Below are 95141 nucleotides of genomic sequence, written 5' to 3' on the forward strand. Positions count from 1 at the left end.
TGAGGTGTCGCTGCCAAAGGCTGCCACTACCGTGACCTCATGACCTCCCTGAGCAGCGACCCTTACGTTGTCCGAGCGATACGCCCCGACGAGTGGCCGGCCGTGAAGCGGCTGCGTCTCGACGCGCTGCGGGATCCGGCCGCGCCCATCGCCTTCCTGGAGACCTACGAGGACGCCCTCGACCGGCCGGACTCCTTCTACCAGGAACGTGCCGCGCGGTCGGCCGAAGAAGGCAGTACGGCCCGGCAGTTCATCGCCGAGGCACCCGACGGGACCTGGGCCGGCACCGTCACCGTGCTCCTGGAGGAGGCTGGCACCACGGACTGGGCCGGATATCCGGTCGAGCGGCGGCAGGGTCATGTCGTAGGGGTCTTCGTACGGCCCGAGCACCGCGGGAACGGGCTGATCAAGGCGCTGTTCGACGCCGGTGTGGCGTGGGCGTGGGAGCGCGGTGCCGAGCGGGCCCGACTGATCGTCCACGAGGACAACGCGCGGGCGCAGGGGGCGTACCGCAAGGCGGGGTTCGCGCCCAGCGGCTTCGTCGTGGCCTTCTCGAAGGACGAGGGGGAGAAGGAGCTGGAGTTCGTGCTGGAGCGGCCGTCCTAGACCGGGAGTTCCCGGTGCGGCCAGCGGGAGCGTGCCTGCTCGCGGGAGCGGAGCAGGGCCAGGGTCGGCATGCCCTGGCCGGCCCCGGTGGCGAGCAGGTCGGGGAGCTGGGGGATGGGGGCGACGGCGGCCACGTCGTCCAGGATCAGGGTCATTGGTGGGTCGAGCCGACCGGAGGATGACCGTTCGGCCATGCGCCGGCCGCGCTCGACCACGCTGGAGACGAGGGCCGTCAGGAGCGGCATCGCGCCGGGCCTGCTCCTGGGATCCTCGATGGATTCCCCTACCACATAAAGCGTGCCCGCTTCGTTGACGAAGGAATCCAAGGCGAGGGCATCAGTTCGGTTGGGAGTGCAGGCTTCACGGATGTTGACCGTGGAGAGAGCGGAAAGCGCCCGGCTCGTCAGTTCCTGGGCCATGTCCCGGCGTTCGGGATGGGCGGTGAGGGCGGCCTCGAGTTCCCCGGCGGCACCGGGGGCGGCCTTGGGGTGCGTGCGGAGCGTCCGTACGGCGTCCTGGACCTGGATGCCCTGCGACCAGCGGTGGACGTGGCGGACGGTGCGGTTGTCCAGGGCGGCTGCGTGGAGGTAGCTCCTCAGCAGCGTGACCGCGGTGTCCGCCACCGCCTGGTCCAGCTTGGCCGTGGGCTGCACGGGGCTCAGGAGCGCGGTGGCTCGCTGCAAGGCCGTCTGTTTGTCCTCGCAGCCCGCCGTGGGGGACCAGTGCAGGCGCGCGGGAGTGTCGCAGCGGTGTCCGGGGTCGTAGAGCAGGACGGGTCCGAGTTTCGCCCTGGCGTCCTTCGTCCCCGCCCACAGGGCGGGGTTCGAGGTCACCACCAGGGTCGGGCCCGGTGCGTCCTGGACGGCTTGGACCGCGGTGGCGTGGCGGCTCGCCGGCGGCGCGTAGTGCACCGAGCCCGAGCCGAGGGACGCGTCCCACCCGCCCGCCGGTCCGCCGCCGGACGACGGGACGCCGACGCCCGCAGGGGCCGCTTCGGCCGCCTGCTCGATCGGTTCCCCCGGCTGCTGCGGCTGCGGCTCGGGAGCCGGTGCCGGTTCCGTACGCGGTACGGGGACCTCGTGGCGCGGCTCCGGTGCAGGAGCGGCCGGAGCCGCTGCCGGGGCGGCTGCCGGTCCATGGGCCCGGCCTTTCGACGCACCCCTGTCGAACGCCCTGCGCACCTTCCCCGCCCGCCAGCGCGCCACCGCCCCCAGCAGGAACAGGATGAACACCAGGAGGGCCATCATCTGGCCGATGAACAGGCCCCAGAACAGGCCCCAGCCGGAGAGCCGGCCCGCGGGGGTGCCGGGCCAGGCGCCGGGGAGGTCGTGGGGTTCGCCGATGAGGTGCCGCATGGCCGGGGGAGTGCGGGTGAACGTGACGCCGGACGGCCAGGAGCCGTGGGCGAGCAGGCCCGCCAGGCCTGTGGCCGACCACACCAGCACGGTCATGCCGAGGAGGAAGGCGAGTACGCCGATCAGCAGGCCGTCGGGGATGCCGCCCTGGCTCTCCCCGCGGCCGTCACGGCGGTCGGCACGGCCGTCGTCGGGTCTCACTCCTGCTTCCCCTTCCCCGCTACGCCACCGTCGATTCGGAGTCGCCCAGGTGCTGCTCCACGAAGGCGGCGGCCCGCTCTTCGGCCTCCAGCTCGGCGGCGCGCAGGGCGTCGTCGTGCCGCAGGTCGCTGGACGACTCGGTCATGGCGCGGTCGGTGAAGACCAGCGGGCGTTCCGTCTCGGTGACCAGGTGTTTGACCACCTGGACGTTGCCGTTGACGTCCCAGACCGCGATGCCGGGGGTGAGCGTGGGGATGATCTCCACGGCCCATCGGGGCAGGCCCAGGACCCGTCCGGTCGCTCGTGCCTCGTCGGCCTTCTGGGCGTAGATCGTGCGCGTCGACGCCATCTTCAGGATCGCCGCCGCCTCCTTCGCCGCCGCGCCGTCCACCACGTCGGACAGGTGGTGGACCACGGCCACGAAGGACAGGCCGAGCCGGCGGCCGAACTTCAGCAGCCGCTGGAACAGCTGGGCCACGAACGGGCTGTTGATGATGTGCCACGCCTCCTCGACCAGGAAGATGCGCTTCCTGCGGTCGGGGCGGATCCAGGTGTGCTCCAGCCACACGCCGACGATCGCCATGAGGATCGGCATGGCGATGGAGTTGCGGTCGATGTGGGACAGGTCGAACACGATCAGCGGCGCGTCCAGGTCGATGCCGACCGTGGTCGGGCCGTCGAACATGCCGCGCAGGTCACCGTCGACCAGGCGGTCCAGGACCAGGGCGACGTCCAGGCCCCAGGCCCGTACGTCGTCTATGGCGACGTTCATCGCCTCCGCCGACTCGGGCTCCGGGTGGCGGAGCTGCTCGACGATGTCGGTGAGGACCGGCTGGCGGTCGAGGATCGACTCGTTGACGTAGGAGTGGGCGACCTTGAGGGCGAAGCCGGCGCGCTCGTCCAGGCCGTGGCCCATCGCGACCTCGATGATGGTGCGCAGCAGGGCGAGCTGGCCCGTCGTCGTGATCGCGGGGTCCAGGGGGTTGAGGCGGATGCCGTGGTTCAGGGCCGCCGTCGGGTCGAGCCGGATGGGGGTTATCCCCAGCTCCTCCGCGATCAGGTTCCACTCGCCGACCCCGTCCTCGCCCTGCGCGTCCAGGACGACGACCTGGCGGTCCTTGAAGCGCAGCTGGCGCAGGACGTACGTCTTCTCCAGCGCCGACTTGCCGTTGCCGGACTCGCCGAGGACCAGCCAGTGCGGGGCGGGCAGCTGCTGGCCGTAGAGCTGGAAGGGGTCGTAGATGTAGCCCTTCCCGGAGTAGACCTCGCGGCCGATGATGACGCCGGAGTCGCCGAGGCCGGGTGCGGCGGTCGGGAGGTAGACGGCCTGGGCCTGGCCCGTGGAGGTGCGCACGGGCAGCCGGGTCGTCTCGACCTTCCCGAACAGGAAGGACGTGAAGGCGTCCGTGAGGACGGACAGCGGGTCCCGCATCAGCGCATCAGCCCCTACCTTCGGATTCCGGTGGCGAACGGGAGGGTGTTCACAAAGGCGCGGTGGTGCTCGCGGTCGCACCACTCCAGCTTCAGGTACGACTTTCCGGCGGAGGCCCGGATGGTCCGCTTGTCGCGGTTGAGGGCCTCGGGGGAGCGGGAGGACACGGTGATGTAGCCGACCAGGTTCACCCCGGCGGCGCCGCTGGCGAGGTCCTCGCCGCGCTGGTCGAGGCGGTTGTGGGCGGCGATGTCCCGCGGGTCCACCGTCCGGTTCATCTTGGCGGCGCGGGAGGCCTCGGCCACGTCGTTGGTCTTCTCGGTCAGCATGCGTTCGATGGCCACCTCGGTGGGCTCCAGGTCCATGGTCACGGCGACCGTCCGGATGACGTCCGGGGTGTGGACGAGGAGCGGGGCGAGGAAGTTGACGCCGACCGGGGTCATCGGCCACTCCTTCACCCAGGCCGTGGCGTGGCACCACGGGGCGCGGGTGCTGGACTCGCGGGTCTTGGCCTGGAGGTAGGTGGGCTCGGTGGCGTCGAGCTCGGCCGGCCAGGCGTTGCGCCGGCTCATCGCCTGGATGTGGTCGATGGGGTGGTCCGGGTCGTACATGGAGTGGATCAGCGACGACAGCCGGCTCTGGCCGAGGGGCTGGCGTACCCGGATGTCGGCCTCCTGCAGGCGTGAGCAGATGTCGGTCAGCTCGCGGGCCATGACGACGGCGAGCCCGGCGTCGCGGTCCAGTCTGCGGCCGGCCTGCGGGCGGGCGGCGCGGGCCATGGCCTGGGCCTCGGCGGCCAGTTCGCGGCTGTAGTGCATGCAGGCGACGAGGTAGGCGCGGTGCTGCTCGCTGCTGGTGGACACCATGGACTGCAGCTGGTCGTAGGAGCGGGTCAGCCAGTCGGGCGCCCTGTCGTCGCCGCGCTGGCTGACGTCCTTGGCGTGGGCGTCGGGGTCGGCGGGGAGGGTGCGGGCGAGCATCTGCAGGCGGGTGACGAAGCCGTCGCCGTTGGCCACGTGCTTGAGCAGGGTGCCGAAGCGGTCGACGAGGGCCTCCTGGTCCTCGGAGTCGCGCAGGCCGACACCGGGGCCCTCGATCTCGATGCAGGCGGTGACCGTCTTGCGGTCGGCGTGCAGCAGTACGGCGATCTCGTCGGGGCCGAACGGCGCGGCGAGCCAGGTGATGCGGCCGATGCCGGGCGGCGGGCCGATCTCGACCTCGCGGCCGTCGAGCCCGATGCCGGCCTCGATGACGCCGGAGCGGTAGGCGGCGCCGCGTTTGACGGTGCGCTTGTAACTGCGGTTGATCTCGAACCACTTGTAGAACGTGCGGCGCCGGTACGGCACGTAGACGGCGGCGAGCGCCAGCAGTGGGAAGCCCGTCAGCAGCACGATCCGCAGGGACAGGACGGGGACGAGGAGGCCGCACATCATGCCGAGGAACGCGCCGGCGACGATCAGCGCGATCTCGCCGGACTCGCGGTTCCGGCCGATGATCGCGTTCGGCCGGGCGCGGCCGATCAGATACGTACGGCGGGGCGTGACCGTGTGGGACAGGTGGGACTCGGTCGTCAACGCCCTTCACCTCCCGAGCGGTTGCTGCTGCTGTTGCGGTTGTTGCCGGCGTGCGGGGTGTTGGCCGGGCTGGGTGCGCGCGGCGCGGGCGCGGCGGAGGGGACGGCTCCGCCGGAGCCGCGGCTGCTGTGGGCGGCGACGCCGCCGGAGGCGGGGTTGGCGGGGCGGGGGCCGCTGCTCTGGACGCCGCCGCCTCCGCCGTTGTTGTCGGCGCGGGTGCTGTGGGTCTTGATGCCCTGCGCGACGAGGGTGGCGGGGGAGCTGATGACGGCGGCCGCCTTGCCCTCGGCGCCCTGCATGATGCGGTTGTTGCGGGAGCCGGCGATCTCGTCGCCGAAGCCGGGGACGAAGCGGTAGATCATCGCGCTGGCGAAGATGGCGAGCAGGATGATGGCGAGGCCGGAGACGACGGCGGAGAAGGAGTCCGGGCCGTTGTCGCCGGACAGGGCGCCGGCGAGGCCCAGCACGATGACGATCACCGGCTTGACGAGGATGACCGCGATCATGATGCCGGCCCAGCGCCGGACGTGGCTCCACAGGTTCTTGTCGACGAGGCCGGCGTAGACGACGGTGCCGAGGAGGGCGCCGACGTAGAGCAGGGCGGCGCGGATGACCAGCTCCAGCCAGAGGACGCCGGCGGCGAGGATGCTGACCAGGGAGACGACGATCAGCATGATCGGTCCGCCGCCGATGTCGTTGCCCTTCTTCAGGGCGCCGGAGAAGGTGCCGAAGAACGTGTCCGTCTGGTCGCCGGTCGCCTTCGCGAGGACGTCGGTGACGCCGTCCGTGGCCGACACGACGGTGTAGAGGATCAGCGGGGTGAAGGCGGAGGCGAGCACCGTGAGCCACAGGAAGCCGACGGCTTCCGAGATGGCGGTGGTCAGGGGCACGCCGCGGACGGCCCGCTTGGCCACGGCCAGCAGCCACAGGAGCAGCGTGAGGATGGTGCTGGCGGCGAAGACGACGGCGTACTGCTGCAGGAACTTGGTGTTCGTGAAGTCGACGTTCGCGGTCGCCTTCACGGCGTCGCTGAGCTTGGTGATGGTCCAGGAGGCGGCGTCGGCACAGCCCTTGGCGAGGGAGGAGAGGGGGTCGAGGGTGGAGAGGGGGCTGTCGGGGGTACTGCCGCCAAGTCCCTTGTTCGACCCGCTGTCCTTCTCGCAGTACTGCTTGGCGGGGCCCACGATGAGGTCGCACTTGTTGGACGACGGCGAGGGCTTGGGCGCCGCGACGGCCCGGGTCGCCAACAGGAGGACGGTCCCCTGCACGGCGGTGAGGGCGGCGGTGGCCTTGAGTACGCGGTGCGGGCTACCGGGCATAAGTGAAGCCTCCGTACTCCTCGACGGCCTTGGCCATCTGGTCGGCGCTGGATGCCTTGTCGTCGCCGGGAACGGGCGCGGGGCCGTCCTTCTGGGAGAAGCTGTCGACCTTCCAGTCACCGCCCTCCCAGCGCAGCTGGAGGGTCATGGTGAACCAGTCACTGGTGACCGGGTTGGTCGAGTCGGCACCGGCGGTCCCGAACACGCCGGTGCACCAGACCTCCACCGTGGCGGCGGAGTTGCTGTACGCCGTGAGCTTGGTCCCGAGAGGCGCGGTGCGCGAGACGTAGGTGTGGCCGGCAGGCGCGTCGCCGTTCGCATCGAGGCCGATGCCGCTCAGGAACTGCTTGTCGTAGGCCTTGTTGAACCTGTCGGTCAGTGCGGCCTGCTGACCGGCGACGAACACCTGCTTGACGATCTCGCTGCGCGACACCGGTTTGAGGATGTCGGCCGAGACCAGCACCACGGCGTAGTTCGCCGCCGCGCTCTGCACGCCCTGTCCGTTGTGGGCGAAGCCCGACGGGATGCCGTCGCCCTGCGTCTCCACCGGCCTGGTCCCGCTCGCCGCCGTAGGTGCCGGCCTGGGTGCGGTGTTCTTCTGGGTCGGGTCGTCCGTGGAGGAGTCGCCGCGGTTCGCGAAGGCGATCGCGGCGATGAGGAGGACGACGACGCCGACGACCGTGACCAGGCTCCGGGAGGAGGTGCGGCCGGTTCTGCGGGGTGCGCCGCCGTAGGGGTCGCCGCCGGGCAGGCGGGTGCGGGTCTGGCCCGCCTCGGGGTAGCCCTGCTCGTCTTCGGGACTCATGTCGCGTACGCCCCCTCCGCCTCGTGGACATACGACGGTAGCCGTGCTGGTTCCCGCGTGGGCGCGGTGTGGTGACTCGACATCAGGGAGACGCAACCTCAGCCGGTGGGCACGACGGGTGGGTGGTGGGTGGAGGGGGACGGCCGGGCGTGCCCGGGGAGGCGGACGGTGTGTCAGACCGCCATGCCGTAGACGATGGTGAACAGTGTGCCGAGTGAGCCGATGATGAAGACGCCGGTGAGGCCGGCGATGATCAGGCCCTTGCCCTGCTCCGCGCTGAAGGTGTCGCGCAGGGCCGTCGCGCCGATCCGCTGCTTGGCCGCACCCCAGACCGCGATGCCGAGGCAGAGCAGGATGGCGACGGCCATCACCACCTCGATCATCACCTTGGCCTCGTTGCCCAGGCTGCCGAAGGGGCCCCAGTCCGGAGCGATCCCGCCGATGATGGTGTTGATGTCTCCCTTGTCGGCCGCAAAGAGCATGTAAGTCACCGCCCCTGGTGGGTAGTTCCGCAAGGCCCCTGCCGGTGTGCAGAGGTCAGGTCTCATTGTCGCCGACAACCTGGCCGGCGTATGTCGACTTGACGTCAATCACTGCCGGGTTTCGCACAATCGACTGTTACCGTCACTCTGTGTATCACGGCAGGTCACGGCGGGCAACGAGGTCGGTGCGGAACCTGTCGTGTGGTTCCGTCGTTGAGCTCCCTTACGACCGTGCGCGGTTTCTGACGGCCGGTCGGGTGAGGTGTCGGGACGATGTTCTCACGGACGGGCGGGCGGCCTCCGCGTGCCGCCGCGGGGGCGCCGGGCGCTCCGGGGGCGCACAGGTGCGCGATTCAGCGGGGCGTGAGGCCGTGCAGCAGCAGGTGGACGTGCGCGTCCAGGCCGGCCAGGGCCTCGTCCGCGTCCAGGGCGCAACTCGCGATGAGGGCGGCGAGGCCGTGCAGGCTCGCGGCGGCGACCATCGTGATCCGCTCGGGGTCGCCCTGGACGATCTCGCCCCGGTCCTGGGCGTCGGCGATCGTGCGGGTGAGGGAGCCGAAGGACTGGTCGACGGCCTCGGCGAACGGGGCGGAGGTGTCGGGGTCGTGCTTGCGCGCGAACATCAGCTCCAGCAGTTCGGGGTTCTCGACGGCGAAGCCGAGGTAGGCCCGCGCGAGGGCGGTCATCCGCTGCTCGAAGGTGTGGCCCGGGTGGTCGGCGGCGGCGGCGAGGGCGCGGTTCAGGCGGTCGTAGCCGTCCAGGGCGAGTGCGTCGAGCAGGGCCTGCTTGTCCTTGAAGTGCCGGCCGGGGGCGGCGTGGCTGACGCCGGTGTCCCGGGCCAGTTCGCGCAGCGACAGCGCGCCGGCGCCCTTCTCGCGCAGGGTGCGGTCGGCGCTCTGGAGCAGGGCCGTGCGCAGGTCTCCGTGGTGGTAGGGGCGGCTCGGGGTCGACCGGGACATGCGCGACATGCGGTTCATCGTATCCCGATGTTGACGGTGCCAAGATAGTTGGCGCCGCCATCATTGTTGTCATTGACAGCATTGTTGGCGCTGTCTACATTGGCGGCATGGCTGAGACGACCGGCGCGCCCGGCGCGCGCAAGTGGAACGCGACCCACCTCCCCGACCTGACCGGCCGTACGGCCGTGGTCACCGGCGCCAACAGCGGCCTCGGCCGCGTGACCGCCGAGGCGCTGGCCCGGGCCGGGGCGCACGTGGTGTTCGCCGTACGGGACCCCGGACGCGGCGAGGCCGCCGCGGCGCGGGCGGGCGGGAGCACGGAGGTGCGCCGGCTGGACCTGGCGGACCTGGACTCCGTACGGGAGTTCGCCGACGCATGGGACCGCCCGCTGGACCTGCTGATCAACAACGCGGGCGTGATGATGCTGCCCGAGCAGCGCACCCGGCAGGGCTTCGAGATGCAGTTCGGCACGAACCACCTCGGGCACTTCGCGCTGACGAACCTGCTGCTGCCGCACGTCACGGACCGCGTGGTGACGGTGTCCTCCGGCCTGCACCGCGGGGGTGACGGAGTGATCCACTTCGAGGACGTGAACCTCCGCGGGCGCTACTCGCCGAGCCGCGCCTACGCCCAGTCGAAGCTGGCCAACCTGCTGTTCACGCTGGAACTCCAGCGCCGCCTGGCCGAGGCCGGCTCCCCCGTCCGGGCCCTGGCGGCCCACCCCGGCTACGCCGCGACCAACCTGCAGAGCCACGCCGCGAACCCGCTCGTCCGGGCGGTCATGGCCGTCGGCAACCGGCTCTTCGCCCAGGACGACCGGGCAGGCGCCCTGCCGACGCTGTACGCGGCCAGCCAGGACCTGCCGGGTGCGGCGTACGTCGGCCCCGACGGGCTGGGGGAGATGCGCGGCGCGCCGGCCCTGGTCGGCCGCAGCAGGGCGGCGAGCGACCCGGAGGCGGCGCGCAGGCTGTGGACGCTGTCCGAGGAGCTGACGGGGGTGAGCTGGGGACTCGCCCGGGTCAGCCGACCTTGACGTGCTGGTCCATCCCGAGTTGTTCGTGGCCGTCGACGGGGCAGTACACGTCGTAGGTGCCCTTCTCGAGGGTCACCGTCAGCGTGTCCTGGCCGCCGCTCGCGATGTTCTTCGTCCCGGCGTCCGCCACGCCGGGACCGTCGATGGACAGGGCGTGCGTGATCTTGCCGTGGTCGGCGGAGACGAAGGTGCAGGTGCCCGGAGGGAGAGACGTCCGGGACAGTTTCAGTGCGTAATCGGTCTCGGTGACCGTCACCCGGGTCCCCGACCCGGCCGCAGGCACGCCGGCGCTCGTCGAGCCGTTCCCCTGACCGCCTCCGCCGCCTCCGCCGCCTCCGCCGCCTCCGCCGCCTCCGCCGCCGCAGGCGGCGAGGACGAGAGCGGCGGTGAGGGCCCCTGCCGTCACGCCGAGTGCCGGACGAGTCGTATGTGCCGGGAGTTTCATGCGGATCACCCCCTTCCGGGTGAGGGGCCGTCTGTGGGTTGATACGGCAGAACCACCGAAAAGTTCACCTGCCGGGGCGGCTGCGGAGCGTTCAGCCGGACAGCCCACCACGACCGTACGAGCACGGAAAGTGCTGGTGGAGGGCGGGGCTCGGGCCGGAGCAGCGCTGCGGGAGCGGCGGGCGGGTCTGCGCGGCGCCCCGGAGCGGAGGCGGAGGGGCGTGCGGCCCCGTACGGTGGACGCGATACCGAGCGGGCCGCTCGGGCCTTTGGTAAATCACAAAGAAATCTCAGCCAAGTCGGGAGCCGTTTCTCACCTTCGTGCGGGAAAGTGAGGCCTGATGCGGAACTCACGCCTCTGGATGACCTCGCGTCCCGCCCTGCTCAGTGCCGTGGTCACGCTCGCGCTGACCTCGGCCTCGGTCGCCGCGGCCGACGACGCGCCGGGGCCCTTCGCGGTCACGGCCGTGGCCGGTGCGACGGCGCAGTCCCTGCGGGTGGGGGCCCTGTTCAGTGCCGACCGGGCCGACGGGCTGGCCGGCGGGCACTTCTGCACCGCCTCGGTCGTCCACAGTCCGCGGCGCGACCTCATCGTCACCGCCGCGCACTGCGTGGACGGCGACGGCGACCTCGTCTTCGCCCCGGGGTACCGGGACGGACGGGCCCCGTACGGGGTGTGGAAGGTGGACAGGCGGTACCTGCCGGACGGGTGGGCCAAGGGGCAGGACGAGGACAGCGACATCGCCTTCGCGTCCGTCGGCGAGCTGGACGGCAAGCGGATCGAGGACGTGGTCGGCGGCAACCGGTTCGTGGCCGGGGTGGCCACCGGCGCCACCGCCGTGACCGTCGTCGGCTACCCGGCCTCCCGCGAGGTGCCCATCAGCTGCACCAACAGGCCGAGGCCGCACAGCCGCACGCAACAGCGCATCCACTGCCCCGAGTTCACCGGCGGCACCAGCGGCAGCCCCTGGATCAACGGCGACCGGCAGGTCGTCGGCGTCCTCGGCGGCCACGAGAGGGGCGGCTCCACGCCCGACGTCTCCTACAGCGTGGTGCTGGGGGCCGAGGCGGCCGAGCTGTACCGTGACGCGGCCGGCGGTCCCTGAGACGGGCCCGCTCCCCGCGTCCCCCCGCGGGTCACCGCCCTCCGCTCCCCGGCCATCCGTGTCATCTGCGACGGCTTGCCTGTGAAATGACGCCACTTCAGCCCGATGGGGACTAGAACCCGGCTCTCATGGGGGAGAGTTGGAGCGTGCGGAAGGTATGGGTGATCGGTGGGGCGGCCGTCGGGCTCGGTATGGGCTTCGTCATGCTGCTCGTCGTCGGGGTGTACATCGTCGCCGGGAACCTGGTCAACGGCGTGACCTCGGGCGGCCGGGGACTGGCGAAGGGCGCCGTGCCCGCCGCCTACAAGCAGCTCGTGCAGCAGTGGGGGAACCTGTGCCCCGCGCTCAGCCCGGCTCTGCTCGCCGCCCAGCTGTACCAGGAGAGCGGCTGGAACCCGACGGTCGTCAGCCCCGCGGACGCCCGCGGCATCGCGCAGTTCATCCCGAGCACCTGGGCGACCCACGGGATCGACGGCAACGGCGACGGCAAGCGCGACATCTGGGACCCGAACGACGCGATCCCGTCGGCCGCGTCGTACGACTGCGAGCTCGCCAAGTACGTCAAGGACGTCCCCGGCAACGTCTCCGACAACATGCTCGCCGCCTACAACGCCGGGGCCTACCGGGTCATCAGGTCCCGTGGCGTGCCCGCCATCAGCGAGACGCGGAACTACGTCAAGCGGATCCGCAGCCTGGAGCAGAGCTTCGCCGCCCCGGTCACCCGGATCGACCCCAGCCGGCAGGCCGCCGGCGCCATCGCGTTCGCCCAGAGCAAGCTCGGCACGCCCTATCTGTGGGGCGGCGACGGCACCCCCGACCAGGGCGGTCGCTTCGACTGCTCGGGTCTGACCAAGGCCGCATTCGAAACCGTCGGGATCTCCCTGCCTCGGGTGGCCAACGACCAGTACAACGCCGGCCCGCACCCCTCCCGGGACCAGTTGCTCCCGGGTGACCTGGTGTTCTTCTCCGACGACCTGACCGACTCCCGGGCCATCCGGCACGTGGGCATCTACGTGGGCGGCGGCTACATGATCGACGCGCCGCGCACGGGGGCCGTCATCCGGTTCGACCCCGTCGACACCCCCGACTACTTCGGTGCCACCCGGGTGACCGAGGATGGCGCAAAAGCGCTCCCCACGAACGTGTGAGCGGAGCGTGAACCCACCCCCTGAGCTGCGGAGACGAGTCTCTCTTCGATAACGTCTGCGTGATCATTCGGTGGAGAGTGGAACGTATCAATGGGGGCTGTGCGTTCCTGTTGACGTAGCCGAGCGGACGTCAGTGCGGCAGTACGTCAGTGCAGCGGAAGCGGATCTACGCACCACGGGGGGCAGGAGCGGCGCACACGAGTGCGTCCGGGAAGACGACGAAGGGGCCGCAGCACCATGGCTGTACTCGCCGAATCCGGTTCGAACCCCGACGTCGAACTGCTCTACGACATCAACGGCCTGGCCAAGGACGCACCGCACTGGTTCGACCGGGGCATGGAGTTCGTGGGCGAGTACGGGCTGCTGCTGGCCATGGTCCTGCTGGTGCTGGGGTGTTGGTGGTCCGTGCGGCGCCGGGGCGGTGAGGGGGCGGCGTCCTCCGTGGCCGCGCTGGTGTGGGCGCCGCTCGCGGCCGGGCTCGCGGTCCTGGTGAACGTGCCGATCCGGGGCTTCGTGGAACGGCCCCGGCCCTTCGTCGACCACCAGGGACTGGACGTACTCGTCTCCGGCAAGACCGACTTCTCCTTCGTCAGCGACCACGCGACCCTCACGATGGCCCTGGGCGTCGGGCTGTTCGTCGCCCACCGCCGCTTCGGCCTGGCCGGCATCGCCCTGGCGCTGCTGGAGGGCTTCTGCCGGGTCTACATGGGCGTGCACTACCCGACCGACGTGGTGGGCGGGTTCGCGCTCGGCACGGCGGTGGTGCTGCTCCTGTCGCCGCCCGCCACGGCTCTGCTCACGCCGCTGATGAAGGCCGTGGAGCGCTCGCCGAGGGCCGGTTGGATCGTGCGCCGCCGCACGGAGTCCGACGGGCGGAAGGACGCGTTGCTGCGCAGCGCCCGCAAGCCCGTGGAGTCCGAGGAGCGGGACCTGGCCGCGTAGTCCGCGGCCCGGCCCGGCGCCCGCGGGCCCTACAGCCCCTGCTGGTAGGAGAAGAACCGCTGCGGGTCGTACTGCTTCTTCACCTTGCCCAGGCGCGTCGCCGCGTCCCCGTAGTAGGCCCGGCGCCAGTCGGTGAGGGTCGGGTCGGTGTAGTTCTGGTACGCCGCGCCGGAGGCGTACGGCCTGAGGGCGTCGTGGGCCGAGGTCAGCCAGGACTGGGCCGTGGTGCCGGAGCCGCCCGTGCCCCAGGAGGCGATGTACTGCGCCAGCATGCGGGAGCGGCGGTGGACGAAGGCCGTCGCCGTGGGGGAGACGCGGTTGACCGCGCCGCCGAGCGCCGTGAACGCGATGCTGCCCGCGCCGCCCCGGACGGAGCCGATCTGCCGCAGCAGCGTCCGGACGCCCGCCGGGGACAGGGAGCGGTCGAAGAAGTCGGAGCGGGCCGCGTACGTCTCGCGGCGCAGCGCGCCGTGCGGGTCGCGGCCCGGGGTGGAGCCCGGCAGGTGGCACTCGGCGTCGTCGGCGAAGGAGGAGCAGCCGGCGTAGATCTCCATGGCCTCCTCGTAGCCCCGGCGGCGCAGGGAGACGTACCGGGCGTCGGCGCCCGCGCGGTGGGCCAGGCGGTCCACAGCGTTCTGCAGTTCGCCGTAGGTGCCCAGGGAGAAGCAGGAGACGGAGACCGACGGGGTGCCGCCCGGGGTGCCCGACAGGTGCAGGGACGACCAGATCTCGTCGGGCTGGGTGGGGCCCCACTCCTGCCAGGCCTGGAACACCGCGGCCGCCTTGGCCCACGGCCAGGACAGGTACGCGGTCACCGCCTGCGGGGCCGGGTGCGTGGTGAAGTGCAGCTCGGTGACGACGCCGAAGTTGCCGTTGCCGGCGCCGCGCAGCGCCCAGAAGAGGTCGGCGTGGTCGCGGGCGTCGGCGGTGACCTGGGTGCCGTCGGCGGTGACGATCGTCGCCCGGGTGAGGCTGTCGCAGGTCAGGCCGTAGGCGCGGGAGGCGACGCCGTGGCCGCCGCCGAGGACCAGGCCGGAGACGCCGACGGTGGGGCAGGAGCCGGCGGGTATGGTCACGCCCTTGGCGGCCAGCCCCCGGTAGACGTCGATCAGCTTGGAGCCGGCGCCGACCACCGCCTGCCCGCCGCTCACCCGGATGCGGTTCAGCCGGGAGACGTCCAGGATCAGCCGGCCGTTGCCGGAGGAGTAACCGGCGTAGGAGTGGCCGCCGTTGCGTATCGCCACGCGCAGGCCGTGGGCGTGGGCGTACGCCAGGGTCGTGCGGATGTCGCCGACGTGGGCGACGTAGGCGACGGCGGCCGGTTTCAGCCCGTCGAAGCGGGTGTTGTAGAGCTGGTGGGCCGTCTTCCAGGTGGCGTCGCCGGGGCGCACCAGGGGGCCGTCCAGGTCCCGGGCGAGGGCCGCCCAGTTCGCGGCGGCGACCTGACCGGTGGTCTTCAGCGGAGTACCGGAAAGTCCCGTACCGTGGGCCGAGAGGGAGTGTGAGGAGCCGGCGGACGCGCCGGAGCCGGAGTCGCACCCGGCCAGCGCAGTGGTCGCCAGTGCGGCCGCGCCGCCCGAGATGAACGCACGCCGTTGCATGTGTCCGCCGCCTTTCCCGCAGTCTCCTGGAACGAGACGACGGCATGCACGCGAGGGTTCCACGGACGGGCGCGCGAATATCGAAGCCGTGTTCGCGCAACCCGGCCGTCGGTACCTTCACGTGCCCTCCCCGTGAGCATTCCGTGACCTCACCGAGACGACGGCAGGGGTTCACCCCTCGTTCACTTCCGGCCATCGGCGGCTTCACCTGTTCTGCCTAATTTCGGCCGTGCACGGTGCGAAGTGCGGCCTTACGACGCGCTCCCGCACTCACTTACCTCGCACGCCGCCGACAGCGGCGGCTCCTGGAAGGAACTTCCGAAAGTGATGCTTCAGCGCAAGAACCGGCTGCGGGCCCTTTCCCTCGGTGCTGTCGCCGTGACCGGCGCCCTGGCCCTGACGGCGTGCGGCTCCGACGACAACGGCGGCTCTTCCAAGGCGTCGGGCAACCCGTCCTCGGCGACCAACGCCTCCTCGATCAAGTGCGACGGCGCCAAGGGGCAGCTGCTGTCGGACGGCTCCTCTGCGCAGAAGAACGCGATCGACGCGTGGGTCAAGAGCTTCTCGCAGGCCTGCGGCGTGCAGATCAACTACAAGGCCGGCGGCTCCGGCGCCGGTGTGACCGCGTTCACGCAGGGCCAGATCCCCTGGGCCGGCTCCGACTCCGCGCTGAAGCCCGAGGAAGTCGCCGCCTCCAAGAAGGTCTGCTCCGGCGGCCAGGGCATCGACCTGCCGATGGTCGGCGGCCCGATCGCCATCGGTTACAACGTGAACGGCGTGGACAACCTGGTCCTCGACGCCCCGACCCTCGCCAAGATCTTCGACGGCAAGATCACCAACTGGAACGACGCGGCGATCAAGAAGCTGAACCCGAAGGCGAAGCTCCCCGACCTGAAGATCCAGGCCTTCCACCGCTCGGACGACTCCGGCACCACGGACAACTTCACCAAGTACCTGATCGCCAGCACCCCGGACAACTGGAAGTACTCCGGCGGCAAGACCTGGCAGGCCAAGGGCGGCCAGTCCGCCGCGCAGTCCTCCGGTGTGGCCCAGCAGGTCAAGCAGACCAACGGCGCCATCGGCTACTTCGAGCTCTCCTACGTCGGCGACGGCGTCAAGGCCGTCAGCATCGACACCGGTGCCTCCCAGCCGGTCGCGCCCACCACCGACAGCGCCACCAAGGCCATCGCGGACGCCAAGGTCGTCGGCACCGGCAAGGACCTGTCGCTCCAGCTGAACTACAAGACCAAGGCCGACGGCGCGTACCCGATCACCCTGGTCACCTACGAGATCGTCTGTGACAAGGGCAACAAGGCCGACACCCTGCCCACCGTCAAGTCCTTCCTCAACTACATCGCGTCCGAGGACGGCCAGAAGACCCTCAGCGGCATCGACTACGCGCCGATGCCCGACGAGATCATCGGCAAGGTCCGCAGCACCATCGCCGGCCTGAGCTGACCTGATCCGAGAGTGCGGCCCGGTTCCCACGGCCTCCCCGCGGGCCGGGCCGCACCGTCCGGTGCACCGCCGCCACGAGCCGCGCACCCCAGCGGGTGAGCGGCTCCGCAGACCGGAGAACCCGATGGACATATCGACGCAGACAACCGACGCACCTCCCCCCACGCCCCAGCCGACGGTGACCGAACAGAAGCGCAACGCCCGCGGCGCGACCCGCCCCGGCGACCGCGTCTTCCTCGGCCTGTCCCGCGGCTCCGGCATCCTGCTGCTGGTGATCATGGCCGCGATCGCGGTCTTCCTCACCTACCGCGCCTCCCTCGCGATCAGCAAGGACCACGGCAACTTCCTGACCACCTTCGAGTGGAACACCAACCTCAACCCGCCTGTCTTCGGCATCGCCGTGCTGGCCTTCGGCACGGTGGTCTCCTCGATCATCGCCATGGCCCTGGCCGTGCCGGTCGCCGTGGCCATCGCGCTGTTCCTCACGCACTACGCCCCGCGCCGGCTGAGCGGACCCGTCGCGTACGTGGTCGACCTGCTCGCCGCCGTGCCGTCCATCGTGTACGGCCTGTGGGGCGCGCTGGTCCTCGTACCGCACATGAACGGCCTCTTCGGCTGGCTCGACCACTACTTCGGCTGGACCGGCATCTTCGACTGGCAGGGCGGCGCACCGCGCTCGATGCTCACCGTCGGCATCCTGCTCGCGATCATGATCCTGCCGATCATCACCAACGTGACCCGCGAGGTCTTCCGCCAGGTCCCGCGCATGCACGAGGAAGCGGCTCTGGCCCTCGGCGCCACGCGCTGGGAGGTCGTCCGCATGTCCGTGCTGCCCTTCGGACGCTCCGGCGTGATCTCCGCGTCCATGCTCGGCCTCGGCCGCGCGCTCGGCGAGACGATGGCCGTCGCCACGGTCCTCTCGCCGACCTTCGACATCCAGGCCAGCCTGCTCGACCCGGGCGGCGGCACCTTCGCCCAGAACATCGCCAGCAAGTTCGGTGAGGCCACCGAGCAGGGCCGGGACGCGCTCATCGCCTCCGGCCTCGTCCTGTTCGTCATCACCCTGCTGGTCAACGGCGCGGCCCGCGCGATCATCGCCCGCCGCAAGGAGTACTCGGGGGCCAACGCATGAGCAGCGCAGTCGTCACCGGAAAGCGTGGCAGCACGCTGCGCAGCGCGAGCCTGCCGAAGTGGTCGCCGTGGGCGATCGCCGCCGGCTCCGTCGCGGCCGCGGTGGCCATCGGCCTGGGCGCCGGCCTCGGCAGCAAGATCCAGTGGGGTCTGATCGCCGCGGTCCTCTTCATCCTCGGCACCTACGTCATCGCCTCGTGGGTCGAGGGCCGCCGGCAGGCCAAGGACCGCATCGCCACGTCGCTGGTCTGGGTCGCGTTCCTGCTCGCCGTCGTGCCGCTGGTCTCCCTGATCTGGACCACCGTCCAGCGCGGCGTGAAGGTCCTGGACGTCTACTTCCTCACGCACTCGATGGGCGTCGTCGCCGACTCCGAGCCGGGCGGCGGCATCTACCACGCGATCATCGGCAGCCTGGAGCAGGTCGGCCTCGCCACCCTGATCGGCGCCCCGATCGGCGTGCTCACCGCGATCTACCTGGTGGAGTACGGGCGCGGCGCCCTCGCCCGCGCGGTCACCTTCTTCGTCGACGTGATGACCGGCATCCCGTCCATCGTCGCGGGTCTGTTCATCCTCAGCCTGATGCTGATGTTCGAGATGCAGCCCTTCGGCTTCGCCGGATCGCTCGCCCTGGCCATCCTGATGATGCCGGTCGTGGTCCGCTCCACGGAGGAGATGCTCAAGCTCGTCCCGAACGAGCTGCGCGAGGCCTCCCTGGCGCTCGGCGTGCCGAAGTGGCGCACCATCCTGAAGGTGGTCCTGCCGACCTCCCTCGGCGGCATCACCACCGGCATCATGCTGGCGATCGCCCGTATCGCGGGCGAGACCGCGCCGATCCTGCTGCTGGTGTGGGGCAACAGCTTCATCAACAACAACCCCTTCAGCGGCGCGCAGCAGGCGCTCCCGCTGTACATCTACCAGCAGTACGCGAACAGCTCGGGTTCGACCGCGGCCTACGACCGCGCCTGGGCGGCCTCGCTCACGCTGATCGCCTTCGTGATGATCCTGAACCTGGTGGCTCGCGGCATCGCCCGCTGGAAGGCCCCCAAGACCGGTCGCTGACGCGGCCATACAGCGACCGAGCTTGAACCTCTGGAAGTGAAGTAGACATGGCCAAGCGAATCGACGTAAGCGGACTGACCGCCTACTACGGCTCCCACAAGGCGATCGAGGACATCTCGATGACCGTCGAGCCGCGTTCGGTGACGGCGTTCATCGGCCCCTCCGGCTGCGGCAAGTCGACGTTCCTGCGCACCCTCAACCGCATGCACGAGGTCACCCCCGGTGGCCGCGTCGAGGGCAAGGTGCTGCTGGACGACGAGGACCTGTACGGCAGCGGCGTCGACCCGGTGTCCGTGCGCCGCGAGGTCGGCATGGTGTTCCAGCGGCCGAACCCGTTCCCCACCATGTCGATCTACGACAACGTGGCGGCGGGCCTGCGGCTGAACGGCAACTACAAGAAGAGCGAGCTGAGCGACATCGTCGAGAAGTCGCTCAAGGGCGCGAACCTCTGGAACGAGGTCAAGGACCGCCTGAACAAGCCCGGCTCGGGTCTGTCCGGCGGTCAGCAGCAGCGGCTGTGCATCGCGCGGGCGATCGCCGTGGAGCCGAAGGTGCTGCTCATGGACGAGCCGTGCTCCGCCCTGGACCCGATCTCCACCCTCGCCATCGAGGACCTGATCGGTGAGCTCAAGGAGCGCTTCACGATCGTCATCGTGACGCACAACATGCAGCAGGCGGCGCGCGTCTCGGACCGTACGGCGTTCTTCAACCTGGCGGCGGTCGGCCAGCCCGGCCGGCTGATCGAGATCGACGACACCGAGCGGATCTTCTCCAACCCGTCGGTCCAGGCGACGGAGGACTACATCTCCGGCCGCTTCGGCTGATCCCCCAAGACCCCTCGCGGTGCTGCATGGCGGTGCCACCGCGAGGACGCAGGAGGGCCCGCCCCCGGCTCCCGGGGGCGGGCCCACCTGCGTTGCGCCTCCGGTCGGTTACAGCACCACGACGTTGATGACGGCGAAGGCCGTCGCCGCGACCAGGGCGGCCGCCGGCATGGTGATGAACCAGCCCAGGACGATGTTCTTGGCAACACCCCAGCGGACCGCGTTGACCCGCTTGGTCGCGCCCACGCCCATGATCGCCGAGGTGATGACGTGGGTGGTGGAGATGGGCGCCTTGAACAGGTACGCCGTACCGAACATGATCGACGCGCCCGTGGCCTCGGCGGCGAAGCCCTGCGGCGGGTCCAGTTCGATGATCTTGCGGCCCAGGGTGCGCATGATGCGCCAGCCGCCCGCGTAGGTGCCGAGCGAGAGCATCAGCGCCGAGACGATCTTCACCCAGACCGGGATCGGGTCGCCGAAGGTGCCGTGACCGGAGATCACCAGGGCCATCACGACGACACCCATGGTCTTCTGGGCGTCCTGCAGACCGTGGCCGAGGGCCATGCCCGCCGCCGAGACGGTCTGGGCTATGCGGAAGCCGCGCTTGGCCTTGTGCGGGTTCGACCGGCGGAAGAGCCACATGATCGCCGTCATCACCAGGTAGCCGACGATCAGGCCGACGACCGGGGACAGGAACATCGGAATGATGATCTTGTCGACCACGCCGTTCCAGTGGACCGCCGTGCCGCCCGCCAGGGCCGCGCCCACGAGGCCGCCGAACAGTGCGTGCGAGGAGGACGACGGCAGGCCGAAGTACCAGGTGATCAGGTTCCAGGTGATCGCGCCGACGAGCGCCGCGAAGAGGATCGCCAGCCCCGTGGAGCCGGACGGTGTCTCGATCAGCCCCTCGCTGACGGTCTTGGCGACCCCCGAGCCGAGGAAGGCACCGGCGAGGTTCATCACCGCGGCCATCGCCAGCGCCGCCCGCGGGGTCAGCGCCCGCGTCGACACCGAGGTGGCGATCGCGTTCGCCGAGTCGTGAAAGCCGTTCGTATACGTGAAGAGGAGCGCGACCGCGATGGTCACGACCAGGGCGAAGGTGTCCATCGACGCCTCAGGACTCCTTGACGGCGATGGTCTCCACCGTGTTCGCCACGTGCTCGAACGCGTCCGCCGCCTCTTCCAGGACGTCGACGATCTGCTTGAGCTTCAGCACCTCGATCGCGTCGTACTTGCCGTTGAAGAGGTGCGCCAGCAGCTTGCGGTGGATCTGGTCCGCCTGGTTCTCCAGCCGGTTGACCTCGATCCAGTACTCGGTGAGGTTGTCCATGGTGCGCAGGTTCGGCATCGCCTCCGCCGTCAGTTCGGCGGCCCGCGCCAGCACCTCGATCTGCTGCTCGACGCCCTTGGGCAGTTCCTCGACGTTGTAGAGGACGACCAGGTCGACGGCCTCCTCCATGAAGTCCATGATGTCGTCCAGGGAACCGGCGAGGGCGTAGATGTCCTCGCGGTCGAACGGCGTGATGAACGAGGAGTTCAGCTGGTGGAAGATCGCGTGCGTGGCGTCGTCACCTGCGTGTTCCGCTGCCCGCATACGCTCTGCGATCTCGGCCCGGGCGGAGGAGTCCGCCCCGAGCAGTTCCATCAGGAGCTTGGAGCCGGTGACGATGTTGTCCGCGGAAGCGGCGAACATGTCGTAGAAGCTCGTCTCCCTGGGGGTCAGACGAAAGCGCACGTGGGGTCCTCGGGGTGCTTCGGTTTCGGTCAGGCTGATGGTAGGCACATCATCCGGCCACGGCTATCGGGCCGTCCCCCAGTGTCGCCCATCGGACAGACTGCTCGGCACGGGGGCACAGCAAAGCCCTGCTACCCCGGAAAATTCGTTACGATATACCCGCCAGGGGTATGTATCGACCGCTCGTCCCGAGATGGAGGCCCGCGATGACGACGACCGAGGCCGGCGCCACGCACGGTTACCACAAGCAGAAGGACGAGCACCTCAAGCGGCTGCGCCGCATCGAGGGCCAGATCCGCGGCCTGCAGCGCATGGTCGACGAGGACACGTACTGCATCGACATACTCACGCAGGTCTCCGCGTCGACCAAGGCCCTCCAGGCGTTCGCCCTCCAGCTGCTGGAGGAGCACCTGCGGCACTGCGTGGCGGACGCGGCCGTCAGGGGCGGGGACGAGATCGACGCGAAGGTGGACGAGGCGACCAAGGCGATCGGCCGCCTGCTGCGCACCTGAGCGGTGCCCGCCGCCGGGCTCGGCTCAGGCCGGATTGCGTTCCTCGGCGACCCGCAGGACCTGGTCGATGCTCTCCAGGCTCAGCCGGTCCTCGGCGGCCGAGGCGGCGATCATCAGCTCCCCGCACAGCTCGATCTCGGCGAGGGCCACGTGGTCCTGTACTGCCGTACCGCCGACCGGAGCCACGCGCATCACCTCGTCTCTGCCGTCACCGACTTCCTAGAGTAGGCAGGGCCCCACACCCCGCGCATGGCACGGACGGGCTAGTTCAAGGGTGGCGTCCCGGACTAGTGCGCCGGCTGGTTCTCGGCGATGCGGCCCGCGTAGATGTCCCGCGGGCTCGGCAGGCGTACGTCGACGGGCGTGCCGAACTCGTACAGCAGGGTCGTCGAGGCGACCGCCACGGCGGTCTTCTCGCGGCCGTTGACGAAGCTGAAGTGCTGGCGCAGCTTGCGGATGCGGCCCTCGTCGTCGAGGTAGGCGTCGAACGGGACCTCCGCCGCGGCGAACCCCCTCGCCGCCGCCCGCAGGGGCGCCCGGTTCTCCGCCGACGCCGCGTCCGCGGCCCGGTTCAGGTCGGCCGTCCCCCGGTAGTGCCGCACCTGGGTCCCGCCGACCTCGGTGCGCCCCACGAGCCGCGCGCTGCGCGTCCCGCGCAGCACCTCGGCGGCGGCGTACGGGTCGGTCGCGCCGCCGGTGACGAGGTTGCCGTCGGAGAGCGTCGAGGTGTCCACCCGCACCCACTTGTCGGCGGGCACCCCGGCGCCCCGGTTCTTCATGAACAGGGCTCCGGGCGCGAGGAGTTCGGTGATGGGCCGGTGCTCGGACGCGCCCGCGGGGTCCTCCGGGAGCACGACGGTCAGCTGTCCGAGACGCCTGGTGTAGTCGTAGACGCCCTTGCCGCGGATGGTGACCCGGGTGCCGCCGGTCGCCATCTCCATCGACGTGCCGGCCTTGGAGCTGCCCGCGCCGCGCAGGGTGTCGGCCGCGTGCCGCAGGACGATGACCGCGTCACCGCCCGCCCCCGCGACGCCCTCGGCGGCGGCCCGGCGAGTGCACCCGCCGGCGGCCGTCCCCAGCCCGAGCACGAGCCCCAGCGCGACGACCGTCCTGCCCGCGCGCCTGCAATGCCGCCGATCCATCGCCTGCCAACCCCCAGCCGGTACGTCCGTCACGGGCCCCCTGTCGTTCCGGTTAACGACCGGTAGGGAGTGCCGTCACGCGTCGGCCCACGGCCGGGCCAACCCTTGACCCCGTGTTGCCGGTACCGTGGTTTCCGTGGCGCAGGCGGACGGGCCGGAACGGGCCCGGCAGATGCAGGGGCAGGAACACCTCACGACGACGAGCGAACAGGGCCGCTTCTGCGTGGCCCGCTGCACCTGCGGCTGGCGCGGGCCGGCCCGCAGGGCCCGCAGCCAGGCCAGGACGGACGCGGAGGGCCACGCGGTGGGCGCCTAGCGCCTGTCCGGCGGCACTTGGGGCGGCGTCACGGCGTCGAACAGCGGCCAGCCGTCCACCTCCGCCGTCCCCGCCGCGGGAAACACCCCACGGGCCAGGGCCTCGTCCAGCAACGCCCGTACGCTGCCGGGTTCGTGCAGGTTCAGGTACTGCCGGTCGGTGAGGCGCACCGCCGCGCCCTCGTCGAAGTAGCCGTCGGCGACGGCCCGGCCGGGTCCGGGCCGGAAGACCAGACGCAGACGGGCCGGGCTTCCCGCCCGCCACAGTGTCACCGTGCTGCCGCACCCCGGGTAGCCCCGCACCCGGTCGTGCCGGTGCCCGAAGCACCAGCCGTACACCGTGCCGCCCACCACCAGACGGCGGACCCTGCGCCTGCTCCCCACGGCGGCACCCTAGACGCCGCGGTGCCCGAGGTGCTCGACGAGGGCGTCCACCAGGTCGCGGTCGCGGGGCTGGGTCAGCCGGCCGCGGGCGGCCGAGGGGGACAGCCACAGGATCCGGTCGACCTCGTCGGTCGGGGTGAAGCGGCCCGCGATGGCCTCGGCCGCCCAGTAACGCACCTGTTTGGGGCGGTCGTTGGCCCGGTAGCGCAGGGTCGGCAGCTCGGCGCCCGGCTCGGCCCTGTGCCCCGTCTCCTCCTCGACCTCGCGCAGGGCGCCCGCGAGCGCGTCCTCACCCTGCTTCAGCTTGCCCTTGGGGTGCGACCAGTCGTCGTACCTGGGCCGGTGGACGAGACACAGCTCCAGCCGGCCGTCCACCGGCGAACGGCGCCACAGGACGCACCCGGCTGCCTGGACCGTCGTGTCGTTCACGCCGCCTCCTCAGGGTGCGCCGACCGTCGCCTTCTGCCACGCCTGCTGGAAGGCGAACCTGGCCGCCTCCACCTCGTGCCGCTGGTCGGCGTGGAGCACGCCGAGGGCGTACGCCGTCGCCGGGGCGATGCGCGGCGTGCGGGCCGCCTGGGCCGCCGCCGCGGCCGCCTCCGAGGCGTCCCGGTGCCGGTTGAGGGCCTGGCCCGCCGTCAGCAGGCGTACGTCGGCGGGGCGGTCGGCGCCGTGCAGCACCTCGCGGGCGTACCGGTGCAGGCGCAGCAGCAGGCGGACCTGGTGCCAGGGGCCGTCCTGGGGGTGCGGGGACGGGTCCGGGGACAGGCCGTGCACCAGGGCCTCCGCGTTGTAGGGGTGGCCCGCGGTGACCAGGGGCAGGGCGGTGACCGCGTTCGCGAGGCGCTCCTCGGCGGCGGCCGCGAGGGGGTGCAGGTCGGTGCCGGCGGCGGGGGTGAGCGGGACCTCGCTCGCGAGGACGGCCACCTTGTCGGCGACCGCGTGGAAGCGGGAGGAGCCGAGCGCCTGCAGCGCCGTGGAGTGGGCGCGGGTCCGGGCGAGCGTGAGCTGGCGCTCCAGCAGCGCGCCCGCCTTCGCCGCGCCCACGGTGAGGGTGCCGCGCTCGGGGGTGGGGGGCGGCTGGGCGGGGCCGCCGGCGGGCACGAGCGCCGCCTGCAGGGGGACGGGTGCCCCCGCCGCGGCGGGGGTGCGGCTGCCCGCGGCCACGGGGGCCGGCCGGCCGCCCGCGCCGCCCGGCGCGGTCGCCGCGCCGCGCCGGCCCGTCCCCTGCCCCGGGAACACCGTCACGCCCGACAGCCGGTGCAGGGCCAGCAGCAGCCGTTGCAGGCGGGCCTCGTAGGCGTGCTCGAGGCCCAGTGTGCCCGACACCCAGGCCAGTTCCGGCCGCATGTCCTCCGACCAGTCCGCCTCCAGCAGGGGGCGGAAGGTGTGCAGGCTGGCGCTGATGCGGCGGGCCGAGCGGCGCAGGGCCCGGGCCGCGTCGACGGACTCCTCCGCGCCGCTCCCCGCGGCGGCGCCGGTCTCCCGGTGCAGCCGCAGGGCGCGGAGGAACTCGGTGGCCTGGGCACGCAGGTAACCCGCGAGGGCGTCCGCCGTCACCGCCGGGGCCGTGGGGTCCGTCGGGTCAAGGTGTTGCTGTGCCACGCCGGCGCCTCCGGGCGTCTATGAGCATCTCCTGGATGTTGCGCAGGGGCTGTCCGTCCGCGTCGGTCGCGTGCCGGGTCCACTCGCCGTCGGGGCCGAGGTGCCAGGAGGCGGTGGTGTCGGACATGCCGGTGTCGAGCAGCCGGTTCAGGGCCGCCCTGTGGGCCGGGTCGGTGACCCGGACCAGGGCCTCTATCCGGCGGTCGAGATTGCGGTGCATCATGTCGGCGCTTCCGATCCAGACCTCCGGTTCGCCGCCGTTGCCGAAGGCGAACACCCGGGAGTGCTCCAGGAAGCGGCCGAGGATCGAGCGGACCCTGATGTTCTCCGACAGGCCCGCGACGCCCGGGCGCACCGCGCAGATGCCGCGCACCCACACGTCCACCGGCACGCCCGCCTGGGAGGCCCGGTACAGGGCGTCGATGATCGCCTCGTCCACCATCGAGTTGACCTTGATGCGGATGAACGCGGGGCGTCCGGCGCGGTGGTGCTGGGCCTCCTTGTCGATGCGGGCGATCAGGCCGTCGCGCAGGGACTTGGGGGCGACCAGCAGCCGGCGGTAGGTCTCGCGGCGGGAGTAGCCGGAGAGCCGGTTGAACAGGTCGGAGAGGTCGGCGCCGACCTGCGGGTCGGCGGTGAGCAGGCCGAGGTCCTCGTACAGCCGGGCGGTCTTCGGGTGGTAGTTGCCGGTGCCGACGTGGCTGTAGCGGCGCAGGGTGTCGTCGCCCTCCTGGCGGACCACCAGGGACAGCTTGCAGTGGGTCTTCAGACCGACCAGGCCGTAGACGACGTGGCAGCCGGCCTCCTCCAGCTTGCGCGCCCACTTGATGTTGGCGTGCTCGTCGAAGCGGGCCTTGATCTCGACGAGGACCAGCACCTGCTTGCCGGACTCGGCGGCGTCGATGAGCGCGTCGACTATGGGGGAGTCGCCGGAGGTGCGGTACAGCGTCTGCTTGATGGCCAGGACGTCCGGGTCGGCCGCCGCCTGCTCCAGGAAGGCCTGGACGGAGGTGGAGAACGAGTCGTAGGGGTGGTGCAGGAGCACGTCCCGGGTACGCAGGGCGGCGAAGATGTCGGGCGCGGACGCCGACTCCACCTCGGCCAGGTCGCGGTGGGTGCCCGCCACGAACTTGCGGTACTTCAGCTCCGGCCGGTCGAGGCTGTGGATGCGGAAGAGGCCGGTGAGGTCCAGGGGACCGGGCAGCGGGTAGACCTCGGCCTCGGAGATCTTCAGCTCGCGCACCAGCAGGTCGAGCACCTCGCGGTCGATGGACTCCTCGACCTCCAGGCGCACCGGCGGGCCGAAGCGGCGCCGCATGAGCTCCTTCTCCAGGGCCTGCAGGAGGTTCTCGGTGTCGTCCTCCTCGACCTCGAGGTCCTCGTTGCGGGTGAGCCGGAAGGCGTGGTGCTCGAGCACCTCCATGCCCGGGAAGAGCTCCTCGAGGTGGGCGGCGATGACGTCCTCGATGGGGACGTACCGGCCGGGGGAGCTCTCCAGGAAGCGGTTCAGCAGCGGCGGCACCTTCACCCGCGCGAAGTGGGTGTGGCCGCTGACCGGGTTGCGCACGACGACGGCCAGGTTCAGGGAGAGGCCGGAGATGTACGGGAACGGGTGCGCGGGGTCCACGGCCAGCGGGGTCAGGACGGGGAAGATCCGGTGCCGGAACAGGGTGAACAGCCGGGCCTGCTCCTTCTCGGTCAGCTCGTTCCAGCGGACCAGGTGGATGCCCTCCTCCGCGAGTGCGGGGGCGACGTCCTCGTGGTAGCAGGCGGCGTGCCGGGCCATGAGCTCGCGGGAGCGGGCCCAGATCATCTCCAGCACCTCGCGGGGCTGCAGGCCGGAGGCGGAGCGGGTGGCGACGCCGGTGGCGATGCGCCGCTTCAGGCCGGCGACCCGGACCATGAAGAACTCGTCCAGGTTGCTGGCGAAGATCGCCAGGAAGTTGGCCCGCTCCAGCAGGGGGGTGTCGGGGTCCTCGGCCAGCTCCAGGACCCGCTCGTTGAAGGCGAGCCAGCTGCGCTCCCGGTCGAGGAAACGACCCTGCGGCAGCGGAGCCCCCTCGCCCGCCGAGTCCTCGTAGGCGTCGAGGTCGGCGTCGATGTCGGGTTCGAGGTCGGAGACGGCGGCGGCCACGGTGTGCGGGCGGTGCGCGGCGATGGAGCCCACGGAGGGCTGCGTGTGCTGAACCTCGGCGTCTGGCTGACTCATGAACCCATTCTTCCGCGTCGCGCGCGATACGGGCGCGTCGGAAAGCGCGGGCGGGAGCACGGCTGCGGGCCTCGCGGGAGGCGGCGGAGGCTCTGGCACGGCGGGCTTCATTGGCCGAGCGTCGCAAGCCCGTCTGAATCGATGGTTACGGAGACATGACGTCCGGGATATCGCGGGGAGAGCGCGAGGCGGCTCCCGCGATCCCGGGGCGCCGGAAATCCGGCCCCGACGCCCCGTGGTCCGGGCCGGAACGCCCCTCCCCGCGCGGTCGTGACGCTCCGTGTCCGTCAGGTCTCGGTGCGGTACATCAGGTCGGTCTCGTAGGTGGTGAACCCCATCCGCTCGTACACCGAGACCGCCGCCTTGTTGTCGGCGTCGACGTAGAGCATCGCCGCCGGCAGCTGCTGCCCGGCCAGGTGGCGCAGGCCGATCACGGTGAGGGCCTTGCCGAGGCCGCCGCCCTGTTCGCCGGGGCGGACGCCGAGTACGTAGATCTCGCCGAGGCCCTCCTCGGCGTGCACCTTGGTCCAGTGGAAGCCGACCAGCTCGCCGCGGCGCTCGGCGAGGAAGAACCCGGCCGGGTCGAACCACGGCTCGGCCTTGCGGTCGTCCAGGTCGCGCTGGGTCAGCGCGCCCTGCTCGGGGTGGTGGGCGAAGGCGGCCGCGTTGACCGCGAGCCAGGCCGCGTCGTCCTTGCCGGGCACGAAGGTGCGCACGCCGACGCCCTCGGGCAGCACCGGGTCGGGCAGCTGCAGGTCCGTCAGCGAGCGCCGCATCTGGCGCAGTTCGCGGAACAGGGTCAGTCCCAGCACCTGGGCGAGGTGGCGGGCGGCGGAGTGCCCGCCGTGCGCCCAGACCCGCAGCCGCTTGCCCGAGGCGGCGAGCAGCGCCGAGCCCAGCGCCCGGCCGTGCCCGTGCCCGCGGTGGGCCGGGTGGACGACGAGTTCGGCGGCCGGCGGCTCCACCGGGTCGGTGTCCTCCAGCTGGGCGTAGCCGACGAGTTCGCCGTCGATGCTCAGCAGCAGGTGGGAGACGCCCTCGCGGGCGCCTCCGCGCAGTTGCAGGCGTCCCTGCTCGGAGACCGGCTGCTGACCGTCGGCCCGGGCGGCGTCGGCGAGCAGTGCGAGCACGGCCTCGGCCTGGTCCGGGTCGAGCGTGGAGCGGGTCTCGATGGAGCGGGAGGGTACGGGCCGTACGGAGTCGTCGCTGCTCATGCGTACGAGGGTACGGCCCGCCCCCGGCCGGCGCCCGCCTCCTCGCGGGAACGGGCCGGGGCGCCGCGGGGCGGGCCGTACGGCGTCGTCAGGACGCCGAGGGCGTCCAGTCGCCCAGCCAGTCGGCGACTTCCTGGTTCGCGGCCTGGGCGTCGGTCAGTTGGGGGCGGTCGGTGCTCGCCGTCCCGGCGCCGGCGCCGGTGTTCCTGTACTCGGCGAAGCGGTCGTCCTTCCAGGAGAAGCCGCTCATGTCGGTCCAGGGTGTGGTCTTGATCGCGTCGCTGAGGCCGGTGTTGCGGACGGTGGTCTGCGGGTCGAGGGTGGCGTCGCCGCCGGCGTGCCAGGGGCGGCCGAGGTAGAAGCTGCGGGAGGAGACGTCACCGTTCACCGTGGAGTTGGCGATGAGGATGCCCTTGCGGTTCGCGGCCGTCGACGGGGCGGTGACGTAGCCGGCCGAGGTGCCGTTCCAGCGCTTCTTGAGGGTGATGACCGAGTGGTCGATCACGGCGGTGGCGCGGCCGAAGATGAAGTCGACGTTGCCGACGACGTAGGAGTTCGTCAGGTAGACCCGGCCCAGCCTGTCCTTGGAGGCGGTGTCCAGCAGCAGGGTGTCCTGGTCGCCGGTGACGATGACGCCGTCGAGGAGGACCTTGTCGGAGGCGGTGCGCAGGGCGACCGCCTGCTGGGCGATGTCCTGGTGGGCGGCCTCGTCGAAGTCGTTGGCGACGGTGAGGTCGCGGGCCTGGAAGTCGTCGGCCTCGACGGCGACGGTCGCGCTGCCGCCGGTGCCGTAGGTGCCGGAGCCGTCGGGCTTCCTGGTGCCGGACGCGTTGCCGTACACGATCACCGTGTCCTTGCGGCTCGCGCCGGTGCCCTGGAGGGTGACGTGCGGCTTGTTCGCGGGCACCTTGACGGTCTCCCGGTACGTGCCGGGCTTGACGGAGATGACGACCCGGGAGGGGTTGTCCGCGGGTACGGCGTTCACGGCGGCCTGGACGGTCCGGTACTGCCCGGAACCGTCCTGGGCGACGGTGAGGGTGGTGGCCGCGGCGGCGGAGGCCTCGGGCTGGGCGCCGGGGCCGAGGAAGCCGTAGGCGAGCGTGCCGGTCGTGGCGAGTGCGAGGGGCAGGCCGAGGGCCAGTGCCCCGCGGGGCCGGCGGTGGGGGGTGCGGGGGCTCATGGGCGACTCCAGTCGGTGGTCCGGGTCGGGTCGACCCGGAGTCGCCGTGGGCGCGGGGAAGGTTGCCGCCCCGGTGCGCCTGCCGCCGCCGATCCGCTACGGCATCTCCGGCGGAGCCGTGGGTGCCCCCGGCAGGCGTACCGTCACCACCGTGCCGCCGCCCTCGGCGCGGTCCAGGGCGACCTCGCCGCCCGCCTGCCGGACCGTGCGGGCCACGATGGACAGGCCGAGGCCCGAGCCGGGCAGGGCGCGGGCCGACGGCGAGCGCCAGAAGCGGTCGAAGACGTAGGGGAGTTCGTCGGCGGGGATGCCGGGGCCGTGGTCGCGGACGGTCAGCACGCCGTCCGTCAGGCGGACCTCGACGGTGCCGCCCTCCGGGCTGAACTTCACCGCGTTGTCCAGGATGTTGACGACCGCCCGCTCCAGCGCGGAGGGCTCCGCCCGGACGTACCAGGGGTCCAGGTCCGCCGTGATCGTCAGCTCGGGGCCGCGCAGGCGGGCCCGGCGCAGGGCCGCCTCCACGGTGTCCTGGAGGGACACCACCTGGACGCGCTCGCCGCGCTCGCCCTCCGAACGGGACAGCTCCTGCAGGTCGCCGATCAGGGACGCCAGCTCCGTCATCTGCGCCTTCACCGAGGCGAGCAGCGCCTTGCGGTCCGCCGGGGGCAGCGGGCGGCCCGTCTCCTCGCTCCGGGTGAGCAGTTCGATGTTCGTCCGCAGCGAGGTGAGGGGGGTGCGCAGCTCGTGGCCGGCGTCCGCGATCAGCTGCCGCTGCAGGTCGCGGGAGCTGGCGAGGGAGGCGGTCATGGAGTTGAAGGAGCGGGAGAGGCGGGCGACCTCGTCCTCGCTGTCGTCCTCGACGGGGATGCGGATGGTCAGGTCCTCGGTGCGGGCCACGTGCTCCACGGCCTCGGTGAGCTTGTCGACCGGGCGCAGGCCCGCGCGGGCCACCGTGAGGCCCGCCGCGCCGGCGCCCAGCACGCCGATGCCGGAGACGAGGAGCAGGATGAGGGCCAGTTCGTTGAGCGTCTCCTCGGTGCTCTTCAGGGGCGTGGCCACCAGCAGGGCCGTGTTCGGGTAGACCTGCAGGGGCGTGCCCGGGCCCTGGTTGACGATGAGCGGCATGATGAGCACGCGGACGGCGTTGCCGTTGCTGTCCGTGCCGTTGCGGAACCGGCCCTCGCGGACGTTCGCCTGCGCGATGTAGCGCCGGTCCACGGCGGTGGTCTTCACGGTGCCCGCGGAGTTGCCGAAGACGCAGGCGGTGCCGTTCTGCTTCACCGCCTCGAAGTAGTAGGTGCCGCTGCCCCGGAACCCGTAGGTGGAGTCCGTCGGGGCCTGCGGGCAGGTGGAGAGCAGGGTGTCCACGGCGTCGGCCGACTGGGGCCGCTGGACCGCCTGCTGGAGGTCCTTGCCGACCTGGTCGTACACCTTCCCCTGGACGATGAACCAGCACGTCACCGACACCGCCGCCACCGCGAACGCCACCGCCGCCGCCACCAGGACGGCGAGGCGGGCCCGCAGGGGCAGCGCCCGGTAGCGGCGCACCAGACCGGTCACTCCGCGCCGCCCTGCCGGAGCACGTAGCCGACGCCCCGCACGGTGTGCACCAGGCGGGGCTCACCGCCCGCCTCGGTCTTGCGGCGCAGGTACATCACGTAGACGTCCAGGGAGTTGGACGAGGGTTCGAAGTCGAAGCCCCAGACGGCCTTGAGGATCTGCTCCCGGGTGAGGACCTGGCGCGGGTGGGCCAGGAACATCTCCAGCAGCGTGAACTCCGTCCGGGTCAGCTCGACCCGCCGGCCGCCGCGGGTGACCTCGCGGGTCGCGAGGTCCATGCGCAGGTCGCCGAAGGTGAGCGCCTCGTCCCGCTGGGCCTCGGCGGAGCCCACGGCGGCCGCGTAGGAGCTGCGGCGCAGCAGCGCGCGGATCCGGGCGAACAGCTCGTCCAGTTCGAACGGCTTGACCAGGTAGTCGTCCGCGCCCGCGTCGAGCCCGGTGACCCGGTCGCCCACGGTGTCGCGGGCGGTCAGCATGAGGATCGGGAGGGTGTCCCCGGCGCCCCGGATGCGGCGGGCCGCCGTCAGGCCGTCCATCCTGGGCATCTGGATGTCCAGGACGATCAGGTCCGGCTGGTAGGCGCCGGCCTTGACCAGCGCGTCCGCGCCGTCGACGGCGACCTCGGTGTCGTACCCCTCGAAGGCGAGGCTGCGCTGGAGCGCCTCGCGTACGGCGGGCTCGTCGTCGACGATCAGGATGCGCTGGGGGTCACGGTCGCCTTCGGCGGGGCTCATCGCTCGCGGTTCCTCGGGGTGCGGTGGGTCGGGTGGCCGGGGTGTCTCTCAGCGTCGCACGTTTCCGGGCCGGGAGGCGGGCGGCCGGGCTCAGACGCCCAGTGCGCTCAGGCTCTTCATCGCGCCCAGCCGGTGGACGGTGCTGAGGCGGTGCAGCGGCACCTTGCGGCGGTGCGGGCGGTCGGCGGAGGTGCGCAGGCCCATCAGCTCGGGGACCTGGGCGACCTCGGGGGCGCGCGGGGCGGGCGCCGGGGCCGGGGCGGTGGCCGGGGCGTGCAGCTCGTGCGCCACCGCCAGGGCCAGGGTGAGGGCGGCCGGACCGCCTGCGGGAACCGTGTGCGAGACCTTCTTGATCATGGCGTACTCCCTGCTGGTGGAACGGCCGGCCGGCGGCCGGGCTAGCTGGACGAACCCGAACGCAGCTTGGCCAGGTCGGACTTGACGGTGTTGACGGGGATCGCGAAGCCGAGTCCGACGCTGCCCGCGTCGGAGGACGAGGAGGACTGCTGACTCGACGAGTACATCGCGGAGTTGATGCCGATGACGTTGCCGTTGGCGTCGATCAGCGCGCCCCCGGAGTTGCCGGGGTTGAGCGAGGCGTCCGTCTGGATCGCCTTGTACGTCGTCGTGGAGGATCCGGTGTCGCCGTTGAACTGGCGGCCGCCGAACTGGAACGGCCACTGGCCGTCGCCGCCCTGGCCCTGCCCCTGGTTCTCGTCCGTGGAGACGGTGACGTCCCGGTCGAGCGCGGAGACGATGCCGCTGGTGACGGTGCCGGTCAGGCCCTCGGGGGAGCCGATCGCCACGACGCTGTCGCCGACCTGGACGTTCCCGGAGTCGCCGAGCGACGCCGGTGTGAGCCCGGAGACGCCCTTGACCTTGAGCAGGGCGAGGTCCTTGGAGCTGTCGGTGCCGACGACCTCGGCGGCGCGGCTCCTGCCGTCGCTGGTGCGCACCTTGATCGAGGTGGCGCCGGCGACGACGTGGTTGTTGGTGACGATCTCGCCGCCGGAGGTGATGATCACGCCGGAGCCGGTGGACGAGCCGGTGCCGAGGGTGGCGTTGACCTCCACCACGCTGGGGCTGACCGCGGCGGCGATCGCGGCGACGTCGCCCCGCTTGCTCGACGGCACCACCGGGGTGGCCGCGCCGGTGGAGGCGACCGTGTCCTGGCCGGCCAGCTCCTGGAAGGCGTACGCCGTGCCGCCGCCGACCGCCGCCGCGACGATCGCCACCGCCGCGAGCAGCGCCACCGGTCCCCGGGGACGCTTCCGGGCGGGCCGCGGGGCCGGCTCGGGTGCCGCGACCGCCGTCGCAGGACCGTACGGCGGCGGGGGCGGCCACTCCGGATTCACGGGAGCGGAGTGGCCGGGCTGAGCGTAGGTACCCTCATGGTTCTCGTACTCGAACTCGCCGCTGCGGCGGATGCTCTCGGTCATGACAAACAGAGTCCCCCGCGACCATGAGAGCTTCCTGAGTGCTCCCTGAGAAGCCCGGCAGAACCTTGTTTGCCCGATATGAAGACGCGTGCCGAAGCCGGCCGGGCGCCCCCGGGATCAGGCGCAGCCGCAGGACGTGCGGACCACCAGGCGGGACGGGAACGTCTTCAGGCGCTCGCGGCGGGAGCCCGCCACGCGCAGGCCGTCGTCCAGGACCAGGTCGACCGCCGCGCGGGCCATCGCCGAGCGGTCCGAGGCGACGGTGGTCAGGGGCGGGTCGGCGAGCGCCGCCTCCTTGATGTCGTCGAACCCGGCCACCGCCAGCTCGCCGGGCACGTCGATGCGCAGCTCGCGGGCGGCCCGGAGCACGCCGATGGCCTGGTCGTCGGTGGAGCAGAAGACCGCCCGCGGGCGGTCGGGGCGGGAGAGGAACTCCAGGGCGACGCGGTAGGCGTCGTAGCGGTTGTAGGGCGCCTCGAACAGCCGGCCCTCGGTGGTCAGGCCCGCCTCCGCCATGGCCCGCTTCCAGCCCTCGACGTGGTCGGAGACCGGGTCGCCGACGGCCGGCGTCTGCGCCGTACCGCCCATGCAGGCGACGTACTCGTACCCGTGCTCCAGCAGGTGGCGGACGGCGAGCTGGGCGCCGCCCAGGTCGTCGGTGACGACGGCGACGTCGTCGATGGCCTCCGGGCGCTCGTGCAGCAGCACCACCCGGGCGTCCCAGGCCTCGATCTCGGCGGCCGCGAGGTCGTTCAGGGCGTGCGAGACGAGGATGAGCCCGGAGACCCGCATGCCGAGGAAGGCGCGCAGGTAGTGCACCTCGCGCTCGCCGATGTAGTCGGTGTTGCCGACCAGGACCATCTTCCCGCGCTCGGAGGCGGCCTGCTCGACCGCGTGCGCCATCTCGCCGAAGAACGGCTGGCGGGCGTCGGGGATGATGAGGCCTATGAGGTCGGTGCGGCGCGAGGCCATGGCCTGGGCGACCCGGTCGGGCCGGTACCCCAGCTCCTTGATCGCCGCGAGGACACGCTCGCGCGTGGCCGGGGCGACCGGCCGGGGTCCGTTGTTGATGACGTAACTGACGACGGCTGTGGAGGTTCCGGCCAGCCGTGCCACGTCATCGCGAGTCACCTTCGCCACGCGCGGAGTCTACGCGGATGGACCCGCGCTGGGCAGGGCGTATCGCATGCCGGGCGGTGCCGGGCGGAAGGGGGCCGCGCGCCGCCCGGCGGCCGGTCAGGCGTCCGCGTGGAGCTCGGAGCCGTCCCGCAGCGCAGACGTGTCCGCATCTTCCGGCTTTGTCCGGTCCTTCTTGGCCTTCGCCTCGTCCACGGACCTCTCGGACCGGTCGCCCTTCTCGGGCGTAACGAATCGATAACCGACGTTCCGGACGGTTCCGATCAGCGACTCGTGCTCCGGGCCGAGCTTGGCGCGCAGCCGCCGTACGTGCACGTCCACCGTCCGCGTGCCGCCGAAGTAGTCGTAGCCCCAGACCTCCTGCAGCAGCTGGGCGCGGGTGAAGACCCGGCCGGGGTGCTGCGCGAGGTACTTGAGCAGCTCGAACTCCTTGAACGTGAGGTCCAGGACCCGGCCCTTGAGCTTGGCCGAGTAGGTCGCCTCGTCCACCGACAGGTCGCCGTTGCGGATCTCCATGGGGGAGTCGTCGGCCGTGATCTGCTGCCGGCCCATGGCCAGCCGCAGCCGGGCCTCCACCTCGGCGGGGCCGGCGGTGTCCAGCAGGACGTCGTCGATGCCCCAGTCGGCGGTGACGGCGGCGAGGCCGCCCTCGGTGACGACGAGCAGGAGCGGGCAGCCGGGGCCGGTGGAGCGCAGCAGCTGGCACAGGCTGCGCACCTGCGGCAGGTCGCGGCGGCCGTCGACGAGGATCACGTCGGCGCCCGGCGTGTCGACGAGCGCGGGCCCCTCGGCGGGGGCGACCCGCACGTTGTGCAGCAGCAGTCCGAGTGCGGGGAGCACCTCCGTCGACGGCTGGAGGGCGTTGGTCAGGAGCAGCAGAGAACTCATACGTCTGGTTCCTCCTCGGTCCCTGCGAGGACGTGTGCGATACGGCACTGCCTGCGATCCCGAGAGCCCCGTACACCCGCGGTCACCTGAGGTTTCCCGCTTCGTATACAACGCTTCCGAAAGCACAAAAGGACCCGGGGGCTTCACTGCCCGAGTCCTCTGCCCAGCAGAATAGCCCACATGAGCAACGGTCCGGCAGGTCATGTGGCACGTTCCACCGTTCGTCCGCATCCCGAGACGTGCGGACGGGCCCGTATCCGGACGTTTCTGCGCACGGCCGACGGTGTGGCCATCGATTCCGTATACGATCCCGGCGCCGCCGTATACGACCGGTCCGCGAGCGCGCCCGCGACCCCGCCGGACATCTCCCAGACGGCCTGCCGCGGCCCGGTGTTCGTGGTCGCCCACGGCTTCACCGGCGACGTGGACCGGCCGCACGTGCGCCGGGTGGCCGCGCGGCTGGCTCGGTACGGCGCCGTCGTCACCTTCTCCTTCCGGGGCCACGGCCGCTCCGGCGGCCGGTCCACGGTCGGCGACAAGGAGGTGCTGGACCTGGCCGCCGCCGTGGAGTGGGCGCGCGGCCTCGGGCACGCGCGCGTGGTGACCGTCGGCTTCTCCATGGGCGGCTCGGTGGTGCTGCGGCACGCGGCGCTCCACCCCGGCACGGCCGACGCGGTGGTCTCGGTCAGCGCCCCCGCCCGCTGGTACTACCGCGGCACGGCCCCCATGCGCCGGCTGCACTGGCTGGTCACCCGGCCGGCGGGCCGCCTGGTCGGCCGCTACGGCTTCCGCACCCGCATCCACCACCGCGACTGGGACCCCGTGCCGCTCTCCCCGGTGCAGGCGGCCGCGCGGATCGCCCCGGCCCCGCTGCTCGTCGTGCACGGCGACCGGGACGGCTACTTCCCCCTGGACCACCCCCGGATGCTGGCCGAGGCCGCCGGTGAGCACGGCGAGCTCTGGGTGGAGCAGGGCATGGGCCACGCCGAGAACGCGGCCGCGGACGCCCTGCTGGACCGGATCGGCGCCTGGGCGCTCGGCCGCCCCGGTTCCGGCGCCGCTTCGTGAACGGCCCGCCGGGTGCCTTAGCCTGATCGCGTCCGTCCTTCTCTCCTGCCGTCGAGCGAGGAACCAGATGCCCAAGGTCACGGTCCGCTACTGGGCCGCTGCCAAGGCCGCGGCCGGGATCGCCGAGGAGCCCTGCGACGCGGTGACGCTCGCCGAGGCGCTCGCCGCGGTGCGCGAGCGGCACCCCGGGGAACTCCCGCGCGTCCTGCGGCGATGCTCCTTCCTCGTCGACGGCGACCCCGTGGGCACGCGCCCGCATGAGACGGTACGGCTGGCCGAGGGCGGCACGGTCGAGGTGCTCCCGCCGTTCGCAGGAGGATGAGGCGATGAGCGAGCCGTACCAGAGCGGCCCGTACGACCCCTACGACCCCCACCGGCAGGCCGGTGCCGCCGGTCCGTGGCAGGGGTACGACCAGCAGGCCCCGCCCGGCCACGACCCCCAGCTCACCCAGCAGTGGCAGGGACAGACCTGGGAGACCCAGAGCCACCCGCAGACACCGGCCGCCCCCGAGACGGCGTACCTGCCGCCGCGCGACAACCCGTACCAGGCGCAGCAGCAGCACTTCGCGGATCCGTACGCGCAGCCGCAGGCCCAGCCGTACGCGCAGCCGCACGCCCCGCAGCCCCGGACCGCGCAGCCGTACGCGCAGCCGCAGCCGCAGCCCGAGCCCGCCACCGCGCCGGGACACGGGCCCGGTGCCGGTCCCGGCCCCGAGGCCGCCCCGGACTACGGTCCCGCGACGCTCGTCGGGAACGCCCGCATCACCGACGCCCAGCGGGCCCGCCTCGAGGGCCGCTCCCCGGTCATCGAGCCCGGGATGCAGCCGGCGCTGCTCACCGCCGTGCTCGGCCTGCTGCTGGCCGTGACGGCCCCCGCCGCCCCGTACGCCCTCGTCGTCCCGCTGGTGCTGCTCCAGGCCGTGACGGCGGCGGGCTGGTTCCGTCTGAACGGCATGTGGCCCGCCCGGCAGGGCATCGCGCTGGCCTTCGCGGGCGCGCTGACCGCGGACGTGGCGGTGCTGGCCGCGGGCCGCGACCACGCCCCCGCCGCGATCCTCGGCCCCCTCGGCGCCTGGGTCCTGCTGTCGCTGGTGCTGCAGCTGCGCTCGCACGCCTCACCGGACGAGCGGATGTACGGCCTGATGGCGACGGTCGCGTCCACGGCGCTGTCCGTCCTGGCCACCGGCTACCTGGGCGCCGGCCCGCACGCGGTCTCCGTCGGCGCGGCCGCGGTCGCGGTCGCCGTCCTGGCGCGGGCGCTGCCGCTGCCGACCCCGGTCTCGGTGGTGGTCTCGCTGCTGGCCGCCGCCGGCGCGGGGATCGCCGTGGGCGGCATGACGGGCCTGGGCGCCAAGGGCGCGCTGCTGGGCGGTGCGGCCGCCGCCTGCGCCCTGATCGGCCACCGCGTCGCGAGCTACGACTACCCGTCCCGCTTCGTCCACTTCACCGCGGGCGTCGCCCTGCCCCTGTCGGCGGCGGCACCGGTGGTGTGGGTGCTGGGGAGGGCGCTGGGCTGAGTGCCCGCTGCCCCAGGCGGCTGATCTTCGGGGTTCTCGGGTAAGGGCCCGGTCCGTGGTGGCACACCTTCACCACCGATGGCCGCATCCGCGGTTTTCGGCAGCAGAAGGGAGCTCCATGTTCGTCCACGCAGGCCGCCTGGTCCGCGCCGCACTGCTTGCCCTGCTTCTCACCGCTGCCGCAGCGACGCCCGCTCTGTCAGTGAGCCCTGCGACGACCCGTCCCGCCGAGGTCGCGAACGCGGCGACCGCGGCCCCGAAGGCTCCCTCGGCGGGCGTGGCGGTCATCTACCGGGTTTCGGGGGCACCGTACTACCGGGTCCACAATGCCCTCCTGCTGGAGGAGAGAGCCGGTGTGGGCATCAAGGTCGCTCACGTGGGAGTCTGGCCTGCCAACACGAAGAAGCCCCCTGTCCAGGAGTTCTGGGTCTGCAAGAACCCCCAGAGCGCAACCTGCCCGACCCCGAAGAGATCGAACTGGCGACTCGATTCGTACCGCAACTACTCGGCGCAGCCATGCCCCTCCAGTGGCGGCGTGACCTACTGCCCCGGCCCCTTCATCGCCTACAGGTCGTCAGCCGGCACCCACAACGGCGCGTTCGCGTGCTGGCGGCCCGCGAACAGCACGACATGCAGCAAGACATGGCCGGGGGACAACAGGATCTACCAGAGCTCTGGCACGCTCCGGGTCCTGCACTACGCGAATCCGAACCCCCCGGCACATGCTCCCCACAACAACAGGGGCTCGTACGCGAACCATCCGGGAGACTTCAAGTTCCTGGTGCACACCGTCCCCGGCCCGGTGTCCGCGCAGCGGATCTGCTACCTGCGCGGTACGTGCTGACCTCGCTGCTGCTCCGCGCTACTCCGCGCCCGCGCGCCTGAGGCCGTCCACGAAGGCGGCCCAGGCGCCGGCCCGGAACACGAGGGCTCCGCGGGCGGGGGCCTTGCTGTCCCGGACGGGGACGACGGAGGGGATGTCGTCGGCGACTTCGAGGCAGTTGCCGCCGTCGGAGTTGCTGTAGCTGCTCTTGCGCCAGTCCGCGTCGCTCAGGTCGATGGCTCGCACGGCACTTCCTCCAACATCCCCAGGATCAGCTTCTGTGACTCGGCCGAGGGCAGGGCCAGGTCGCGCACGGCATCATATGTGCGGTGGAAACGCTCGACCTTGCTTGGTTCGTCGATCAGTTCACCGCGTACGTCGTTCTCCGCATAGGCCACGGTACGGCCGTCCGGCAGCCTCAGGAACATGACGTCGGTACTGTCCAGGCCATGCAACCCGGAGCCGAACGGCAGGACGTGAAGGGAGATGTTCGGCTGCGCCGCAGCCTCCGCCAGGCGCTCCAGTTGCCTCCTCCACGCCCGTTGATCGCGCAACGAGTGGCGTAGGACCGCCTCGGAGAGGACGATGCGGAACGGCGGTGGGTCATCACCGTCCAGCACCTTCCGCCGTCCGGTGCGCGCCTCGACCTGCTGGTCCAGCTCGTCACCCTTGAGACCGCCCGCAGCGAGGGCTTCGCGCGCGTACTCGGCGGTCTGCAGAAGCCCGGGTGGCCTGCTCACGGAGTACTGCCACAGGCTGACCGCCTCGGCCTCGAGTTCCATGTAGCCCCGGTACTGCTCCTTGAACTGCGCCGGATCCGCCACCGCCAGCTCCCACAGCGTCACCAGCAACCCCGGTGTCCCGTAGAACTGGTCCAGCGCCTGGACGACCTCGGGGCCGCCCAGCGTCCGCCCGCTCTCCATCTTGCTGAACTGGGACGAGTCCCAACCGACCTCCTTCGCCAACTCCCGCAGGGACAGGCCGCGTTCGGTCCTCAGGCTTCGCAGCTCCTCGGTGAACCGCTCCCGCGGTTCCTGGCTCCGCCCCGTGATCACCAACCGCTGTGGCATCGCGCTCCTGTTGAATTTGTTGAATGTGGCAGGCCCAGCGTTGAATTTGGGCCGCTCAGCAGCCCGAACGCCCTCTGCATGCGCCATGCTCTTGAGCACGCCGAACACAAAGCGTAGCTACACCGTAGCGCTGCGCACATGCGTTCAAGTGAAGGAGCTGGCCGCAGTGACGACGAAGTCGGAGCCCCTCGAACCCGGAGCCCTCCTCTACGACCCGGCGACCGGCAGGGTCGGCGAGTACCGCGACCGGGCCGGTCCCTACGTGCTGCTCCGCCCGGTCGGCGGCGGAGTGGAGTGGGAGGCCGATCCGGAGAGGCTGCGCCCGGCCACGGACCGGGAGCGGCTCGGCGCGAATGTCCGGGCCGTCAACCACCGCACCAGGTCGCTGCCGTCGCTGCCCCCGCCGCTGGACGACGACAGCCGGCCGCCGCGCCCCGTCCCCGGCTGTGCCGCCTGCGCGGAGCTGGCGGAGCGGCGGGAGGCCGCCCGCGCGGCCTACGACCGCAGCGCCGAGACCGACGCGAACGTCCTGCTGCGCCAGCACCAGCGGCGGGAGCACCGCGCATGACGGCCGCCGGCGGCCTGCCGTACGAGGAGTGCAGGCGGTGGCAGCGGGAGAACCGGACGTTGGTGGACCGGACGGCCACCCCGTGGCCGGCCTACGCGCTACCGCCGTTCAGGCCCGATGCCCACGGCACGCGGGACGACGCCGCCCCTCGCCCCGGGCCCCCCGTCTCAGGGACGCTCCGCCGGTGCTGGGCGCGGATGCGCAGGGGTTTGTCGCACATGTACCCGCGCCCCTTCGGATACCTGCGCCGGACCGACCTCGAAGGGGCGCGGGGAACTGCGCGACCAGCCACAGCAGACCTGCACACGGCACCCCACGGCCACCCCCGCGGCGAGACACCGGAGGGCCGCACCCCCACCCGGCGTCCAACCCGGGGGATACGGCCCTCCAGCGCGAGCGCTACCGCTCAGACGGCGATGGCGACCTCCGCCAGCCCGCCCTGCTGCGCGACCACGGTGCGGTCGGCGGAGCCGCCCGGCACCAGCGCGCGCACGGTCCACGTGCCCTCGGCCGCGTAGAACCGGAACTGTCCGGTGGCGGAGGTCGGCACCTCCGCGGTGAACTCGCCGGTCGAGTCGAGGAGACGGACGTAGCCCGTCACCGGCTCGCCGTCGCGGGTCACCTGACCCTGGATCGTGGTCTCACCGGGCTTGATCGTCGAGGCGTCCGGGCCGCCGGCCTTCGCTCCGCACATGCTGATTCTCCGTAAGGGGTCTGACCAGGAGGTCGGTCGGGGTGGGTTACTTGCCGGCGCCGAGCTCGATCGGCACGCCGACGAGGGAGCCGTACTCGGTCCAGGAGCCGTCGTAGTTCCTGACGTTCTCGACGCCGAGCAGCTCGTGCAGCACGAACCAGGTCAGGGCCGAGCGCTCACCGATGCGGCAGTAGGCGATCGTGTCCTTGGCGAGGTCCACGTCCTCCTTGGCGTAGAGCTCCTTGAGCTCCTCGTCCGACTTGAACGTGCCGTCGTCGTTGGCGTTCTTCGACCACGGGATGTTCTTCGCGGAGGGGACGTGACCCGGGCGCTGCGACTGCTCCTGCGGCAGGTGGGCCGGGGCGAGCAGCTTGCCGGAGAACTCGTCGGGCGAGCGCACGTCGACCAGGTTCTGCGCGCCGATCGCGGCGACGACGTCGTCGCGGAAGGCGCGGATCGCCGTGTTCTGCGGCTTGGCCTTGTAGTCCGTCTTCGGGCGCTCGGGCACCTCGTCGCCGGCGACCAGCTCGCGCGCGTCCAGCTCCCACTTCTTGCGGCCGCCGTCGAGGAGCTTGACGTTCTCGTGGCCGTACAGCTTGAAGTACCAGTAGGCGTACGACGCGAACCAGTTGTTGTTGCCGCCGTAGAGGATCACCGTGTGGTCGTTGGCGATGCCCTTCTCCGACAGCAGCTTCTCGAAGCCGGCCTGGTCGACGAAGTCGCGGCGGACCGGGTCCTGGAGGTCCGTGGTCCAGTCGATGCGGATCGCGTTCTTGATGTGGTTCTTCTCGTAGGCGGACGTGTCCTCGTCCACCTCCACGATCGCGATGTTCGGGTCGTCCAGGTGCTCCTGGACCCAGTCGGCGTCTACCAGGACGTCGCTGCGGCTCATGCTCTTTCTCCTCCGGGGCAGTTACGGCGGGGCGTGCGAGTGGAGAGGGCGCGGCTCTACGGAGTCGTCCGGGGCCGGCGCAGGGGTGCCCTTCCAGCAGGGCGGGGGGTGAGACGCGGAAGTCGGGGACTTTCGCTCAGAAGGGGCGACAGAGCATGGCGGCAACGCGGCACAGGTCCACTGCCCGCCGCTTCGTGAGATCCGCCTGTCGCTTCATGCCCTCGATCGTAGGGATGTCCGGGTGGTCATGTCACCGGCGTGTCGCATTCTGAGACTCGATCGTCCGAATAGCGGGACGATAAGGCGTCCCGGCCCGTCGTGGAGCGGTCTGCGGGTGCTACGTCCGCCCACCGGAACTGCCGTACGGACGGCGTGTCTCGCCTGGCGGACACGCGTTGTCCGCCGCCGGGTGACGCCTACCCCGCCAGCTTGACGTGCGAACCCCGCACGGTGATCTCCACGCCGTCCTGGGCCGCCTGCACCTTGTCCAGCTTCACACCGCCGGGCAGCCGGTCGATGACCTGCTGGAAGTCGGTGATCCGGCGGACGCGGTTCTCGGCGGCGACGACGGCCCCCAGCACGGGCAGGGAGTCGGCGCGGACCTCGACCCTGTTGTTCGCGACGGAGACGGTGCTGAGCACGGACACCGTCCGGTCGATCGGAACGGTCAGCAGCTTGCCCGTCACGTGCACCGCGACCTTGATCTTGCCGTGGCCGCCGTCGGACAGGCCCACGACCTGCGCCTCGATCCCCGGGGCGATCTCCGACGGCTCGGACCTGACGGCCTTCAGCAGCTCCGAGTAGGCGATGGTCGCCGTGCCGGTGGCGCTGGAGGCGGTGGCCGAGCTGTAGTCCCCGGAGAAGGAGACGCCCTTCATGTCGGCCTTCAGGTCGTCGATCCGGATCGTCTTGCCGGCGATGCCGGTGGCCGCCTCGTAGTCCTTGATCCCCACCTCGACGTCGTCCAGCGATCCGCCCGCGACCTGGGTGAGGAACGGGAAGCCCTTGATGTTCACGTCCGGGGTCGAGGCCAGGTTCTGCGTCGTCCTCAGCTTGTCCGCGGCCTCGCCCTCGGCGAAGTGCACCGCCACCCGGTCCACGATCACGAAGAGGACGCCCAGGATCACGACGAGGATCAGGAATATTCGCAGGGCGCGCATGTGGTCTTCCCCCGGATCGGTTGGGTGTGCCGTGGCGGTCCTACGCCACGGTAGCCCCGGGGCCCGGCCGGACGGCGCATTGTCGATCAGTTGTGACAGGGGGACCGGGCCTACTCTGGAGGTATGTACGCGCGGCGGCGGCACCAGTACTTCGCCATGATGGGGGTCTGTATCGGCCTCTTCGTCCTGGCCTGGGGGGTCGTGCGCATCTGGTCGGTGCCCGCGGCCGTCGGCATGTGCCTGTTCGCCATGGTCATCCCGCCGGTGGCCGCGATGGTCGCCAACCGGCGGGGGCCCGAGGACCGCTGGTGGGACGACCCCTCCGGCGACCCGAAGTCCGACGAGTGGTGGGACGAGCTGGACGGCAAGAAGCGCCCGCGTTCCTAGACCGGGCCCGGACCGGAGATCAGTAGACGAGCGCCTGGGTGCCGTCCGCCAGCGCCTCCTGCACGAAGACCTGCGCGCCCGCGATCCGCACGCCCTCGAGGACGTCCTTCTCGGTGATCCCGCGGCGCGCGGCGCACTGCGTGCACAGCGTGATCCGGCCGGCCGCCAGGATCGAGTCGATGAGGTCCGGCAGCGGCGCGGCGTGCGGCAGTTCGAACTCGGCGGCCCGCCCCGGCAGTGCGAACCAGGACGACTCCCCGGTCAGCCACAGCGACACCTCGACCCCGCTGGCCACGGCCACCGCCGCCACCGTGAAGGCCTGCGAGCAGCGCTCGGGCGCGTCGGCCCCGGCGGTCACCTTGATCACGAGCTTCTTCGCCATGCCCGAATCGTAATCTCCCCCCTACAACCCCGGGTCACGGCCAATCTGGGGGGACGTATTGGAAGAACCCGAAGAGAGACCTGGCGTGCCGGATGCGCCGGTTGCGCCGGTTGCGCCCGTGCCGTCCCGGCCCCGCCGGCGCGGCCGTACGGCCCGGCTGGTCGGCGCCGCCGCGCTGCTGGGCCTGGTCGCCGGCACCTGCGCCGGGTACCTGGTCCAGGCCGGGCGCGAGCCCACGAAGCTGCCGTCGCTCTCCCAGCCGGTGCTCCGGCAGGCCAGGGGCGAGGTCGAACCGCTCACGGCCGCGCGGGACCCGAGGCTGAGCACCGACGGCGACCTGCGCAAGCTGCTGCTGAAGCGGCCGAGCGGCGCCCGGGAGGCGGGCTGGGTGCCCCGCGACGGCTGGATGGGCCTGGCCGCGTACGCCGGCGAGTACACGCAGCCGGCCGACAAGTTCGGCGATCTGGTGACGGACCGGTTCCGCCGGGCGGCCGTCACCGGCTGGAAGGACGGCAGCGCGTACGGCGTGGACATCCGGCTGGTCCAGTACCGGCAGGAGGACTCCATGGCCGCCGCCGACGCCTACAGCACCCCGTCGTACGGGATCCGCGGCTCCGGCGACGCCGTCCACGGCAAGCACGTCCCGGGCGCGGCGACGGTCTCGCAGACCAGCCGCACCACGTACGTCGAGCCGAAACCGTACGGCGCCGAGCAGGTCCGCCAGGCCTTCGTCGCCGCCGGGGACGTCTACGCGGTGATCCTCCAGTCCCGCGAGGGCGGCGCCCTCACCGTGCCGTTCCAGCAGACGGTCACCCTGCAGACGCAGCTGCTCGCCTGACCCCCTGCCGCCATGCCCCCCGTAAGGCACACCTCGAAAGGAGGGCCGCGCCCCGGCCGCGTAAGCTGGGGCGCGGCCCTGTCGTATGCCCACCCTCGCTCAAGGAGCACCCGTGGAGACCTTCTACGAAATCCTGCTGGTCCTGGTCTGCGTCGGCGTCCTCGCCTTCGCCTACCTGACCGTGAAGAAGCTGTACCAGGGCCAGCGCTGACCCCCGACGAGGAACACTGCCGCTCATGATCGAGATCCCGTCCGACCTGCACAAGGACCTCGTCCCGCTCGCCTTCCTGCTCGGTGACTGGGCCGGTGCGGGCGTGCACGACTTCCCCGGCTCGCAGAAGTGCAACTTCGGGCAGGAGGTCAGCTTCACCCACGACGGCCGGGACTTCCTGGAGTACCACTCCCACACCTGGGTGCTGGACCAGGACGGCAACAAGGTCCGCCCGCTGGAGTCGGAGTCGGGCTTCTGGCGGATCGACGCCGACCGCAAGGTCGAGGTGACCATGGTCCGCGACGACGGCGTCGTCGAGGTCTGGTACGGCGAGATGGCCGACAAGAAGCCGCAGATCGACCTGGCCACGGACGCCGTGGCCCGCACCGCCGCCTCGGGCCCCTACACCGGCGGCAAGCGGCTGTACGGCTACGTCAAGAGCGACCTGATGTGGGTCGGCGAGAAGCAGACCCCCGAGGTCGAGCTGCGCCCCTACATGTCGGCCCACCTGAAGAAGGTCGTCACCCCCGAGCAGGTCGAGCGCTGGGCCAAGGCCCTCCCGGACGACCTGCCGGACGACGGCATCGCCTTCTTCAAGTAGGCCGTTAGGACCTCGTCAGGTCCCCTGACTTCTTCACGCCCTCCGTGCCCCAACGGCCCGGGGGGCGTTGTACGTGTTGGCCGCCTTCTGGCAGCGAGTGTTAACCACTGGGAGGGTTAACAAAATGAGCTGCATGGCAATGCGCTTGCGGTAGCTGGTCGTGACTGGCTACAGTGACGACGTCTTCAAAGGGTGAGCGCCGGGCCTCACACATGCGCGAAGCCCCGGCCGCACTTTGCGTGCGGCCGGGGCTTCGGAGGCTGTGCCCTGGGTGGCTTGCGATGCAGAGGCGAGCCCAGAACATTCATGAATCACGGTAGCACGGCGCATCCATGAATGTGCGGGGGGAATCATGGCCAACCGAATGCCCGAATGGATGCTGCGTGACCTGTCCCTGCCGCGGCTTCGACGGTACATCCGCGCCGCGCACGGCGACGCACGGGCGGCTGAACGCCTGTACTGGTGGAACATCGAGGTGGCGGCCGCCCTGCTTGGTTCCCTCCACTGCCTGGAACTGGCTTTGCGCAACGCCTTGCACAACGCGCTCGTCCGACATCACGGCAGACCGGACTGGTGGACGGTAGCGCCCTTGAACGAGCGCGGGCTCAAGCTCGTGGAGGATGCTCGTCGTTCCTGCGGGCGCCGCCTGCGGAGCACGACGCCGGACGACATCGTGGCCGAGCTGTCCTTCGGGTTCTGGGTCTCCCTGCTCAGCCACGGCTCGGGCTACGACCGGCACTTCTGGGTGCCCGTCCTGCACTCGGCGTTTCCGCACTACCGTGGCCGTCGAGACCGCATCTATCGCGATCTGACCTCGCTGGTCCTGCTGCGCAACCGTGTCATGCACCACGAGCCGGTCCACCACCGGCACCTCGCAGCCGACCATGACACCATCTACCGCGTGCTCGGCTACCTCAGCCCGGAGCTGGCCAAGGAGGCACAGACCATGGACCGGTTCCGGGCCGTGCTCGCCGGCCGCGCGGATGTCCTGGGCGGAGCCAGACCGCCGCGATTCTGATGGAAGGAGGCGTTGTGACTGACCCGAGTTCCACGGGTGCGCTCGTCTCCCGGCCCGACATCGCGCGCCTCGCAGGCGTGAAGCGCCCCGCCGTCACCAATTGGGAGCGTCGGCACGCGGACTTCCCCTCGGTGGTGAACCCGGGCGCCGACATCGAGCGGTTCCGCGCCGACGACGTGCTGGCCTGGCTCTCCGAGCGAGCCATCCCCGCGAACGCCCGGCGTCCGGGCGAGACCGTGGGCACGACCTACGGTGATCGGTTCCGCGCGGGGCTGTCCGGAGGCACCGCCGACGGGCTGCTCCGGACAGTCGAGCAGCTCGCGGGACCGGAGGCGGACCGGCTACGGGGGCCCATGCCGTTGGAGCGCTACCTCCGGTGGCTGCTGTACCTCGTCGTGAACCAGATTGCGGAACCCGACGACGGTCTGGCGAAGGCCGTGAACACCATCGGCGAGACGGTGCGAGAGAACGACCCGCCGGAGGATGTGGCCCCACGCCGCCTCTTGACCGTCCTCGCCGACGCGCTCGGCAGTACCCCCGTAGTCTCCGCGCAGGAGAGCCGAGCGGCCTTCGACCACGTCCTGGTTCTCTGGCGGGCCGCTTACGCGCGCGAGGGTGGCGCCTTCTTCACCCCGCCCTCCGTGAGCCGCGTCATGGCCGGGGCGCTGGCCGCCGTACGGCCTGGTGCGGTGCGCGTGCACGATCCGTACGGCCGTACCGGAGAAATGCTTGTCGCCTACCTGGACGCGGTCGCGGCGCAGGGCGACAGCGCGCTGCCCCAAGTCTGGGGCCGGGTACCCGGGCACCTGGAACGGCAGGTGGCGCAATGGAATCTGCGGGTGCACCACGGTGGTTCCGTGCGGCTGGGGGAAGGGCAGTTGACCCCGGCGCTCGACCCCTTCGCCGACCCCCCGGGCGCCTTCGATGTCTTGCTGACCAACCCGCCCTTCGGCCGACGCCTGGAGGCCATGGCTCCGCCCCCTTACTGGACCTACGGTCCTGCCCACCGGACCGAGTTCGACTGGCTGCAGTACGCCGTTTCGCTGCTCGCTCCGGAGGGGCGGGCCGCCGTACTGCTGCCGGCTGGAGCCTCCTTCAACGCCGGTGCCGCTGAGACCGTGCGTGCCGCGCTGGTGGATGCCGGTGCCGTGGAGTGCGTGATCGCGCTGCCTGCCGGGTTGTTCACGCTCTCCGCCGTCAAGACGCAGATCTGGTTCCTGCGCCCGCCCGGGTTCAAAGCGGCGGCCGACCCCGAGGTGTTGTTCGTGACGGGTGAGCACTTGGGGCGCCGGCTCACCCGGACCCAGTGGACCCTGACCGACGACGACATCGCCCGGCTGGTGGGGGAATATGTGTCGTGGCACACGGCCCGGTCGGCCGGTCGCCCCTTCGCGGGCACTCCCGGCCTCAGCCGGGCCGTGCCGGTGCCGGACATCGCGGACCACGGCCACGGTCTGGACCCCGGTCTGTACCTAAGACCGCCAGGTTACGGATCGGCCGCCGGTGCACCCGGCCGGGACGAGACCCGGGGCGCCCTGGCGAGGCTGTCCGAGGAGATCGCGAGCCTGCACGCGCGGGCGGAGGCGGCCGACGCCGAAGCGGCCAGGTGGCTCGGGAGGTACGGACTGTGACGATGGCCGACGAACCCGCGACGCCACCCGGCTGGTCGCGCCGTCCCTTGGGTGAGCTGTGTGTGTCCATCAAAACCGGCCCGGCTCAGCGCACGGAGGACAAGGGACGAACCCGGGCGGACGGCGGAACCCCGCTCGTACTGCCCCGCGACCTGCGCGGCCGGCGGATTGTCACCGAGGATGCCGCGGCCGTACCGGCGATCCCCTGGGACCGGGCGCGTACGTTGGCGAAGTACGAGTTGGCCGAAGGAGACGTCCTGCTCACCCGGACCGGCACCGTGGGTCGTTGTGCCCTGGTCACCGGGGAGCACGCCGGCTGGCTGTTCCACCCCAACCTGGTCCGGCTCAGGCTGCCGGAGGCGGGACCGGTCGGAGCCGCGTATCTCGTCGCCTGTCTGAGCGCGACGACCGCACAGGAGTGGATCAGGACTCGAACGGCGGGCTCGGTCATCCCCTCGCTGAGCATCCGCACCTTGGGCGAGCTGCCCGTACTCCTGCCACCGGCCGCAGAGCAGGCGGCCATCGGTGCCACCCTCGCCGCCCTCGACGACAAGATCCAGGCACACACCGAGATCGCTCGCGCGACCCGCGTTTACCGCGGCGCGCTCGCCGACGCCTTGATGAGCGGTGTCCTGTCGGCCGAGTCGTGACACGGCCCAACCGCCCTAGACTTGGGGGTGTGGTGAGCACCGACTGGAAGAGCGACCTCAGGCAGCGCGGCTACCGGCTGACGCCGCAGCGGCAACTCGTGCTCGAAGCCGTGGACACCCTGGAGCACGCGACCCCCGACGCCATCCTGGGCGAGGTGCGCAAGACCGCCTCGGGGGTCAACATCTCCACCGTCTACCGCACCCTGGAGCTGCTGGAGGAGCTGGGCCTCGTCAGCCACGCCCACCTCGGGCACGGCGCGCCCACCTACCACCTCGCCGACCGTCACCACCATCTGCACCTGGTGTGCCGCGACTGCGAGAACGTGATCGAGGCGGACGTCGACGTGGCGGCCGAGTTCACCGAGAAGCTGCGCCGGCAGTTCGGTTTCGACACCGACATGAAGCACTTCGCGATCTTCGGCCGCTGCAGGGACTGCTCGCTGAAGAGTTCAACCACCCCGTCGTAGGCTGGCCGTATGAAGAGCCCCCTGCTGTCCCTGCCCGGCGCCGTTCCCGCCGAGGGCGTGGACGAAGGCGTCGCCGCGCACTACGGCGACCTGTTCCGCGAGCAGCGCGCCCTCGCCGACGGCACCGGATTCGTCGACCTCTCCCACCGCGGGGTCGTCACCGTCACCGGCGCGGACCGCCTCGGCTGGCTGCACCTGCTGCTCACCCAGCACGTCAGCGAACTGCCCCCCGGCCAGGCCACCGAGGCGCTGATCCTCTCCGCGCACGGCCACATCGAGCACGCGCTGTACCTGGTCGACGACGGCGAGACGGTCTGGGCCCACGTGGAGCCGGGCACCCAGGAGGCGCTGATCGCGTACCTGGAGTCGATGAAGTTCTTCTACCGGGTCGAGGTCGCCGACCGCACCGGCGACACCGCCGTCGTCCACCTGCCGGCCGGCTCGATCGCCGAGGTCCCCGAGGGCGCCGTCGTCCGCGAGACGGCGTACGGCCGCGACCTCTTCCTGCCGCGCGCCGACCTGGAATCCTTCGCGGCCACGGCCGGCCCCGCGGCCGGCCTGCTCGCCCACGAGGCGCTGCGCGTCGAGCACCACCGCCCCCGCCTCGGCTTCGAGACCGACCACCGCACGATCCCGCACGAGCTGGGGTGGATCGGCCCGGCGGTGCACCTGCAGAAGGGCTGCTACCGCGGCCAGGAGACCGTGGCCCGCGTGCAGAACCTGGGCAAGCCGCCGCGCCGCCTGGTCTTCCTGCACCTCGACGGCAGCGACGTCCACCTCCCGGCCCACGGCACCGAGCTCCGCCTCGCCGACGACGGCCCCGACGGCCGCAAGGTCGGTTTCGTGACGACCTCCGTCCGCCACCACGAACTGGGGCCCATCGCCCTGGCCCTGGTCAAGCGCAACGTCCCGGTGGACGCCCGGCTGCTGGCCGGGGAGACGGCCGCGGCGCAGGAGGTCGTCGTCGAGCCGTAGCCGGGGCGGTCAGATCTCCAGCAGCACGGTGAAGGGCCCGTCGTTCGTCAGGGACACCCGCATCGCCGCCCCGAACCGGCCCGTCGCCACCGTCGCCCCCAGCGCGCGCAGCCGAGCCACCACCTCGTCCACCAGCGGCTCGGCGACGTCGCCGGGGGCGGCCGCGTTCCAGGTGGGGCGGCGGCCCTTGCGGGCGTCACCGTAGAGGGTGAACTGGCTGATCACGAGCAGCGGGGCGCCGACGTCGCTGCACGACTTCTCGTCCCGCAGCATCCGGATCGACCACAGCTTGCGGGCGAGCCGGTCCGCCTTCTCCTCGGTGTCCTCGTGGGTCACGCCGACCAGGACGCACAGGCCCTCGCCCTCGATCGCGCCCACCGTCTCGCCGTCCACGACGACGCTCGCACCGTCCACCCGCTGCACCACCGCACGCATGCGGACCATCATGCCGGGTGCCCCGGAGACGGACAGAGGGACCCCATTATTGATCCTTAAGCCCCCATCTGGGGCTGTTCGGGGGCACTGAGTCACTTAGGGACCGGTTGGGGTGGCACGATGCTGGCACACGCCGGTCGAGGGGACGGTCACAAGCACATGAGCACACCCAGTGTCAGCGGGTGGTTGGACATCCACCGCCCGCCCGCACAGCGCGCCGACGGCCCCGCGGGCCCGGTCCTGCCCGTGGAGCAGCCGGAGCACGACCTGGCCCGGCTGAGCCTGCCCGAACTGCGCGCCCTGCGCCGCGACGCCCAGCGCGACGAGGCGGACCTCAGCTACGTGCGGCGGCTGCTGCAGGGCCGGATCGACATCCTGCGCGCGGAACTGGCCCGGCGCGGCCGGGCGTCCGTGCCGGCGCCGGTGGACGCCTCCCTGGTGGAGCGGCTCCCGGAGATCCTCACCGACGCCCCGGCCCGCCAGCGCTCCTCGGCCCGCCACGTCACGCTCGGGCCGCCCCACAACGAGGAGTACGGGCAGCTGGCCGCCGAGATGCTCGCCGAGGTGGAGCTGTCCGACCTCGAGGCCCGGACCGACCTGGAACTGAGCACCGCGATGGGCCGCCTGGTCCGCTACGAGCAGGACATCTCCCTGCGCCGCCACCGTCTGCAGCGCACGACCGACGACTGCAGCGGGGAGATCGCGCGCCGGTACCGGGAGGGTGAGGCGCAGGTGGACGACCTGCTGACCTGAGCCCTCCTGACCCGAGGCGTGCCGGCCCGAGACGGCGGGGCCGCGGGGGATATTCGGGCGACACCGTCCGGGCGGCGCGCCTACGGTGACCCCCATGACGAACGACGTCCGCACCGTCACCGAGGCCGGCTTCGAGGACTGGCAGCGCGCCCTGTCCACCGGGTTCCTGCGGGAGCCGGTGCTGACCGCGGAGCAACTGGACGCGCGGCGCCGGCAGTTCGTGCCGGGCCGGCTGCTCGGGGGCTACGAGGACGGCCGCTGTGTGGCGACCTTCCGCTCGTTCGCGCAGGAGATCACCGCGGTCGGCGGCACGCCGGTGCCCGCGGACGCCATCTCCAACGTCACCGTCAGCCCCACCCACCGCCGCCGCGGCCTGCTGACCCGCATGATGCACCGCGACCTGGCGGCCGCCAGGGAGCGCGGCGACGTCGTGGCCACCCTGATCGCCGCCGAGTACCCGATCTACGGCCGCTTCGGCTTCGGCCCGGCCACCTGGACCACCGAGTGGACCGTGGAGGTGCCGCGGGCCGGCCTCGACCCGCGCTGGTCCGGCCCCGGGGACGGCGGCCGGATCGACCTGGTGGACGGCGAGGACGTCCGCAAGCTGGGCCCCGAACTGTACGAGCGGTTCCGCCGTGCCCAGCCGGGCGCGGTCAGCCGTGACGAACTGTGGTGGCAGCTCCACACCGGTGCCGTCCGCACGCACGGGAACTGGACCGAGCCCTTCCATGCCGTCCACCGCTCGGCCTCCGGCGAGGTCCAGGGCCTGGTGACCTACACGTCCGACGACACCTGGAACGGCAAGCAGCCGGACCAGACCGCCTCGGTGCGAAAGCTCATAGCCACCACCCCGGCGGCCGAGCGTGCCCTGTGGCACTTCCTGTGCTCGATCGACTGGATCACCAAGGTCAGGAGCGGCTTCCGCGGCCCGGACGACCTGCTGCCCCACTACCTCCCCGACCCGCGCGCGGCCCGGGTCACCGGACAGGCCGACTGGCTCTGGGTGCGGATCCTGGACGTCGTACGGGCCCTGGAGGCGCGCACGTACGAGGGGACGGGCACGCTGGTGCTGGACGTGGTGGACGCGGACGGCCCGGCCGGCGGGCGGTTCCGGCTGGACGCCTCGCCGGACGGGGCGTCCTGCACGCCCGCCGCCGGTGCCACCGCCGATCTGACGCTGCCGGTGGCGGAGCTGGGCACCCTCTGGCTCGGCGACGAGTCGCCGGTGCGGCTCGCGGCGCTCGGCCGGGTCCGGGAAGAACGAGAGGGCGCCGCCCGGAAGGCCGACGCCCTGCTGCGTACGTCCGGGCGCCCGTGGTGCCCGGACCTGTTCTGACCGCTTCCCTTCCTCCGCCGGCCCTGCCGCCGGCTCCGACTGGTCATCCGTAGCGAGCTGTTCAGTTGTGGCTGTGCGGTGTTCGGTTGTGGCTGTGCGCTGCGATGTTCGGTTGTGGCTGTGCGGGTGGTGCCGTGGTGGCTGTGCGCTCCGGTGACCGCCGCTGCTCCGGGCTCCCGGCTCCCCTCCGGAAGGGAGCCCGATCGGCCAACCACCGGGGAAGCTCGACCATGTTGTTCAAGTTGGCCACCAACTCAACTGTACTTGTCCCCACTTGGGTGCGTCTCATAACCACCTTTCCGTGAACTGCCGCAAGATGGCGCGAAGTTGTAGTGTTGGGTTGTGGACCCGGAACTCGCCACCGCCAGTGGGCGGAAGAGGCCACAGCGGTCACGCACGTCACACCGCGAGGTGGCCGACGAACTGCGCGCCCGGATCAGGTCCGGGGTGCTGCGCCCGGGGCAGCGCATGCCCACCCAGGCCAAGCTGGCCGACGAGTTCGGGGTCGAGCGCGGTGCCGTCCGCCAGGCCCTGCGCATCCTGCAGTCCGAGCACCTGCTCACCAACGTCTCCAAGGGCAGCCCCGCCACCGTGGCCGCGGTACCGGGCCGGCGGCCCCTGCCGGCGGCCGGCCCCGCGGCGCCGCCGCAGCCCACCATGGTGGGCCTCGCCCCGCGGATCGCGGCCGCTTTCGCCGCCCCGCACGTCGAGATCGACGCCCTGTGCCTGACCGCCGTCTCGCTCACCCTGGCGATCGGCGAGCCGCTGCGGCAGATCCACGCCGGGCAGCTGAAACCGGCCAAGATCGACGTCCGCGTGCTGCTGCCCAGCCGGAACATCGACCTCGCCTTCCCGGCCGCGGTGGATGCCGCGGACGGCGACCTGCTGCACCGGCGCTGGCTCGCCCAGCGCAACGCCCAGGGCCAGGTGCTGCGCAACAACCTGCTCGCGCTGCGCACCACGCACGGCATCGACGTGCACGTCTCGTTCCGCGCGCTGCCCCTCACCCCGCCGGTCAAGCTGTACCTGCTCAACGGCGCGGAGGCACTGTTCGCGTACTACACGCTCACCCGCCGCGAGCGCGAGATCGACCACGCGCACCTCCAGATGTACGACGCGGAGGGCACGCGGTCGATGCTGTTCGACTTCGGGCAGGGCGCGGACCTGCGCGACACGACGTTCGTGGAGCAGTCCCACCTGTGGTTCGACGCGCTGTGGGAGACGATCAGTTCGGACCTGGCGCTCACGCCGTAGCGCGCCGTCCGGCCGGCCTCACAGGACCGGGCCGGCGAGGAGCACCGCGAGCAGCACGGCGCCGGCGGAGCTGACCGCCGGGCTCTCGGCCTTGACGCCCACCGAGAGCAGCAGCAGGCCGAGGAGTCCGGCCGCGCCGTACCTCCACTGGACGAGCTGCTCGAAACCGACGACGAAGAGCGCGGAGAGAAGCGCGAGGGCGGGCATGGTGGTTCCCCCTTTCGGTCTGCCAACTTCGACCAAGTTGGCAACCAACTATGCTTAAGTTGTCCCCACTTGGCGTATGCTTGCAAACAACTTTGCGACAACTCCCCATAGATGGATCAGGGTTGTAGCGTTTGGTCGTGACCCAGGAGAACGTGGCAGTGAACGGCAGCGGGCGGCTCACCCCCCAGGAGATCGCCGCCGCCCTGCGGGACCGCATCCGCAGCGGCGACCTCAAGCCGGGCGACCGCCTGCCCACCCAGGCCGAGCTGGCCGGGGAGTTCGGCGTGGAGCGCGGTGCCGTACGCCAGGCCCTGCGGGAACTCGCGGACAGCGGCCTGCTCAGCAACGTCAGCAAGGGCAGCCCGCCCAGGGTCGCCGGCCCGGCCCCCACCCACGACGGGCCCCAGCCGACGATGGTGGGCCTCGCCCCCCGGCTGACCGAGGCGTTCTCCGCCCCGCACGTCCGCATCGACGCCGTCTGCCTGACCGCGCAGAGCCTCATCCCCGCCCTCGGCGAGCCGCTGCGCCTGATCCACGAGGGGCGGCTGCGCCCCGACCGGGTCGACGTGCGCATCCTGCTGCCGTCCCGGGACATCAACCTCGCCTTCCCGGTCTCCGTCGGCACCTCCCGCGCCGACGGCGACCCGGTGCACCAGCGCTGGCTGGCCATGCGCAACGCCCAGGGGCAGGTCCTCCAGTACAACCTGCAGGCGCTGCGCTCCACCCACGACATCGACGTGCACGTCACCTTCCGCGCGCTGCCCTTCACCCCGCCGACCAAGCTGTACCTGCTCAACGGCGCGGAGGCGCTCTTCGCGTACTACATGGTCACGCGGCGCGAGGAGCCCACCGACGAGGGCACGCTGGAGATGTACGACACCGTCGGCTCGGAGTCCCTGCTGTTCTCCTTCCAGAAGCGGGCCGGGCAGCGGGACGCGGCGTTCGTGGAGCAGTCGCAGAAGTGGTTCGACGCCCTCTGGGAAACGATCACCACGGACCTGACACTCTTCTAGTGACTTCTGAGACGACGACTGACACGACGACCGGTACCGCGGCCGGCACGGCCGCGCAGCTCGGGGAACCGCTCCTGCGGGCCCGCGTCGTCCTGTGGGACTTCGACGGGCCGATCTGCCGCCTCTTCGCCCGGCACAAGGCGGAACGGGTCGCGGCCGAACTCGTGGACTGGCTGGCCGGGCGCGGGCTGCACGGCCTGCTGGACGACACCGCGCGCGACTCCCTGGACCCGCACGTGGTGCTGCGCGCCGTGGACCGCAGGCGCCCCGGCAGCGACCTGGTCGCGGAGCTGGAGGAACGTCTCACCAAGGAGGAGCTGCGCGCCGCCGGCTCCGCGCTGCCCACCGCCTGGGCCGACCCGCTGATCCGTACCTGGACCGCCGTCGGCTCGCGCCTGGCCATCACCACCAACAACTCCCCGCGGGTGGTCCGCGCCTACCTCGACAGCCGGGGCCTGACCGCCTGCTTCGCGCCCCACATCTACGGCCGCACCGCCGACCTGCACCTGCTCAAGCCCGACCCGCACTGCCTCAACCAGGCCCTGAACGCGATGGGCTCCGCGCCCTCGGCCGCCCTGATGATCGGCGACTCCCCCTCCGACCTCGCCGCCGCCCGCGCCGCCGGCGTGCCGTTCCTCGGCTACGCGCGCAACGAACGCAAGGCGAAGCTCCTGCGGGAGGCCGGGGCCGAGCACGTCGTGGGCTCCCTGGAGCCCCTCCTGCTGGCCCTGCGCGCGCCCGGCCGGACCCGGGAGTGAGACCGGCGGCGTTCTCGGCGCGGAGGGGGACGGGCGGACTCGCCGGTGGCACACCTGTGCGTCGGCCGCCGCCGAGTGACGTCCGGTCGGATGAGTCGGGCCGACAGGGCGGGGGCGTCCGGTGCCGTTCACGCCTGAAACAGGCGTGAACTGGAGTAACGTTCTGCCACTTCTGAGGCCTTCGGAAGGGTCCAACGCGAGAGAAACGGGCCATGTCCCCCGAACCAGCTTCGATTGCCCGGCTGCACGCGGTCGAGATCAGCCGTGACGCGCGCGTGGTCGAGGGCCCGCTCCAGGGGTACCACCACGAGACCTATGTGTTCCCGCTGCACGGCGAGGCGGGCCGGCTTCGGCCGGGGCGGTGGAAGTGCCGGGAGCCGCGCGCCGACCTGCTCTGGTTCGACCGGCGCTGCTTCGTCTCGGAGGAGCAGTTGCTGAAGGCCCTGCGGGGCCGGGTCCGGGGCATCCCGGAGATCGTCGACATCGGCGGCACGGGCCTGCAGCGCTTCATCGAGGGGCGGACGCTCGGTTCCCTCCACAGGTCCCGTACACCCGTTCCGGAGGTGTTCCGGCACCAGATCCTGGACCTGTTCCGGCAACTGGCCGCGATCGCGCCCGCGACGATCGAGGTCGGCCGGCGCTGCGAGGCGGAGGACCGTCCGGACGACGGCGACACGGAGGCGTTCCTGGAGCGGCTCGTCCACTTCACCGAGCACCAGGTGTACCAGCCCAACGTGGACCGCTTCGGACGGCTCTTCCTGGACCTCGGGCTGGACGGCGACGCGTTCAAGCACCTGCGCAAGCACGTCGCGGGGCTGCGGGAGCGCCCGTTCTGCCTGCTGCACGCGGACCTGCATCGCGAGAACTTCATCGTGGACGCCGAACAGCGCCTGTGGACCATCGACTGGGAACTGGCGATGGTCGGCGACCCGCTCTACGACCTGGCCACCCACCTGCACCTGATGCGCTACCCGGCCCGGCAGGCGCAGACCATGGCCGAGCGGTGGTGTGCGGCGGTCGAGGAGATCCGCCCCGGCAGCGGCAACGGCTGGCGGCAGGACCTGGGCCGGCTGCTCGCCTACAAGAAGGCCCAGTCGGTGTTCACCGACGTCATCCGGACCGCCCTGACGCTGGGCGCCGTGCAGGGCACCGGGCGGCGCGGGCTCGCCTCGGCGGTGACGAAGCTGGGCAGGATCCTGGCCGATGCCGCCGTACCGCTGGGGCTCGACGCGGTACCCGAACCGCGCCGGATCGTCACGGCACTCGTGCGCTGGCACGAGAGGCACGGGACCCCTCGGCCACCCGCCGACCGGTGACCCACGCGGCGCGTCCACCGGCGGTGCCGGACACCGCCGTGATCCGGATGCCCGATCCTGGACGGTGATGCTGCTCTTCCTCGACGTCGACGGCCCGCTCATCCCCTTCGGGGCGACGGACCGCGCCTACCCGGTGTACGACCACGGCGCCGCCCCTCCCGCGGACGGCGCCGGGGCGGCGCATCCGCTGCTGCACCGCGTCGACCCGGCGCTCGGCCCCCGCCTGGCTGGGGTGCGAACTGGTGTGGGCCACGACTTGGGGGGACGACGCGAACGCCTGCCTGTCCCCCTGGCTCGGCCTGCCCCGGCTGCCGGTCGTGCGGTGGCCGGACGAGGACGAGCCGCCCGGCAGGGTGCACTGGAAGACCCGGCCACTGGTCGCCCGGGCGGCGGGCCGCCCCTTCGTCTGGCTCGACGACGAACTCACCGGGGCCGACCGTGACCGGGTCGCCCTCCACCACCCCGCGGCGGCCCTGCCGCACCGGGTCGACCACCGCCGCGGCCTGACGGAGGACGACTTCGCCGTCGTACGGGAGTGGCTGCGGGCCCGGCGCCGCTGAGCGGGGAAAAGGCGGTGCGGCCGGGGAGGGGCCGTTGTTAGCGTGAGCGGGTGCCCGTCTCGGACAAGGTGCGCCGTCGCTGAGAGCGGCGGCGGCGCGAGAACCCCGTTGATGCCGTCGCTCCTGCCCCTCCAGGCCAGGAGCGCCTTCGTGGTGCTCGGACTCCTCCCGTTCCGGAGCGCACCCTTGTTCCCCCTGTCCCGTCCCCGGCGTCGGCGTGTCCTCGTCGCCGACCTCGTCTCCACCGCCGTCTTCCCCCTGGCCATCACCGGCGCGACGGCCGCCGTCCCCGACGCGGGCGCCCGTCTGCCGGGCGCGGCCGCGCTGGGACCGTGGATCGTCCTCGCCTACAACGGGCTCTTCGCCGCGGCCCTGCTGCTCGCGGGGGCCACGGCCGACCGGGTCTCCCGGACCCGCTTCTTCGCCGCCGGCAACGTCCTGGTCGCCGTCACCGGGCTGCTGTCCGCCCTCGCCCCGGACCTGCCGTCCCTGGTGGCCCTGCGCGCGGCCGCCGGCGTCGGTGCGGCCATGTGCGCCGCCGGGGGATCGTCCATGGTCCTGGCCGTGTACCCGCCCGAGGAGCGGCGCCGGGTGTACGGCTGGACGGGCGCCGTACTGGGCGGCAGCCTGGCGCTGGGACCGCTCGTCGCCCAGGGCCTTCTGGCCGTCGGCGGCTGGCCGCTCGTGTTCCTCGCGCCGGGGGCCGTCGCCGCCCTCGCGGCCCTGGCGACACTCGGCCTGCCGGCCCTGCGCGACCCCGAGCCGCCGGGGCGCTTCGACCTGGCCGGCGCCCTCCTCTTCGGCGGGACCGTCGCCGCCGCGGTCACCGCGCTGGGGCTGGGCGTCGGGGACGGGGTCCCCTGGTGGGGACCGGCCCTGCTCCTGGCCGCGGCGGCGGCCGGCGCCGTCCGGCTCGTCCGGGTGGAACGGCGCGCGGCGCAGCCCGCGATCCCCCTCGACCTCCTGCGGATCCCCGCCTACCGCGCGTACGCCGTCGCGACGGGCGCCTTCATGGGGATGCTCGTGGTGGCGCTGGCCGCGCTCCCGCAGCTCGGCTCCGCCCGGCGCATGGGGGCGGGCGAGGCGGCGGTCGTGCTCAGCCTGCTGACCGTGCCCTCCACGGTCCTGCCGCTCGCGGCCGCCCGGCTCGCGCGCCGGCGGGCACGGCGGCTGGTGACGACCGCCCTGTTCGGCTGCGCCGCCGCGGCGGCCGTCCTCCAGCTGACCAGCGGACCCGCCGCCATGCTCGCCGCGTCCGGGGCCATCGGCCTGTGCCTCGGCCTGACCGAGGGCGTCCCGGACGGGCAGGCGCTCACCCACGTCCCCGCGCGGCGCGGCGGCGCGGGCGCCGCGCTGTTCGGCACGGCGCGGATGAGCCTGGAGACCCTCACCCTGGCGGCGGCGACCGGCGTGTCGGCGGCGCTCGGCCCGGCGTCCGCGCTGGCGGTCGCCGGAGCGGTCTGCCTCACCGCCGCCCTCGCCGTCCGCCGGGGCGTCCCGGCGTCCTGAGGAGCCGTCACGAGAAGTCGTAGGAGGACCAGTCGTTGAGCGGGCGATAGCCGAGGCGCCGGTAGAGGGCGTTGCTGGCCGGATTGGACAGGTCCGCGAACAGCACGACGTCCTCGGCGCCCGCGGCCAGCGCGGCCCGGCTCACCTCCGCCGTCACGGCGGCCGCGTAGCCGCGTCCGCGCAGGTGGGCCGGTGTGTAGACGACGTCCACCTGGATCTGGCCGCCGATCAGCGGGTTCATGCCCGCGACGGAGACGGGGGTGCCGTCCGGGGTCTCCCAGAGCGTGTAGCGCTTGTCGGCGAACCGGGTGCCGGCCCACGAGCCGGCGTCGACGGCGACATCCTCCCCGACGGCCTTGGCGAACTCGCCGCACCAGTACATGACTTGGTCGAGGTCCTCCTCGCCCAGGACGCGGCCCCGGCCCGCCGGCGGCTCCGGCGTGGTGAGCGTGCCGAGGCGGTACAGCCGGAGCCGTGGGTCGCGGAGCCTCGGCGTCGCGCCGGTGCGCCGCTGCCAGGCCTCGGCGAAAGCGGTGGCGGTGCCGTGGTCCGCGCCGGCGGAGGGCAGGGAGTGCCCGAGGGCGGCCAGGTGGGCGGCGAGGGAGTCGGCCTGCTCCGGCGTGAGCGGGGAGAGGCCGACACCGCGGGGCGCGAGGCGGTAGAAGGTGCCGTGGACCCGGCCCGCCCGCTCCAGCACCCCGAAGACGGCGGTTTCGGCGCCGAACGCCGCCGCACCGCGCTTGCGCACCCTCTCCGCCCACGTCAGCTGCAGGACGTGCAGGCCGGGCCGCGCACGCAGGAAGTCCCCTGCGCGGGCGAGGAATTCGTCGACGTCTTCGGTGAGGTGCCAGCCGTCCGGTCGCATGCCTCCACCGTTCCACAGGACCGAGTGGGAGTGAGTCCTGTTGCCAGGACTCGTGCTCAGCCGTGTGCTCCGAACGGTGTTGGGCACACTGGTCGCCCGCTTTCGCGCCGCGTCCCGGTGACGCGGTGTCGATACGGTGTATCGCCATGAGACGACGCATCGCAGTGGTCGGAGGCGGTCCCGGCGGCCTTTCCTTCGCCCGCGTCCTGCACCGCCACGGCCACCCCGTCGCCGTCCTCGAACGCGATCCCGCCCCCGACGCACGACCCCCGGGCGGCACGCTGGATCTGCACGAGGGGCTGGGCCAGCTCGCGATGGACAAGGCGGGGCTGCTGGCGGAGTTCGAGGCGCTGTCCCGTCCCGAGGGGCAGGCCATGCGCATCCTGGACACGGCCGGGACCGTCCTGCGCGACTGGCGGCCCCGTCCCGGTGACCGGGCCAATCCCGAGATCGACCGCGGGCAGCTCCGTGACCTGCTGCTCGGTCCTCTCGACGTCCAGTGGGGCCGGGGCGTGACGCGGGTGGTGCCGGGGACCCGGGACGGCGTACGGGTCCATTTCGCGGATGGGCGGCAGGAGGCGTTCGACCTCGTGGTCGGCGCGGACGGCGCCCGGTCCCGGGTCCGCCCGGCCGTCTCGCCGGTGACGCCGCACTACACCGGCGTCACCACGGTCGAGACCTCCCTCGACGACGTCGACACCCGCCACCCCGACCTCGCCCGGTTGATCGGCGACGGTTCCGTGGCCGTGTACGGCGTGAACCGAAGCCTCGTCGCGCAGCGCAGCAGCGGCGGCCACGTGAAGGTGTACGCCAGATTCCGCACGCCGCTGGACTGGCACACGAACACGGACCCGACCGACGTCGAGGCCGCGCGGTCGACCCTGCTGGCCCTGTTCGACGGCTGGGCCGCTCCCGTCCTCGACCTCCTGCGCCACGGCACCGCCTTCGTCTCCCGCCCCCTCCACGTCCTGCCCGTGTCCCACACCTGGACCCACGTCCCCGGGGTGACGCTCCTGGGCGACGCCGCCCATCTGATGCCTCCCCTGGGGGTGGGCGCGAACCTCGCGATGCTGGACGGCGCCGAGCTCGCCGAGTCCGTCGCCGCCTGCCCCGAAGACCTGGATGAGGCCGTCCGCGCCTTCGAGGAGCGGATGTGGACGCGGGCCGGCAGGTGGGCGGAGATCACGACGGCCGGCCTGGAACGCCTGGTGAGCCCGGACCCCACCGAAGCCCTCGCGCACTTCGACCAGGTCCAGCCATCCTGACCGCCGGGTGCACCGGGAACCGGCGGCGCCGGACGGCGAACGGATGAACCCCCGGCGTGGTGTGGCGCACTCTTGCAAGCGGATGCTTGCAATTGTTAGCGGAGGTGCGGCAAGGTGGAGGCATGGCATCGCTCAACGTCGGCAATCTCGGTGAGTACCTGCGCGAGCAGCGGCGAAACGCTCAGCTGTCGCTGCGGCAGCTCGCCGACGCCGCCGGGGTGTCCAATCCGTACCTGAGCCAGATCGAGCGCGGGCTGCGCAAGCCCAGCGCGGAGGTGCTCCAGCAGGTCGCCAAGGCGCTGCGCATCTCCGCCGAGACGCTGTACGTCCGTGCCGGCATCCTCGACGCCGAACGGGACCGGGACGAGGTGGAGACGCGCGCCGTCATCCTCGCCGATCCCTCGCTGAACGAGCGGCAGAAGCAGGTGCTGCTCCAGATCTACGAGTCCTTCCGCAAGGAGAACGGATTCGGGACCGGCGAAGCGGCCGCCGAGGACGCCGGGGATACCGTGAGCGACACCGCCGTACGCGGCGCCCGCACGGCCGGCGGCAGTGATGCCGGTCCGCGGCGGACGGCCGGATAGGGCGGGCCCTCGACAAGTCAGCCCCTACCGCCACACCGCGGACCACACAAACCCTCAGCCGAAAGCGAATCCGGGAGGACCATCACCATGGCCATTACCGACGACCTGCGCAAGACCCTCAGCGACCCGACCCCGCTCTACTTCGCCGCCGGCACCGCCGACCTCGCCCTCCAGCAGGCCAAGAAGGTGCCCGCCCTGGTCGAGCAGCTGCGCGCCGAGGCCCCGGCCCGCATCGAGAAGGTGCGCGGCACCGACCCGAAGGCCGTGCAGGAGAGGGCCACCGCCCGGGCCAAGGAGGCGCAGGAGACCCTCCAGTCCAAGGTGGGCGAGTTCATCGGCACCCTGGACGTGGACCTGAAGAAGCTCGGCGAGACCGCCCAGGACCTCGCCCTGCGCGGTGTCGGCGTCGCCGCCGAGTACGCCGTCAAGGCCCGTGAGACCTACGAGCGGGTCGCCGAGCACGGCGAGCAGGCCGTGAAGACCTGGCGCGGCGAGGCCGCCGAGGAGATCGAGGACCTGGCGATCGCGGTCGAGGGCAAGGCCGAGCCGGTCACCGTCACCGAGGAGCCGAAGCCGGCCGAGGTCCGGACCGAGCCCGCCGCCGTGAAGAAGCCCGTGGCGAAGAAGACCCCGACCCCGGCCCCGGCCCCGGTCCAGCCCCCGGCCTCCGCCCCGGCGCCGCGCAAGGCCACCCCGGCCGCCAAGAAGACGACCCCGCCCGCGAAGTGACCGCCGGGCTGTGAACGGGCCGGGCACCTTTGCGGTGTCCGGCCCGTTCTCTGGGTACGGTGACGGCGTAATCGGGATCGGGATCGGGAGACAGCGGGCGGTGGGCGGCATGCTGATGTTGGGCTTCGCGGGGTTCATGGGGATCTTGAAGATCGTCCTCATGGCACTGGCCGCGTTCGGGCTGGTCGACGCCGCGTTCCGGCGCGAGGACGCCTTCCGCGCGGCCGACAAGCAGAACAAGGTGTTCTGGCTGATCATCCTGGGCATCGCCCTCGTCGTCAGCTACCTGTTCTCCCTGCTGTCGATCCTGCCGATCGCCGGCGCGGTCGCGAGCATCGTGTACCTCGTGGACGTACGCCCCGCCGTCAGGCAGGTCTCCGGTGGCGGCGGCTGGAACCGCCGCCGCGGCGGCAGCAGCAGCGACGGTCCCTACGGGCCGTACAACGGCGGCCGCTGACCGGTCGCCGGCGGGAGTCGTCAGCCAGGGTCGGGGTTCCCGGGCGGTCTACGGGGTGCGGTCCAGCAGGACCACCGCGACGTCGTCCGTCAGTTCACCGCCGTTGAGGTCGCGGACCTCGCTCACCGCGGCCCGCAGCAGGTCCTCGCCGCGCAGGCCCCCGGCCAGCTGGCGGCTGATCATCTCCACCATGCCGTCCTGCCCGAGCCGCTCCCCGCCCGTGCCGATCCGGCCCTCGATCAGGCCGTCGGTGTAAAGCATCAGGCTCCACTCGGCCCCCAGCTCCACCTGCATCCGCGGCCAGCGGGCGCCGGGCAGCAGGCCGAGGGCGGGGCCGTTGTTGTCGTACGGCAGCAGCTTCGGCGCGCGGCCGGGGCGGGCTATCAGCGGGGACGGGTGGCCGGCCAGGCACAGGCCCGCGCGGCGCCCGTCGGGGGCGATGTCCACCGTGCACAGCGTCGCGAAGATCTCCTCGTCCGACCGCTCGTGCTCCAGCACCTCCTGCAGCGTCCCCAGCAGCTCGTCCCCGCACAGGCCCGCCAGTGTCAGCGCCCGCCAGGCGATGCGCAGCTCCACGCCGAGCGCGGCCTCGTCCGGGCCGTGGCCGCAGACGTCGCCGATCATGGCGTGCACGGTGCCGTCGGGGGTGCGGACGGCGTCGTAGAAGTCGCCGCCGAGCAGCGCGCGCGAGCGGCCCGGGCGGTAGCGGGCGGCGAAGCGCAGCGAGGAGCCCTCCAGCAGCGGGGTCGGCAGCAGGCCGCGCTCCAGCCGGCGGTTCTCCTGCGCGCGCAGCTTGCCCTCGGCCAGGCGCCGCTCGGCGGTGTCGGACCGCTTCCGCTCCACCGCGTAGCGGATCGCGCGGCTGAGCAGGCGGCCGTCCAGCTCGTCCCGGAACAGGTAGTCCTGGGCGCCCACGCGCACGGCCTCGGCGCCGCGCTCGGCGTCGCCGGAGGCGGTCAGCGCGAGCACGGCGTGCCGGGGCGCGAGCTCGAGCACGTGCCGGAGCACGGCCAGCTCGTCGTCCCCGCCGGTGCGGCCGGGCGCCGGGAGCGCCAGGTCCAGCAGGATGCAGTGGACGTCGTCGGTGAGCAGCCGCTCGGCCTCGGTGAGGTTGCGGGCGGTGCGCACGCGCACGGGCTTGCCGGCGGAGTCCAGCAGCTCGGGGACGATCGGCGAGCCGGCCGGATCGTCCTCGATCAGCAGCAGGGTGAGCGCGGCGCCGGCCGGGGTGCTCGGCTGAGCCTCTTCCCTGAGGTGGCCGCCGCCTGGGGCGGCGGTCTGCGCCTGACCACTCTCCACGGCCGGGATCGCTCTCTGCCGCGGTACGGGTACGGGCATCGTCCTGGTTCCTTCCCTCCCCCCGAGGGCATGGCGGGACGAGGGACCTCGACCCACCGTCGGGTGACCATAGCGGTAGTGCCCACCCCGATGGAATGGTGTGAGCCCCGTCGCCGGGGCGCAGGACCCTGTCATATGCCCTGTTCCGTGCCGCAGTTGGACAGGTCGCCCGGGGCGCGGGAATGACGAAGCTCACGTACGGCCCGGGTTTGGGCGGGGGTTGGGCGTGCGGTGGGTCACATGAGCTGCGTCACGAGGGCGCGCGGCCGCGCCGTGCGGCTCACGCGTCCGGCCGCACGACCCCCAGGATCGGCATCGAGCCCGCGCCCGCGATCGTCACCGTCCGCCCGGGGCGCGGGGCGTGGATGATCGTGCCGTCGCCGACGTACATCGCGACGTGGCTGGCGTCGTCGAAGTAGATGATCAGGTCGCCGGGGCGCATGTCCTTGACGTCGACGTGCCGGAGCTGCTTCCACTGCTCCTGGGAGGTGCGCGGAACGGGGTGCCCCGCGTGCGTCCAGGCCTGGGAGGTCAGACCCGAGCAGTCGAAGGAGTCGGGGCCCTCGGCGCCCCACACGTACGGCTTGCCCAGCTGCTCCGTGGCGAACCGCACCGCCTTCCTGCCCTGCGCGGAGGCCTTGCCGCCGATCTCCTTGAGGATGCCCGTGTCCAGCCAGGCGGTCTGCGCCTTGTGGGCGGCGTCCTGCTCCAGCTCGGCGAGCCGCTCCTTCTCCTTCTCCTCCAGCTGGGACTCGAGCTGCTCGGCGGCGGCGATCTGCTGCTTGATCCTCTTCTTCGCGGCGGCCTTGGCCTTGCGGTTGGTCTCCAGCTTCTTCCACCGCGCGGAGGCGTCGTCGGCGTAGGCCTTCAAGTCCTTCTGGGCGCGGGTCATTTCGGCGATCAGCTTCTTCGTCGCCCGCTGGCCGTTGAGCACCGTGCCGGTGCCGTCGAGGAACGCCTGCGGGTCGTCGCTGAGCAGGAACCGGGCCGTGGGCGGCAGTCCGCCGGTGCGGTACTGGGCCCGGGCGGCCGCGCCGGCCTGGTCCCTGAGCCGCTCCAGCCGCTGCCGGCCCTCGACGATCTTCTTCGCCAGCTCCGCGATCCGGGCGGACTGCTGCTTCGTCGCCTCCTCGGCCGCGTTGTAGGCGTCGGTGGCGACGGCCGCGTCGTGGTAGAGCCTGTCGAGTCTCTCCCGGACCTTCTCGAGGTCCTTGCCGGGCGGGGGGGCGGGGGATGCGGTCGGCGTGGGGGTGGGGCCGGGGGCCGCGAACGCCGTGCCGGGCGCCGCCAGGACGGTCACGGCGCAGACCACGGTGAGGGCGGCCGTGAGCAGGCCGCGCTTGCCCGTACCCATACTTCTCCCCCAACTGATTAATCATCAGTAACATACGGTCGCCCGAGGATCGTGCCACGGCGACACGCAAAACGACAGAGGCGCCGATCCCCCTCGCCGGTGTGACGAACGCCGCACGGAGATCGTTCCCGGCCGGGCCCGGTTCAGGCGTTCAGCCGAGGCGCGGCGCCAACGCGTCCCAGGCCACGGTGACTTCGCCCTGCCGCCAGCGCGCCGGGGAGTCGGTCAGCGGCCAGTCGGACGCCAGGTCCCGCACCGCGCGGATCCAGCGCTGCCGGGCGCCGTAGGAGGCGAAGGGCGCGGCGGCGGCCCAGGCGCGGTCGAAGTCGCGCAGGAACGCGTGCACCGGTTCACCGGGCACGTTGCGGTGGATCAGTGCCTTCGGCAGCCGCTCGGCCAGGTCCGAGGGCCGCTCCAGGGAGCCCAGGCGGGTGGCGAAGGTGACGGTCCGCGGCCCCTCCGGGCCGAGCGCCACCCACACGTGCCGCCGCCCGATCTCGTCGCAGGTGCCCTCGACCAGCAGCCCGCCGCGGGAGCCGCCGCCCGCCGGGGCGAGCCGCGCGCACAGCCGCTGCCACACGCCGGCGACCTCGTCCTCGGCGTACTGCCGCAGCACGTTTGCGGCCCGGACCAGCACCGGCCGCCCGGGCACCGGGACCTCGAAGCCGCCGTGCCGGAAGACCAGGCCGTCCCGCTCGTACGGCTTCGCCGCCGCGACCCGCTCCGGTTCGATCTCGACACCGACCACGCGCGCGCGGGGCGCGGCCGTGCGCAGCCGGCCGAGCAGCTCGACGGCGGTCCAGGGCGCGGCGCCGTACCCGAGGTCCACGGCCACCGGGTCGGCCGCGCGCCGCAGCTCGGCCCCGTGCACGGCCGCGATCCACCGGTCCATGCGGCGCAGCCGGTTCGGGTTGGTGGTCCCCCGCGTCACGTTCCCCACGACGGGGGTCCCCGCGCCCGAGCGAAGCCGGGGGTGGGGGAGGGTCGCGACGCGGGCAGCCATGCCTACGAGGGTAAGGGCGCCCGCCCCACGCACTGCCGGGCCGGGGCCCGCGAGCCTGCCCTCGGCTGGCGGGGGGCTTGGGGCAGTGGGAGTTTGGGACTGCCTTGCGCCGCAGGCCGAGTGGGCGCCCGCCCTTGCGTGCTGTCGGGACGGAGCCCGTGCGTCTGTCCTCGGGGGGCTGGGTCTTGGGGTCGGTGGGAGCTCCGGCTGCCTTGCGCGGCAGGCCCAGTGGGCTCCGGCCCCTGCGCGCTGCCGGGCCGTGCCCGTGAGCCTGCCCTCGGCGGGCGGGAGGCGCCGGGTCAGTGGGAGCGTTGGGCTGCCTTGCGCCGCAGGCCGAGTGGGCGCCCGCCCCTGCGTGCTGTCTGGACGGGGCCCGCGAGTCGGGCACTCGGTGGGCGGGAGGCGCCGGGTCAGTGGGAGTTTGGGGCTGCCTTGCGCCGCAGGCCGAGTGGGCGCCCGCCCCTGCGTGTTGCCGGGACGGGGCCCGGGAGCCCGCCCGCGCCGGACGGGAGGCGCCGGGGTCAGCGGGAGCTTCGGGCCGCCTTCCGTCGCAGGCCGAGGGCGATGCCGCCGCCGGCCAGGACCAGGGCGGCCGCCGCGCCGGCAACCAGCGGGGTGCTGTTGCCCGCGCCGGTCTCGGCGAGGTGGGTGCCGCCGCCCGCGGGGGACGGGGCGCCGCTCGCGGCCGGGGTGGGGGCGCTGCTGCTGCTGTGGGCCGGGCTCGGCTGCGTGCTGGGAGTCGCGGAGGGGTGCGCCGACGGCGCCGAGGGCGACGGGGACGCCGAGGGGCCGCCGCCCGCGGGCTTGCACGTGAAGTCGTCCGGGACGACCACCGGCGGCTCGATGTCCTCGTCGACCTGGTCACCGGCCTTGACGTGGACCACGAAGGTCTCCCCGGCGTACCAGTCCAGCGGGTGCAGGTCGACGCCGACGCCCTGCGCGGTCGAGTGGTCGATCGTCGCCTTGTCCACCTCCCGCTGGCCGCCGGGCATGCTCAGCTGCACGTACAGGGTGACGGTGGCCGGGGTGCCGGAGGGGTCCTTGTCGGTGACCCGGATGACGCCCTTGCCCCGGGCGTCGCAGGCGGGGGACGCGGAGAAGTCGCCGATGCTGCATGCGAGCGCGGTCTGCGCGGCGGTGACGCAGAGCGCGGCGGCGACGGCCGAGGTGCCGACGACACGGGCCGCCCTGGCGGCGTGACGGGAGAGGGGCACGCTGGTCCTTAGGGGTCGAGGGGGAGCCGCGGAGCACCGGCACTGCGCGCGCGGGAGAGGGCGGCCCGACACGTCTACCTGCCCTGTGCATGTACTGTCAAAGGTTGTATCGGTGCAGGTGAACATCCCTTGAAAGCCTGGTCACCGGCTCCTCCGGGCCTGGTCAAACGCCGGTCATGGACACGGTGTCCCGCGTCGGCACGGTCGACGCGGCACCGCCCCGAACAGTTGATCGATCAATGGTCATGATTCGGTAAAGCCGCTTCGCCGGGAAATGGCAGGGCACCCGTCCGCTGTTGCACTCCCTTGGAGGGCGGACCGGTCCTCCGGCAGGCATGCCCGCAGCGAGGAGGAACGCCACGTGAGCCAGTACGTCAACAGGCTCGGGCGTCGCTCTCCGGCGGCACCCCCACGGCTCCGGCTGCACCGCAGGCCCCGGCGCGTCGCCATGCTCTCCGTGCACACCTCCCCGCTCCACCAGCCCGGCACCGGCGACGCCGGCGGCATGAACGTGTACATCGTGGAGCTGGCCCAGCGCCTGGCCGCGATCAACATCGAGGTCGAGATCTTCACCCGCGCCACGGAGGGCGGCCTCCCCCCGCGCGTCGACCTCGCCCCCGGCGTCGTCGTCCGGCACGTCGACGCCGGCCCCTACGAGGGCCTCGCCAAGGAGGACCTCCCGGCGCAGCTGTGCGCCTTCACCCACGGCGTGATGCAGGCCTGGGCCGGCCACCGCCCCGGGTACTACGACCTCGTCCACTCCCACTACTGGCTCTCCGGCCACGTCGGCTGGCTCGCCGCCCAGCGCTGGGGCGTCCCCCTGGTGCACGCCATGCACACCATGGCCAAGGTAAAGAACGCCAACCTGGCCGCCGGCGACACCCCCGAGCCCGCCGCCCGCGTCATCGGCGAGACCCAGATCGTCGCCGCCGCCGACCGGCTCATCGCCAACACCGCCGAGGAGGCCGGCGAACTCGTCCGGCACTACGCGGCCGACCCCGCCAAGGTCGCCGTCGTCCACCCCGGGGTGAACCTCGACCGCTTCCGCCCCGCCGACGGCCGCGCCGCCGCCCGCGCCCGCCTCGGTCTCCCGCAGGACGCCCTGATCCCCCTCTTCGCGGGCCGCATACAGCCGCTGAAGGCGCCGGACATCCTGCTGCGCGCGGTAGCCGTCCTGCTGGACGAGCGCCCCGAGCTGCGTTCGCGCATCCTCGTCCCGGTCGTCGGCGGCCCCAGCGGCAGCGGCCTCGCCAAGCCCGAGGGCCTGCAGAAGCTCGCCGCCCGGCTCGGCATAGCCGACGTCGTACGCTTCCGTCCGCCGGTCGGCCAGGAGCAGCTCGCGGACTGGTTCCGGGCCGCCTCCGTCCTCGTGATGCCGTCCTACAGCGAGTCCTTCGGCCTGGTCGCCGTGGAGGCGCAGGCCGCCGGCACCCCGGTGCTCGCGGCCTCCGTCGGCGGGCTCCCGGTGGCCGTGCGCGACGGCACCACCGGCTTCCTCGTCCAGGGCCACGACCCCGCCGGCTACGCGCGCGTGCTGGGCCGTTTCGCCGACGAGCCCGCCCTGCCGGCGCGCATGGGGGAGGCCGCCGCCCGGCACGCGCAGTCCTTCGGCTGGGACACCGCGGCGGCCGCCACCGCCGACGTCTACACGGCCGCGACCCAGTCCCACCGCCGTCGCGTACGCTCCCAGCATGGGTGATGTCGAGAAGGCCGCACAGGTCGTCGAGGACGTGCTGAAGGACGCCGAGCTGGAGTGGGAGAGCCCCGAGCCCGGTAACTACGTCGTGAAGCTCCCCGGCACCGCCAAGCTCTCCACGACCCTCTCGCTCCTCGTGGGCCGCCACACCCTGTCCCTGAACGCCTTCGTCATCCGCCACCCCGACGAGAACGCGGCGGGCGTCCACCGCTGGCTGCTGGAGCGCAACCTCAAGCTGTACGGGATGAGTTACGCCGTCGACCGCCTCGGCGACGTCTACGTCACCGCCCGCCTCCCGCTCGCGGCCGTCACCGCCGACGAGATCGACCGCCTCCTCGGCCAGGTCCTGGAGGCCGCCGACGGCGCCTTCAACACCCTGCTGGAGCTGGGCTTCGCCTCCGCGATCCGCAAGGAGTACGCGTGGCGGGTGTCCCGGGGCGAGTCGACGCGGAACCTGGAGGCGTTCGCCCGCCTGACGGAGCGCCCGGCCGACTGACCGCACGGCGGCCGTACGGGGAGTTCACGGCCGTACGGGAGTTCACGGCCGGACGGGAGTCCTTGGCCCTACGGGAGTCCACGGCCGTACGGGGCCTCACGCCGCGCCGAGCCGGTAGCGTCCGGGGGTCACTCCCACCAGCCTCTTGAAGTGCCGGGTCAGATGCGCCTGGTCGTAGAACCCGGCCGCCGGCGCCGCCTCGCCCGGCGCCAGCCCGTCCAGCAGCAGCCGGCGGGCCCGGCCGACCCGGCGGGACATCAGGTACTGGTGCGGGGCGATGCCGTACGCGCCGCTGAACGCCCGCACCAGATGGGCGGGATGGGCGCGCAGCAGCCGCGCGGCCTCCTCCAGCGAGACCCCGTCCACGACCCGCGCGTCCAGCAACTCCCGCAGCGCACGGGCGAGTGACGGGTCCCGGCGCGCCCGGTCCCCGTCCCCCCGGCCGCGCAGATGGTCCCGCAGCCGCTCCCCGACGAGGGTCAGCCGGCTCTCCGCCTCCAGCTCGTCGCCGCGGCGGGCGAGCGCGGCGTGCAACTGGCCGACGCGCCGTCGCAGCACCGGGTCCCGCAGGTCCGGCCGGTCCACGGCGGGCCCGATCAGCTCCTCCCCGAGCCGGCTGCTGTCGAGGTACACCACCCGCTTGCGGAAGCCGCCCGGCGTGGCGGGGGAGCCGTTGTGCGGCACGTGCGGCGGCAGCAGCGAGACGGTGTCGTGCGGGGTGCCGTGCTCGTGCCGGTCGAGGTCGTACCGCACGGCCCCGTCGTCCACGATGAGCAGCGTCCAGGCGTCGTGGACGTGCATCGGGTAGGCGTACTCGGTGAAGTGCGCGTGGAACACCTCGGTGACGCCCGGCACGCGGGGACGCCACGCCGTGACTTCCGTGACGTCCTGCCGGGTGGCCATGCAAAGAACGTACAAGACGGGGGCGCGCACCGGTCGGCAGTCTCCTCCCATGAGCACTGAACCCCTCCGTTTCGACACGAAGATCGCCGTGCTGCTGCGCGCGGACCTGGAGCCCTGGCAGCGGCTGAACGTCACCGCGTTCCTGGTCAGCGGCCTGGGCGTGACGGTCCCCGAGGTCGTCGGGGAGCCGTACGAGGACGCCGACGGCGTGGCGTACCTGCCGATGTTCCGCCAGCCGGTGCTGGTCTTCGAGGGCACGAAGGAGACCCTGCGGGCGGCGCATGCACGGGCACTGGGCCGGGCGCTGCCCCGGGCGGTGTTCACGGCCGACCTGTTCACCACGGGCAACGACCGCGACAACCGCGCGGCGGTGCGCGCCGTACCGACGGCCGACCTCGACCTGGTGGGACTGGCGGTGTACGGCCCGCGCGGCGGGGTGGACAAGGTGCTGAAGGGGGCGCGGATGCATCCGTGAGCGCGATGCGTCCTTCGAGCGCCCCCTCGGGGTGCGCCGCCGGTCAGCCGAACATGCCCGGCCGGTAGTCGCCGGCGGCCTGCTGGACGATGACGTTCACGCGGTTGTAGGCGTTGATCAGGGCGATGAGCGACACCAGGGCGGCGAGCTGGTCCTCGTCGTAGTGCTGGGCGGCGTTCCCCCAGACCTCGTCCGGCACACCGCCGGCCGCGTCGGCGATGCGGGTGCCCTGCTCCACCAGCTCCAGCGCGGCGCGCTCGGCGTCGGTGAAGACCGTGGCCTCCCTCCAGGCGGCCACGAGGTGCAGGCGCTGGGCGGTCTCGCCGGCGTGGGCGGCGTCCTTGGTGTGCATGTCGGTGCAGAAGCCGCAGCCGTTGATCTGGCTGGCGCGGATCTTCACCAGTTCCTGCGTCGCGGCGGGCAGCGTCGAGTCCGAGAGCACCTTGCCGGCCGAGTTGATGTACCGCATGAACTTGCCCGCGACCGCGTTCTCTAAGACGTTCAGTCGAGCTTCCATGGTGAACCGATCTCCCTGAGTGCGTTTTCCGTGTGGCTGCACATCCATGACCCGGCAGCCCACCGCGATGTGACAGCCGCCCAGGTGACCCGCGTCACACCTGACCGGAGGCCTCGGCGGCGGCCCGCACCGGCCCCTCCCGGGTCGGGACGATCGACTCCTCCCGGGGCAGCCGCCGCATGAGCACCCCGTACCCGAGCCCCGCCACCGTGCCGACGGCCGCGCACATCGCCCACAGCCACCGCGCCCCGAACCGGTCGATGACCGCGCCGGAGATCAGCGGCGCGACCAGGGCGGCGAGGGACCAGGACAGCGAGTACACGCCCTGGTAGCGCCCGCGCCCGTGCACCGGTGACAGCCGTACGACGAGCCCGGTCTGCGTCGGCGCGTTGACGATCTCGGCGAGCGTCCACACGCACACGGTGAGCGCGAAGACGCCGACCGACCCGGCGAAGGCGGTGAGCCCGAAGCCGTAGCCCGCGAGGACCGAGGAGACGACGAGCAGCGTGCGCGGGTCGCGGTGCTCGATGAAGCGGGTGACCGGGATCTGCAGGACGACGATGAGCAGGCCGTTCACGGCGACGGCGAGGCCGTAGTCGGCGGGCGAGAACCCGGCCCGGCCCATGGCGACCGGCAGGCCGACCGACCCCTGCTGGAAGACGAGGGCGACGAGGAAGGACAGCCCCACCACGGCCATGTACCGCCCGTCCCGCAGCACGGTCCCCAGCCCGACCCCGTCCCCCTGGTCCCGCTCGCCGCGGACCGGCCGCGACTCGGGGACCTTCAGGAAGACGACGAGCGCGCACACGGCCGTCATCCCGGCCTCGATCAGGAACCCGGCGAGGTAGCTGAACTCCGCGATGAACCCGGCGGCCATGGAGGAGACGGCGAACCCGAGGTTGATGGCCCAGTAGTTGAGCGAGAAGGCCCGCACCCGGTCCTCTGGCCGCACGATGTCCGCCATCATCGCCTGCACGGCCGGCCGCGAGGCGTTCGCGGACAGGCCGACCAGGAAGGCGACGCCTGCGATGGCGACCGGATCGTGCACGAAGCCGAGCAGGGCGACGGAGGCGGCGGTCGCCGACTGGGCGACGAGCATCGTCGGCCGCCTGCCGAGCCGGTCGGCCATCACGCCGCCGCCCAGCGAGGAGACGACGCCGCCGAGGCCGTGCAGCGAGGCGACGAGACCGGCGTACGAGGCCGAGTAGCCCCGGTCGAGCGTCAGGTACAGCGCCATGAAGGTGGCGACGAAGGCGCCCAGCCGGTTGACGAGGGTGCTGGTCCACAGCCACCAGAACTCCCGGGGGAGCCCGGAGACGCTCTCCCGGGCGGCGCGTCTGAGACGGGCGACGGGCATGGAAGGGGACCCCCCGATGTAAGCGGTACAGGCGACGAGCACACCTTACGAGATGATGCTTGGCATGAACCACCCAATTAACAGGTGCGGCCGGCCGCGCTCAGAAGATGGGCGCCCCGTCCGCCCACCGGTCAGCCGGGGCAGGGGCCCGAAGTCGTGGATTACGCTCTGACCCATGGCCGACGCACCGTACAAGCTGATCCTCCTCCGCCACGGCGAGAGCGAGTGGAACGCGAAGAACCTGTTCACCGGCTGGGTGGACGTCAACCTGAACGAGAAGGGCGAGAAGGAGGCAGTCCGCGGCGGCGAGCTCCTCAAGGACGCCGGTCTCCTCCCCGACGTGGTCCACACGTCCCTCCAGAAGCGCGCGATCCGCACCGCCCAGCTGGCCCTCGAGGCCGCCGACCGCCACTGGATCCCGGTCCACCGCAGCTGGCGCCTGAACGAGCGCCACTACGGCGCCCTCCAGGGCAAGGACAAGGCGGCGACGCTGGCCGAGTTCGGCGAGGAGCAGTTCATGCTCTGGCGCCGCTCCTACGACACCCCGCCCCCGCCGCTCGCCGACGCCTCCGAGTTCTCCCAGGCGAACGACGCGCGCTACGCGACGATCCCGCCGGAGCTGCGCCCCCGCACGGAGTGCCTCAAGGACGTCGTCTCCCGCATGCTCCCGTACTGGTACGACGGCATCGTCCCCGATCTCCTGGCCGGCCGCACGGTCCTCGTCGCCGCCCACGGCAACAGCCTGCGCGCCCTGGTCAAGCACCTGGACGGCATCTCGGACGCGGACATCGCGGGCCTGAACATCCCGACCGGCATCCCCCTCGCCTACGAACTCGACGCCGACTTCAAGCCGGTCACCCCCGGCGGCACGTACCTCGACCCGGAGGCCGCGGCGGCGGCCATCGAGGCGGTCAAGAACCAGGGCAAGAAGAAGTAAGGTTTGTGATCATGCCTCCCACCTGCGCGAATGGCGCGGATGGGAGGTATTTTCATGCGCTGGAACCTCTCTGGAACCTCAACCCGTCGGGCCCTGTGGCCTGAGCGCTCGCCCGAGAGCCTTCCGCGCGCGGTCTCGGCTACTTGGCATGAGGTGCGCGTACACCTTCAGCGTCAGCCCCGGATCGGAGTGCCCGAGGTACTCCGCGAGCGCTTTGATGCTCTCCCCGGCATCCAGGAGCACGGACGCGTAGAAGTGCCGGAGGGCGTGCATGCCGTGCTCGCGTGCGGCGGCGTGCTCGCGGCTCTTGGCCTTGGGGATGACACCGGCCTTGGCGAGCGCGGGCATCCAGTGGTCTTCGTTCAGCGACGTACGCCAGACGTGCCCACCGTTGGGGCCCGTGAAGATGAGCCGTCGCGTCACCGGCTGGCCGTTCGCTCGCATCCAAGGGAGCTTGATCTCCACAGGCGGGAACCGCTTGATGTGCTCCTGTAGAGCCTCTGCCACGGGATCGGGCAGAGGTACGTCGCGGAGCTTTCCGCCCTTCGGCGGCGCGAACACGGCCTTGCTCAGGCTCAGCTTGAGCTGCTGCACCACGTGCACGGTGCCGTTGTCGAAGTCGATGTCATCGACGGACAGCCCGAGGATCTCGCCTTGCCGCAGGCCGCACCCTGTACCGACGTCGACCATGGGCCGGAAGCGTTCGACCATGGCGGCGCGCATGGCGAAGACACGCTCAGGTTCCCAGGGGACGACACGGCGCGCGCCGATGGCCGGCGGGGTCACCGTGCGCGAGTTGCAGGGGTTCCGGCGTAGGCATCCGTCCTCTACGGCGGCTGAGAGCACGGCGCGGACGTTGGAGAAGATGACGCGCGCGTAGGCGCCGGACATGCCGGACGCTTCGAGCTGCGTTACGAACTCGCGGATGTGGCTCGGCTGGAACGATCCGAGTTGGCGGGACCCGATGCGGGGGAAGGCGTGCAGCTTGAGCTGAGACTCCATCGATGCGCGAGTGTTGGGGTCGCCGCTCAGGTTGGTGAGCCACTCCTCCGCGAACGACTGGAACGTCTGGCGGGACGCGTTCGGATCGATGAAGTCGCCGCGGGCGACGTCGGCCATGATCCCGTTCAGCCACCGCTCGGCGAGCCGCTTCTGTCCGTCGGGAAAGGGCGGTATCCGGCACCGCCTTGCCCGCAAGGGCATCGAGTCGTCCCGGCGGCTGGGCCGGCACCGATGGGTGGTGGAGCGGACCGTGTCCTGGCTGTCCGGCTGCCGCCGTCTGCACCGCCGCTACGAGCGCAAGCCGGAACACTTCCTTGCCTTCGCAGCCATCGCCGCGACCCTCATATGCCACCGCCGACTGGCCAAATGAAATGACGTCTTAGGAGGACGGAGTGTGACCGGACGCTGCGGACACTAGTGGACGCTACACATTTTGTTTGGCGTCCGCTGGAATGGTGCAGGTCAGAGGGGGTGAGCGATGCCCGGCGGACGCTGCGGACGCTATCTCCCCTCACCTCTCTAGTAAGAGAGGAAGACGGCTCTTCAGTTATATGGCCTCGCGGGAACAGTGGAGCGTCCTCGGCACCGCTCGGGTCCCGCCGGACGGAAACCGGCTGTAGGCCATCCAGCCACCAGGACAAGATCACCTCAGGTCGGGCAATTGTCCGTCGTCTACGTGATCAACCGACTCACCTCGCACCTGCCCGTCCTGGACGTCATCTGGATCAGGTAGCCACCCCGTGAAACGGCCTGACCCCGGCATTGCAGCTGCCGGGGTCAGGCCGTTTCGCATCCTGCCGAATGCTGTACTACAGCCCTTACTCGGACAGTCCTTTTTCGGACAGTCCCTGCCGACGCTATTGACTGCGACCATCCCCTCGTTCAAGATCACTACGCACACTCTCACCGGGGGAGTTGAGGAAGGAGCACCGTGAGTGTATCCGGTAGATCGATAGTTCTCGGCTTTGTGAGCGTGATTTTCGCAGTATTTAGCTTCGCTACGCCGGCCGCCGCAGGCACCTCTCAAGCTGCCACCGTTACGGCGAACGGCACTATCGTCGCCGCGGATGGTTCCGAGGTCGGTCACGTCACCCTCCACAAGCGTGGTGACGGTACGAAGCCGCCCACAAAGCTGGGTAACCCCTCTGAATGGGGTGCGGCGGTGATCAAGATGGGAGATTCGTCCGCTACGCCGAAGGCCTGCGTGGGTGCCAGTGGCGGAACTTGGTGCTACGGCTACGACCTGAACACGGATGGTAAGTACTGCTACTCGAACTACTACCACCCCACTAAGATCCACAGGTCCACGGTGAAGATTGCCGGAGGCTCCCTTACCGCTGGGGCATATGCCGGTGAGACCTCCTATGCCCACCTGACGGCGGGCGCCGGCTACACCTGCTACACGTACTACAGTCTTGCCTAGGTTCTGGCCCCCGCATCACGCGGTGACCCTTCGGTAGGCGGGTAGGTTGGTGCGTCACTCGGGTCTGTTCGGTCGCCCGCGCAGTCCCTGAGTGGCGCCACCTCCTGCTTTGAGTTAATCACGGAACAGGGAAGAGAAATCGCACACTTTCCGCGCCCTCGCATTGCGTCGCTAGCAGTGTCCCTCGGGGTAGGTTTGCTACTTGGACTAGCGGGTCCCCTTACCGAAAAATGGGACAATCCCGTTTGCGACACTCTGAATCTTGTTTTTTCCGATGGATGGTCGTGGGTCTGTTATGCATTCTTGGTGGGCTATTTCGGCCGAACCAAAATTGAGTCAGCGTTGCTGTCGTCTTTGGGGTTGGCTGTCGGCGTGGTCACGTACTATCTATTCAAGTTTCTGAGCCCCACCATCCCGGCCGGACTGGAATCTGGCGCCACCTCCGAGGGGATTTTCTCTGGGATGCTTGCGTGGGGAATAGCAGCTTTCGTTCTTGGGGCGCCCGTCGGGCTCTCGGGTAACCTGGCGAGGATTCCAAGTGCTGGCGGTCTCCCATTCCGACTGATTGTTCCGCTCGTAGCAATTTTCGAGACCTCCATGCGGCTGACTGCAGAGGCGGATGGCCAACGCGCGGTCGTTGTAATTACTTGGAATGTTATTCGGTTCATCGCGGGCGCTGTTGCTTTGGCTCTAGTAAGTCACGCCATCCGGAGTTGGTGGCACTCTCGGCGTACTCGTTCCTCGAAGTCGGAGGGGCCCCGTGCCAGAGGAGACATTTCGTCCGTGTGACCTTCTGAAGTTCACGAACATCGGACGGTGGAGTTCTTCGCAGGCTACAAGCGAGCCCAGGCGGCCGGGTGCGCATTTCCACGGGTGACAACGAGCATCGTGACCCACTCGACCAGGGTGTGAGGCAAGTCGAGTGCGGCAGGAGAGGAAACCAACGAGGCTCCTGCGCCTTCCTCAACGGCACGGGAGCCTCGTGCGTTGCGGTCCCTCGCCTCCAGCAACCCCGTCACCCGTTCAGTGGCCAAGCTGAAAAGGCTCAGTGGGCGCGCTACGAACGGCGCCCTGCCCCCTCCCGAAGAGCCATGGTGAGCCACGTAGACGAAGGGAGCCCGGCGGCCGCGCACCCATGCCTGCCGCCGCCCCTTGGAAGGCCCTCAGGATGCTTTCCAAGGGGGAGCGGCACCAACCCCCGACTGTGGTCCCCGCGCGAGCGCAGCGAGCCGCCAAAAGACGCGCGGCTGTAGGCCGCTCCTTCTTGCTCTTCCCCGCCACGGCCGGCGGCCGGCCACGGCCCGGTGACGCCCCTCTCAGAGCCGTCTAGCGGGCTGATTCCGGGGTCTGCCCAGGATGCTCGCTAACCGCTGACGGACTGGTCACCAGCGGTTTTGGTCGCTAGCGGGGCCGTTAACGTTAGCGGCCCCTGCCGCTAGCGCTAGAGGCTCTTCGGGGCCCGGGCCGGACCGAACCTGGAACCTCTGTGGAACCTCCGAGGTCCACCACCAACGACCGACAGCGACTACCAACGACCGCCTGTCCGCATGTCAGGTGGGGTGAGCACCTCGCTGACGAGCCTCAAAAACCGGGCGGTCGAAACCCAGGGCAAGAAGAAGTAGGTTCTGCGATCATGCCCCTGAGCTGCGCAGACGGCGCGACTCAGGGGCATTTTCACGGCCCGGGCCCTCAGGCCCCCGGGCTCTACGGTCGTTCTCGGTGCGCGTGTCCTTGGAGACCGTTCAGTAGCTGGTCAGGTTTACGACCACATCGCACAGGGGATCGTCGGTCGGCTTCTGGTCATGCTCGTTGTCGAGGTAGCCGGACGTGATTCCGGCGAGCAGGCCGGGGCCGGTGTGGCTGATGATCACGTCGGCGCCGTAGGTGAGGCTTCCGGCCTGGAGCTCTCACAGCTTCGCGGGCCGGGCGCTTGGGATCCTGGGTGTAAGCGCGCACGAACAAGCCCCCTGCCCGCGGAGTCTCCACGGGCGGGGGCTTTTCGCGCCTCTGGGGCATCTCGAGAGAGGCTTTCAGGCGGCGACCAGGGAACGCGCCACGATCAGCCGCATGATCTCGTTGGTGCCCTCGAGTATCTGATGCACCCTCAGGTCGCGGACGATCTTCTCGATTCCGTACTCGGTCAGGTAGCCGTAGCCGCCGTGCAGTTGGAGCGCGCCGTCGGCGGCCGCGAAGCCCGCGTCGGTGGCCACCCGCTTGGCCATCGCGCACAGCGTGGCCGCGTTCGGGTCGTCGGCGTCCAGTGCGGCCGCGGCACGCCACAGCAGGGAACGGGCGGCCTCGAGCTCGGTGGCCAGATCGGCCAGCCGGAACTGCAGGGCCTGCGACTCGATCAGGGGCTTGCCGAAGGCCTCCCGTTCGCGCAGGTAGGCGACGGTGCGCTCCAGCGCGGCCGTACCGCCGCCGAGCGAGCAGGCCCCCATGTTCAGCCGGCCGCTGTTCAGGCCCGCCATCGCGATACGGAAGCCGCGGCCCTCGCCGCCGAGCAGGTGGGCGGCCGGCACCCGCACGTCGCGCAGCACGACCTGGCGGGTGGGCTGCGCGTGCCAGCCCATCTTGCGTTCCTCGGGACCGAAGGACAGACCCGGTGTGCCGGCCTCGACCAGCAGTGCGGAGATGCCGTCCGGGCCGGGGCCGCCGGTGCGTGCCATGACGAGGTAGACGTCCGAGGCACCGGCACCGGAGATGAACTGCTTGACGCCGTTCAGCACGTACGCGTCACCGTCGCGCACCGCGATGGTGCGCAGTGCGGCGGCGTCCGAGCCGCAGCCCGGCTCGGTCAGGCAGTAACTGGCCAGGAACTGCATCGAACACAGGTGGGGCAGGAAGCGGTCGCGCTGCCGGGCGTCGCCGAAGGTGTCGATCATCGTGGCGACCATGTTGTGGATGGACAGGTACGCCGCCACGGTCGGGCAGCCCGTGGACAGCGCCTCGAAGACGAGGGTTCCGGCCAGCCGGGACAGGCCGGAACCGCCCGCCTCCTCCCGTACGGTGATGCCGCCCATGCCGAGCTGGGCGGCCTTGCGCAGGGTGTCGACGGGAAAGTGGTGGGTCTCGTCCCACTCCACCGCGCTCGGGGCCAGGTGCTCCTCGGCGAAGTCCCGCGCGGTACGGGCGATGTCCTGGAGCTCGTCGGTCAGGGTGAACATCTTCTCCTCGATTTCCGTGGTGACGGATCGAACGCGGCGGCGCGCTCCGGCTCAGCCGCCCTGCGGCACCGCGTCGACGAGCGACTGGTCGATGCCGAGGTCGTCGAGCAGCAGCTGCAGCGGGCCGGTGTCGCGCCGCGGGGCCGGGCGGCCGGAGGCCCACTCGGCCAGTTGCCCGGGCTCGATCCGCAGATCGCCGGCCGCGGCGACCTCGACCCAGGGATCGACGTCCGCGGCCCGGAACGCGGCCAGTCCGCTGATCAGCGCGTCGCGGAACAGCGCGCGCCCGGGACCGTCCAGCGAGCGGTACAGCGATCCGGCGAGCTCGCGGAACACGACGGCGTGTCCGCTCTCGTCGCGCCGGTGCATGTCCACCGTGATCCGGTTCATCGGCTGGATGTCCTGCGCGGTGGCGAGGCTCGACAGAAAGCCGCTGATGGTCGTCTCGGCGGCCAGCGAGAACGCGATCTCGACCAGGTCGCGCTCGAAGCCCGCCAAGCCCTCGCGGGCCCGGTCGAGGCCCCGCACCACCGCCCAGCCCCGCGGGTCGAAGGCCAGGCCGCCGAGATCGCGCCGGCGCTTGGTGACACCGACCGCGTTGTGGCACATCAGGATGTGGAAGTGCTCGTCGACGATGGTCTGGTGCAGGGCGGTGTACGACACGTCGTCGCGCCGTACCGGTATGCGGTCCTCCAGCATCAGCCGGCAGGCCGGCAGGATGATCTCGTTCTCGATCGCCGCGGTCTTGGCGTTGTACGCGATCCAGGCGGCGGCGAGCACGCGCCGGTGAGCCGGCCGGTCGAGCGGTTCGACGCCGGGCAGCTCGAGCACCGGCACGAGGTGCTCGGGGAAATCCGGCAGGTCCGGGTCGAAGTGCCCGTCGAGGTCGAGCTCGTCCTTCTTCACCGCGACGCGTCGGCCCCAGCGCAGGGTGAGCTGGGCCAGCAGGTCGCGCTCATGACTCGGTCGTTGCGTGAGGGTCTCGGTGGACATGCGATGTCAGCCTCGATGCTGCGGTTCGGCGGAAGGAAGGGCCCCGGCGGTGCCCGGCGCCGGATCGTCGGCGTCGGGCACCAGGCCGGGGTGGGCGGGCAGGGCGAGCCGATCGAGGCGCGCCTGCCAGCGCTCTGCTTGGGCCGACGAGTCCGGGGGTGCCGGGAGTTCGTCGGCCGCGTTCAGCCAGCCGGCGACCGGCCGGATGCCATGCAGGGCGTTGACCGCCCACACGGGCACGCCGGCGAGGTCGGCCGCGGTGGCCGTCTCGAAGACCACCCGGTGGCCGGCTTCGGCCACTTCGGCGGTCAGGAGCGCCCGGGTCACTCCGCGCAGCAGGCCCGGCCCGGGCGGCGGGGCGCACAGGGTCGTACCGCGCCACCAGACGAGGCTGGTGGTGCCGCCCTCGCGGACGTGCCCGGACGCGGACAGCAGGAGCGGCTCGTCGGCGCCGGCCGCGCGGGCCGCCTCGCGCAGCCGCCCCAGCAGGACGAGATCCGGCCCCTTGGCCCACGGCAGCTCCCGGGGGTCCGCCATGCCGGGGCTCCAGAGCACCACGGGCCCGCCGCGCGGCGGGGCCGGGCGCAGCCACAGGACCAGGCGCGTACCGTGCGCACCCGGGCGGGCCTCGACCCGGGGGAACCAGCGGCCCCGGGGCGGCAGCAGGCCCACGGCTGCCCGAAGGAAATCGGTGACCTGGGCGGACGGCACACCGAGCAGACGGCCCGCGGTGTCCCGGAACCTGCGCGCGTGGGCCGGCAGCGCCCGTACCCTGCCGTCCTCGACCAGCCATGAGTCGGCGACGAGCGAGGTGGCCGCGGCCGGCTCCGGGTCCGCGGTCCGCTCGGGCAGCAGGCCGCCGTGCGGGCCGGCGGACGGATCCCAGACGTAGCGGCCTGCCCGGGCCGGCGGGGAGGTGTTCATCGGGCCGGGGTGCCCGTCCGAGCCGGGAGCGGAGCACGGTAGGCGCGCAACGGGGCGTCGGCCTTGAGGATCATCTCCTGGTACTCGTCGTGCGGATCGGAGTCGAGCACGATGGCACCCCCGGCCCCGATGCTCAGATCGTCGCCCTTGCGGACGGCGGTGCGGATCACGATGTTGAGATCGGTCCCGCCGGACAGGCCGAAGTAGCCGAGGGTGCCGGAGTAGACGCCGCGGGCCTCGGTCTCGAGGCGGTCGATGATCTCCATGGTGCGCAGCTTGGGCGCGCCGGTCATGGAGCCCCCGGGGAAGCAGCGCCGCACGCACTCGACGGCGCCGACGGAGGGCCGGAGCCGCCCTTTGACCGTGGAGACCAGCTGGTGCACCGTCTGGTAGCTCTCGACGGCCATGTAGGGATCGACGTGCACACTGCCGACCTCGCACACCTGGCCGAGGTCGTTGCGCAGCAGGTCGACGATCATCAGGTTCTCCGCCTGCGTCTTCGGGTCCGCCCTGAGCCCGGCGGCCAGCCGGGCGTCCCGCTCCGGGTCGGCGTCGCGCGGGGCGGTGCCCTTGATCGGCTTGCTCTCCACCCGCCCGTCCCGCTCGATCCGCAGGAAGCGCTCCGGTGAGGAGCAGAACACCGTCACTCCGTCGATGCGCAGGATCGCGGAGTACGGCGCCGGGTTCAGCCGCCGCAGCCGGCGGTAGAACGCCGTGTCGTCGTCCTCGAAGGGCAGGTGCAGCTTGTTGGTCAGGCAGATCTCGTAGCTCTCGCCGCGGATCAGCTGGCGCTGCGCCGCGCGGACGTCGTCCTCGTAACCGGCCTGCCCGCGCACCAGGTACGCGGCGGGGTCGGCCGCCGGGCCCGCGTCGGCGTGTTCCACCGCCGGTGCCGGGTGCAGCTGCACCAGGCGGGCCGCGGTGCGTTCGACCCAGGCGCGGGCCTCGTCCTCGGTCCGCTCGTCGTGGACGGACAGCACGTAGGTGCGGTTCTCCAGGTGGTCGACGGCGATCAGCCGGTCGGCGAGCATCCAGGCCGCGTCCGGGGTGTCGGCGGTGTGCCGGGCGCTCGCGCCGCACTCGGCCTTGAGCTCGTAGCCGAAGTAGCCGACGTAGCCGCCGGTCAGGTCGAACGGCAGCGAGCCGGGATCGACCGCGCGCTCGCGCAGCCGCGCCTCCAGCACGTCGAACACGCTGCCGCTGAGCACGCGGACGCCGGAGGCGTCGCGCGCCTTGACCGCCTTGGCGTCGACCCGGTACGTGAGCACCTCGCTCAGCGGCCCGGTGGCGTCGCCCAGGAACGAGAAGCGCGACAGTCCCGCCTCCACCCGGCTGCTGTCGAGCCAGAAGCTGTTCGGGCTGTCGGCGAACAGCTCCAGGAACACCGCCTCGGTGTCGACCGCTTCGGGCAGATCGGTGCTCAGCACCCGCAGCCGGCCGACCGGGCCGGACCCGGCGGCCCCCGGCTGCTCACCGGCCCGGACCTGCGTGGCCGGTGGTTGTGCGTCGGCCCGGACCTGCGCGGCCGGCGGTTGCGCGGCGGCCCGGGCCCGCGTGGCCGCGGCCCGGTGGCTCAGCTCGGTGAAGTTGGCGACGATCTCCCGCCCGAACTCCGAGGCGATCGACTCCGGATGGAACTGCACGCCCCAGCGCGGCAGGTCGCGGTGGCGCAGTGCCATGATCACGCCGTCCTCGGCGCGGGCGGTGGCGATCAAGGTGTCGGGCAGCGGCTCCTGGACGCACAGCGAGTGGTAGCGCACCGCGGTGAACTCGGTGGGAATCCCCGCGAACAGCTCGTCGTCCGCGTGCTTGACCGTGGTCAGATGGCCGTGCCGCGGTTGCGGAGCGGGAATGACGGAACCGCCGGCCAGGTGGGCGATGGCCTGGTGGCCCAGGCACACACCGAGTACCGGCAGGCCGGTGCGCAGCAGGAGGTCGCCGGCGTACCCGAGATCGCGGCCGTTCTGCGGCCGGCCGGGTCCCGGCGAGATGACGATGTTGCCGAACCCGTCCAGCGGCATCCGGGCCAGGGCGGGGTCGTCGTTGACGACCACCAGCGGGTCGACGCCGGTGACCTGGGCGATCAGCTGGAAGAGATTGAAGCTGTACGAGTCGTGGTTGTCGACAAGCAGGGTGCGCACTCGAATACTCCTGGTTCAAGGGCGTTGGGCAGCCGGTCGGGGCGCGCCTCGGGAAGTCGGGTGGGGGAGCCGCCGCCACTCGACGCGGACCGCGTGCGAGCACGCCGCGGGCCGGCGCGCGCGAGGCTGTGCAGAGGGACCGCACCCGTCCGGCGGGGGACGGTGGTCACGTCGATGGGACGGACGGCACTTCCGTCGCCCGACCCGGCCGGCACCAGAACCCGGCCGGTGCGGTGTCACAGGTCGTCCGGGCGCCACGCGCACACGGCGGTGTGCGCGCAGGGGGGGGCGCAGCGGCGCGCGCCCGGCCGACGGGCTCGAGGGCCGGTGCCCGGCCGACGGCCCGGCACCCGCCCGGGTTCTCAGGCGAGCCGGACGGTGGCCTGCAGGGTGGCGAGCACCTGGCCCTCGGGTGAGGCGGCGGTCACCCCGATCCGCACCCGGTGGTCGGAGAGCTTCTCCTCGACGGTCCCGGAGAGCCGGAAGACCGCTCCGGTCCCGTCGTCCGGGACCGGCACCGGCCGGGCCAGGCGGATGCGGTGCTCCACCAGGGCGCCCGGGTCGCCGGTCCATCCGTTGACGATCTCCAGCACCTTGCCGAGCGTGAAGGGTCCGTGCATGATCACGTCGGGCAGTCCCACGGACCGCGAGATGCGTTCGCTCCAGTGGGTCGCGGCGAAGTCCAGCCGCATGGTCTGGCCGCCGAAGAGCAGCAGGGCGAGGCGGTCGACCGCGACCTCCTTGTCCGGCAGTGCCTGTCCGACACGGATGTCCTCGTAGCGCACCTTGGCGGTCATGCCACACCCTCCGTCTCGGTCCCGGCGGCCGGATCGAAGGTGTCCGCGTGGGAGATGACGAACTTGTAGCCCGTGCCGCACACCGGTTCGCCGTCCTCGGTGGCGATCTCGTTCTGGATGTGGATGATGTCGCGCTGCCGGCTGATCTCGGTGATGTCCGCGACGGTCGAGGTCAGTGTGAGCCGGTCGCCGAGGCGGATCGGGCGGAACGAGACCGTGTGCAGGTCGGCCAGCAGCAGGTTGGCGCCGGGCTTGCGCCCGAGGTCGGGTTCGTACATCGGCCAGGCCCACACCATGCGGAACCACAGGCGCGAGGCGAACGCGGGCGGTGCGATCGGCGCGGGGTGCCCGAGCGAACGGGCCGCCTCCGGATCCCGATAGGCCGCGAGCGGTTCCTCGAACTGAGCCGCCGCATCGCGCAACGTGTCCTCGGTGACCACCAGGACGGCTTCCGATTTGGTACTGCGGCCGATTACCGCGCGATTCAGCGGCATGACTGAGCCACCATTTCTCCCCGAGTGGTTCGGGGTTCCCCCGTGATTGAAGACATCTCAAAGAAATAATTGACGACTTTTTGCTTCCGGCGTGTCCCGCGTCGCTTCGCCTGCGGTCAGAACTGGGCGGGCGCCCGATCGGTTCTGGACACAATGGTTCAGGGGTGGCCAGTGGATGGCAACGGCAGGCTTGTGAGCGCACATATAGTGCGTGCCATCGGGGTGCGTCTCGTGCCGGCACCGCCCAGAGCGCACCGCACTACGGAGCTGAAATGGAGTCACTTATTCCGCTACGTGGGGTTGAATGAGCAACAATCCCAGGCGGGATCCATCGATGGCCCGAGATGATCGGGCTATCCGGAACGGGGGAAATGATGAATCGGAAGCGGCCGACAGACCGCGATTACCAGGAGCTTCTCCGGAGGTATCGCGCAAAGGGCACCCGGGAGTTAATCGGGTTGCCGCCACGTATCTCCACACGGCGTTCACGCACTGGACACCTCCGCCAATCCGACATGGACGAGGCGCTGCGCGGCGGTACGGGCACGTACCAGAAACTGGAGAACGGCGTCCTGGTTCCGTCGCCCGAACTCTTCCTGCGGGTCGCCGCGACCCTGCGCTTCAGCGACCACCATCTGCGCATCGCCCACCTGGACCTGTTCAGGACCGATCCGGTGCTGTCGGCGGGACCCGCCTCACCGCACTGGCACCGCTGGGTCCGCTGCCACACGGAGACGGCCTACGTCTGCTCTCCGGCCGGCGAACTCATCGCGGGCAACGACGCCTTCACGCAGATGTTCCCGTCCGGCAGGCCACCGGCCAACATGACGGAGTGGGCGCTCCTGTCCGCCGAGGCCCGCGAGGACGTCCTGCTGAACTGGGAACGGGACTGGGCGCCCTACCTCCTCGCGGACCTGCGTCTCGCGCTCGCCCGGCACCCGGACGACCCGACCCTGCGGGAACTGCGTGACGCCGTGCGGAACGACCCGCGTACGCGGCACATCGAGGACGCGCCCACCGGCATCGGCGACGAGGCACGCCGACTGCGCCACGCGGGACGCGGGACGATCACGGTCCGCGCGCTGACGTCGCGCACGAGCGATGTCACGGTCGTGACGCTGCTCTCGGAGGGACAGGGCTGAGCATCCGGCGACGGACGGTGATCAGCGGGCGGCCCTGACCCGCTGATCGCCCCGCGGGGCTCCCCGGAACCCTCCCGCCACGGCCTCGGCGCCGACCGGCCCGAACGCGTGGTGCGGGTCGGCCAGGGCGGGCAGCTTCGCCTCCGTCTCCGGGTCGGCCGGAAGGCAGGTGAACAGCTTCACCCCCGGGGACTGCAGCGCGGCGAGCCGTACGTAGTCCACGGCCAGCCGGCCGAGCCGGGGGTGGTCGAACTCCCAGCGGGCCGAGCCGAAGTCGGCCACGCGGTGCTCGTCCCACAACTCCCGGAACTCGTCGCTGACGGCGTACAGCTCGTTGCTCAGCTGCTCGAACCGCGGGTCGCCCAGGTTGCGGGCGGCGTCCGCGCGGAACTGGGCGAGCAGCCCGGAGGCCTGGGCGCGCCAGTCCACCAGCAGTCGGCGGGTCTCCGGGTCGGTGAACACCATCCGGATGATGTTGCGTTCGTGGCCGGCCAGCCGGCCGGGATCGCCGATGAGCCCGGCCTCGGCCGCGTTCCAGGCCAGCAGGTCCCAGCTCGGCCCGATGAGGTACGTCGGGTACGGGTTCAGCGCGTCCACCAGGCGCTGCAGCTCGGCGCTCGGCGCGTCGGCGGCCTCCTGGCGCACGACACCCTGCGTGTCGGCCAGCCGGTACATGTACAGCTTCTCGGCCGTCGTCAGGTGCAGCGCCCGCGCCAGGCTGTCGAGCACCTGCCGGCTGACCGTGATGTCACGTGCCTGTTCGAGCCAGGTGTACCAGGTCACGCTCACCCCGGACAGGTGCGCGACCTCCTCGCGCCGCAGCCCCGGAGTCCGTCTCCTCGGCCCCGGCTCGATCCCGACGTCACGTGGTGAGAGCTGCCCTCGCCGGGCGCGGAGGAAATCCGCGAGCTCCTGGCGCTGCGCCGTGCTGTCCATCCCATCCCCCGGTACGGACCGTAGTCCTCGATGGTGGTGCCGCCACCACTAGCATATCCGCGCCCATGTGCAGCGGCCGAAGGCGATGGAACGCTGGCGAACATGACGCACCGAAAGGCCGACACGGCCGCCGCCCAGGAACCGACGAGCGCGCCGCAGCCGACCGGCGGGCGGGCCGCTCGGGCGCAGTCGGCCGCATCGCCCTGGCGGGCGCTGCCGGTCATCCTCGTCGGCAGCTTCATGGCCATCCTCGACACCTTCATCGTGCTGGTCGCCGCCCCGGCCGTCCAGGCCGACCTGCACGCCTCCGACGGTCAGATCCAGCTGATCGTCGCCGGATACCAGATCACCTACGCCGTGGCTCTGATCACCGGGGCCCGGCTCGGTGACACGTACGGCCGCAAGCGGCTCTTCATGCTCGGCATGGCCCTGTTCACCCTCACCTCGGTCGCCTGTGCGCTGGCGCCGACCGCGGGGGTGCTCATCGGGGCACGCCTCGCCCAGGGGCTGAGCGCGGCGCTGATGTTCCCCCAGGTCTTCTCGATGATCCAGGTCCTGATCCCGGCGCAGCAGCGGCACCGCGCGTTCGGCGCGCTCGGTTCGGTGATCGGCGTGTCGACGATCCTGGGCCAGCTGGTCGGCGGCCTGCTCATCGCGGCGAACCTGTTCGGAACCACGTGGCGCCCGGTGTTCTGGGTGAACGTCCCGATCGGCCTGATCACCCTGGCGCTGGCGGCGCGGATGGTGCCCGAGACCCGCGCGCCGCAGGCCCGTTCGCTGGACCTGCCCGGTCTGGCGGTGCTCACGGTGGCGCTGTTCCTCCTGGTGATCCCGCTGGTGGAGGGGCGCGACGCGGGCTGGCCGGCCTGGACCTGGGCCAGCCTCGCCGGCAGCGCCGTCGCGTTCGCGCTGTTCGTCGTCGTCGAGCGCCGGGCGGAACGGGCCGGGCGCGCCCCGCTGGTCTCCCTGCGGCTGTTCGCGGAGCGCTCGTTCGCCGTCGGCATCACGCTCGTGGTCGTCGCCTACGCCGGTGTGAACTCCTTCTTCCTGATCCTCTCGCTGATGCTGCAGGACGGTCTGGGGATGTCCGCCCTGGGCGCGGGGCTCGAGTACACACCGCTGGCCGTCGCCTTCTTCGCCACCAGCCTGCTGGCGGCGCGCTGGACGCCGCGCCACGGCCGGCGCGTGCTGGAAATCGGCAGCGTGCTGGCCGCGACGGGGTTCCTCGCCACGCTGCTGATGGCCTTCGCCGAGGGCGCCCGGCTCTCGGCCGGTCCGCTGATCGCGCCGCTGACCCTGGTCGGTCTCGGCAATGGCCTGCTGCTCCCCCAGCTGCTGAACACGGTGCTCGGCCGGATCCGTCCGAGCGAGGTCGGCATGGCCTCCGGCGTCCTGTCCACCGGCCAGCAGGTCGGCGGCGCGGTCGGGGTCGCGGTCATCGGCGTGTTCTTCTTCGACGCCCTGACGCCGCACGGCAGCCGAGTGGCGCAGTACGCGCACGCGTTCGGCACGGCGGCGATCCTCAACCTGGTCATCGCGGCCGTCGCGACCGCGCTGCTCCTCGCCCTGCCCCGCCAGAAGCCGGCCGAGACCGCCTGACGGCCCGTCGCCGGGCCGCCCGGTGGCCCGGCCTGATCAACGCCCCTGCCCGCGGGTCGGCCCGCCGGCAGGGGCCTTGGCCCGGTCCACCGCTACGAGCGGGCGGAGTGCACCGCCGTCCCCAGGGACTTGAACAGGTGCACGTCCGCGTGTCCTCCGGAGATGCCGAGGGTCCGGCCGGTCTCGGCGTAGCCGTGGCGTTCGTAGAAGCCGGGGGCCTGGAACGTGAAGGACGACACGGCGACGCGATCGCGGCCCCGGCGGCGCGCCTCGGCCTCGGCCGCCTGCAGGAGGCTGCTGCCCCCACCCGTCCCTGCGGCTGTCGTCGCGCACCCACAGGAGCTCGACGCCGCACAGGCCGCCCCAGGTCCAGGCGGTGGGTCCGCCGACCAGCTCACCCGCCCTATCGGTGACCTTGACCGAGAAGGTGCCGCGGTCGGCCGCACCGGTGGCGTCCGTGTCGAAGGCGATCAGTTCCTCGGTCAGCCGGTCGCTGAGTTCACTGTCGCGTTCGCCGATGGTCAGGGTCGGGCCGGAGCTGTCAGTCGTCACGGCGCGGAGTGTGACAGTCGGGCCGGTCACCTGACACGGGATCAATTCCGCGCCCCCGTCAGGACACGGAGACCGGGGGCTGGTCCGGCCAGGCGCAGGCGTACCGGGGGGCACCGCCGCGGCTCAGCCCTACGAAGCGCAGGAGTTCGCGGACGATGCCCGCGTTGCCCATCGCCCAGCCGACACAGGGTTCGAGGTCGCTCGGGGTCTCCCGGTGCTCGACGTTGGACCAGCGCGCGCCGTCGCGGTCCCGGATCGCGCGGGCGGCGAGGTCCGCGACGAGGACGTGGGCGAAGTCGTACGGGTCCCCTTGTTCGGCGATCCGGTCGCAGGCCAGGGCGAGGACGCCCGCGGTGCCGCAGCAGCGGCCGTTGTTGTCCCAGAAGCCGGGGCGCAGCCGCCTGGGCAGGCCCGAGCGGGTGACCGTGTGCCAGCAGCGGTCGGCGAGGGCCGACCAGACGGGATCGGCCGTGACGTCACGCAGCAGCCGGAAGGCCTGGGCGTCGCCGGCCGGGCCGTGGCACCAGCCGTAGCTGACGGGCTCGATCACGTCGGGCCGGTACTGCGGGGTGGAGTGCGGCACCAGGAAGCCCTCCGGCCCCCCTTCGTCACGGGCCACCACGTCCACGGCACCGGCCAGCGCCAGTTCCAGCAGGTCGGCACGGCCGGTGCGCTCGCCGGCCCGGGCCAGCGCCAGGACGATGCCGAGCGTGCCGTGCGAGACGTGGTGCAGACGGGCGTCGACACCCGCGCGCCAGGGCCAGTGGACGCCCGCCGCGGTCCGCTCCGCCGTCCGCAGGTACGGCTCCAGGGCGAGGACGGCCAGGTCGGCGTCGCCGGCCAGGAGGGACCCGAGGCCGATGCCCGCGTTGCCGCCCATCAGCTCGAACAGGTCGCCCCAGCGGGTGCCGTCGAACCGCGACCGCACGATTCCCAGCGCGCGGTCCGCGGCGGCGCCGGCGGCCGGGTCGCCGAACTCCTCGTGCAGGGTCCGCAGCATGAGGGCCATTCCGGTGCGGCCGAAGTAGAGCGAGTCGTCGTCGATGCCGTCGACGGCGTCCGCGAGGCTGCGGGCCGCGCGCAGTGCGGCGTCGGCGTAGGAGTCGTCGCCGAAGTGCCGCCACGCCTCCAGGAGCACCGGGACGTTACCGGCCGTACCGCTGTAGAGCGTGGGGTTCAGCTCGCCGTCCGAGGGCCTGGTCGTCCAGGCGAGGCCTCCACCGGGGGTTTCACGCGCCGCTCCGGTCAGCCACCGCAGCCCGTCCACCGCGAGTTCCTCGACCTCGTCCACCGCCACGACCGTGGCTTCCGGTGCCGTCATGGGCTCACTCTCGCACGAGGTGACCGTCTCGCAGGAGAAGGTGCTGCTCGCCCTCCCCGGCCGGTCGGCCGGCGAGCCGGCGTGGCGGGACGGTTTCACGTGGAACGACGTCGGCGCGCTGTTCGAGGAGCCCGGGCCCGGTACCGGCGCCGCGTGACGCCCTACGGTTCAGGCGCGGTGACCGGGGGACCCGGACGCCATGTTCCGAAGCATCGTGCGCGGCTGCGCCGCCGGGGCAGCCGGTACCACCGCACTGAACGCCGTGTCGTACGCGGACATGGCACTGCGCGGCAGATCGCCCAGCAGTGCCCCGGAAGACGTGGTGGACAAGGTCACCACGGCCGTGGGGCACCGCGTTCCGGACTCGGAGGAACGCGGGAACCGGCTGTCCGGGCTGGGCGCCCTGTCGGGGATCACGGTCGGGGTCGCGACCGGGGCGGCCGTGGCCCTGCTGCACCGGGCCGGCCTGCGCCCACCCGTGTGGCTGGGCGGCCTGCTCACCGGGGCCATGGCCATGGCCGCCAGCGACGCGCCGATGGCCGGCCTGGGAGTCAGCGATCCCCGGACGTGGTCGGCCGCGGACTGGACCGCGGACGTCATCCCGCACGTGGCCTACGGCCTGGTCACCTACGGCGCGGTCGCGGCCGCGGACGGGGACCACTGAATCCGCGTCACGTCTCACTTCACGACGAGGGGCCCCGGCAGCGCCGGGACCCCTCGCAGGGCGTACGCCGTCAGCCGCACTGGCAGGGTGCGCCCGACTGGCAGCCGCAACCGCAGCCCGAACCGCAACCGCACGCGCCTACGAGCGGCAGGCTGCGGATCTCGGCGGGGGCGTCGGTCTCGCGTTCCTGGGTGGGGTCGGGCGTGGTGCTCGGGGATTCGGCCATGGGTCCCTCACTCAACTCCTCGACAGGGGGCTGGGTGCCCCTCACCCATTGCATGCCCGCTCTCCTGGGCGCATCAACGGCGCACAGAGGCGCCCGCGCGGCCCCGCGCACCGCCCGGCGGACGTCGAGCCCCCACCCGCTGTCCGCCGCGCTCCCGTCCGGAGCCCTCCGGAACCCGAGGGCGCCGTTCGCCCCGGTCGGCTACTCCACCCCGGTCACCGGCTGGATGTCCTGCTGCAGCTCGTCCGCGTGCTCGCCCGTGACCAGGTAGACGACCCGCTTGGCGACGGCCACCGCGTGGTCGGCGTAGCGCTCGTAGTAGCGGCCCAGCAGGGTCACGTCGACGGCCGTCTCGATGCCGTGCTTCCAGCGCTCGTCGATCAGGTGCTGGAAGAGGGTGCGGTGCAGCAGGTCCATCTCGTCGTCGTCCTGCTCCAGCTGCAGGGCCAGGTCGACGTCCTTCGTCACGATGACCTCGGCCGCCTTGGCCATCAGCCGCTGGGCGAGCTGGCCCATCTCCAGGATGGTGGCGTGCAGGTCCTGCGGGACCGCGCGCTCCGGGAAGCGCAGCCGGGCCAGCTTGGCGACGTGCTGGGCCAGGTCGCCGGAGCGCTCCAGGTCGGCCGACATGCGCAGCGACGTCACGACGATGCGCAGGTCCGTCGCCACCGGCTGCTGCCGGGCCAGCAGGGCTATGGCCCGGGCCTCCAGGTCGTGCTGGAGTTCGTCGACCTTCTGGTCCGCCTCGATCACGCTCTCGGCGAGCTTGAGGTCGGCGTCGAGGATGGCGGTCGTGGCGCGCCCGATCGCCGACCCGGCCAGCCGGGCCATCTCCACCAGACCGTCGCCGATCGAGTCCAGTTCCTCGTGGTACGCGTCCCGCATCAGGGTTCCCTCTCGTACGTCTGCTTCGGCGGTTCCGGGGGCCGTCACGCAGCGCGTGCGCCCCGTGGCGAAACCAGCGGTGCGAACCCCACGCTCCCACGTTCTGCCCTCTACGCGACCGTTTCCGCCACCCCAAATGAACCAATACTGGCTCCAAGGTGAACTCTGGGCGACGAGTGTTCGAGGTCGCACGTCCACGGCTGTGGCCATGTCGTACGCCGTGCCTAACCTTGAGGCATGGACGTGAACGCGGCGGTCGCCGCAGCGGCAGCGATCGCCGGGGTGCTCACCGGTGTCATCGCCATGCTGGCGTTCCGCTGGAGCGAGCGCGACCAGAAGCGACCCACCAGGACTTCCTTGCACACCGACCCCGTACTCCCGCCGGGAGTGGACACCGTGCTGTCGGTGCTCCGCTCCTCGGCCGTCGTGCTGGACGAGGCCGACGCCGTCGTCAAGGCCAGCTCCGCCGCCTACGCCCTCGGGCTGGTCCGCGGCGGCAAGCTCGCCGTGGAGCCGATGCTCCAGATGACCCGGGACACCCGGCGCGACGGCGAGATACGGCAGGTCGAGCTGGACCTGCCCCGGCGCGGCACCGGACGCGGCGACGCCCTCGCGGTCTCCGCGCGGGTCGCGCCGCTGGGTTCGCGGCTGGTCCTGCTCCTCGTGGAGGACCTGACCGAGGCCCGCAGGATCGAGGCCGTACGACGCGACTTCGTCGCCAACGTCAGCCACGAGCTCAAGACACCCGTCGGCGCGCTCTCGCTGCTCTCGGAGGCCGTCATGGACGCCTCCGACGACCCGGAGGCCGTACAGCGGTTCGCCGGGCGCATGCAGATCGAGGCGACCCGGCTGACCAACCTGGTCCAGGAGCTCATCGACCTCTCCCGGGTGCAGAACGACGACCCGCTGGAGGACGCCGAGCCCGTCCGGGTGGACGAACTGGTCGCCGAGGCCATCGACCGCTGCCGCCACCAGGCGGGCCAGAAGCAGATCACCATGGCCGCGGGAGGCACCGCCGACCTGCACGTGTGGGGCAACCGCGGCCAGCTCGCCGCCGCCCTCGGCAACCTGGTCGAGAACGCCGTGAACTACTCACCGGCCCGCACCCGCGTCGGCATCGCCGCCCGCCATGTCGCCGGCCCCGGCGGCGACGTGATCGAGCTCGCCGTCACGGACCAGGGCATCGGCATCTCCGACAAGGACAAGGAGCGCATCTTCGAGCGCTTCTACCGTGTCGACCCGGCCCGCTCCCGGGCCACGGGCGGCACCGGCCTGGGCCTGGCGATCGTCAAGCACGTGGCCGCCTCGCACGGCGGGGAGGTCACGGTCTGGAGCGCCGAGGGCCAAGGCTCCACGTTCACCCTCAGGCTGCCGGAGGCGGGCGCGGCCCGCGACCGCGCACAGCAGCACCCGGACCTCGACGAAGAGGCCGGCACCACCGAGTCGTCACCGTACGAACCGCTTCCCGCCCCGGAGGTCCTTCCGTGACCCGTGTGCTCGTCGTCGAGGACGAGGAGTCCTTCTCCGATGCCCTGTCGTACATGCTCCGCAAGGAGGGCTTCGAGGTGGCCGTGGCGGCCACCGGCCCCGACGGACTCGACGAGTTCGAGCGCAACGGCGCCGACCTCGTCCTCCTCGACCTGATGCTGCCGGGTCTGCCCGGCACGGAGGTGTGCCGTCAGCTGCGCGGCCGCTCCAACGTCCCCGTGATCATGGTGACCGCGAAGGACAGCGAGATCGACAAGGTCGTCGGCCTGGAGATAGGGGCCGACGACTACGTCACCAAGCCGTTCTCCTCGCGGGAGCTGGTCGCGCGGATCCGCGCGGTGCTGCGCCGGCGGGGGGAGCCTGAGGAGGTCACCCCGGCCGCGCTGGAGGCCGGGCCGGTCCGCATGGACGTCGACCGGCACGTCGTCACCGTCTCCGGGTCCAAGGTCGACCTGCCGCTGAAGGAGTTCGACCTGCTGGAGATGCTGCTGCGCAACGCGGGCCGCGTCCTGACCCGCATGCAGCTCATCGACCGCGTCTGGGGCGCCGACTACGTGGGCGACACCAAGA

99 protein-coding genes and 5 pseudogenes are annotated in these 95141 nt (G+C 71.9%); 48 read left to right on the forward strand and 56 right to left on the reverse strand.

Annotated elements, in window-relative coordinates; all coding sequences use genetic code 11:
• The first annotated feature begins 39 nt into the window (after window positions 1-39).
• Window positions 40-606 carry a GNAT family N-acetyltransferase gene (locus AQJ66_RS07465; protein WP_208611306.1) on the forward strand — a complete coding sequence of 189 codons (567 nt, stop codon included), beginning with the start codon at window positions 40-42 and terminating at the stop codon, window positions 604-606.
• Here the strand turns inward: AQJ66_RS07465 and AQJ66_RS07470 are convergent.
• From AQJ66_RS07470 to AQJ66_RS07500, 7 genes are all read right to left on the reverse strand, one after another.
• Complete coding sequence (locus AQJ66_RS07470) at window positions 603-2162, reverse strand: type IV secretory system conjugative DNA transfer family protein (RefSeq protein ID WP_061918385.1); 1560 nt, start codon at window positions 2160-2162, stop codon at window positions 603-605. The two genes, AQJ66_RS07465 and AQJ66_RS07470, sit on opposite strands and share 4 nt — an antisense overlap.
• A gap of 19 nt (window positions 2163-2181) precedes the next feature.
• The gene (locus AQJ66_RS07475; RefSeq protein ID WP_061918387.1) at window positions 2182-3594 is read right to left on the reverse strand and encodes an ATP-binding protein; all 1413 of its coding nucleotides are present in this window, start codon (window positions 3592-3594) and stop codon (window positions 2182-2184) included.
• 14 nt (window positions 3595-3608) lie between these two features.
• Complete coding sequence (locus AQJ66_RS07480; protein WP_061918389.1) at window positions 3609-5168, reverse strand: SCO6880 family protein; 1560 nt, start codon at window positions 5166-5168, stop codon at window positions 3609-3611.
• The gene (locus AQJ66_RS07485) at window positions 5165-6487 is read right to left on the reverse strand and encodes a hypothetical protein (RefSeq protein WP_061918391.1); all 1323 of its coding nucleotides are present in this window, start codon (window positions 6485-6487) and stop codon (window positions 5165-5167) included. Before AQJ66_RS07485 ends, AQJ66_RS07480 begins: the two co-directional genes overlap by 4 nt.
• Window positions 6477-7292, reverse strand: a complete 816-nt coding sequence (locus AQJ66_RS07490) for a DUF8175 domain-containg protein (RefSeq protein ID WP_061918393.1) — start codon at window positions 7290-7292, stop codon at window positions 6477-6479. Before AQJ66_RS07490 ends, AQJ66_RS07485 begins: the two co-directional genes overlap by 11 nt.
• A 173-nt stretch (window positions 7293-7465) precedes the next feature.
• The gene (locus tag AQJ66_RS07495; protein ID WP_014673544.1) at window positions 7466-7774 is read right to left on the reverse strand and encodes a hypothetical protein; all 309 of its coding nucleotides are present in this window, start codon (window positions 7772-7774) and stop codon (window positions 7466-7468) included.
• A 353-nt stretch (window positions 7775-8127) separates the two neighbouring features.
• Window positions 8128-8742 (reverse strand): TetR/AcrR family transcriptional regulator, encoded by a 615-nt coding sequence (locus tag AQJ66_RS07500; RefSeq protein ID WP_208611307.1) that lies wholly within the window; start codon window positions 8740-8742, stop codon window positions 8128-8130.
• Between the two features lie 98 nt (window positions 8743-8840).
• On the opposite strand from AQJ66_RS07500, the gene AQJ66_RS07505 reads away from it, so the two are divergent.
• Complete coding sequence (locus AQJ66_RS07505) at window positions 8841-9767, forward strand: oxidoreductase (RefSeq protein ID WP_061918395.1); 927 nt, start codon at window positions 8841-8843, stop codon at window positions 9765-9767.
• Here AQJ66_RS07505 and AQJ66_RS38220 read toward each other — a convergent pair.
• Window positions 9754-10212, reverse strand: coding sequence for a hypothetical protein (locus tag AQJ66_RS38220; protein WP_063804031.1), 459 nt, complete (start codon window positions 10210-10212; stop codon window positions 9754-9756). The two genes, AQJ66_RS07505 and AQJ66_RS38220, sit on opposite strands and share 14 nt — an antisense overlap.
• Before the next feature lie 340 nt (window positions 10213-10552).
• Between AQJ66_RS38220 and AQJ66_RS07515 the strand changes: the two genes are divergently transcribed.
• The 3 genes from AQJ66_RS07515 to AQJ66_RS07525 all read left to right on the forward strand — a co-directional run bounded on the left by AQJ66_RS07515 (window position 10553) and on the right by AQJ66_RS07525 (window position 13407).
• Window positions 10553-11317, forward strand: coding sequence for a trypsin-like serine peptidase (locus AQJ66_RS07515; protein WP_208611308.1), 765 nt, complete (start codon window positions 10553-10555; stop codon window positions 11315-11317).
• A 128-nt stretch (window positions 11318-11445) separates the two neighbouring features.
• Complete coding sequence (locus AQJ66_RS07520; protein WP_107118887.1) at window positions 11446-12465, forward strand: C40 family peptidase; 1020 nt, start codon at window positions 11446-11448, stop codon at window positions 12463-12465.
• A 237-nt stretch (window positions 12466-12702) separates the two neighbouring features.
• Window positions 12703-13407, forward strand: a complete 705-nt coding sequence (locus AQJ66_RS07525) for a phosphatase PAP2 family protein (protein WP_061918403.1) — start codon at window positions 12703-12705, stop codon at window positions 13405-13407.
• Between the two features lie 29 nt (window positions 13408-13436).
• On the opposite strand, the gene AQJ66_RS07530 is transcribed toward AQJ66_RS07525, so the two are convergent.
• Entirely contained in the window at window positions 13437-15008 is a 1572-nt protein-coding gene (locus AQJ66_RS07530; protein ID WP_061918405.1) for an FAD-binding oxidoreductase, read from the reverse strand.
• A 324-nt stretch (window positions 15009-15332) separates the two neighbouring features.
• Here AQJ66_RS07530 and pstS point away from each other — a divergent pair, with 324 nt between their 5' ends.
• The 4 genes from pstS (at window position 15333) to pstB (ending at window position 19480) form a co-directional block, all read left to right on the forward strand.
• On the forward strand, window positions 15333-16466 hold the full coding sequence (gene pstS, locus AQJ66_RS07535; RefSeq protein WP_061918407.1) for a phosphate ABC transporter substrate-binding protein PstS: 1134 nt from the start codon (window positions 15333-15335) through the stop codon (window positions 16464-16466).
• 124 nt (window positions 16467-16590) lie between these two features.
• A complete protein-coding gene (pstC, locus tag AQJ66_RS07540) occupies window positions 16591-17598 on the forward strand; it encodes a phosphate ABC transporter permease subunit PstC (protein ID WP_061918409.1) in 1008 nt (335 codons plus the stop codon).
• The gene (gene pstA / locus AQJ66_RS07545; RefSeq protein WP_061918411.1) at window positions 17595-18656 is read left to right on the forward strand and encodes a phosphate ABC transporter permease PstA; all 1062 of its coding nucleotides are present in this window, start codon (window positions 17595-17597) and stop codon (window positions 18654-18656) included. The genes pstC and pstA overlap by 4 nt, the downstream gene beginning before the upstream one ends.
• A gap of 47 nt (window positions 18657-18703) precedes the next feature.
• Window positions 18704-19480 carry a phosphate ABC transporter ATP-binding protein PstB gene (gene pstB, locus AQJ66_RS07550; protein WP_061918413.1) on the forward strand — a complete coding sequence of 259 codons (777 nt, stop codon included), beginning with the start codon at window positions 18704-18706 and terminating at the stop codon, window positions 19478-19480.
• A gap of 108 nt (window positions 19481-19588) precedes the next feature.
• Here pstB and AQJ66_RS07555 read toward each other — a convergent pair whose 3' ends face one another.
• Window positions 19589-20587 (reverse strand): inorganic phosphate transporter, encoded by a 999-nt coding sequence (locus AQJ66_RS07555; protein ID WP_061918414.1) that lies wholly within the window; start codon window positions 20585-20587, stop codon window positions 19589-19591.
• Between the two features lie 7 nt (window positions 20588-20594).
• Window positions 20595-21215: a DUF47 domain-containing protein gene (locus AQJ66_RS07560; protein ID WP_015493282.1), complete on the reverse strand. Its 621-nt coding sequence runs from the start codon at window positions 21213-21215 to the stop codon at window positions 20595-20597.
• Window positions 21216-21421: 206 nt separating this feature from the next.
• Between AQJ66_RS07560 and AQJ66_RS07565 the strand changes: the two genes are divergently transcribed.
• Entirely contained in the window at window positions 21422-21727 is a 306-nt protein-coding gene (locus AQJ66_RS07565) for a metal-sensitive transcriptional regulator (RefSeq protein ID WP_061918416.1), read from the forward strand.
• Between the two features lie 24 nt (window positions 21728-21751).
• Here the strand turns inward: AQJ66_RS07565 and AQJ66_RS39315 are convergent, their stop codons facing one another.
• The gene (locus AQJ66_RS39315) at window positions 21752-21913 is read right to left on the reverse strand and encodes a hypothetical protein (protein WP_167359150.1); all 162 of its coding nucleotides are present in this window, start codon (window positions 21911-21913) and stop codon (window positions 21752-21754) included.
• Between the two features lie 101 nt (window positions 21914-22014).
• Window positions 22015-22869 (reverse strand): SCO4651 family lipoprotein, encoded by an 855-nt coding sequence (locus AQJ66_RS07570; protein ID WP_061918418.1) that lies wholly within the window; start codon window positions 22867-22869, stop codon window positions 22015-22017.
• 136 nt (window positions 22870-23005) lie between these two features.
• Here AQJ66_RS07570 and AQJ66_RS07575 point away from each other — a divergent pair, with 136 nt between their 5' ends.
• Window positions 23006-23185 carry a hypothetical protein gene (locus AQJ66_RS07575; RefSeq protein ID WP_061918420.1) on the forward strand — a complete coding sequence of 60 codons (180 nt, stop codon included), beginning with the start codon at window positions 23006-23008 and terminating at the stop codon, window positions 23183-23185.
• On the opposite strand, the gene AQJ66_RS07580 is transcribed toward AQJ66_RS07575, so the two are convergent.
• The 12 genes and pseudogenes from AQJ66_RS07580 to AQJ66_RS07635 form a co-directional block, all read right to left on the reverse strand.
• Window positions 23182-23568, reverse strand: a complete 387-nt coding sequence (locus tag AQJ66_RS07580) for a hypothetical protein (protein WP_061918423.1) — start codon at window positions 23566-23568, stop codon at window positions 23182-23184. The two genes, AQJ66_RS07575 and AQJ66_RS07580, sit on opposite strands and share 4 nt — an antisense overlap.
• Before the next feature lie 9 nt (window positions 23569-23577).
• Window positions 23578-23997, reverse strand: a complete 420-nt coding sequence (locus AQJ66_RS07585) for an NUDIX hydrolase (protein WP_061918425.1) — start codon at window positions 23995-23997, stop codon at window positions 23578-23580.
• A 9-nt stretch (window positions 23998-24006) separates the two neighbouring features.
• The gene (locus tag AQJ66_RS07590) at window positions 24007-25173 is read right to left on the reverse strand and encodes a CHAD domain-containing protein (protein ID WP_061918427.1); all 1167 of its coding nucleotides are present in this window, start codon (window positions 25171-25173) and stop codon (window positions 24007-24009) included.
• The gene (locus AQJ66_RS07595; RefSeq protein ID WP_061918429.1) at window positions 25154-27382 is read right to left on the reverse strand and encodes an RNA degradosome polyphosphate kinase; all 2229 of its coding nucleotides are present in this window, start codon (window positions 27380-27382) and stop codon (window positions 25154-25156) included. The genes AQJ66_RS07590 and AQJ66_RS07595 overlap by 20 nt, the downstream gene beginning before the upstream one ends.
• Window positions 27383-27669: 287 nt before the next feature.
• Window positions 27670-28596, reverse strand: a complete 927-nt coding sequence (gene mshD, locus AQJ66_RS07600; RefSeq protein ID WP_061918431.1) for a mycothiol synthase — start codon at window positions 28594-28596, stop codon at window positions 27670-27672.
• Between the two features lie 88 nt (window positions 28597-28684).
• Window positions 28685-29653, reverse strand: a pseudogene (locus tag AQJ66_RS07605) (pectinesterase family protein); the annotation flags it as partial.
• A gap of 219 nt (window positions 29654-29872) precedes the next feature.
• Window positions 29873-31336, reverse strand: coding sequence for a sensor histidine kinase (locus AQJ66_RS07610; protein WP_107118889.1), 1464 nt, complete (start codon window positions 31334-31336; stop codon window positions 29873-29875).
• Window positions 31333-32070, reverse strand: coding sequence for a response regulator transcription factor (locus AQJ66_RS07615; protein ID WP_061918435.1), 738 nt, complete (start codon window positions 32068-32070; stop codon window positions 31333-31335). Before AQJ66_RS07615 ends, AQJ66_RS07610 begins: the two co-directional genes overlap by 4 nt.
• A 90-nt stretch (window positions 32071-32160) precedes the next feature.
• On the reverse strand, window positions 32161-32427 hold the full coding sequence (locus AQJ66_RS07620) for a hypothetical protein (protein WP_061918437.1): 267 nt from the start codon (window positions 32425-32427) through the stop codon (window positions 32161-32163).
• Window positions 32428-32468: 41 nt separating this feature from the next.
• Window positions 32469-33509, reverse strand: coding sequence for a S1C family serine protease (locus AQJ66_RS07625; RefSeq protein ID WP_061918439.1), 1041 nt, complete (start codon window positions 33507-33509; stop codon window positions 32469-32471).
• 117 nt (window positions 33510-33626) lie between these two features.
• A complete protein-coding gene (locus AQJ66_RS07630; protein ID WP_079060120.1) occupies window positions 33627-34649 on the reverse strand; it encodes a LacI family DNA-binding transcriptional regulator in 1023 nt (340 codons plus the stop codon).
• 96 nt (window positions 34650-34745) lie between these two features.
• On the reverse strand, window positions 34746-35534 hold the full coding sequence (locus AQJ66_RS07635; RefSeq protein ID WP_061918444.1) for a winged helix-turn-helix transcriptional regulator: 789 nt from the start codon (window positions 35532-35534) through the stop codon (window positions 34746-34748).
• Between the two features lie 180 nt (window positions 35535-35714).
• Between AQJ66_RS07635 and AQJ66_RS07640 the strand changes: the two genes are divergently transcribed.
• The 4 genes from AQJ66_RS07640 (at window position 35715) to AQJ66_RS38765 (ending at window position 38963) form a co-directional block, all read left to right on the forward strand.
• On the forward strand, window positions 35715-36602 hold the full coding sequence (locus tag AQJ66_RS07640) for an alpha/beta hydrolase (protein ID WP_107118890.1): 888 nt from the start codon (window positions 35715-35717) through the stop codon (window positions 36600-36602).
• Window positions 36603-36669: 67 nt separating this feature from the next.
• Complete coding sequence (locus AQJ66_RS07645) at window positions 36670-36924, forward strand: MoaD/ThiS family protein (RefSeq protein WP_061918446.1); 255 nt, start codon at window positions 36670-36672, stop codon at window positions 36922-36924.
• Between the two features lie 4 nt (window positions 36925-36928).
• On the forward strand, window positions 36929-38119 hold the full coding sequence (locus AQJ66_RS07650; RefSeq protein ID WP_061918448.1) for a hypothetical protein: 1191 nt from the start codon (window positions 36929-36931) through the stop codon (window positions 38117-38119).
• Between the two features lie 118 nt (window positions 38120-38237).
• Window positions 38238-38963, forward strand: a complete 726-nt coding sequence (locus AQJ66_RS38765; RefSeq protein ID WP_159052535.1) for a hypothetical protein — start codon at window positions 38238-38240, stop codon at window positions 38961-38963.
• Between the two features lie 18 nt (window positions 38964-38981).
• Here AQJ66_RS38765 and AQJ66_RS07655 read toward each other — a convergent pair whose 3' ends face one another.
• Both AQJ66_RS07655 and AQJ66_RS07660 read right to left on the reverse strand, forming a co-directional pair.
• Window positions 38982-39188 (reverse strand): DUF397 domain-containing protein, encoded by a 207-nt coding sequence (locus AQJ66_RS07655; protein WP_061918450.1) that lies wholly within the window; start codon window positions 39186-39188, stop codon window positions 38982-38984.
• A complete protein-coding gene (locus AQJ66_RS07660) occupies window positions 39170-40012 on the reverse strand; it encodes a helix-turn-helix domain-containing protein (protein ID WP_061918452.1) in 843 nt (280 codons plus the stop codon). The genes AQJ66_RS07655 and AQJ66_RS07660 overlap by 19 nt, the downstream gene beginning before the upstream one ends.
• 166 nt (window positions 40013-40178) lie before the next feature.
• On the opposite strand from AQJ66_RS07660, the gene AQJ66_RS07665 reads away from it, so the two are divergent.
• A complete protein-coding gene (locus AQJ66_RS07665) occupies window positions 40179-40580 on the forward strand; it encodes a hypothetical protein (protein ID WP_061918454.1) in 402 nt (133 codons plus the stop codon).
• 406 nt (window positions 40581-40986) lie between these two features.
• On the opposite strand, the gene AQJ66_RS07670 is transcribed toward AQJ66_RS07665, so the two are convergent.
• The 4 genes from AQJ66_RS07670 to AQJ66_RS07680 all read right to left on the reverse strand — a co-directional run bounded on the left by AQJ66_RS07670 (window position 40987) and on the right by AQJ66_RS07680 (window position 43326).
• A complete protein-coding gene (locus AQJ66_RS07670) occupies window positions 40987-41274 on the reverse strand; it encodes a DUF1416 domain-containing protein (RefSeq protein ID WP_006139129.1) in 288 nt (95 codons plus the stop codon).
• A 46-nt stretch (window positions 41275-41320) separates the two neighbouring features.
• Complete coding sequence (locus tag AQJ66_RS07675; RefSeq protein ID WP_061918456.1) at window positions 41321-42166, reverse strand: sulfurtransferase; 846 nt, start codon at window positions 42164-42166, stop codon at window positions 41321-41323.
• 136 nt (window positions 42167-42302) lie between these two features.
• Window positions 42303-42383, reverse strand: a complete 81-nt coding sequence (locus AQJ66_RS40935) for an Ms5788A family Cys-rich leader peptide (RefSeq protein WP_350751515.1) — start codon at window positions 42381-42383, stop codon at window positions 42303-42305.
• Window positions 42384-42582: 199 nt separating this feature from the next.
• Window positions 42583-43326 carry an LmeA family phospholipid-binding protein gene (locus tag AQJ66_RS07680; RefSeq protein WP_061918458.1) on the reverse strand — a complete coding sequence of 248 codons (744 nt, stop codon included), beginning with the start codon at window positions 43324-43326 and terminating at the stop codon, window positions 42583-42585.
• Window positions 43327-43449: 123 nt separating this feature from the next.
• Here AQJ66_RS07680 and AQJ66_RS07685 point away from each other — a divergent pair, with 123 nt between their 5' ends.
• Window positions 43450-43713, forward strand: coding sequence for a DUF3099 domain-containing protein (locus AQJ66_RS07685; RefSeq protein WP_061918460.1), 264 nt, complete (start codon window positions 43450-43452; stop codon window positions 43711-43713).
• A gap of 19 nt (window positions 43714-43732) precedes the next feature.
• Here the strand turns inward: AQJ66_RS07685 and AQJ66_RS07690 are convergent, their stop codons facing one another.
• Window positions 43733-44095, reverse strand: coding sequence for a DsrE family protein (locus AQJ66_RS07690; RefSeq protein ID WP_061918462.1), 363 nt, complete (start codon window positions 44093-44095; stop codon window positions 43733-43735).
• 118 nt (window positions 44096-44213) lie between these two features.
• Between AQJ66_RS07690 and AQJ66_RS07695 the strand changes: the two genes are divergently transcribed.
• The 7 genes from AQJ66_RS07695 to ygfZ all read left to right on the forward strand — a co-directional run bounded on the left by AQJ66_RS07695 (window position 44214) and on the right by ygfZ (window position 50486).
• Window positions 44214-44933 carry a hypothetical protein gene (locus AQJ66_RS07695; RefSeq protein ID WP_061918464.1) on the forward strand — a complete coding sequence of 240 codons (720 nt, stop codon included), beginning with the start codon at window positions 44214-44216 and terminating at the stop codon, window positions 44931-44933.
• 236 nt (window positions 44934-45169) lie between these two features.
• Window positions 45170-45745: a heme-binding beta-barrel domain-containing protein gene (locus AQJ66_RS07700; RefSeq protein ID WP_061918466.1), complete on the forward strand. Its 576-nt coding sequence runs from the start codon at window positions 45170-45172 to the stop codon at window positions 45743-45745.
• Window positions 45746-46097: 352 nt separating this feature from the next.
• Entirely contained in the window at window positions 46098-46763 is a 666-nt protein-coding gene (locus AQJ66_RS07705; protein WP_061918467.1) for a hypothetical protein, read from the forward strand.
• Between the two features lie 14 nt (window positions 46764-46777).
• Complete coding sequence (locus AQJ66_RS07710; protein WP_061918469.1) at window positions 46778-48394, forward strand: SAM-dependent methyltransferase; 1617 nt, start codon at window positions 46778-46780, stop codon at window positions 48392-48394.
• A gap of 2 nt (window positions 48395-48396) precedes the next feature.
• Window positions 48397-49044, forward strand: a complete 648-nt coding sequence (locus AQJ66_RS07715) for a restriction endonuclease subunit S (protein ID WP_063804032.1) — start codon at window positions 48397-48399, stop codon at window positions 49042-49044.
• Between the two features lie 29 nt (window positions 49045-49073).
• Window positions 49074-49511, forward strand: a complete 438-nt coding sequence (locus tag AQJ66_RS07720; protein WP_061918474.1) for a Fur family transcriptional regulator — start codon at window positions 49074-49076, stop codon at window positions 49509-49511.
• 9 nt (window positions 49512-49520) lie between these two features.
• Complete coding sequence (gene ygfZ / locus AQJ66_RS07725; RefSeq protein ID WP_061918476.1) at window positions 49521-50486, forward strand: CAF17-like 4Fe-4S cluster assembly/insertion protein YgfZ; 966 nt, start codon at window positions 49521-49523, stop codon at window positions 50484-50486.
• 9 nt (window positions 50487-50495) lie between these two features.
• Here the strand turns inward: ygfZ and dtd are convergent, their stop codons facing one another.
• Complete coding sequence (gene dtd, locus AQJ66_RS07730) at window positions 50496-50921, reverse strand: D-aminoacyl-tRNA deacylase (protein ID WP_063804023.1); 426 nt, start codon at window positions 50919-50921, stop codon at window positions 50496-50498.
• A gap of 159 nt (window positions 50922-51080) precedes the next feature.
• On the opposite strand from dtd, the gene AQJ66_RS07735 reads away from it, so the two are divergent.
• The 3 genes from AQJ66_RS07735 to AQJ66_RS07745 all read left to right on the forward strand — a co-directional run bounded on the left by AQJ66_RS07735 (window position 51081) and on the right by AQJ66_RS07745 (window position 54264).
• A complete protein-coding gene (locus AQJ66_RS07735) occupies window positions 51081-51674 on the forward strand; it encodes an RsiG family protein (RefSeq protein ID WP_061918480.1) in 594 nt (197 codons plus the stop codon).
• A gap of 94 nt (window positions 51675-51768) precedes the next feature.
• Window positions 51769-53010, forward strand: a complete 1242-nt coding sequence (locus tag AQJ66_RS07740; RefSeq protein ID WP_061918482.1) for a GNAT family N-acetyltransferase — start codon at window positions 51769-51771, stop codon at window positions 53008-53010.
• 342 nt (window positions 53011-53352) lie between these two features.
• Window positions 53353-54264: a winged helix-turn-helix domain-containing protein gene (locus AQJ66_RS07745; RefSeq protein ID WP_061918484.1), complete on the forward strand. Its 912-nt coding sequence runs from the start codon at window positions 53353-53355 to the stop codon at window positions 54262-54264.
• Window positions 54265-54282: 18 nt separating this feature from the next.
• Here AQJ66_RS07745 and AQJ66_RS07750 read toward each other — a convergent pair whose 3' ends face one another.
• Window positions 54283-54471, reverse strand: a complete 189-nt coding sequence (locus AQJ66_RS07750; RefSeq protein WP_061918486.1) for a hypothetical protein — start codon at window positions 54469-54471, stop codon at window positions 54283-54285.
• 131 nt (window positions 54472-54602) lie between these two features.
• Between AQJ66_RS07750 and AQJ66_RS07755 the strand changes: the two genes are divergently transcribed.
• The 5 genes and pseudogenes from AQJ66_RS07755 to AQJ66_RS07775 all read left to right on the forward strand — a co-directional run bounded on the left by AQJ66_RS07755 (window position 54603) and on the right by AQJ66_RS07775 (window position 59627).
• Window positions 54603-55484, forward strand: a complete 882-nt coding sequence (locus tag AQJ66_RS07755; RefSeq protein WP_244162769.1) for a GntR family transcriptional regulator — start codon at window positions 54603-54605, stop codon at window positions 55482-55484.
• Window positions 55484-56242, forward strand: a complete 759-nt coding sequence (locus AQJ66_RS07760) for an HAD family hydrolase (protein WP_244162770.1) — start codon at window positions 55484-55486, stop codon at window positions 56240-56242. The genes AQJ66_RS07755 and AQJ66_RS07760 overlap by 1 nt, the downstream gene beginning before the upstream one ends.
• Before the next feature lie 212 nt (window positions 56243-56454).
• A complete protein-coding gene (locus AQJ66_RS07765; protein WP_061918490.1) occupies window positions 56455-57558 on the forward strand; it encodes an aminoglycoside phosphotransferase family protein in 1104 nt (367 codons plus the stop codon).
• A gap of 67 nt (window positions 57559-57625) precedes the next feature.
• Window positions 57626-58118, forward strand: a pseudogene (locus AQJ66_RS07770) (HAD domain-containing protein).
• Between the two features lie 111 nt (window positions 58119-58229).
• A complete protein-coding gene (locus tag AQJ66_RS07775) occupies window positions 58230-59627 on the forward strand; it encodes an MFS transporter (RefSeq protein WP_244162772.1) in 1398 nt (465 codons plus the stop codon).
• A 7-nt stretch (window positions 59628-59634) separates the two neighbouring features.
• Here AQJ66_RS07775 and AQJ66_RS07780 read toward each other — a convergent pair whose 3' ends face one another.
• The gene (locus tag AQJ66_RS07780) at window positions 59635-60492 is read right to left on the reverse strand and encodes a GNAT family N-acetyltransferase (protein WP_061918492.1); all 858 of its coding nucleotides are present in this window, start codon (window positions 60490-60492) and stop codon (window positions 59635-59637) included.
• A 146-nt stretch (window positions 60493-60638) separates the two neighbouring features.
• Between AQJ66_RS07780 and AQJ66_RS07785 the strand changes: the two genes are divergently transcribed.
• From AQJ66_RS07785 to AQJ66_RS07800, 4 genes are all read left to right on the forward strand, one after another.
• Window positions 60639-61757: an FAD-dependent oxidoreductase gene (locus tag AQJ66_RS07785; protein ID WP_061918494.1), complete on the forward strand. Its 1119-nt coding sequence runs from the start codon at window positions 60639-60641 to the stop codon at window positions 61755-61757.
• 122 nt (window positions 61758-61879) lie between these two features.
• Window positions 61880-62341 (forward strand): helix-turn-helix domain-containing protein, encoded by a 462-nt coding sequence (locus tag AQJ66_RS07790; RefSeq protein ID WP_061918496.1) that lies wholly within the window; start codon window positions 61880-61882, stop codon window positions 62339-62341.
• An 87-nt stretch (window positions 62342-62428) separates the two neighbouring features.
• On the forward strand, window positions 62429-63070 hold the full coding sequence (locus AQJ66_RS07795) for a hypothetical protein (protein ID WP_061918498.1): 642 nt from the start codon (window positions 62429-62431) through the stop codon (window positions 63068-63070).
• A 109-nt stretch (window positions 63071-63179) separates the two neighbouring features.
• Window positions 63180-63527, forward strand: a complete 348-nt coding sequence (locus AQJ66_RS07800; RefSeq protein ID WP_061919335.1) for a DUF2516 family protein — start codon at window positions 63180-63182, stop codon at window positions 63525-63527.
• 48 nt (window positions 63528-63575) lie between these two features.
• Here the strand turns inward: AQJ66_RS07800 and AQJ66_RS07805 are convergent, their stop codons facing one another.
• The 4 genes from AQJ66_RS07805 to AQJ66_RS07820 form a co-directional block, all read right to left on the reverse strand.
• Entirely contained in the window at window positions 63576-64865 is a 1290-nt protein-coding gene (locus tag AQJ66_RS07805) for a PP2C family protein-serine/threonine phosphatase (RefSeq protein ID WP_061918500.1), read from the reverse strand.
• A gap of 280 nt (window positions 64866-65145) precedes the next feature.
• Window positions 65146-66219 carry a C40 family peptidase gene (locus AQJ66_RS07810; protein ID WP_061918502.1) on the reverse strand — a complete coding sequence of 358 codons (1074 nt, stop codon included), beginning with the start codon at window positions 66217-66219 and terminating at the stop codon, window positions 65146-65148.
• 151 nt (window positions 66220-66370) lie between these two features.
• Window positions 66371-67111, reverse strand: a complete 741-nt coding sequence (locus tag AQJ66_RS07815) for a class I SAM-dependent methyltransferase (RefSeq protein ID WP_244162788.1) — start codon at window positions 67109-67111, stop codon at window positions 66371-66373.
• Window positions 67112-67743: 632 nt separating this feature from the next.
• Complete coding sequence (locus tag AQJ66_RS07820) at window positions 67744-68436, reverse strand: LAETG motif-containing sortase-dependent surface protein (protein ID WP_061918504.1); 693 nt, start codon at window positions 68434-68436, stop codon at window positions 67744-67746.
• A gap of 361 nt (window positions 68437-68797) precedes the next feature.
• Here AQJ66_RS07820 and mshA point away from each other — a divergent pair, with 361 nt between their 5' ends.
• Both mshA and AQJ66_RS07830 read left to right on the forward strand, forming a co-directional pair.
• Window positions 68798-70135 (forward strand): D-inositol-3-phosphate glycosyltransferase, encoded by a 1338-nt coding sequence (gene mshA / locus AQJ66_RS07825; RefSeq protein ID WP_061918506.1) that lies wholly within the window; start codon window positions 68798-68800, stop codon window positions 70133-70135.
• The gene (locus tag AQJ66_RS07830) at window positions 70128-70628 is read left to right on the forward strand and encodes a type III secretion system chaperone family protein (protein ID WP_061918507.1); all 501 of its coding nucleotides are present in this window, start codon (window positions 70128-70130) and stop codon (window positions 70626-70628) included. Before mshA ends, AQJ66_RS07830 begins: the two co-directional genes overlap by 8 nt.
• Before the next feature lie 96 nt (window positions 70629-70724).
• On the opposite strand, the gene AQJ66_RS07835 is transcribed toward AQJ66_RS07830, so the two are convergent.
• Window positions 70725-71531, reverse strand: a complete 807-nt coding sequence (locus AQJ66_RS07835; RefSeq protein ID WP_061918509.1) for an AraC family transcriptional regulator — start codon at window positions 71529-71531, stop codon at window positions 70725-70727.
• Window positions 71532-71580: 49 nt separating this feature from the next.
• On the opposite strand from AQJ66_RS07835, the gene AQJ66_RS07840 reads away from it, so the two are divergent.
• Complete coding sequence (locus tag AQJ66_RS07840) at window positions 71581-72006, forward strand: DUF2000 domain-containing protein (protein ID WP_061918511.1); 426 nt, start codon at window positions 71581-71583, stop codon at window positions 72004-72006.
• 43 nt (window positions 72007-72049) lie between these two features.
• Here the strand turns inward: AQJ66_RS07840 and AQJ66_RS07845 are convergent, their stop codons facing one another.
• Both AQJ66_RS07845 and AQJ66_RS07850 read right to left on the reverse strand, forming a co-directional pair.
• A complete protein-coding gene (locus AQJ66_RS07845; protein ID WP_061918513.1) occupies window positions 72050-72523 on the reverse strand; it encodes a carboxymuconolactone decarboxylase family protein in 474 nt (157 codons plus the stop codon).
• Between the two features lie 94 nt (window positions 72524-72617).
• Window positions 72618-73880 carry an MDR family MFS transporter gene (locus AQJ66_RS07850; protein ID WP_061918515.1) on the reverse strand — a complete coding sequence of 421 codons (1263 nt, stop codon included), beginning with the start codon at window positions 73878-73880 and terminating at the stop codon, window positions 72618-72620.
• Window positions 73881-74055: 175 nt separating this feature from the next.
• Here AQJ66_RS07850 and AQJ66_RS07855 point away from each other — a divergent pair, with 175 nt between their 5' ends.
• Window positions 74056-74817 (forward strand): phosphoglyceromutase, encoded by a 762-nt coding sequence (locus AQJ66_RS07855; RefSeq protein ID WP_061918518.1) that lies wholly within the window; start codon window positions 74056-74058, stop codon window positions 74815-74817.
• Between the two features lie 78 nt (window positions 74818-74895).
• Here AQJ66_RS07855 and AQJ66_RS07860 read toward each other — a convergent pair whose 3' ends face one another.
• Complete coding sequence (locus AQJ66_RS07860) at window positions 74896-76020, reverse strand: tyrosine-type recombinase/integrase (RefSeq protein ID WP_482255544.1); 1125 nt, start codon at window positions 76018-76020, stop codon at window positions 74896-74898.
• On the opposite strand from AQJ66_RS07860, the pseudogene AQJ66_RS07865 reads away from it, so the two are divergent.
• A pseudogene (locus tag AQJ66_RS07865) lies at window positions 75989-76189 on the forward strand (transposase); the annotation flags it as partial. The gene AQJ66_RS07860 and the pseudogene AQJ66_RS07865 overlap by 32 nt on opposite strands.
• A 597-nt stretch (window positions 76190-76786) precedes the next feature.
• Window positions 76787-77242 carry a lactococcin 972 family bacteriocin gene (locus tag AQJ66_RS37040; protein WP_244162774.1) on the forward strand — a complete coding sequence of 152 codons (456 nt, stop codon included), beginning with the start codon at window positions 76787-76789 and terminating at the stop codon, window positions 77240-77242.
• A gap of 869 nt (window positions 77243-78111) precedes the next feature.
• Here the strand turns inward: AQJ66_RS37040 and AQJ66_RS38230 are convergent.
• The 8 genes and pseudogenes from AQJ66_RS38230 to AQJ66_RS07895 all read right to left on the reverse strand — a co-directional run.
• Window positions 78112-78186 (reverse strand): annotated as a pseudogene (locus tag AQJ66_RS38230) (IS5/IS1182 family transposase); the annotation flags it as partial.
• A 798-nt stretch (window positions 78187-78984) separates the two neighbouring features.
• A complete protein-coding gene (locus tag AQJ66_RS40590) occupies window positions 78985-79113 on the reverse strand; it encodes a hypothetical protein (RefSeq protein WP_279617311.1) in 129 nt (42 codons plus the stop codon).
• Between the two features lie 159 nt (window positions 79114-79272).
• Window positions 79273-80409: an acyl-CoA dehydrogenase family protein gene (locus AQJ66_RS07870; protein WP_061918520.1), complete on the reverse strand. Its 1137-nt coding sequence runs from the start codon at window positions 80407-80409 to the stop codon at window positions 79273-79275.
• A gap of 51 nt (window positions 80410-80460) precedes the next feature.
• A complete protein-coding gene (locus AQJ66_RS07875; protein ID WP_061918522.1) occupies window positions 80461-81402 on the reverse strand; it encodes a diiron oxygenase in 942 nt (313 codons plus the stop codon).
• A gap of 6 nt (window positions 81403-81408) precedes the next feature.
• A complete protein-coding gene (locus AQJ66_RS07880; protein WP_061918524.1) occupies window positions 81409-82326 on the reverse strand; it encodes an aminotransferase class IV in 918 nt (305 codons plus the stop codon).
• Window positions 82323-84467 (reverse strand): aminodeoxychorismate synthase component I, encoded by a 2145-nt coding sequence (gene pabB / locus AQJ66_RS07885; RefSeq protein WP_061918526.1) that lies wholly within the window; start codon window positions 84465-84467, stop codon window positions 82323-82325. Before pabB ends, AQJ66_RS07880 begins: the two co-directional genes overlap by 4 nt.
• 362 nt (window positions 84468-84829) lie before the next feature.
• Complete coding sequence (locus AQJ66_RS07890; protein ID WP_061918528.1) at window positions 84830-85264, reverse strand: MaoC/PaaZ C-terminal domain-containing protein; 435 nt, start codon at window positions 85262-85264, stop codon at window positions 84830-84832.
• A complete protein-coding gene (locus AQJ66_RS07895; RefSeq protein WP_079060127.1) occupies window positions 85261-85758 on the reverse strand; it encodes an FAS1-like dehydratase domain-containing protein in 498 nt (165 codons plus the stop codon). Before AQJ66_RS07895 ends, AQJ66_RS07890 begins: the two co-directional genes overlap by 4 nt.
• A 515-nt stretch (window positions 85759-86273) precedes the next feature.
• Here AQJ66_RS07895 and AQJ66_RS07900 point away from each other — a divergent pair.
• Window positions 86274-86900, forward strand: coding sequence for an MmyB family transcriptional regulator (locus AQJ66_RS07900; RefSeq protein ID WP_061918533.1), 627 nt, complete (start codon window positions 86274-86276; stop codon window positions 86898-86900).
• A gap of 21 nt (window positions 86901-86921) precedes the next feature.
• Here the strand turns inward: AQJ66_RS07900 and AQJ66_RS07905 are convergent, their stop codons facing one another.
• On the reverse strand, window positions 86922-87836 hold the full coding sequence (locus tag AQJ66_RS07905) for a helix-turn-helix transcriptional regulator (protein ID WP_079060128.1): 915 nt from the start codon (window positions 87834-87836) through the stop codon (window positions 86922-86924).
• A gap of 102 nt (window positions 87837-87938) precedes the next feature.
• On the opposite strand from AQJ66_RS07905, the gene AQJ66_RS07910 reads away from it, so the two are divergent.
• Window positions 87939-89435, forward strand: a complete 1497-nt coding sequence (locus AQJ66_RS07910; RefSeq protein WP_079060129.1) for an MFS transporter — start codon at window positions 87939-87941, stop codon at window positions 89433-89435.
• 92 nt (window positions 89436-89527) lie between these two features.
• On the opposite strand, the gene AQJ66_RS40835 is transcribed toward AQJ66_RS07910, so the two are convergent.
• The 3 genes and pseudogenes from AQJ66_RS40835 to AQJ66_RS07920 form a co-directional block, all read right to left on the reverse strand.
• Complete coding sequence (locus tag AQJ66_RS40835; protein WP_341849407.1) at window positions 89528-89674, reverse strand: hypothetical protein; 147 nt, start codon at window positions 89672-89674, stop codon at window positions 89528-89530.
• A 9-nt stretch (window positions 89675-89683) separates the two neighbouring features.
• Window positions 89684-89881: pseudogene (locus tag AQJ66_RS40940) on the reverse strand (hypothetical protein); the annotation flags it as partial.
• Window positions 89882-90045: 164 nt separating this feature from the next.
• Entirely contained in the window at window positions 90046-91308 is a 1263-nt protein-coding gene (locus AQJ66_RS07920) for a lanthionine synthetase LanC family protein (protein WP_061918535.1), read from the reverse strand.
• On the opposite strand from AQJ66_RS07920, the gene AQJ66_RS38770 reads away from it, so the two are divergent.
• Together AQJ66_RS38770 and AQJ66_RS07925 are read left to right on the forward strand one after the other, a co-directional pair.
• Entirely contained in the window at window positions 91307-91465 is a 159-nt protein-coding gene (locus AQJ66_RS38770; RefSeq protein ID WP_159052537.1) for a hypothetical protein, read from the forward strand. The genes AQJ66_RS07920 and AQJ66_RS38770 overlap by 2 nt on opposite strands.
• Window positions 91466-91507: 42 nt before the next feature.
• The gene (locus AQJ66_RS07925) at window positions 91508-91972 is read left to right on the forward strand and encodes a hypothetical protein (protein ID WP_061918537.1); all 465 of its coding nucleotides are present in this window, start codon (window positions 91508-91510) and stop codon (window positions 91970-91972) included.
• 427 nt (window positions 91973-92399) lie between these two features.
• Here the strand turns inward: AQJ66_RS07925 and phoU are convergent, their stop codons facing one another.
• Window positions 92400-93083, reverse strand: coding sequence for a phosphate signaling complex protein PhoU (gene phoU / locus AQJ66_RS07930; protein WP_061918538.1), 684 nt, complete (start codon window positions 93081-93083; stop codon window positions 92400-92402).
• A gap of 237 nt (window positions 93084-93320) precedes the next feature.
• Here phoU and phoR point away from each other — a divergent pair, with 237 nt between their 5' ends.
• The gene (phoR, locus tag AQJ66_RS07935) at window positions 93321-94571 is read left to right on the forward strand and encodes a two-component system sensor histidine kinase PhoR (protein WP_061918540.1); all 1251 of its coding nucleotides are present in this window, start codon (window positions 93321-93323) and stop codon (window positions 94569-94571) included.
• Window positions 94572-94576: 5 nt separating this feature from the next.
• A partial coding sequence (phoP, locus tag AQJ66_RS07940; RefSeq protein ID WP_482255545.1) for a two-component system response regulator PhoP occupies window positions 94577-95141 on the forward strand: 565 nt, incomplete at its 3' end.

The organism is Streptomyces bungoensis (assembly GCF_001514215.1).
GTDB classification, from domain to species: domain Bacteria; phylum Actinomycetota; class Actinomycetes; order Streptomycetales; family Streptomycetaceae; genus Streptomyces; species Streptomyces bungoensis.

Excerpts from the sequence above, each read along its gene's own strand:
- mshD (WP_061918431.1), bottom strand. The coding sequence starts at position 28,596 with ATGAGCAGCGACGACTCCGTACGGCCCGTACCCTCCCGCTCCATCGAG.
- AQJ66_RS07800 (WP_061919335.1), top strand. The coding sequence starts at position 63,180 with ATGCTGATGTTGGGCTTCGCGGGGTTCATGGGGATCTTGAAGATCGTC.
- AQJ66_RS07835 (WP_061918509.1), bottom strand. The coding sequence starts at position 71,531 with ATGGCCACCCGGCAGGACGTCACGGAAGTCACGGCGTGGCGTCCCCGC.
- AQJ66_RS07900 (WP_061918533.1), top strand. The coding sequence starts at position 86,274 with ATGGACGAGGCGCTGCGCGGCGGTACGGGCACGTACCAGAAACTGGAG.
- AQJ66_RS07765 (WP_061918490.1), top strand. The coding sequence starts at position 56,455 with ATGTCCCCCGAACCAGCTTCGATTGCCCGGCTGCACGCGGTCGAGATC.
- AQJ66_RS07690 (WP_061918462.1), bottom strand. The coding sequence starts at position 44,095 with ATGGCGAAGAAGCTCGTGATCAAGGTGACCGCCGGGGCCGACGCGCCC.
- AQJ66_RS07715 (WP_063804032.1), top strand. The coding sequence starts at position 48,397 with ATGGCCGACGAACCCGCGACGCCACCCGGCTGGTCGCGCCGTCCCTTG.
- AQJ66_RS07925 (WP_061918537.1), top strand. The coding sequence starts at position 91,508 with ATGTTCCGAAGCATCGTGCGCGGCTGCGCCGCCGGGGCAGCCGGTACC.
- ygfZ (WP_061918476.1), top strand. The coding sequence starts at position 49,521 with ATGAAGAGCCCCCTGCTGTCCCTGCCCGGCGCCGTTCCCGCCGAGGGC.
- AQJ66_RS07515 (WP_208611308.1), top strand. The coding sequence starts at position 10,553 with ATGCGGAACTCACGCCTCTGGATGACCTCGCGTCCCGCCCTGCTCAGT.
- AQJ66_RS07660 (WP_061918452.1), bottom strand. The coding sequence starts at position 40,012 with ATGCCACAGCGGTTGGTGATCACGGGGCGGAGCCAGGAACCGCGGGAG.
- AQJ66_RS07735 (WP_061918480.1), top strand. The coding sequence starts at position 51,081 with ATGAGCACACCCAGTGTCAGCGGGTGGTTGGACATCCACCGCCCGCCC.
- AQJ66_RS07910 (WP_079060129.1), top strand. The coding sequence starts at position 87,939 with ATGACGCACCGAAAGGCCGACACGGCCGCCGCCCAGGAACCGACGAGC.
- AQJ66_RS07640 (WP_107118890.1), top strand. The coding sequence starts at position 35,715 with ATGAGCAACGGTCCGGCAGGTCATGTGGCACGTTCCACCGTTCGTCCG.
- pstC (WP_061918409.1), top strand. The coding sequence starts at position 16,591 with ATGGACATATCGACGCAGACAACCGACGCACCTCCCCCCACGCCCCAG.
- AQJ66_RS07505 (WP_061918395.1), top strand. The coding sequence starts at position 8,841 with ATGGCTGAGACGACCGGCGCGCCCGGCGCGCGCAAGTGGAACGCGACC.
- AQJ66_RS07495 (WP_014673544.1), bottom strand. The coding sequence starts at position 7,774 with ATGCTCTTTGCGGCCGACAAGGGAGACATCAACACCATCATCGGCGGG.
- AQJ66_RS07780 (WP_061918492.1), bottom strand. The coding sequence starts at position 60,492 with ATGCGACCGGACGGCTGGCACCTCACCGAAGACGTCGACGAATTCCTC.
- AQJ66_RS07645 (WP_061918446.1), top strand. The coding sequence starts at position 36,670 with ATGCCCAAGGTCACGGTCCGCTACTGGGCCGCTGCCAAGGCCGCGGCC.
- AQJ66_RS38765 (WP_159052535.1), top strand. The coding sequence starts at position 38,238 with ATGTTCGTCCACGCAGGCCGCCTGGTCCGCGCCGCACTGCTTGCCCTG.
- AQJ66_RS07700 (WP_061918466.1), top strand. The coding sequence starts at position 45,170 with ATGATCGAGATCCCGTCCGACCTGCACAAGGACCTCGTCCCGCTCGCC.
- AQJ66_RS07485 (WP_061918391.1), bottom strand. The coding sequence starts at position 6,487 with ATGCCCGGTAGCCCGCACCGCGTACTCAAGGCCACCGCCGCCCTCACC.
- AQJ66_RS07775 (WP_244162772.1), top strand. The coding sequence starts at position 58,230 with ATGCCGTCGCTCCTGCCCCTCCAGGCCAGGAGCGCCTTCGTGGTGCTC.
- AQJ66_RS07475 (WP_061918387.1), bottom strand. The coding sequence starts at position 3,594 with ATGCGGGACCCGCTGTCCGTCCTCACGGACGCCTTCACGTCCTTCCTG.
- AQJ66_RS07490 (WP_061918393.1), bottom strand. The coding sequence starts at position 7,292 with ATGAGTCCCGAAGACGAGCAGGGCTACCCCGAGGCGGGCCAGACCCGC.
- AQJ66_RS07565 (WP_061918416.1), top strand. The coding sequence starts at position 21,422 with ATGACGACGACCGAGGCCGGCGCCACGCACGGTTACCACAAGCAGAAG.
- AQJ66_RS07895 (WP_079060127.1), bottom strand. The coding sequence starts at position 85,758 with ATGCCGCTGAATCGCGCGGTAATCGGCCGCAGTACCAAATCGGAAGCC.
- AQJ66_RS07890 (WP_061918528.1), bottom strand. The coding sequence starts at position 85,264 with ATGACCGCCAAGGTGCGCTACGAGGACATCCGTGTCGGACAGGCACTG.
- AQJ66_RS40935 (WP_350751515.1), bottom strand. The coding sequence starts at position 42,383 with ATGAAGCGACAGGCGGATCTCACGAAGCGGCGGGCAGTGGACCTGTGC.
- pstB (WP_061918413.1), top strand. The coding sequence starts at position 18,704 with ATGGCCAAGCGAATCGACGTAAGCGGACTGACCGCCTACTACGGCTCC.
- AQJ66_RS07920 (WP_061918535.1), bottom strand. The coding sequence starts at position 91,308 with ATGACGGCACCGGAAGCCACGGTCGTGGCGGTGGACGAGGTCGAGGAA.
- dtd (WP_063804023.1), bottom strand. The coding sequence starts at position 50,921 with ATGCGTGCGGTGGTGCAGCGGGTGGACGGTGCGAGCGTCGTCGTGGAC.
- AQJ66_RS07860 (WP_482255544.1), bottom strand. The coding sequence starts at position 76,020 with ATGCCCTTGCGGGCAAGGCGGTGCCGGATACCGCCCTTTCCCGACGGA.
- AQJ66_RS07790 (WP_061918496.1), top strand. The coding sequence starts at position 61,880 with ATGGCATCGCTCAACGTCGGCAATCTCGGTGAGTACCTGCGCGAGCAG.
- pstA (WP_061918411.1), top strand. The coding sequence starts at position 17,595 with ATGAGCAGCGCAGTCGTCACCGGAAAGCGTGGCAGCACGCTGCGCAGC.
- AQJ66_RS07875 (WP_061918522.1), bottom strand. The coding sequence starts at position 81,402 with ATGTCCACCGAGACCCTCACGCAACGACCGAGTCATGAGCGCGACCTG.
- AQJ66_RS07740 (WP_061918482.1), top strand. The coding sequence starts at position 51,769 with ATGACGAACGACGTCCGCACCGTCACCGAGGCCGGCTTCGAGGACTGG.
- AQJ66_RS07830 (WP_061918507.1), top strand. The coding sequence starts at position 70,128 with ATGGGTGATGTCGAGAAGGCCGCACAGGTCGTCGAGGACGTGCTGAAG.
- AQJ66_RS07850 (WP_061918515.1), bottom strand. The coding sequence starts at position 73,880 with ATGCCCGTCGCCCGTCTCAGACGCGCCGCCCGGGAGAGCGTCTCCGGG.
- AQJ66_RS07670 (WP_006139129.1), bottom strand. The coding sequence starts at position 41,274 with ATGTGCGGAGCGAAGGCCGGCGGCCCGGACGCCTCGACGATCAAGCCC.
- AQJ66_RS07905 (WP_079060128.1), bottom strand. The coding sequence starts at position 87,836 with ATGGACAGCACGGCGCAGCGCCAGGAGCTCGCGGATTTCCTCCGCGCC.
- AQJ66_RS07840 (WP_061918511.1), top strand. The coding sequence starts at position 71,581 with ATGAGCACTGAACCCCTCCGTTTCGACACGAAGATCGCCGTGCTGCTG.
- AQJ66_RS07685 (WP_061918460.1), top strand. The coding sequence starts at position 43,450 with ATGTACGCGCGGCGGCGGCACCAGTACTTCGCCATGATGGGGGTCTGT.
- AQJ66_RS07555 (WP_061918414.1), bottom strand. The coding sequence starts at position 20,587 with ATGGACACCTTCGCCCTGGTCGTGACCATCGCGGTCGCGCTCCTCTTC.
- phoU (WP_061918538.1), bottom strand. The coding sequence starts at position 93,083 with ATGCGGGACGCGTACCACGAGGAACTGGACTCGATCGGCGACGGTCTG.
- AQJ66_RS07880 (WP_061918524.1), bottom strand. The coding sequence starts at position 82,326 with ATGAACACCTCCCCGCCGGCCCGGGCAGGCCGCTACGTCTGGGATCCG.
- phoR (WP_061918540.1), top strand. The coding sequence starts at position 93,321 with ATGGACGTGAACGCGGCGGTCGCCGCAGCGGCAGCGATCGCCGGGGTG.
- AQJ66_RS07520 (WP_107118887.1), top strand. The coding sequence starts at position 11,446 with ATGGGGGAGAGTTGGAGCGTGCGGAAGGTATGGGTGATCGGTGGGGCG.
- AQJ66_RS07845 (WP_061918513.1), bottom strand. The coding sequence starts at position 72,523 with ATGGAAGCTCGACTGAACGTCTTAGAGAACGCGGTCGCGGGCAAGTTC.
- AQJ66_RS07625 (WP_061918439.1), bottom strand. The coding sequence starts at position 33,509 with ATGACCGAGAGCATCCGCCGCAGCGGCGAGTTCGAGTACGAGAACCAT.
- AQJ66_RS07465 (WP_208611306.1), top strand. The coding sequence starts at position 40 with ATGACCTCCCTGAGCAGCGACCCTTACGTTGTCCGAGCGATACGCCCC.
- AQJ66_RS07680 (WP_061918458.1), bottom strand. The coding sequence starts at position 43,326 with ATGCGCGCCCTGCGAATATTCCTGATCCTCGTCGTGATCCTGGGCGTC.
- AQJ66_RS38770 (WP_159052537.1), top strand. The coding sequence starts at position 91,307 with ATGGGCTCACTCTCGCACGAGGTGACCGTCTCGCAGGAGAAGGTGCTG.
- AQJ66_RS07530 (WP_061918405.1), bottom strand. The coding sequence starts at position 15,008 with ATGCAACGGCGTGCGTTCATCTCGGGCGGCGCGGCCGCACTGGCGACC.
- AQJ66_RS07810 (WP_061918502.1), bottom strand. The coding sequence starts at position 66,219 with ATGGGTACGGGCAAGCGCGGCCTGCTCACGGCCGCCCTCACCGTGGTC.
- AQJ66_RS07705 (WP_061918467.1), top strand. The coding sequence starts at position 46,098 with ATGGCCAACCGAATGCCCGAATGGATGCTGCGTGACCTGTCCCTGCCG.
- AQJ66_RS07570 (WP_061918418.1), bottom strand. The coding sequence starts at position 22,869 with ATGGATCGGCGGCATTGCAGGCGCGCGGGCAGGACGGTCGTCGCGCTG.
- AQJ66_RS07795 (WP_061918498.1), top strand. The coding sequence starts at position 62,429 with ATGGCCATTACCGACGACCTGCGCAAGACCCTCAGCGACCCGACCCCG.
- AQJ66_RS38220 (WP_063804031.1), bottom strand. The coding sequence starts at position 10,212 with ATGAAACTCCCGGCACATACGACTCGTCCGGCACTCGGCGTGACGGCA.
- AQJ66_RS07650 (WP_061918448.1), top strand. The coding sequence starts at position 36,929 with ATGAGCGAGCCGTACCAGAGCGGCCCGTACGACCCCTACGACCCCCAC.
- AQJ66_RS07525 (WP_061918403.1), top strand. The coding sequence starts at position 12,703 with ATGGCTGTACTCGCCGAATCCGGTTCGAACCCCGACGTCGAACTGCTC.
- AQJ66_RS07620 (WP_061918437.1), bottom strand. The coding sequence starts at position 32,427 with ATGATCAAGAAGGTCTCGCACACGGTTCCCGCAGGCGGTCCGGCCGCC.
- AQJ66_RS07750 (WP_061918486.1), bottom strand. The coding sequence starts at position 54,471 with ATGCCCGCCCTCGCGCTTCTCTCCGCGCTCTTCGTCGTCGGTTTCGAG.
- AQJ66_RS07595 (WP_061918429.1), bottom strand. The coding sequence starts at position 27,382 with ATGAGTCAGCCAGACGCCGAGGTTCAGCACACGCAGCCCTCCGTGGGC.
- AQJ66_RS07675 (WP_061918456.1), bottom strand. The coding sequence starts at position 42,166 with ATGAGCCGCAGCGACGTCCTGGTAGACGCCGACTGGGTCCAGGAGCAC.
- AQJ66_RS07785 (WP_061918494.1), top strand. The coding sequence starts at position 60,639 with ATGAGACGACGCATCGCAGTGGTCGGAGGCGGTCCCGGCGGCCTTTCC.
- AQJ66_RS07870 (WP_061918520.1), bottom strand. The coding sequence starts at position 80,409 with ATGTTCACCCTGACCGACGAGCTCCAGGACATCGCCCGTACCGCGCGG.
- AQJ66_RS07815 (WP_244162788.1), bottom strand. The coding sequence starts at position 67,111 with ATGGACCGGTGGATCGCGGCCGTGCACGGGGCCGAGCTGCGGCGCGCG.
- AQJ66_RS07615 (WP_061918435.1), bottom strand. The coding sequence starts at position 32,070 with ATGAGCCCCGCCGAAGGCGACCGTGACCCCCAGCGCATCCTGATCGTC.
- AQJ66_RS07500 (WP_208611307.1), bottom strand. The coding sequence starts at position 8,742 with ATGTCGCGCATGTCCCGGTCGACCCCGAGCCGCCCCTACCACCACGGA.
- AQJ66_RS07635 (WP_061918444.1), bottom strand. The coding sequence starts at position 35,534 with ATGAGTTCTCTGCTGCTCCTGACCAACGCCCTCCAGCCGTCGACGGAG.
- AQJ66_RS07805 (WP_061918500.1), bottom strand. The coding sequence starts at position 64,865 with ATGCCCGTACCCGTACCGCGGCAGAGAGCGATCCCGGCCGTGGAGAGT.
- AQJ66_RS07855 (WP_061918518.1), top strand. The coding sequence starts at position 74,056 with ATGGCCGACGCACCGTACAAGCTGATCCTCCTCCGCCACGGCGAGAGC.